Origin of the sequence: Scytonema sp. HK-05 (assembly GCF_963872035.1) — a bacterium.
In the GTDB taxonomy this organism is placed as follows: Bacteria; Cyanobacteriota; Cyanobacteriia; order Cyanobacteriales; family Nostocaceae; genus Kalymmatonema.
This window is the reverse complement of sequence record NZ_CAWMYC010000092.1, coordinates 115343-228353: the sequence shown is the minus strand read 5'-3', so window position 1 is coordinate 228353 and position 113011 is coordinate 115343. Positions and strand designations below refer to the sequence as shown.

115 protein-coding genes and 2 pseudogenes (1 of these 117 only partly in view) are annotated in these 113011 nt (G+C 44.6%); 55 read left to right on the top strand and 62 right to left on the bottom strand.

Annotated elements, in window-relative coordinates; all coding sequences use genetic code 11:
- Positions 1-1043: the 5' portion of an AAA family ATPase gene (locus AACT52_RS13245; RefSeq protein WP_073626752.1), read on the bottom strand. The gene continues 472 nt to the left of window position 1, outside the view; only the first 1043 of its 1515 coding nucleotides appear in the window; its start codon is at positions 1041-1043; the stop codon falls past the left edge of the window.
- 440 nt (positions 1044-1483) lie between these two features.
- Between AACT52_RS13245 and AACT52_RS13240 the strand changes: the two genes are divergently transcribed.
- Both AACT52_RS13240 and AACT52_RS13235 read left to right on the top strand, forming a co-directional pair.
- Positions 1484-1741, top strand: a complete 258-nt coding sequence (locus AACT52_RS13240; protein ID WP_445263923.1) for a transposase — start codon at positions 1484-1486, stop codon at positions 1739-1741.
- A gap of 225 nt (positions 1742-1966) precedes the next feature.
- Complete coding sequence (locus tag AACT52_RS13235; protein ID WP_233153769.1) at positions 1967-2200, top strand: four helix bundle protein; 234 nt, start codon at positions 1967-1969, stop codon at positions 2198-2200.
- A 138-nt stretch (positions 2201-2338) separates the two neighbouring features.
- Here AACT52_RS13235 and AACT52_RS13230 read toward each other — a convergent pair whose 3' ends face one another.
- The gene (locus AACT52_RS13230) at positions 2339-3871 is read right to left on the bottom strand and encodes a GUN4 domain-containing protein (protein ID WP_233153768.1); all 1533 of its coding nucleotides are present in this window, start codon (positions 3869-3871) and stop codon (positions 2339-2341) included.
- Between the two features lie 274 nt (positions 3872-4145).
- On the opposite strand from AACT52_RS13230, the gene AACT52_RS13225 reads away from it, so the two are divergent.
- The 4 genes from AACT52_RS13225 to AACT52_RS13210 are packed head-to-tail and all read left to right on the top strand — an operon-like array spanning position 4146 to position 5177.
- Positions 4146-4304, top strand: coding sequence for a hypothetical protein (locus AACT52_RS13225; protein WP_233153767.1), 159 nt, complete (start codon positions 4146-4148; stop codon positions 4302-4304).
- Positions 4279-4449, top strand: a complete 171-nt coding sequence (locus tag AACT52_RS13220) for a hypothetical protein (protein WP_233153766.1) — start codon at positions 4279-4281, stop codon at positions 4447-4449. The genes AACT52_RS13225 and AACT52_RS13220 overlap by 26 nt, the downstream gene beginning before the upstream one ends.
- On the top strand, positions 4424-4594 hold the full coding sequence (locus AACT52_RS13215; RefSeq protein WP_233153766.1) for a hypothetical protein: 171 nt from the start codon (positions 4424-4426) through the stop codon (positions 4592-4594). The genes AACT52_RS13220 and AACT52_RS13215 overlap by 26 nt, the downstream gene beginning before the upstream one ends.
- Positions 4569-5177: a tetratricopeptide repeat protein gene (locus AACT52_RS13210; protein ID WP_233153765.1), complete on the top strand. Its 609-nt coding sequence runs from the start codon at positions 4569-4571 to the stop codon at positions 5175-5177. Before AACT52_RS13215 ends, AACT52_RS13210 begins: the two co-directional genes overlap by 26 nt.
- 724 nt (positions 5178-5901) lie before the next feature.
- Here the strand turns inward: AACT52_RS13210 and AACT52_RS13205 are convergent.
- The 5 genes from AACT52_RS13205 to yidC all read right to left on the bottom strand — a co-directional run bounded on the left by AACT52_RS13205 (position 5902) and on the right by yidC (position 9164).
- The gene (locus AACT52_RS13205; RefSeq protein WP_073626747.1) at positions 5902-6279 is read right to left on the bottom strand and encodes a type II toxin-antitoxin system VapC family toxin; all 378 of its coding nucleotides are present in this window, start codon (positions 6277-6279) and stop codon (positions 5902-5904) included.
- Positions 6269-6493, bottom strand: coding sequence for a hypothetical protein (locus AACT52_RS13200; RefSeq protein WP_073626745.1), 225 nt, complete (start codon positions 6491-6493; stop codon positions 6269-6271). Before AACT52_RS13200 ends, AACT52_RS13205 begins: the two co-directional genes overlap by 11 nt.
- Positions 6494-6719: 226 nt before the next feature.
- On the bottom strand, positions 6720-7229 hold the full coding sequence (locus AACT52_RS13195; RefSeq protein ID WP_073626743.1) for a YceD family protein: 510 nt from the start codon (positions 7227-7229) through the stop codon (positions 6720-6722).
- A gap of 271 nt (positions 7230-7500) precedes the next feature.
- Positions 7501-8019, bottom strand: coding sequence for a Jag family protein (locus AACT52_RS13190; RefSeq protein WP_073626741.1), 519 nt, complete (start codon positions 8017-8019; stop codon positions 7501-7503).
- Positions 8019-9164 (bottom strand): membrane protein insertase YidC, encoded by a 1146-nt coding sequence (gene yidC / locus AACT52_RS13185; RefSeq protein ID WP_073626740.1) that lies wholly within the window; start codon positions 9162-9164, stop codon positions 8019-8021. The genes AACT52_RS13190 and yidC overlap by 1 nt, the downstream gene beginning before the upstream one ends.
- Before the next feature lie 108 nt (positions 9165-9272).
- On the opposite strand from yidC, the gene AACT52_RS13180 reads away from it, so the two are divergent.
- Positions 9273-9488: a hypothetical protein gene (locus AACT52_RS13180; protein ID WP_073626738.1), complete on the top strand. Its 216-nt coding sequence runs from the start codon at positions 9273-9275 to the stop codon at positions 9486-9488.
- Here the strand turns inward: AACT52_RS13180 and AACT52_RS13175 are convergent.
- The 4 genes from AACT52_RS13175 to AACT52_RS13160 all read right to left on the bottom strand — a co-directional run bounded on the left by AACT52_RS13175 (position 9478) and on the right by AACT52_RS13160 (position 11169).
- Complete coding sequence (locus AACT52_RS13175) at positions 9478-9867, bottom strand: PH domain-containing protein (protein ID WP_073626736.1); 390 nt, start codon at positions 9865-9867, stop codon at positions 9478-9480. The genes AACT52_RS13180 and AACT52_RS13175 overlap by 11 nt on opposite strands.
- Complete coding sequence (gene rnpA / locus AACT52_RS13170; RefSeq protein WP_073626734.1) at positions 9854-10273, bottom strand: ribonuclease P protein component; 420 nt, start codon at positions 10271-10273, stop codon at positions 9854-9856. The genes AACT52_RS13175 and rnpA overlap by 14 nt, the downstream gene beginning before the upstream one ends.
- Before the next feature lie 27 nt (positions 10274-10300).
- A complete protein-coding gene (rpmH, locus tag AACT52_RS13165) occupies positions 10301-10435 on the bottom strand; it encodes a 50S ribosomal protein L34 (RefSeq protein WP_071838482.1) in 135 nt (44 codons plus the stop codon).
- Between the two features lie 221 nt (positions 10436-10656).
- Positions 10657-11169, bottom strand: coding sequence for a DUF2808 domain-containing protein (locus AACT52_RS13160; RefSeq protein ID WP_073626732.1), 513 nt, complete (start codon positions 11167-11169; stop codon positions 10657-10659).
- Between the two features lie 720 nt (positions 11170-11889).
- Here AACT52_RS13160 and AACT52_RS13155 point away from each other — a divergent pair.
- The 4 genes from AACT52_RS13155 to AACT52_RS13140 all read left to right on the top strand — a co-directional run bounded on the left by AACT52_RS13155 (position 11890) and on the right by AACT52_RS13140 (position 19644).
- Entirely contained in the window at positions 11890-13053 is a 1164-nt protein-coding gene (locus AACT52_RS13155) for a Re/Si-specific NAD(P)(+) transhydrogenase subunit alpha (protein WP_073626730.1), read from the top strand.
- A gap of 71 nt (positions 13054-13124) precedes the next feature.
- Complete coding sequence (locus tag AACT52_RS13150) at positions 13125-13418, top strand: NAD(P) transhydrogenase subunit alpha (protein ID WP_073626728.1); 294 nt, start codon at positions 13125-13127, stop codon at positions 13416-13418.
- A complete protein-coding gene (locus AACT52_RS13145) occupies positions 13415-14818 on the top strand; it encodes an NAD(P)(+) transhydrogenase (Re/Si-specific) subunit beta (RefSeq protein WP_073626726.1) in 1404 nt (467 codons plus the stop codon). The genes AACT52_RS13150 and AACT52_RS13145 overlap by 4 nt, the downstream gene beginning before the upstream one ends.
- A 158-nt stretch (positions 14819-14976) precedes the next feature.
- The gene (locus tag AACT52_RS13140; RefSeq protein ID WP_073626724.1) at positions 14977-19644 is read left to right on the top strand and encodes a tetratricopeptide repeat protein; all 4668 of its coding nucleotides are present in this window, start codon (positions 14977-14979) and stop codon (positions 19642-19644) included.
- Between the two features lie 74 nt (positions 19645-19718).
- Here AACT52_RS13140 and AACT52_RS13135 read toward each other — a convergent pair whose 3' ends face one another.
- Together AACT52_RS13135 and petN are read right to left on the bottom strand one after the other, a co-directional pair.
- Positions 19719-19940, bottom strand: coding sequence for a hypothetical protein (locus AACT52_RS13135; RefSeq protein WP_073626722.1), 222 nt, complete (start codon positions 19938-19940; stop codon positions 19719-19721).
- 7 nt (positions 19941-19947) lie between these two features.
- Entirely contained in the window at positions 19948-20037 is a 90-nt protein-coding gene (petN, locus tag AACT52_RS13130) for a cytochrome b6-f complex subunit PetN (protein WP_071599833.1), read from the bottom strand.
- Positions 20038-20116: 79 nt separating this feature from the next.
- Between petN and AACT52_RS13125 the strand changes: the two genes are divergently transcribed.
- The gene (locus tag AACT52_RS13125; RefSeq protein WP_233153764.1) at positions 20117-20581 is read left to right on the top strand and encodes a hypothetical protein; all 465 of its coding nucleotides are present in this window, start codon (positions 20117-20119) and stop codon (positions 20579-20581) included.
- 181 nt (positions 20582-20762) lie between these two features.
- Positions 20763-21101, top strand: a complete 339-nt coding sequence (locus AACT52_RS13120) for a carbon dioxide-concentrating mechanism protein CcmK (protein WP_073626719.1) — start codon at positions 20763-20765, stop codon at positions 21099-21101.
- A gap of 257 nt (positions 21102-21358) precedes the next feature.
- On the opposite strand, the pseudogene AACT52_RS13115 reads toward AACT52_RS13120, so the two are convergent.
- Positions 21359-21934: pseudogene (locus AACT52_RS13115) on the bottom strand (Uma2 family endonuclease).
- Positions 21935-22383: 449 nt separating this feature from the next.
- Here AACT52_RS13115 and AACT52_RS13110 point away from each other — a divergent pair.
- The 5 genes from AACT52_RS13110 to AACT52_RS13090 all read left to right on the top strand — a co-directional run bounded on the left by AACT52_RS13110 (position 22384) and on the right by AACT52_RS13090 (position 29551).
- The gene (locus tag AACT52_RS13110) at positions 22384-23556 is read left to right on the top strand and encodes a pyridoxal phosphate-dependent aminotransferase (protein WP_073626716.1); all 1173 of its coding nucleotides are present in this window, start codon (positions 22384-22386) and stop codon (positions 23554-23556) included.
- A gap of 262 nt (positions 23557-23818) precedes the next feature.
- Complete coding sequence (locus tag AACT52_RS13105) at positions 23819-24259, top strand: secondary thiamine-phosphate synthase enzyme YjbQ (RefSeq protein WP_073626714.1); 441 nt, start codon at positions 23819-23821, stop codon at positions 24257-24259.
- Positions 24260-24495: 236 nt separating this feature from the next.
- Entirely contained in the window at positions 24496-28164 is a 3669-nt protein-coding gene (locus AACT52_RS13100; protein ID WP_073626712.1) for a two-partner secretion domain-containing protein, read from the top strand.
- Between the two features lie 266 nt (positions 28165-28430).
- Complete coding sequence (locus AACT52_RS13095; protein ID WP_158054480.1) at positions 28431-28568, top strand: hypothetical protein; 138 nt, start codon at positions 28431-28433, stop codon at positions 28566-28568.
- Between the two features lie 98 nt (positions 28569-28666).
- Positions 28667-29551, top strand: coding sequence for a HEAT repeat domain-containing protein (locus AACT52_RS13090; protein WP_073626710.1), 885 nt, complete (start codon positions 28667-28669; stop codon positions 29549-29551).
- Between the two features lie 190 nt (positions 29552-29741).
- On the opposite strand, the gene AACT52_RS13085 is transcribed toward AACT52_RS13090, so the two are convergent.
- On the bottom strand, positions 29742-30419 hold the full coding sequence (locus AACT52_RS13085; protein WP_073626708.1) for an SDR family oxidoreductase: 678 nt from the start codon (positions 30417-30419) through the stop codon (positions 29742-29744).
- A gap of 157 nt (positions 30420-30576) precedes the next feature.
- On the opposite strand from AACT52_RS13085, the gene AACT52_RS13080 reads away from it, so the two are divergent.
- The 6 genes from AACT52_RS13080 to AACT52_RS13060 all read left to right on the top strand — a co-directional run bounded on the left by AACT52_RS13080 (position 30577) and on the right by AACT52_RS13060 (position 35421).
- Positions 30577-30957, top strand: coding sequence for a hypothetical protein (locus tag AACT52_RS13080; protein ID WP_073626706.1), 381 nt, complete (start codon positions 30577-30579; stop codon positions 30955-30957).
- A gap of 297 nt (positions 30958-31254) precedes the next feature.
- Positions 31255-31569 carry a hypothetical protein gene (locus AACT52_RS13075; protein WP_073626704.1) on the top strand — a complete coding sequence of 105 codons (315 nt, stop codon included), beginning with the start codon at positions 31255-31257 and terminating at the stop codon, positions 31567-31569.
- Between the two features lie 244 nt (positions 31570-31813).
- Positions 31814-33541, top strand: coding sequence for a succinate dehydrogenase/fumarate reductase flavoprotein subunit (locus AACT52_RS13070; protein WP_073626702.1), 1728 nt, complete (start codon positions 31814-31816; stop codon positions 33539-33541).
- A gap of 11 nt (positions 33542-33552) precedes the next feature.
- Positions 33553-33690, top strand: a complete 138-nt coding sequence (locus tag AACT52_RS41360; protein ID WP_233153763.1) for a hypothetical protein — start codon at positions 33553-33555, stop codon at positions 33688-33690.
- Between the two features lie 86 nt (positions 33691-33776).
- A complete protein-coding gene (locus tag AACT52_RS13065) occupies positions 33777-34370 on the top strand; it encodes a Uma2 family endonuclease (RefSeq protein WP_073626700.1) in 594 nt (197 codons plus the stop codon).
- Between the two features lie 430 nt (positions 34371-34800).
- Complete coding sequence (locus tag AACT52_RS13060; protein WP_073626810.1) at positions 34801-35421, top strand: TMEM165/GDT1 family protein; 621 nt, start codon at positions 34801-34803, stop codon at positions 35419-35421.
- A 66-nt stretch (positions 35422-35487) separates the two neighbouring features.
- Here the strand turns inward: AACT52_RS13060 and AACT52_RS13055 are convergent, their stop codons facing one another.
- Positions 35488-36351, bottom strand: coding sequence for a tetratricopeptide repeat protein (locus tag AACT52_RS13055; RefSeq protein ID WP_073626808.1), 864 nt, complete (start codon positions 36349-36351; stop codon positions 35488-35490).
- A gap of 373 nt (positions 36352-36724) precedes the next feature.
- Between AACT52_RS13055 and AACT52_RS13050 the strand changes: the two genes are divergently transcribed.
- Positions 36725-37729, top strand: coding sequence for a hypothetical protein (locus tag AACT52_RS13050; protein ID WP_073626698.1), 1005 nt, complete (start codon positions 36725-36727; stop codon positions 37727-37729).
- A 68-nt stretch (positions 37730-37797) separates the two neighbouring features.
- On the opposite strand, the gene AACT52_RS13045 is transcribed toward AACT52_RS13050, so the two are convergent.
- From AACT52_RS13045 to AACT52_RS13025, 5 genes are all read right to left on the bottom strand, one after another.
- On the bottom strand, positions 37798-38967 hold the full coding sequence (locus AACT52_RS13045; RefSeq protein ID WP_073626696.1) for a homocysteine biosynthesis protein: 1170 nt from the start codon (positions 38965-38967) through the stop codon (positions 37798-37800).
- 144 nt (positions 38968-39111) lie between these two features.
- The gene (locus AACT52_RS13040) at positions 39112-39786 is read right to left on the bottom strand and encodes an alpha-ketoglutarate-dependent dioxygenase AlkB family protein (protein WP_233153762.1); all 675 of its coding nucleotides are present in this window, start codon (positions 39784-39786) and stop codon (positions 39112-39114) included.
- A 27-nt stretch (positions 39787-39813) separates the two neighbouring features.
- Positions 39814-40638, bottom strand: a complete 825-nt coding sequence (locus AACT52_RS13035; protein WP_073626694.1) for a hypothetical protein — start codon at positions 40636-40638, stop codon at positions 39814-39816.
- A 487-nt stretch (positions 40639-41125) separates the two neighbouring features.
- Positions 41126-41383: a hypothetical protein gene (locus AACT52_RS13030; RefSeq protein ID WP_073626692.1), complete on the bottom strand. Its 258-nt coding sequence runs from the start codon at positions 41381-41383 to the stop codon at positions 41126-41128.
- 108 nt (positions 41384-41491) lie between these two features.
- A complete protein-coding gene (locus AACT52_RS13025; RefSeq protein WP_073626690.1) occupies positions 41492-42712 on the bottom strand; it encodes an RNA-guided endonuclease InsQ/TnpB family protein in 1221 nt (406 codons plus the stop codon).
- A 666-nt stretch (positions 42713-43378) separates the two neighbouring features.
- On the opposite strand from AACT52_RS13025, the gene AACT52_RS13020 reads away from it, so the two are divergent.
- Positions 43379-43684, top strand: coding sequence for a P-II family nitrogen regulator (locus AACT52_RS13020; RefSeq protein WP_073626686.1), 306 nt, complete (start codon positions 43379-43381; stop codon positions 43682-43684).
- Positions 43685-43903: 219 nt separating this feature from the next.
- Here the strand turns inward: AACT52_RS13020 and glcD are convergent, their stop codons facing one another.
- The gene (gene glcD / locus AACT52_RS13015; protein ID WP_073626684.1) at positions 43904-45382 is read right to left on the bottom strand and encodes a glycolate oxidase subunit GlcD; all 1479 of its coding nucleotides are present in this window, start codon (positions 45380-45382) and stop codon (positions 43904-43906) included.
- 307 nt (positions 45383-45689) lie between these two features.
- Between glcD and AACT52_RS13010 the strand changes: the two genes are divergently transcribed.
- Positions 45690-46376 (top strand): Uma2 family endonuclease, encoded by a 687-nt coding sequence (locus AACT52_RS13010; protein WP_073626682.1) that lies wholly within the window; start codon positions 45690-45692, stop codon positions 46374-46376.
- Here the strand turns inward: AACT52_RS13010 and AACT52_RS13005 are convergent.
- Together AACT52_RS13005 and miaA are read right to left on the bottom strand one after the other, a co-directional pair.
- Complete coding sequence (locus AACT52_RS13005; protein WP_073626680.1) at positions 46348-47160, bottom strand: GDSL-type esterase/lipase family protein; 813 nt, start codon at positions 47158-47160, stop codon at positions 46348-46350. The two genes, AACT52_RS13010 and AACT52_RS13005, sit on opposite strands and share 29 nt — an antisense overlap.
- 163 nt (positions 47161-47323) lie before the next feature.
- Complete coding sequence (miaA, locus tag AACT52_RS13000) at positions 47324-48271, bottom strand: tRNA (adenosine(37)-N6)-dimethylallyltransferase MiaA (protein ID WP_073626678.1); 948 nt, start codon at positions 48269-48271, stop codon at positions 47324-47326.
- A 190-nt stretch (positions 48272-48461) separates the two neighbouring features.
- Here miaA and gyrB point away from each other — a divergent pair, with 190 nt between their 5' ends.
- The 4 genes from gyrB (at position 48462) to rpoD (ending at position 54082) form a co-directional block, all read left to right on the top strand.
- Entirely contained in the window at positions 48462-50399 is a 1938-nt protein-coding gene (gyrB, locus tag AACT52_RS12995; RefSeq protein WP_073626676.1) for a DNA topoisomerase (ATP-hydrolyzing) subunit B, read from the top strand.
- Between the two features lie 354 nt (positions 50400-50753).
- Positions 50754-51392 carry a fasciclin domain-containing protein gene (locus AACT52_RS12990; protein ID WP_073626674.1) on the top strand — a complete coding sequence of 213 codons (639 nt, stop codon included), beginning with the start codon at positions 50754-50756 and terminating at the stop codon, positions 51390-51392.
- 312 nt (positions 51393-51704) lie between these two features.
- Positions 51705-51917, top strand: coding sequence for a hypothetical protein (locus AACT52_RS12985; RefSeq protein WP_143172692.1), 213 nt, complete (start codon positions 51705-51707; stop codon positions 51915-51917).
- 989 nt (positions 51918-52906) lie between these two features.
- Positions 52907-54082 carry an RNA polymerase sigma factor RpoD gene (gene rpoD, locus AACT52_RS12980; protein WP_073626672.1) on the top strand — a complete coding sequence of 392 codons (1176 nt, stop codon included), beginning with the start codon at positions 52907-52909 and terminating at the stop codon, positions 54080-54082.
- Between the two features lie 156 nt (positions 54083-54238).
- Here rpoD and AACT52_RS12975 read toward each other — a convergent pair whose 3' ends face one another.
- Both AACT52_RS12975 and AACT52_RS12970 read right to left on the bottom strand, forming a co-directional pair.
- Positions 54239-54418 (bottom strand): high light inducible protein, encoded by a 180-nt coding sequence (locus tag AACT52_RS12975; RefSeq protein WP_073626670.1) that lies wholly within the window; start codon positions 54416-54418, stop codon positions 54239-54241.
- Between the two features lie 78 nt (positions 54419-54496).
- Positions 54497-54676, bottom strand: a complete 180-nt coding sequence (locus AACT52_RS12970) for a chlorophyll a/b-binding protein (RefSeq protein WP_073626669.1) — start codon at positions 54674-54676, stop codon at positions 54497-54499.
- 687 nt (positions 54677-55363) lie between these two features.
- On the opposite strand from AACT52_RS12970, the gene AACT52_RS12965 reads away from it, so the two are divergent.
- Positions 55364-55939, top strand: coding sequence for a DUF3455 domain-containing protein (locus tag AACT52_RS12965; protein WP_096549355.1), 576 nt, complete (start codon positions 55364-55366; stop codon positions 55937-55939).
- An 86-nt stretch (positions 55940-56025) separates the two neighbouring features.
- On the opposite strand, the gene gyrA is transcribed toward AACT52_RS12965, so the two are convergent.
- Positions 56026-58515, bottom strand: a complete 2490-nt coding sequence (gyrA, locus tag AACT52_RS12960; RefSeq protein WP_073626667.1) for a DNA gyrase subunit A — start codon at positions 58513-58515, stop codon at positions 56026-56028.
- Between the two features lie 259 nt (positions 58516-58774).
- On the opposite strand from gyrA, the gene AACT52_RS12955 reads away from it, so the two are divergent.
- Positions 58775-59179 carry a response regulator gene (locus tag AACT52_RS12955; RefSeq protein ID WP_073626665.1) on the top strand — a complete coding sequence of 135 codons (405 nt, stop codon included), beginning with the start codon at positions 58775-58777 and terminating at the stop codon, positions 59177-59179.
- On the opposite strand, the gene AACT52_RS12950 is transcribed toward AACT52_RS12955, so the two are convergent.
- A complete protein-coding gene (locus AACT52_RS12950) occupies positions 59176-59547 on the bottom strand; it encodes a hypothetical protein (protein ID WP_143172691.1) in 372 nt (123 codons plus the stop codon). The genes AACT52_RS12955 and AACT52_RS12950 overlap by 4 nt on opposite strands.
- Entirely contained in the window at positions 59498-60391 is an 894-nt protein-coding gene (locus AACT52_RS12945) for a tetratricopeptide repeat protein (protein ID WP_073626663.1), read from the bottom strand. The genes AACT52_RS12950 and AACT52_RS12945 overlap by 50 nt, the downstream gene beginning before the upstream one ends.
- 278 nt (positions 60392-60669) lie before the next feature.
- Between AACT52_RS12945 and AACT52_RS12940 the strand changes: the two genes are divergently transcribed.
- The 5 genes from AACT52_RS12940 to AACT52_RS12920 all read left to right on the top strand — a co-directional run bounded on the left by AACT52_RS12940 (position 60670) and on the right by AACT52_RS12920 (position 65744).
- Entirely contained in the window at positions 60670-61260 is a 591-nt protein-coding gene (locus AACT52_RS12940) for a TetR/AcrR family transcriptional regulator (protein ID WP_073626661.1), read from the top strand.
- A gap of 74 nt (positions 61261-61334) precedes the next feature.
- The gene (locus tag AACT52_RS12935; protein WP_073626659.1) at positions 61335-61835 is read left to right on the top strand and encodes a Spy/CpxP family protein refolding chaperone; all 501 of its coding nucleotides are present in this window, start codon (positions 61335-61337) and stop codon (positions 61833-61835) included.
- Between the two features lie 383 nt (positions 61836-62218).
- The gene (locus tag AACT52_RS12930) at positions 62219-63685 is read left to right on the top strand and encodes an efflux RND transporter periplasmic adaptor subunit (RefSeq protein ID WP_073626657.1); all 1467 of its coding nucleotides are present in this window, start codon (positions 62219-62221) and stop codon (positions 63683-63685) included.
- Positions 63682-64899: an ABC transporter permease gene (locus AACT52_RS12925; protein ID WP_073626655.1), complete on the top strand. Its 1218-nt coding sequence runs from the start codon at positions 63682-63684 to the stop codon at positions 64897-64899. Before AACT52_RS12930 ends, AACT52_RS12925 begins: the two co-directional genes overlap by 4 nt.
- Before the next feature lie 80 nt (positions 64900-64979).
- A complete protein-coding gene (locus tag AACT52_RS12920; protein WP_073626653.1) occupies positions 64980-65744 on the top strand; it encodes an ABC transporter ATP-binding protein in 765 nt (254 codons plus the stop codon).
- Between the two features lie 77 nt (positions 65745-65821).
- On the opposite strand, the gene AACT52_RS12915 is transcribed toward AACT52_RS12920, so the two are convergent.
- From AACT52_RS12915 to AACT52_RS12905, 3 genes are all read right to left on the bottom strand, one after another.
- On the bottom strand, positions 65822-67036 hold the full coding sequence (locus AACT52_RS12915; RefSeq protein WP_143172690.1) for an MFS transporter: 1215 nt from the start codon (positions 67034-67036) through the stop codon (positions 65822-65824).
- 6 nt (positions 67037-67042) lie between these two features.
- Entirely contained in the window at positions 67043-67474 is a 432-nt protein-coding gene (locus AACT52_RS12910; RefSeq protein WP_073626650.1) for a DUF6220 domain-containing protein, read from the bottom strand.
- 415 nt (positions 67475-67889) lie between these two features.
- Complete coding sequence (locus AACT52_RS12905) at positions 67890-68753, bottom strand: sulfurtransferase (RefSeq protein ID WP_073626648.1); 864 nt, start codon at positions 68751-68753, stop codon at positions 67890-67892.
- Positions 68754-68852: 99 nt separating this feature from the next.
- On the opposite strand from AACT52_RS12905, the gene AACT52_RS12900 reads away from it, so the two are divergent.
- Together AACT52_RS12900 and AACT52_RS12895 are read left to right on the top strand one after the other, a co-directional pair.
- Positions 68853-69572, top strand: coding sequence for a LuxR C-terminal-related transcriptional regulator (locus AACT52_RS12900; protein ID WP_073626646.1), 720 nt, complete (start codon positions 68853-68855; stop codon positions 69570-69572).
- A 97-nt stretch (positions 69573-69669) separates the two neighbouring features.
- Complete coding sequence (locus AACT52_RS12895) at positions 69670-70089, top strand: GNAT family N-acetyltransferase (protein WP_233153761.1); 420 nt, start codon at positions 69670-69672, stop codon at positions 70087-70089.
- A 79-nt stretch (positions 70090-70168) separates the two neighbouring features.
- On the opposite strand, the gene AACT52_RS12890 is transcribed toward AACT52_RS12895, so the two are convergent.
- Entirely contained in the window at positions 70169-70699 is a 531-nt protein-coding gene (locus AACT52_RS12890) for an orange carotenoid protein N-terminal domain-containing protein (RefSeq protein ID WP_073626644.1), read from the bottom strand.
- A 219-nt stretch (positions 70700-70918) separates the two neighbouring features.
- Here AACT52_RS12890 and AACT52_RS12885 point away from each other — a divergent pair, with 219 nt between their 5' ends.
- Positions 70919-71293, top strand: a complete 375-nt coding sequence (locus tag AACT52_RS12885) for a hypothetical protein (protein WP_073626642.1) — start codon at positions 70919-70921, stop codon at positions 71291-71293.
- A gap of 116 nt (positions 71294-71409) precedes the next feature.
- On the opposite strand, the gene ilvD is transcribed toward AACT52_RS12885, so the two are convergent.
- The 7 genes from ilvD to AACT52_RS12855 all read right to left on the bottom strand — a co-directional run bounded on the left by ilvD (position 71410) and on the right by AACT52_RS12855 (position 79040).
- Positions 71410-73254, bottom strand: coding sequence for a dihydroxy-acid dehydratase (ilvD, locus tag AACT52_RS12880; protein WP_073626640.1), 1845 nt, complete (start codon positions 73252-73254; stop codon positions 71410-71412).
- A gap of 198 nt (positions 73255-73452) precedes the next feature.
- Positions 73453-74229 carry an intradiol ring-cleavage dioxygenase gene (locus AACT52_RS12875; protein ID WP_073626638.1) on the bottom strand — a complete coding sequence of 259 codons (777 nt, stop codon included), beginning with the start codon at positions 74227-74229 and terminating at the stop codon, positions 73453-73455.
- A gap of 16 nt (positions 74230-74245) precedes the next feature.
- Positions 74246-74866, bottom strand: coding sequence for a hypothetical protein (locus AACT52_RS12870; RefSeq protein WP_073626636.1), 621 nt, complete (start codon positions 74864-74866; stop codon positions 74246-74248).
- A 95-nt stretch (positions 74867-74961) separates the two neighbouring features.
- Positions 74962-75669: an ABC transporter ATP-binding protein gene (locus AACT52_RS12865; protein WP_272937049.1), complete on the bottom strand. Its 708-nt coding sequence runs from the start codon at positions 75667-75669 to the stop codon at positions 74962-74964.
- A 29-nt stretch (positions 75670-75698) separates the two neighbouring features.
- Positions 75699-76913 carry an ABC transporter permease gene (locus AACT52_RS12860; protein WP_198940804.1) on the bottom strand — a complete coding sequence of 405 codons (1215 nt, stop codon included), beginning with the start codon at positions 76911-76913 and terminating at the stop codon, positions 75699-75701.
- Positions 76914-77227: 314 nt separating this feature from the next.
- Positions 77228-77371: a hypothetical protein gene (locus AACT52_RS41355; protein ID WP_158054478.1), complete on the bottom strand. Its 144-nt coding sequence runs from the start codon at positions 77369-77371 to the stop codon at positions 77228-77230.
- Positions 77372-77486: 115 nt separating this feature from the next.
- Entirely contained in the window at positions 77487-79040 is a 1554-nt protein-coding gene (locus tag AACT52_RS12855) for an efflux RND transporter periplasmic adaptor subunit (protein WP_073626631.1), read from the bottom strand.
- A 306-nt stretch (positions 79041-79346) separates the two neighbouring features.
- Between AACT52_RS12855 and AACT52_RS12850 the strand changes: the two genes are divergently transcribed.
- From AACT52_RS12850 to AACT52_RS12835, 4 genes are all read left to right on the top strand, one after another.
- Positions 79347-79565 (top strand): hypothetical protein, encoded by a 219-nt coding sequence (locus AACT52_RS12850; RefSeq protein WP_073626797.1) that lies wholly within the window; start codon positions 79347-79349, stop codon positions 79563-79565.
- Complete coding sequence (locus AACT52_RS12845) at positions 79562-79831, top strand: type II toxin-antitoxin system RelE family toxin (RefSeq protein ID WP_073626629.1); 270 nt, start codon at positions 79562-79564, stop codon at positions 79829-79831. The genes AACT52_RS12850 and AACT52_RS12845 overlap by 4 nt, the downstream gene beginning before the upstream one ends.
- Positions 79832-79925: 94 nt before the next feature.
- The gene (locus tag AACT52_RS12840; RefSeq protein WP_073626627.1) at positions 79926-80609 is read left to right on the top strand and encodes a response regulator transcription factor; all 684 of its coding nucleotides are present in this window, start codon (positions 79926-79928) and stop codon (positions 80607-80609) included.
- Entirely contained in the window at positions 80606-82084 is a 1479-nt protein-coding gene (locus AACT52_RS12835) for a sensor histidine kinase (RefSeq protein WP_073626625.1), read from the top strand. Before AACT52_RS12840 ends, AACT52_RS12835 begins: the two co-directional genes overlap by 4 nt.
- A gap of 174 nt (positions 82085-82258) precedes the next feature.
- On the opposite strand, the gene AACT52_RS12830 is transcribed toward AACT52_RS12835, so the two are convergent.
- Positions 82259-82906: an HAD-IA family hydrolase gene (locus AACT52_RS12830; protein WP_073626623.1), complete on the bottom strand. Its 648-nt coding sequence runs from the start codon at positions 82904-82906 to the stop codon at positions 82259-82261.
- A complete protein-coding gene (gene queG, locus AACT52_RS12825) occupies positions 82903-83859 on the bottom strand; it encodes a tRNA epoxyqueuosine(34) reductase QueG (protein ID WP_073626621.1) in 957 nt (318 codons plus the stop codon). The genes AACT52_RS12830 and queG overlap by 4 nt, the downstream gene beginning before the upstream one ends.
- A gap of 208 nt (positions 83860-84067) precedes the next feature.
- Between queG and AACT52_RS12820 the strand changes: the two genes are divergently transcribed.
- Together AACT52_RS12820 and AACT52_RS12815 are read left to right on the top strand one after the other, a co-directional pair.
- Positions 84068-84586: an orange carotenoid protein N-terminal domain-containing protein gene (locus AACT52_RS12820; protein WP_073626620.1), complete on the top strand. Its 519-nt coding sequence runs from the start codon at positions 84068-84070 to the stop codon at positions 84584-84586.
- A 560-nt stretch (positions 84587-85146) separates the two neighbouring features.
- Positions 85147-85569 (top strand): nuclear transport factor 2 family protein, encoded by a 423-nt coding sequence (locus AACT52_RS12815; protein ID WP_073626618.1) that lies wholly within the window; start codon positions 85147-85149, stop codon positions 85567-85569.
- An 80-nt stretch (positions 85570-85649) separates the two neighbouring features.
- On the opposite strand, the gene AACT52_RS12810 is transcribed toward AACT52_RS12815, so the two are convergent.
- The 5 genes from AACT52_RS12810 to AACT52_RS12790 form a co-directional block, all read right to left on the bottom strand.
- Entirely contained in the window at positions 85650-86090 is a 441-nt protein-coding gene (locus AACT52_RS12810; protein WP_073626616.1) for a hypothetical protein, read from the bottom strand.
- A gap of 654 nt (positions 86091-86744) precedes the next feature.
- Positions 86745-86879, bottom strand: a complete 135-nt coding sequence (locus AACT52_RS12805) for a hypothetical protein (protein WP_272937048.1) — start codon at positions 86877-86879, stop codon at positions 86745-86747.
- A 34-nt stretch (positions 86880-86913) separates the two neighbouring features.
- Positions 86914-87357: an ATP-binding protein gene (locus AACT52_RS12800; RefSeq protein ID WP_073626614.1), complete on the bottom strand. Its 444-nt coding sequence runs from the start codon at positions 87355-87357 to the stop codon at positions 86914-86916.
- Positions 87358-87360: 3 nt separating this feature from the next.
- Positions 87361-89037 carry a SpoIIE family protein phosphatase gene (locus AACT52_RS12795; RefSeq protein ID WP_073626612.1) on the bottom strand — a complete coding sequence of 559 codons (1677 nt, stop codon included), beginning with the start codon at positions 89035-89037 and terminating at the stop codon, positions 87361-87363.
- Positions 89038-89226: 189 nt separating this feature from the next.
- Positions 89227-89952 carry a response regulator transcription factor gene (locus tag AACT52_RS12790; protein ID WP_073626610.1) on the bottom strand — a complete coding sequence of 242 codons (726 nt, stop codon included), beginning with the start codon at positions 89950-89952 and terminating at the stop codon, positions 89227-89229.
- 603 nt (positions 89953-90555) lie between these two features.
- Here AACT52_RS12790 and AACT52_RS12785 point away from each other — a divergent pair.
- Positions 90556-91323 carry a WecB/TagA/CpsF family glycosyltransferase gene (locus AACT52_RS12785; protein WP_073626608.1) on the top strand — a complete coding sequence of 256 codons (768 nt, stop codon included), beginning with the start codon at positions 90556-90558 and terminating at the stop codon, positions 91321-91323.
- 244 nt (positions 91324-91567) lie between these two features.
- On the opposite strand, the gene AACT52_RS12780 is transcribed toward AACT52_RS12785, so the two are convergent.
- Positions 91568-91903, bottom strand: coding sequence for a hypothetical protein (locus AACT52_RS12780; protein WP_073626606.1), 336 nt, complete (start codon positions 91901-91903; stop codon positions 91568-91570).
- A gap of 119 nt (positions 91904-92022) precedes the next feature.
- The gene (locus tag AACT52_RS12775; RefSeq protein WP_198940798.1) at positions 92023-92625 is read right to left on the bottom strand and encodes a hypothetical protein; all 603 of its coding nucleotides are present in this window, start codon (positions 92623-92625) and stop codon (positions 92023-92025) included.
- Between the two features lie 502 nt (positions 92626-93127).
- Between AACT52_RS12775 and AACT52_RS12770 the strand changes: the two genes are divergently transcribed.
- Positions 93128-94021, top strand: a complete 894-nt coding sequence (locus AACT52_RS12770) for an alpha/beta fold hydrolase (protein ID WP_073626604.1) — start codon at positions 93128-93130, stop codon at positions 94019-94021.
- 95 nt (positions 94022-94116) lie between these two features.
- Here AACT52_RS12770 and AACT52_RS12765 read toward each other — a convergent pair whose 3' ends face one another.
- From AACT52_RS12765 to AACT52_RS12750, 3 genes are all read right to left on the bottom strand, one after another.
- Positions 94117-94776: a serine/threonine protein kinase gene (locus AACT52_RS12765; RefSeq protein WP_096549353.1), complete on the bottom strand. Its 660-nt coding sequence runs from the start codon at positions 94774-94776 to the stop codon at positions 94117-94119.
- Between the two features lie 465 nt (positions 94777-95241).
- Positions 95242-96966, bottom strand: a complete 1725-nt coding sequence (locus AACT52_RS12755) for a hypothetical protein (RefSeq protein WP_073626793.1) — start codon at positions 96964-96966, stop codon at positions 95242-95244.
- A gap of 204 nt (positions 96967-97170) precedes the next feature.
- On the bottom strand, positions 97171-97707 hold the full coding sequence (locus AACT52_RS12750; protein ID WP_073626600.1) for a DUF4330 domain-containing protein: 537 nt from the start codon (positions 97705-97707) through the stop codon (positions 97171-97173).
- A 283-nt stretch (positions 97708-97990) separates the two neighbouring features.
- Between AACT52_RS12750 and AACT52_RS12745 the strand changes: the two genes are divergently transcribed.
- The gene (locus AACT52_RS12745) at positions 97991-98860 is read left to right on the top strand and encodes a M48 family metallopeptidase (protein ID WP_073626791.1); all 870 of its coding nucleotides are present in this window, start codon (positions 97991-97993) and stop codon (positions 98858-98860) included.
- A gap of 16 nt (positions 98861-98876) precedes the next feature.
- On the opposite strand, the gene AACT52_RS12740 is transcribed toward AACT52_RS12745, so the two are convergent.
- A complete protein-coding gene (locus tag AACT52_RS12740; protein ID WP_073626598.1) occupies positions 98877-99638 on the bottom strand; it encodes a metallophosphoesterase family protein in 762 nt (253 codons plus the stop codon).
- Positions 99639-100319: 681 nt separating this feature from the next.
- Between AACT52_RS12740 and AACT52_RS12735 the strand changes: the two genes are divergently transcribed.
- On the top strand, positions 100320-101417 hold the full coding sequence (locus tag AACT52_RS12735) for an RRXRR domain-containing protein (RefSeq protein WP_073626594.1): 1098 nt from the start codon (positions 100320-100322) through the stop codon (positions 101415-101417).
- Between the two features lie 59 nt (positions 101418-101476).
- Positions 101477-101713: pseudogene (locus AACT52_RS12730) on the top strand (DUF2470 domain-containing protein).
- A gap of 46 nt (positions 101714-101759) precedes the next feature.
- Here the strand turns inward: AACT52_RS12730 and AACT52_RS12725 are convergent.
- The 3 genes from AACT52_RS12725 to AACT52_RS12715 all read right to left on the bottom strand — a co-directional run bounded on the left by AACT52_RS12725 (position 101760) and on the right by AACT52_RS12715 (position 103955).
- On the bottom strand, positions 101760-102554 hold the full coding sequence (locus tag AACT52_RS12725) for a Tab2/Atab2 family RNA-binding protein (protein WP_073626592.1): 795 nt from the start codon (positions 102552-102554) through the stop codon (positions 101760-101762).
- Between the two features lie 58 nt (positions 102555-102612).
- The gene (locus AACT52_RS12720) at positions 102613-103062 is read right to left on the bottom strand and encodes a bifunctional diaminohydroxyphosphoribosylaminopyrimidine deaminase/5-amino-6-(5-phosphoribosylamino)uracil reductase RibD (protein ID WP_233153760.1); all 450 of its coding nucleotides are present in this window, start codon (positions 103060-103062) and stop codon (positions 102613-102615) included.
- Between the two features lie 68 nt (positions 103063-103130).
- Positions 103131-103955 (bottom strand): TIGR01548 family HAD-type hydrolase, encoded by an 825-nt coding sequence (locus tag AACT52_RS12715; RefSeq protein WP_073626590.1) that lies wholly within the window; start codon positions 103953-103955, stop codon positions 103131-103133.
- Between the two features lie 172 nt (positions 103956-104127).
- Between AACT52_RS12715 and AACT52_RS12710 the strand changes: the two genes are divergently transcribed.
- Positions 104128-104427 carry a 30S ribosomal protein PSRP-3 gene (locus tag AACT52_RS12710; RefSeq protein WP_041040380.1) on the top strand — a complete coding sequence of 100 codons (300 nt, stop codon included), beginning with the start codon at positions 104128-104130 and terminating at the stop codon, positions 104425-104427.
- 19 nt (positions 104428-104446) lie between these two features.
- Here AACT52_RS12710 and AACT52_RS12705 read toward each other — a convergent pair whose 3' ends face one another.
- On the bottom strand, positions 104447-106189 hold the full coding sequence (locus AACT52_RS12705; RefSeq protein WP_073626588.1) for a serine/threonine-protein kinase: 1743 nt from the start codon (positions 106187-106189) through the stop codon (positions 104447-104449).
- 24 nt (positions 106190-106213) lie between these two features.
- Here AACT52_RS12705 and AACT52_RS12700 point away from each other — a divergent pair, with 24 nt between their 5' ends.
- A complete protein-coding gene (locus tag AACT52_RS12700; RefSeq protein WP_073626586.1) occupies positions 106214-106429 on the top strand; it encodes a hypothetical protein in 216 nt (71 codons plus the stop codon).
- Positions 106430-106558: 129 nt separating this feature from the next.
- On the opposite strand, the gene AACT52_RS12695 is transcribed toward AACT52_RS12700, so the two are convergent.
- The 5 genes from AACT52_RS12695 to AACT52_RS12675 form a co-directional block, all read right to left on the bottom strand.
- Entirely contained in the window at positions 106559-108799 is a 2241-nt protein-coding gene (locus AACT52_RS12695; RefSeq protein ID WP_073626584.1) for an SPFH domain-containing protein, read from the bottom strand.
- Positions 108800-108977: 178 nt separating this feature from the next.
- Positions 108978-109391 (bottom strand): ATP synthase F1 subunit epsilon, encoded by a 414-nt coding sequence (gene atpC, locus AACT52_RS12690; protein WP_073626582.1) that lies wholly within the window; start codon positions 109389-109391, stop codon positions 108978-108980.
- Positions 109392-109493: 102 nt separating this feature from the next.
- On the bottom strand, positions 109494-110942 hold the full coding sequence (atpD, locus tag AACT52_RS12685; RefSeq protein WP_073626580.1) for a F0F1 ATP synthase subunit beta: 1449 nt from the start codon (positions 110940-110942) through the stop codon (positions 109494-109496).
- A 404-nt stretch (positions 110943-111346) separates the two neighbouring features.
- Positions 111347-111493: a hypothetical protein gene (locus tag AACT52_RS41350; protein ID WP_233153774.1), complete on the bottom strand. Its 147-nt coding sequence runs from the start codon at positions 111491-111493 to the stop codon at positions 111347-111349.
- 263 nt (positions 111494-111756) lie between these two features.
- A complete protein-coding gene (locus AACT52_RS12675; protein WP_073626578.1) occupies positions 111757-112029 on the bottom strand; it encodes a GlsB/YeaQ/YmgE family stress response membrane protein in 273 nt (90 codons plus the stop codon).
- A 661-nt stretch (positions 112030-112690) separates the two neighbouring features.
- On the opposite strand from AACT52_RS12675, the gene AACT52_RS12670 reads away from it, so the two are divergent.
- A complete protein-coding gene (locus tag AACT52_RS12670; protein WP_073626573.1) occupies positions 112691-112996 on the top strand; it encodes an RNA recognition motif domain-containing protein in 306 nt (101 codons plus the stop codon).
- Positions 112997-113011 lie beyond the last annotated feature (15 nt).

The following is a 113011-nucleotide window of genomic DNA, read 5'->3' as shown; positions in this document are numbered from 1 at the left end:
CCAAAAACACGGCTCGTGGTTCCCGCATCACCTTTGCTACCTAGCCCGGAAAAGGCTTTATCTATCTCATCTATCCACAACACACAAGGAGCGAGGGCTTCGGCGACTTGTATCATTTGTCGAGTGCGGGATTCCGACTCACCCACCAAACCCCCAAACAATCGTCCCACATCGAGACGCAACAAAGGTAAATGCCAATGATGGGCGATCGCCTTTGCAGTTAACGATTTCCCAGTTCCCTGAATTCCCACCAACATCAAACCACGGGGGTGCGGTAATCCGTACTGTCGCGCTTTTTCGGTAAATGCTCCACCTCGGCGGAGGAGCCAATCTTTGAGGTTATCCAGTCCGCCGATATCAGAAATTTGCTCTGTGGCTGGGTAAAAGTCGAGGATTTGAGTTTGGCGAATGGTTTGGCGCTTTTCTTCCAAAACCAGATCCACGTCTTCTGGTTGTAGTTCACCGTGCGTCGCGATCGCCCGTGATAAAACCCGACGAATGCGTTCCATCGATAGCCCTTGACAAGAGCGCACCAAGTCATCTAAAACTCTACCAGGAAGAGAGTGACCAGTCGCGGCTATCAAACGTTCCACTTCCGCTTTAATTTCCGTGGCGGCGGGTAAGGGAAACTCAAGGACAGTAAGAACTTCGCTTAAGTCGTCAGGAATCGCAACTCTCGGCGACAGCAACACGATATTTTTTGGTTGGGACTTGAGGAGTCGGGCGAAGTTGCGGAGTTTGCGGGCGATCGCCACATCTTCTAAAAACCGATGGTAATCTCGGAGAATAAACACCCCAGGCGCAGAAGCTGGGAGTTTTTCCACCAATTCCAAAGCTTGTAAGGGGTTACGCCGACCAAACCCAGCATCGTTGGGATTGCCTTGATAACCATCCACAAAATCCCAAGTATACACTGGACGATTACCCTGGTTCGCGGCTTCTTCGCGGATAGCCGCTTCTACCCGTTCCTCTTCATAGGTGGGAATGTAGATTAAGGGGTAGCGGGCGCGTAATAGGAGTTTAAACTCGTCACGGAAGCTCATAAGTAGATGTTAGGAGTAAGTTGTTAGTTCTTTTCTCATTGTTCAGGTTTGTTATGCTTCTAACAACTCATTAACCCTGACTTTTGACGCCATGTGGAAAAATCCACACTAAACCTAACCCCCAACCCCTTCCCTACGAGGCTCATTTTGACGGTTAGAGAGACGCGATAAATCGCCGTCTCTACAGAAGATCTATCCCTCAATTATTCCTTGACAGACTACTACCCTTCGGGAACGCTAAGAGCGATCGCTCCATTCGCAATGACAAATGTATATTCAATTTTGCATTAATACTTATCAGGTTATTTTCATGGGGAGCATCCCAATTTGGCAAAAAGCCCCTCAGGCTATAAGCCTGGGGCTATACTAACAAAGCCTGCCTTGTGCGTATAGCGATACCCGAATAGGGTATTGTGGCAAAATTGGGATGGTCTGTTTTCATGTCTCGTTCTCCCCGGAATTTACAACCAGGATTCTGCTATCACATCACCACCCGGTGCAATAACCGCGAATTTCGGCTCACCCGCTTAGAATGTCGGGAAGTGCTTTTATACGCTATCAAAAAAGCACAGCAGAAGTATGGCTTTAAACTCTATGCTCTTTGTATCATGAGCAACGCCCCTTTGGGGAAGTCAAAAGTCAAAAGTCAAAAGTCAAAAGTCAAAAATAAGTATTTGAAAATAGCTGCTATGTTATGATTGTGCTCCCTAATTTTAGTTTTGAGCATGAGTAATTATATACCAATTTCTGATAGAACCTTTGAATTTGCTGTTAGGATAACAAAGTTATGTTCATATCTTGATAAGCAACCAGGTACAGCCCCTCCGGGGAAGTCAAAAGTATCAAGTCAAAAGTCAAAATTAAGAACCCCCACAAATAAATTTGAGGACTTAGCGGATACTTCTTTTTTTGACTTTTGACTTTTGACTTTTGAATTTGAGCGCAGCGAGTGGTCTCGTTCTGCCGAAAGTAACAAGGATTTTATAAGCAAGCAAGCAATAGCTCTTAAAGAAGCAAAGGAAACAAGATATTGGCTAAAGCTGTTAGTTAAGTCAGAAATAATGCCTGAAGTAAAAATAGTAAGTCTGTTAGATGAATGCGAGCAGTTAATTAGAATTATTGCTAAATCAATAGTAACGAGTAAAGAAAAATCCTAATAATAATTTTTTGACTTTTGACTTTTGACTTTTGACTTCCCCAAAGGGGTTGCCAGGTATTGAAATCCGGAAATGTTGATTCTAGCGTGCAAAAGGAAGCTGCAATAAATATTCACAAAATTCTGAAACGCTTAGATGTTACAGTTTACAAGTCTCGATGCGAGAGAAGAGAATACCCCACCAAAATTGTGAAATACGCCACGTAACATTGTGAACCACAGGTAGGTGTCCCCTTGGGGCAATAGTATCAAAAGTGACTTCAACGAACGTCTCCATCCAGCTTCTTTCCACTCTCCAACCGACGCGATCGCCAAACTTTTTCCAGGCTTCTTCGTAGAATTTACCGTCCGGCTTGCCACCGACACTGAGGTAAATTTCCTTTTGAACGCTGAAGCCAAAACGCCCATTGCTGTATTTTACCCAAAGTTGGTCAATTGTGCGCAGGTCAGTGCAGGGAAAGTTTAAGAGTTCTTCTTCTCTAATCCAGTCATTTTCCTTGCGCCCGACAGCTTGGAGCATCACCAGATAAGTTTCATAGTCAGCTTCTTTCCACTTGCCTGCTGCTAGCAAGTCACGCAGTTTGGTGTAGTCTATTCCCTTTTCAGAGGGCAGATCATCAGTCTGCTGGTTTTGTCGTTGCAGTCTTTCGGCTTCTTGTTGTTCCCCTTCTTGTTTCAGTAAATTTACGAATTCGTTTTTAATCTCGTAGTAGTTTTGCAACTTCTTTAATTCAGCTTCAGCTTTTTCCCCCAGTGGGTATCCTTGTTCAGCTACTTTCTTGTTAAATTGTTGCTTGTAAATCTTATAAGGTTCTAATACTTCTTCTTGGACTGCACAAGCTTGTTCATCCGTTAATCCTAACTTTTTCTGTAAATTATTTAATATGTGGGATTCAATGTCATCATCAATCACGCCATCAGAAGCAAATTCTTCAACTTTCTGACGATACTTAATAATATTTTCTGGTTCTTCCTGTTTGGTTATAGGGGGAGTTGGTGGTGTTAGTGTGGGTGAAGGAGAAATAACACTTGCTTTGCGAGCATCCTGTGGGGGTGAAGTGAGTGTAGGGGTGGTATTTATACTTTCCCCATGCAAATCTTCTTTTCTGAACAGTTGAGGTGTCAAATGCTCTTGAATCCCTGCCATGCGGATGACTCTACAACCAAGTTTATATGCGAATTCAACGCTTCTTCCAGCCCCCAGAGCATCGTAAAATCCAACAGCAAATTTAATGGCAGCTCTATCGCCAATTTCCTGACTCATGCCGATAACATAATCAATATGTTGGGCAATGGCTTTGGCTTGAATCTCGGAATAGCAAGCATTAAGTAATACACACTCTACTTGATCTGCGAACAAGTCAAACAGTCCAGCTAATGCTGCTGCATCCACTAGCTTTTGTTGTCCGGTATTATCTTCAAATATTAAACCCTCTTCCCCTGCACCATGTCCGGAAAAATGAATAATCTGGGGTTCGTAATTCAGAATAGAGCGGTGAATATCTAAGTCGCGCACTGCTTCTGCCGACTCTATCTTAAAGCTGTCGCGTTTTTTCGCTAGTTGTAACCCTTCCTTAATTTCACGAATCTCCTCATTCAAACGCAGTTGTTTGGTACCTTTGGGATTCGCTGACAACACTAAGATTTTTTTGACTGGAATTTCATCATTCATTTCATGTCAGGGTTTTATTAATAATATTTCCAGGTTAAAATCTTCCTTTGATCCTCTGGCTAGACATTGGCTTGATAGGGGTTTGCCTACACCACTCTCTCATAACTATGTCAATTCTATATGTTTCCATACTAGGGAATACAATAAAGCAACCGTGAATTCCGCAAAAGATTGTGTTATGCAGCAAGGGCAACCCACCTTGAATTCTTGATGGTGCGTTGCGCTGTGCGACAACACAACGCCAGTTGCTACAACGCGGGAAACCCGCGCAGGAATGACAAATGAGGTCAAACGAGCTAACGATTGTTATCAGCAAGCACTAAAAATTTACCAGGAAATTGGCGTTCGCTCAGCGGCTCCTCCGGAGCATCGCTTGGGTGAAGCTAACACCTTAAAAGCGATTGGCGATGTTTTGCAGTTCCAAAAAACGTAGCCCTGAAGCTTTAGAACGTTACGAACAAGCATTGGCATTCTACCGCGATATTGGCGTTCGCTCAGCGGCTCCTCCGGAGCATCGCTTGGGTGAAGCAAACACCTTAAAAGCGATTGGCGATGTTTTGCAGTTCCAAAAAACGTAGCCCTGAAGCTTTAGAACGTTACGAACAAGCATTGGCATTCTACCGCGATATTGGCGTTCGCTCAGCGGCTCCTCCGGAGCATCGCTTGGGTGAAGCAAACACCTTAAAAGCGATTGGCGATGTTTTGCAGTTCCAAAAAACGTAGCCCTGAAGCATTAGAACGTTACGAACAAGCTTTGGCATTCTACCGCGATATTGGCGCTCGCTTGGGTGAAGCAAACACCTTACAAGCGATTGGCGATGTTTTGCAGTTCCTGGGACGTAGCCCTGAAGCATTAGAACGTTACGAACAAGCATTGGCATTCTACCGCGAAACTGGTTCTCGCTTGGGTGAAGCTAACGTTCTGCAAGAGTTTGGCAAATTACAAGATGACCCAGTTCAAGGGCTAGAATATCTCCAACAAGCTCAAAACCTTTACCTTGAAATTGGCGATATCTATAGCCAAAGCCGCAATCTACTCTACTTTATCGCCGATACTCAATTAAACATGGGACAGCGAGACGCCGCTGTTGACTCCTTGCATCAAGCTGCTGAACTCGCCACCGCCATTAACTATGAACCCTTTCTCGAATACGCCCAATCTAAAATAGCGGAAATTGACTCTACTCCCCTCTCCGCTCGCGGAGAGGGGCTGGGGGTGAGGTTTCAGCGAGGTTGGGTAAAGCTTACTTTCATCTGTGTCGGCATAGTTGCTTTCTTCTGCCTTTGGTTTTTGCTGCACCGCTAATACCGTGGCGACTATTGCGGAGCTTATTCCAGCATCGATATTAATAACTGCAATTCTTGAAAGGTTGAGTTTATCTGCGCACATCTTTTCCATTATATATATGATATCTTGTCAACTCGTCAAAAGTCAACCCTAAAATGAAAACATCCTCATTCCACCTAGACTTATAGCAGTTTTCAATTGGGTGAATAACAGGTTTTTTGTAGGGGCTGTTCTGTGCCCATTGGTGTCAACTTAACCCAAAACCCTGTCTTTAATCTCGGGCGCGGTGGTTCCACCTGGAAATGCCCTTGAAGCGGCACAGCCGCTGTTAAGCAAGGCAGAGCCTCCCAGTAGAGATTCCCAGCCTGAGGCTGGGAACGAGGCAACAATTCTCGCTCCACTCCACCCCGGTTTTGTCTTACGCCAAAACCTCCCCTCCCCAAGGCATCGGGGAGGGGATTAAGGGGAGCCAGCGCTGCAGGAGGGTTTCCCTCCGCAGGCGACTGGCGTGTGGGGTAAAATCAACGTGGAATAAACGCTTAAACCTCAACTTAACACCAATAGCTGTGAGGTTACTCCACCGCTGATAGTATGGCGACTACTGGGGGGCTTTATCCAGCGTTAGTATTTTAGCTACTGCAATTCTTGAAAGGTTGACTTTATATAGAGGCATATGTGTCAACTTGAATTGAAAGCTTTCTAATTCAACGTGAGTTCGACAAACTTCACCCTTGGGCGATCGCTACCAATTAATTACCGTTAACATTGTTACCTTTGCAAACTCAGTATCAGCACTCACTAAACTTGCTGAATTTTGGATCGCCATTGCTGCAATAACAGCATCCGGTAATTTCAATCGATATTGCAGGCGAATTTCAATTATTTTCTCAATTAACGCAGCATCACTCGCCACTAAACCGATAATCTCCACTCGCTGAAGAAACAGTTGAAAAAGCTGACGATCATCTTGACTTAGCCCAGAAAAAGCCAAAAATTCAATTTGGCTAATAACTGAAACTCCAATCCAATCAGCATTTTTAAGTAATTGAATGAGTTGAGAATTCCCTTGAAGCAGAGCCACAATCGCATTCGTATCTAACACGTAGCGATTACCACTCATCCCGCAGAGTCCTCTGCATAATAAGTGCATCTCCCTGCCAAGTTAACCGCCCTACCAAGTCGGAGAAATCATAGCTGGATTTTTGCTGCCCTTCTGACGAAACTGGATTCAAAACAACAACAATGTTCACTTCTCCAGCGGCTAACTGCGTTGGAATATTAAGATTCAAATATCCTGATTCATCAATCGTAGTCGTAAGTTTTAGAACTTCCATTGCCCATTTCTGACTCAACAAAACGAACTTCGTTTACACTATTGGAGCACAAAGCCCACTTCTTTATTCATTGTCTTTTTCTACTGTGGTAATACTATTGAAAAGGTGGGTTCGCCTGCGCACACCTTTTCCATTATATATATGATATCTTGTCAACTCGTCAAAAGTCAACCCTAATTTGTAGTAAGTGCTTTAGCGCTAAAGCGCTTACTACAAAGCTATCAATCTACGCTCCTGGTAATTGGTTTTTCAAAGATTCCAAAGAAGACCAACGCCTGTCAACAGAATTATTGAACTTGCTCTCAGCGCTTGCTTGAATCCCCTGACAATTGGCATCACACAACTGTCGCTGGGGCAATTCCAAACACATTTGCTCGTACAGCCATTGATCAGGATAAAAATATCCCTCAGGTGAAACTGTTTCTATTAAATCATCAAAAGCGACTTCCCGTTCTAAAGGCAGGTCATCTGTTTCGTTAGCTGATTCATCTAACCAGATAATTTCCTTGGGCTCAACCATCAAACGATGATTATAGTTTTGCAAGCACCGACTGCAGGTACAAGTAATAATTGTTTCTGCCTGACTTGACACTTGTAAATAATTACCGTGATGCTGCACACGGATGCGACCGCGAACTGGTGTCAAAGTTTCTAAACCGGGCAGAAACTCATTCACTTGGATTTCTTCTGTCCGTTCCGGCGCTTTAGTAAGCTGCGGAATATAAATTGCGTCCATAGGACTTGTGAGACATCCTCACTACAAATTGTGCGTAACTACAAAATATGCGTATCATCAGCGATGCAGCTGTTAATACATATTTAAGTTTAGCTTTTCTACAAATTAGTTTTATAACTACTAAATTCGGATTTCCGAAACTTTTTATAGAAATTTTTCTCTAAAAGTAATGAGTTATGAGTGATGAGTTATGAGTTATCAATCTTTGTGTTAACTCTTGACTCCTCACTCTTGACTCTTGACTCTTGAGTGTTGACTCCTAAGTGTTCAATTATTCGATTGATGCAAGGCGTACAACAAGCTGACGAAACGGCTCTTTCCCTCGGCTGAAGGTTTCTAAGTCACCAAACTCCTTAAATAAGGTGTGAACTTGACGACGTTCGGCTGAACTGAGTGACTTGATTTCTACTTCTTGACCAGAGGAGCGCACTTGCTCGGCAGCTGCTTCAGCTAGGGCGCGAATTTCTGCAAATCTCTTAACACGGTAGCCATTCAACTCAACAGTGTATGAGGCTTGCTCCTCCTGTGGTTGATTTAAGTTGAGAATAGAATTTGCTAGATACTGAATCGCATCTAGCACTGAACCATCGGGACCAGTTAAAATCTCAATTTGCTCCGGCGTTAGGTTTGTTTCATCAATCGTCAACCAGTAACTATCAGGTTCTGGAGATTCCTCGTCCTGATTAACGATTGTTTCTATCTCACCTTCAATATCAACAGATAGCCCATTGAGTTGCAGTAGTGTTTTTAACCACTCCTGACCGCGTTCCATTCGACTGTCTGTCATCATTACCCTGTAGTCTTTTTCTTAGAACTTTTTGGCTCAAACGGCAGCGATTTTTGTTGTGCGCTTTCTTCTTCTTTTTTCTGAGTCTCTACCATTTTTTGTAGTTCTTCAGGCAGAGGTTCGCGCGTGAGAATGTAGGTTTGCAGTGTCTGGAAAATATTACCAATCACCATATACATCAGCACCCCAGCTGGTAGGGGGAAGAACAAAAACATCCCAGAAAAGATGACGGGAGTTATTTTGTTTACCGTGTCCTGCTGCGGGTTAGCATTTGTGCTATTTTGCCCAGAAAGGATTTGGCTGACGTAGAGGGTAATACCAAACAGGACTATCATGGCGACGATATCCCAGTGAATAGTACCGTCTGGATCAGTTGCACCAACCCGACCTAAGGCATCAATAAAGAGAAATCCTTGACTTGCTGCGAGTCCCGGAATTGTTCCCTGAATTGTAACATCCCCTGGCTGTAAGGCTTCTATGTTACCTTCAGCATCAATTTTTACCCGTTCCTCCCCTTTAGTCACTGACCATTGGGGGATTAACTGAGTGTTAGGGTGTTCTGCTAAAAGTGCTTGGAATGGTTTGCCCTCAGGGGTTTGATATTCTATCTTTGTATGTTCTCCCACCGCCAATTTGTTGCCTGCGGGAACGATGGCAGATACCTTAAGGTGTTCCCCTTCAGCAACATAGATGTTTTGTGGGGGAGTGGCAAAGGCTTGCGGTTGAATTCGTTCGATTTGTTCAGCAGGCAAGATTTGCAAGTTAACACTATAGTTCACACCAGAAAAAGGTGAACCCCGCAAAGTCGCAAATAGTGCTAGTAAAACTGGCATTTGCAGCAGCAGTGGCAAACAACCTGCAAGCGGGTTGCCAAATTCTTTTTGGACGTTCATCATTTCTTCCTGCTGCTTTTGCGGATCGTCCTTATACCGCTCCTTGATTTCTTGCATTTTCTTGTTCATCAGAGGTTGCACAATCCGCATTCGTCGCATGTTGCGAATTGAGCCAGCACTCAGGGGATAGAGCGCGAAACGAATGATCAATGTCAATGCCACGATTGCCAATCCATAGCTAGGCACAATGCTATAGAACAAGTCTATGATTGGCAGCATCACGTTGTTCGAGAGAAACCCGATACCAAAATCCATTATTCTGAATTCAACCTGAGATACTGTAAATTGACTTAATCTAATTTATCTAAATCGTGATTTCCATGTGACTAGCTTCGTACTACGGATAGCCGCACATTATATGAGATGGGGGTAGAGAGCGAAGCGAGTATTGAGGGAGATGGGGGAGATGGGGGAGATGGGGGAGATGAAGGAGATGAGGGAGATGGGGGAGATGGGGGAGATGAAGGAGATGAGGGAGTAAAGAATTTCTCGTTTATCCTGTTTATCCTTCTCATCGTCCTTATCCCCCTCATCCTCCTTGTCTGGCTCATCCTCCTAATGCCCCTCATCACTTTTTAGCGCCCACATAGCTAGGGTTTTTGGCGATGACTCTTTCTTCAATGTAGTCATAGATTTCCCGAAACTTGGGAACAGCCCGTAGTTCCAGACGACTACCATCTCTAAGAGTGATAACCATATCCCCCCACGCTCCTATACCACGGGGAACTTTGACAATTTTGACAACTTCTGAGTAAATCACATCGGTGCGATCGCGCCCCCTCCAACCACCTGTCACAGAAACCCTGCGATCGCTGATCCGGTAGCGCAGCCACAATGCCCTAACAATCGCCCCGACTGTCAATGGTAGTCCAACAACTGTTAGCCCAATCAATATGTTCGTAATTAAATCCCCAATATGGGGACCACCCTCAAAATAAACTTCTTCACGAATGCCCATTGAACACCTCTGCTTGTGCCAACAACTGCTCTAATTCTTGCAGAAATTGTTGGCTTACGCACTTCATATCTGCTGCTGTTGGTTTGACAACAAGCACAATCCGCCATCCTGGTAATATCCTTGGCAACAACTGATACAATGCAGCTGCTATTTGCCGTTTCAGGCGGTTGCGAACGACTGCTCGTTTGCTGACTTTTGTGCTGATCGAAATGCCAATTTGGGCTGGAGTCAGATTTGCTTTGTCGTTTGTTTGCATTTCACAAGCAGCATCCGCAGAAGGTTTGCACGAAGGTGACGGTCGCAAGGCTCTTAATGTTAAATGTAAACCATGACGACGAATTCCTTCCCGGAAAACTGCCTGGAAATCTCTGTGAGATTTTAGCCGATTTGCTTTAGGCAATGCCACAACTGCTATGAATCGCTTTGGAATGCCTTATACGCTCAAACGATAGCGTCCCTTTCTTCTTCTAGCCTTGATGACGTTTCTACCGTCTGGAGTTCGCATCCTCGCGCGAAAACCAGAGGTTCTTTTTCTCTTACGGCTAGTGCCTTCCAGCGTTCTCTTCATGTTTTTATCCTCTTAGACAATTTTTATAAAAAAAGTCACAATTTCCAATTTTATCACTTATTATGCAAAAAATGTGTTGATGGGGACTCGGGACTAGGGATTAGGGACTGGGAGGAATTGTCGCGCGGGGATTGCAACACTCCGCCCTATTCCAGCCTCACAGCGAACCCCCTACACCCCCATTCCCTTACACCCCTAGTTGTTGAGTATGGACTCTTAACTTAACTAATGCTGATAATCCATGTTCCGACGTAGCGCGATAGCGGCACATCGCCAGGAGACTGAATTGAGCAGTTAAAATAGAAAACTCCACCAAAAGCTGGGTTTTTCACGTTAGAGAGAACCAACTCAACATTGCTACCTGCTGGTATTGCTTCTTGGGGATAAATTTGAATGACGCGATTTTCTTTATCCCACTTCACCTCGGATACTGCAATCTTTTTGTTCCTAACCCTGACCTCGACCTCTTTGGGATCAAAGGTTCCTTTGTAGTAATCAGGATAAGAAATCACAAAATGAGCAACTGCTGTTTTCAGCTTTTTGCTAGAAATTTTTAGTATGTACCTATCCCAGCCATTGCTTTGACCGCCAAAATCTAACCGGAACGGTAGCTGATTTTCACTTTTGACACCGCTAAACAGCGTAAACCCTGGCAAACTCTGAGCCCAGCTTATGGCTGGTATCCCAGCCAGCAAACAGCTAGTCACAGCTAAAGTAGAAAGTAAACGTCGCATGGTTAAGCTCCTGAGGCAGAAATAGGTCTTTTATCTAAACAACTGGGACTAAAGGTTCGTAACTAAAACTTTACTACTGACATTTAGATATTGATATTGGACGTAAACTACCAAAAAAAGTGTCACTAACAGTATTATTACATAAATAAAGACATTTAATAGTAAAAAATTATACAAAAAATGTTCTATTGTAAGGATTTTTTAATTTGCACTCATTAAAAACAGGGTTGAGATTTCATTGTGTTGCAAAATATGTAGAAATATATATGCTTTGTTATAAAAATTGAGTAATCTAATAGTAACATCAGTAGTTAAGTTGGAGTAAACTAGCTAAAATAAGTTGTACTCAAGGCAGGATTTATTAAGATTATTTGGGGATAGTTTTTGAAAATTTTCTTAATATTGCAGTATGTAAAAAAATAAGAACAAAATTTTTAAATCCCTAAAAGAAGTTGAAGAGAAAGATGCAAAATTTGGGGGTTAGCATAGGATCTGCAATAGATGACGCTTTTTGCAAATACATTGGAATCTTGAAATCCTGTAAGAACCAAATTGAGGCTTTGCGTAAGTAATTGTAGATTGTGAGAGCGAAGGTTAAGTTGCAAATTGCTAACCAACTGCCTTCTTCTGCTGTCCATGCACACTATAAATGCGTCTGTTGCCTCACCCTTAAAAATTTCACAGCTTGCAGAAAATAGGTATTTATCTTAAGGAGATTGCATGAGAATAGCAGTTGCTAAAGAAATTGAAGTTTGTGAGCGTCGAGTTGGCTTAATTCCTGACACGGTTGCCCGATTGGTAAAACAAGGTTTGGAAGTGTGGGTAGAAACTGGTGCAGGTGAGCGAGCTTTCTTTTCTGATGCAGCCTATGAAGCAGCAGGAGCTAAAGTGATAGCTGATACTGCCACATTATGGGCTGAAGCAGATATTCTGCTTAAGGTTGGAACACCTCAAGAGCGAGAAGATGGACGCTCAGAAATTGACTTGCTGAAGGAAGGGGCTGTGCTCATTAGCTTTCTCAATCCTTTGGGGAATCCATTTGTAGCGCAGCAACTAGCAGAACGCAAGGTAACTGCTATCAGTATGGAGATGATCCCGCGCACAACTCGGGCACAAAGCATGGATGCGTTATCGTCGCAAGCGTCAATAGCGGGTTACAAGGCGGTACTGATTGGTGCAGCAGCATTACCAAAATATTTCCCCATGTTGACAACAGCGGCTGGGACAATAGCTCCAGCGAAAGTGTTTGTTATGGGCGCTGGTGTGGCTGGCTTGCAGGCGATCGCCACCGCCAGACGCTTGGGAGCGATCGTAGAAGCCTTTGATATCCGCCCCGCTGTCAAAGAAGAAGTCCAAAGTTTGGGGGCAAAATTCGTCGAAGTCAAACTGGAAGAAGAAACCGTCGCCGCCGGAGGCTACGCCAAAGAAATTTCTGAAGCGAGCAAACAGCGGACTCAGGAACTTGTCGCCGAACACGTAAAGAATGCTGATGTGGTGATTACCACCGCCCAAGTTCCTGGTAGAAAAGCACCACTTTTAGTGACTGAAGAGATGGTGGCACAAATGAAGCCAGGTTCAGTGATTGTGGATCTCGCCGCCGAACAAGGTGGTAACTGTGCTTGCACCGATCCCGGCAAGGATATTGTGTGGAACGGCGTCACCATCATCGGTCCCATCAACTTACCATCATCGATGCCAGTCCACGCCAGCCAATTGTATTCCAAGAATGTGACATCGTTGATGCAGCTTTTGATTAAAGACAAAGCGTTGCAAGTGAACTTTGCCGACGACATCATCGATGCCGCTTGCATTACCCACGCTGGCGAAATTCGCAACCAGCGGGTGAAGGATGCCGTACAAGCTTTGAGCGGCGTGGCAGGGTAACAGGTTCGTACTAAGGGCTAAAGTGCTTAGTACAAGCCAATTAGCAATGACCAAAAGGAGTTTTTTTATCGATGACAGAAGCATTAATTGCCGCTTTATTTGTGTTTGTTTTGGCATCCTTTATCGGTTTTGAAGTCATCAACAAAGTCCCACCAACGCTCCACACCCCCTTAATGTCAGGCTCCAACGCGATTTCTGGGATTGCCGTACTTGGGGCAATAGTGGCTTCTGGTGCCAGAGAGACGAATCTCTCAGTCATTTTAGGTTTGATTGCCGTGATATTGGCAATGGTTAACGTGGTGGGTGGCTTTCTAGTCACAGACAGAATGCTGCAAATGTTCAAGAAAAAGGAGATTAAGGCGTGAGCGACTTTTTACCAACTGGGATACAACTGACGTACTTAGTCGCTGCATCCTTATTCATTCTAGGTTTGAAAAAGCTGGGATCACCCGCGACAGCAAGACAAGGTAACGTTGTCGCAGCGCTGGGGATGCTGTTAGCGATTGTGGCAACACTGCTGGATCAGCAGGTGTTGAACTACGAGATGATTTTGGTGGGGTTGGCTATTGGTTCTTTGATTGGGGCGATCGCCGCCTACAAAGTCCAAATGACAGAAATGCCCCAAATGGTGGGTTTGCTCAACGGCTTAGGTGGTGCAGCTTCGGCACTTGTAGCAGTAGCTGAATTCTGGCGGTTGCTGGGAAATGGTGAGGGAATACCCCTTGATGTCAACATCTCGATGCTACTGGATGTGTTGATTGGTGGTGTTACCTTCACAGGTAGTATGCTGGCATTTGCCAAGTTGCAAGGTTTAATCAGCGGTACCCCGATTACATTTCCTTTCCAGCAACCAATCAACGCCTTCCTCCTGATTGCATATCTGGCAGGTAGTGCCTATTTAATCATCACACCAGATAGCCTACCCGTATTCTTGGGAGTGGTTGCTGTATCTCTGGTACTGGGTGTAATGTTTGTCATCCCCATCGGCGGCGGTGATATGCCTGTGGTGATTTCGCTGTTGAACTCGTTGTCGGGTATAGCGGCGGCGGCGGCTGGTTTTGTGGTGATGAACAATATGTTGATCATCGCTGGTGCTTTGGTGGGAGCATCTGGCTTAATCCTCACCGAGATTATGTGTAAGGCGATGAACCGCTCTCTATTCAGTGTGCTGTTCAGTGCTTTTGGCTCATCTGGCGCATCTGGTGGTGCTGCTGCTGGTGGGACAACCGATCAAACCGTCCGCAGCATCGATCCAGAAGAAGGCGCGATGATGTTGGGTTATGCCCGTTCAGTGGTGATTGTTCCTGGTTACGGGATGGCGGTGGCGCAGGCGCAGCATAGCGTACGCGAGTTGGCAGATCAACTCGAACGCATGGGCGTTGATGTGAAGTATGCAATTCACCCCGTTGCTGGTAGAATGCCTGGACATATGAACGTGTTGCTGGCTGAAGCGAATGTGCCTTACGAGCAACTGCATGATATGGATGATATCAATCCCCAATTTGATCAGACGGATGTGGCTTTGGTGATTGGGGCGAATGATGTGGTGAATCCGGCGGCGCGGAGTGATGCAAATAGCCCGATTTATGGTATGCCCATCTTGGAAGTGGATCGGGCAAAGCAGACAATTGTGATTAAGCGCGGTATGAGTACAGGTTTTGCTGGTGTAGATAATGAGTTGTTCTACAAGAATAAAACCACGATGCTCTTTGGTAGCGCTAAGGATATGGTGGCGAAGTTGGTTTCTGAGGTGAAGCAGTTGTAAACGAACCGCCAAGACGCCAAGGGCGCAAAGGAAAAAAGAATTAGACAGTTAGCTTGCCTTGGGAGGAGAATGTTCTTAAGGCAAGCTTTTTGCTATGTAAAAAGTAATACTAAGATAGAAGAGAAAAAGGCTATTGTTGATTGCTCAAGAGAGTTGCTATGGCAAAACAACAGCAGAAATTGATGATTTCTCACCACAGGTATCAAGAACAGGTACAGGAAACGCTAGCGACTCTTGGCAACAAGCCGCAAAATATACTAGTTTTCTATGGGCGATCAGGTATTGGCAAAACAAATTTATCGAAGTCACTTTTTCAATCTTTGAAGCGACACTATCCAGTGTCCGCCCGATTGGATGGAGAGGGAATTTTTAACTACAGCTTGGCACGCAAACCAATTGAACCAGCCGTACTTCAGCTACGAGGGGATTTGCGTCGGGGTGGGGCTGATCTCAGTTGCTTTGATTTGGCGTATCGAATCTACACTGCAGGAGCAAATCCTTTAGTGGTGACAACTTCACCCGAAGTTGCTAATCGGATGGATTGGGCAGATAAAATGAGCAATGCCACGGATTTAGCTGATGCTGTGCTGGAAATGAATCCTGCTGAACTGGCTCCTTCTTTGTTGGAGGGGCTGACGGAACTGGCAAAGGATTTGCTACCTGGTGGACAAGCCTTGGCTAAACTGGGCTGGTTTTTCATCAAGCAGTCTGATCAAATATGGCAGTGGTGGAAAGAGCGCGGCAGTGTAGATTTACAAGAACTGAAAGAATGTGACAGCCCCTATGACATTCTCAAGAAACTGCCTTTGTTTTTGGGAAGGGACTTGCGGCGGTACTTGCGCCAAGCAAAGCAGAAAGCTGTGATTTTTATAGATGGCTATGAAAAATTAGTAGATAAGTTTGGGCGATGCGATTGGCTAGAGGAACTGCTGGAACAGCCGAATCCAAATGTGCTGTGGGTTATTTTTTCTGACCATGCGCTCAATTTTACACTAAATACCCAGCATATTCCTATTCTCCCGTTAGCTGAGGCAGAATGTCAAGCGGTTCTGGAAGAATTTGGAACTATTAATGAACCTCAAATTTGCCAAATTATCATTCAGGCCTCTGGAGGCATTCCCTTTTATTTACGGCTGGGAATCGAGACGTGGCAAGATATCAAAAAGCAGCGCCAGCCGAAGGTTACAGACTTTGCCCGCAATCTAAACCAGGTGTTACGTCAGCGGGATGCAGCTTGGCAGCCAGATGAACGGCGGATGTGGCAAGTCCTTTCTCACTGCCGTACCTGGGATGAACCACTGTTTGAAAAGCTGATGGTGCAGTTTCAGTTGGATAACTGGGGCGATCGCTTCTCTCAAATAACCGCCTCGCCTTATGTTGAGGAGGCGGGTTCAGGATGGCGCTTGAATCAAGTGATGCAGGAGCATTTGCAGGAGAACCAGCCAGAAGACTTACGGAAATCGGTGAATACCTGGTTGTTTGAGCATTATCAAGCAGAATACCAAGAACCAGAATTACAATTAACGGCGCTGGCAGAAGCACTTTATCACGGGTTGGAAAGCCAGGAGCAACAAAGGGCGATCGCTTGGTTTTTAGAGCAAGTGGTGGTGCAGCAGCAACAAGGAAGGCATCAGGCTATTGTCTCGATGTTGCAATTTCTCTTGACGAAGAACCCCACCCCCAACCCCTCCCCGCAAGCAGGGAGGGGAGCAGTCAACGGCGGGGTGGGGTTCAATCAGCAAGTTGCTACTGCTTGGACACTGCTGGGTAAGTCGCTCGTTGCTTTGGGTGATTACGAGCAAGCGTTGGAAGCTTTGGAGACAGCGCGAAGCCAATGGGATGCTTTACAGCAGGGGGAAAGCCTCGATGCTGCGACTGTGGAGTTGGAACTCGCTGGTGTTTACTTGAAACTAGAGCGAACCTTTGATGCGAGCAACGCTGCTCAAAAAGCGTATCGCATACGTACTGCCCAAGTGGGTGCAAATGAGTCAGAGGTGGCTGAGGTACTGAATCGGCAAGCAGAAATTGCGGCAACTCAGGGGTATTATCGAGAAGCGGTGAATCTGAGTCAACGCGCTTTGCAGATACTCCAGTCCCATCCAAATACTCAACCGCTGCAACTGGCTCAACTGAAATACACTGCTGCTTGGTTAAACGCTTACAACAACAATCTGGATGCAGCCGAAAAGCTGTGCCAAGAGGCGCTGGAAATTGTTAAAAACAATGCTAATGATGAGCATCCTCTAGCTATCTCTTGCCAAGCGTCTTTAGGCGATATTTATCAAGGGATGGGACAGCACAAATACCAAAAAGCTTACGAACAGTATCAGTTAGCACTCGATGCAGCAGAAATCAATTTTGGTCCCAGCCATCCCCAAACCCTGCAACTGCTCAACGCCCTCACGCACTTGTGCCGGAGAATGGGGGAATACGATGCGGCGGATGAGTTTGCAAAACGCCACAACGCCCATGTTCAAATCGGTAATTTTGAAGAAACTGCAGATGCTGGCTTACGGCTGAATAATCTTGGCGGTGCGCTTTATGAAAAAGGTGAGTACGGCAAAGCAGAAACACTGTTAAAACAAGCGCTGCAAATCCGCCGCAAGGTGCTGGGAGAAGAACACCCCGACACAGCCGCCAGTCTCAACAACTTGGCAGGATTGTACAGTTCCCAAGGACGGTACGATGAAGCAGAACCCCTGTTTAACCAAGCGCTTCAAGTCCGTCTGAAGGTGTTGGGAGCAGAACATCCCGACACTGCTGGAAGTCTCAACAACTTGGCATGGTTGTACCATAACCAAGGACGGTACGATGAAGCCGAACTGCTGTACAACCAAGTGCTGCAAATCCGCCGCAAGGTGCTGGGAGAAGAACACCCCGACACAGCCGCCAGTCTCAACAACTTGGCAGGGTTGTACAATTCCCAAGGACGGTACGATGAAGCACAACCCCTGTTTAACCAAGCGCTTCAAGTCCGTCTGAAGGTGTTGGGAGCAGAACATCCCGACACTGCTGGAAGTCTCAACAACTTGGCATGGTTGTACCATAACCAAGGACGGTACGATGAAGCCGAACTGCTGTACAACCAAGCGCTGCAAATCCGTCTGAAGGTGCTGGGAGAAGAACATCCCGACACTGCTGGAAGTCTCAACAATTTAGCAATGTTGTACCATTCTCAAGGACGATACGATGAAGCCGAACCGCTGTACAACCAAGTGCTGCAAATCCGTCTGAAGGTGCTGGGAGAAGAACACCCCGACACAGCCCAAAGTCTCAACAACTTGGCAGGATTGTACAGTTCCCAAGGACGGTATGATGAATCCGAACCGCTATACAGTCAAGCGCTGCAAATCAACCGCAAAGTCCTGGGAGAAGAACATCCCGACACTGCTGGAAGTCTCAACAACTTGGCAGGATTGTACAGTTCCCAAGGACGGTATGATGAAGCCGAACCGCTATACAGTCAAGCGCTGCAAGTCAACCGCAAAGTCCTGGGAGAAGAACATCCCGACACTGCTGGAAGTCTCAACAACTTGGCAGGATTGTACAGTTCCCAAGGACGGTATGATGAAGCCGAACCGCTATACAGTCAAGCGCTGCAAGTCAACCGCAAAGTCCTGGGAGAAGAACATCCCGACACTGCTGGAAGTCTCAACAACTTGGCATGGTTGTACAATTTCCAAGGACGGTACGAGCAAGCCGAACCCCTGTTTAACCAAGCTCTGCAAATCCGTCTCAAGGTGCTGGGAGAACAACATCCCGACACAGCTACAACTCTTAACAACTTGGCACTGCTGTACGATTTCCAAGGACGGTACGATGAAGCACAACCCCTGTTTAACCAAGCGCTGCAAATCCGCCGCAAAGTCCTGGGAGAAGAACACCCCGATACTGCCACAAGTCTCAACAACTTGGCAATGCTGTACAATTCCCAAGGACGGTATGAAGCAGCAGAACCTCCTTTGAAACAAGCGCTGCAGATCCGCCGCAAAGTCCTGGGAGAAGAACACCCCGATACTGCCACAAGTCTCAACAACTTGGCAATGCTGTACAATTCCCAAGGACGGTATGAAGCAGCAGAACCTCCTTTGAAACAAGCGCTGCAGATCTGTCTGAAGGTACTGGAAGTAGAACATCCCCACACAGCTTTAAGTCTCAACAACTTGGCACAATTGTACGCAGATCAAGGACGGTATGATGAAGCTGAACCCTTATATAACCAAGCGCTGCAAATCAACCGCAAAGTGCTGGGAGAAGAACATCCCCACACAGCTTTAAATCTCAACAACTTGGCAGGGTTGTACAAATCTCAAGAACGGTACGATGAAGCAGAACCGCTGTACAACCAAGCGCTGCAAATCAACCGCAAAGTGCTGGGAGAAGAACATCCCCACACAGCTTTAAGTCTTAACAACTTGGCAGGGTTGTACAAATCCCAAGAACGGTACGATGAAGCAGAACCGCTGTACAACCAAGCGCTGCAAATCTTTTTGAAGGTACACGGAGCAGAACATCCCGACACAGCCAAAAGTCTCAACAGCTTGGCAGGATTGTACCAATCCCAAGGACGGTACGATGAGGCGGAACCGTTGTACAATCAAGCGCTGGAAATCTTTTTGAAGGCGCTGGGAGCAGAACATCCCCACACAGCCACAAATGTCAACAATTTGGCACGATTGTACGAATCCCAAGGACGGTACGATGAAGCTGAACCGTTGTACAACCAAGCGCTGCAAATCCGTCTCAAGGTGCTGGGAGCAGAACATCCCGACACAAAGCAAGTGGAAAGCAACCTCAATCGCCTACGCGATGAAATGACAAGATGAAATTTCGCGCTAAGACGCAAAGACGCCAAGAAACACTCTGCGCCTTTGCGCCTTTGCGCGAGATAAAAAAGCAATTATTTGCGCTTCTTAGAAGCGTTCTTAGAATCAGTCTTCTTAGAATCAGTCTTCTTAGAAACAGTGTTCTTAGGAGTGGTGCTTCGTGTTTCGCGTTTTTCTTGTTCTCGCAGACGGCGATCGCGCCAATCTGCAAGCGTCAAATAACCAACCCCTCCTGTGACTCCGACAAGCAGCACTGCAGCAACTAAAACTAAAATACTCAGGAATGGACTTTCCACGATTTTCTTAGAGTCCGTTGCGACCCCAAACTACCATTGAAATTGACCAAGTGAAAACAACCAGTAAAGAAACCCAACCCAGTGTCAAAATGTCCATAGTGATAGTTTTAAACTTATTTAGCAAACGTCTCTAATATTAATAATACTAGAACCACGCTCTGAACTAAAGTTTGGCTGTGAACAAGATTTTCGATCATCAACTCATGGCAGAACGCATTGAATCCCTCAAAGCTGGGATAATAGGGGCTTTATGCCTGATAATAGCTTTTTTTATGACCACTTTGGTAAATAATCTGGTGTTAGCTACAAATTTTGAGCAATTGGCCAGTCTAGCAACTGATTCGCTGAGTTTGCGATCGTTAGTAAGTGTTGGAATTGTCTGTTTCTGTGGTTTGCTATTTGGTGTTACCTACCGCTATATCATCCGCGCAGATAAAAATCCTCAACTCAAAGCTGGGGGAGTCTTAGCATTTGGCTTAGTGCGAGGTTTGACGCAGGTGGAAGTTGGCTTGTCCGATTCTAAAAGTGTTTTGCCTTATGTGGTTCTGGGAGTTGAGAGTATTTTGTGGTTTGGGTTGGCAGCGTTTTTCCTCGATACAGCCATGCAACTTGGTTGGATTAAGCCTTTTCAATCAAAATAATACATAAAATACAAAATCTGTCAATATATTTGTCTCAGATAAGTTTTGCCAATTAACCTGAACAACCTCAACGGCGAGGAATCACTGTTGCTCCTAGTGGTAGAGTTAAGATAATCATCACAGGAGAACGGAATCGTATAGACTCTCCAAAAGCTGTAGCAAGTGTTTAGAGTGGGCAAGCATGACATTGGCACTTGGGATGATTGAAGTTTATGGTGTTCCCGCAGCCGTAGAAGCGGGGGACGCTATGTGTAAAGCTGCTCGCATCACCCTTGTCGGGTATGAAAATACTGATTTAGGGCGAATTACTGTGCTGATTCGGGGGGTAGTGGGTGAAGTTAATGTTGCTGTAGCCGCAGGATTGGAGGCGATACCGCGAGTGAATGGTGGTGAGGTGCTTTCTCATCACATTATTCCCCGTCCTCATGAAAATCTAGAATATGTTTTGCCGATTCATCGTTCAGGAAATATTGAGCAATTCAATTCTGATATAAAATTTCCACCGCCATTATCGGCGTAAAAACTGCTGAGTACAGGGGTGTATACATTGCAGCCGTACTCATGAAACTTTTTCTAAAAAGATAAGAATATTTGGTTTGATTTTCATTACTTTTCACTTTTGTAAGAGGCTTATACCGATTTAAAAAATGTTTGCCACAGATACCCCACCCGCCTGATAGCACCCTCCCCTTGCCAAGGGGAGGGTTGGGGAGGGGTCTTGGTGTTGCATTCTTTTTTCAAATTGTTATTAGTGTTGAATTTTTATTGTTCCTAACTTTAAAAGATAGTTTGCAAATTGAGAATAAAACCAGGTAAGACATCTTCCCCCGATAATTCTGTTGGTGATTCTAAAACTTCTACCTCTTTCCCCAAGCGATATATTTCAACTCGGCGGGTTTTTCTATCAATTAACCAGCCGAGTTTTACTTGATTTTCCATGTATTCTTGCATTTTTTATTGTACTTTTTGTAAATCATCAGAAGGTGACATTAACTCTAAAACAAAATCTGGGGCGATTGGAGGAAATTTCTCTTTTTGTTCGGGTGTGAGAGTATCCCATCTTTCTTGTTTTATCCACGCGACATCTGGAGAACGATCAGCGCCATTAGGGAGTTTAAAGCCAGTTGAAGAATCAAACACTTTACCTAGCTTAGTTTGGCGATTCCAAATCACAAAATCAACAAGAATTTCAGCATTACAATTTCCTGTTTCTCCTCCGGTTGGGGACATGATAATAAGTTCTCCCTTGGCACTGCGTTCAAATTTTACATCAGGGTTCTTCTGACAAAGTTGATAAAATTGCTCGTCGGTTAGTTCAATTACAGGTTTGAGGTTGAGCGTAATAGTGTTCATGAGAAGTGAAGAGTTAAGAAACAACTATATATATAGTGGTTCTCTTTTCGTTGCAATACAGTTTGAACCTCACCCCCCAGCCCCCTCTCCGCAAGCAGAGAGGGGGAGTCTTTTCTCTCCTCCTCTCTATCCCCGCGTAAACGGGGGGAAGATAACGAATAGCTTTTTTGCTGGAAGGGTAAGGCGTGGGGTCAAAATCGTACTGTATCGAAATGAGAAGCGCTATATATTGCATTCTAGGCTGCTCTAAGTGGCATGAGTTTCTATGAGATGAAGTTTTGAGAGAAAATTGAATTTAGCTTAAACCAGTGAACAGTGAACAGTCCTGAAGGCGTATGGTGTGGTTGTACTGACACCAACGCTTTCTGTGCTCTTGGTGTGGTGTTTCCCCCAACGATAAAACTGATAACTGATAACTGATAACTGATAACTGTTAAATGTGACATTGCATGGAATCTCTCATCTCTCGCATGACGGCGGTACAGTCGCCTATTATTCCTGTCGTTGGGGAACTGATTAAAAGCTATCCCGGAACCATTTCTCTTGGACAAGGCGTTGTTTCCTATAGTCCACCGCCCGAAGCCATAGAATTTTTACCGAAGTTCCTTGCAGTACCAACTCATAATTTATACAAAGATGTTGAGGGAATTCCCTTGTTACGAACTGCACTAGCAGCCAAATTGCAAGCCTTCAACGGTATTGAAATCAATGAGGAAAACTGTATTGTCGTCACAGCGGGTAGCAATATGGCGTTTATGAACGCTATTCTCGCTATCACTTCGGTGGGGGATGAAGTTATTCTTAATACGCCTTACTATTTCAACCACGAAATGGCAATTACAATGGCGGGTTGTCATCCGGTGCTGGTAAAGTGTGATGAAAATTACCAGCTACGTCCAGAAGCGATCGCCTCTGCTATCACCCCAAAAACACGAGCAGTTGTGACGATTTCCCCGAATAATCCTACTGGGGCTGTGTATTCACAAGAGGCGTTGCGCCAAGTAAATCAAATTTGTCGCGATCGCGGTATCTACCATATCAGCGATGAAGCTTATGAATACTTTACCTACGACGAAGCGAAACACGTTTCTCCGGGTGCATTCGCTGAAAGTAGCGAGTATACTATTTCCCTGTTTAGCCTTTCCAAAGCTTATGGTTTTGCTAGCTGGCGTATTGGCTACATGGTGATTCCTAAACACCTGCTTGTCGCTGTCAAAAAAGTCCAAGATACAATTTTGATTTGTCCGCCTGTGATTTCTCAGTATGCAGCTTTGGGAGCATTGCAAGCAAAAGAGGACTATTTGAAGAATCATATTGGGGCGATCGCCCAAGTTAGGCAAGTCGTACTTAATCTCAACAGCTTACAAGACTTGTGTACAATTGCCCCTGCTAATGGCGCTTTCTATTTTTTCCTTAAAGTTCATACTACAATGAACGCCTTTGAGCTAGTTGAACGACTCATCCGCGAATATAGAGTAGCTGTCATTCCAGGGACGACTTTTGGGATGAATGACGGATGCTATCTGCGCGTCGCTTACGGCGCACTACAAAAAGAAACAGCAAAAGAAGGAATTGAGCGATTAGTGCGCGGTTTGCAAGGGATAATTTGTAAGGTGGGTTAACGCAGTGTAATGAACAACAAGATTCCCGACTTCTTGAAGAAGTCGGGAATCTGAGTCTTTTGAAATACCCACGCTACAACTTTCTAAATAAAACGTAAGTCCGACGAACCTCTCCCACCCAACCTCCCTCTCCTACAAGGAGAGGGAGGAGCTACCTAAAAATAGGATTTTTAAGCCTCTCCCCTTGTAGGGGAGAGGTTTGGAGAGGGGTCAAATCAGGATACATCGAACTCACGTTAAATAAAAACACAAAATTGACAATATGCCAATCATTAATAAATTAATTGAAATCGAAACACAACCAAAAATTAATATTCATAATATAACACCCCAAATCCAAGATTTGATAGCATCAACCTCAATTATCAATGGTCAAGTTTTAGTTTTTTCTCGCCATACAACTACAGCATTAGCTATCAATGAATATGAAGAAAGATTGTTAGAAGATATCAAAGTCTATTTGCAGAAATTAGCACCGGAATCAGACCGCTATTTACACAATGACCTGCACTTAAGAGAAAATATTCCACCAGATGAACCAATGAATGCCCATTCTCACTTAATGGCAATGACTTTAAGTACGAGTGAAGTCATTCCTATTGTGGATGGAAAATTAGGTTTGGGAACCTATCAATCTGTGTTGTTTTTTGAGTTAGATGGACCACGCAAAAGGACAGTGTTTTGCCAAATTTCAGGCGAGTGAGCTATTAGCAAAAGTGCTTGGCGACACAAACCAAGGCTGATTATGCCAGACAAGTACAAGATTGAAAAAATCGTAACATTTTTTATCTTAATGCAATTACATCTCGTCGTAGGCGCTTAAGCGCTTACTACAAACTTTTATTAATTTTAGGCATACAGCAGCAGTTAAGAATCAAAATTAAACCAATAACTATAATTTACTAAATACTCGGAACTACTGCTGTCTGGAGGGATGCAATGTCCAAGATGACTACTGGTTGGCACTGGTTATTAGGTATTGCAATTGGTAGTGTATATACTTTGAGTGCAAATTGTGTTCTTGCTCAAATTACACCGGATGTCACTCTCCCCAACAATTCCATCGTCACTCCCTCTGGTAACACGATCAATATCACTGGTGGAACGCAAGCAGGAACCAACCTATTCCACAGCTTCCAAGAATTTTCTGTTGGCACTGGTAGCGGAGCTTTCTTTAATAATACTGTAGATATTCAGAACATCATTAGTCGGGTGACTGGTGGATCAATATCTAATATTGATGGGTTTATCCGCGCTAACGGTACAGCTAACCTGTTTTTGATTAATCCCAGTGGAATTGTCTTTGGACCAAACGCGCGGTTGGAGATTGGCGGCTCTTTCTTTGCAAGTACGGCTAGTAGTTTGAAATTTGCTGATGGCACAGAGTTTAGGACAGACGGTACCCAAACAACACCATTGCTGACTATAAGTGTTCCATTGGGTCTGCAATTTGGACAGAATCCAGGAAAGATTCAAGTACAGGGGGATGGTCAAGGGAGACGAACAACCACTAATTTGATTGATACACCTTTTGCCCTGCGGTTAGGAGCGAATCAAACCCTGGGATTGGTTGGTGGTGATTTAGAATTCTTGGGTGGAACGCTAAAGAGTACAGGCGGGCGGATTGAATTGGGCAGTGTGGGGTCAGACAGTTTGGTCGGTCTTGTGCCGGTTGCGAACGGGTGGACTTTGGATTATGGTGGTGTGCAAAATTTTCGAGATATCCAACTCTCACAACAAGCAACTGTAGATGCAAGTGGAATCGGGGGTGGAAATGTCCGTGTACAAGGCAGACAAATCACTCTCAAACAAGGGTCTGTGATTCAAGCGAGTAATTTGGGTTTGGGGTTTCAGTCAGGAGGAACCTTGGAAGTCACGGGTACTGAATCAATTCAGATTGATGGTTCAGGAGCCACTTATCCAACGGGAATATTCACTGGAGTCTATCCAGGCGCAAATGGCAATGGGGGAAACATTATTCTCACCACTGGCTCACTTTCCTTAACCGATGATGCTCTAGTCGATACCAGTACCTATGGACAAGGGGATGCAGGCAAAGGCAAGGGCGGGGACATTCGTATTACCACTGACTCGCTCTCTCTGACCAATGGTGCTCGACTTTTTGCCAACACCTATGGACAAGGGGATGCAGGCAGTGTGTTCGTGCAAGCAAAAGATTCTGTGTCTGCTGGTGGTAACAGTTACATCTTCAGCAATGTGGAAAATGGAGGTGTGGGCAAAGGTGGCGACGTCAACATCAATGCGGCAACACTGTCGCTCAAGGATGGCGCTTCACTGGGAACCTTTGTTCGTGACGCATCTGACAACCAGCCAGCAGGACAAGGTCAGGCAGGGAATGTCAACGTTAATGTCACAGGAGCGGTGACGATTGCTGGGGTGAAAAACGGATTCTCTAGTGGTATTTTCAGCTATTTGGGAAGAGGGGCGATTGGTAAAGGAGGAAACATTAATGTCACATCAGGCTCAGTTTCCTTAACTGATGGTGCTCAAATTCTTGCCAACACCTATGGATCTGGGGATGCAGGCAGTGTGTTCGTGCAAGCAAAGGATTCTGTGTCTGCTGGTGGTAACAGTTACATCTTCAGCAATGTGGAAAATGGAGGTGTGGGCAAAGGTGGCGACGTCAACATCAATGCCGCAACACTGTCGCTCAAGGATGGCGCTCAACTGGGAACCTTTGTTCGTGGAGCATCTGCCAACCTGCCAGCAGGACAAGGTGAGGCGGGGAATGTCAACGTTAATGTCACAGGTGCAGTGACGATCACTGGGGTGAAAAACGGATTCTCTAGTGGTATTTTCAGCGATTTGGGAAGAGGGGCGATAGGTATTGGGGGAAACATTAATGTCACATCAGGCTCAGTTTCCTTAACTGATGGTGCTCTAGTCGATACCAGTACCAATGGACAAGGGGATGCAGGCAGTGTGTTCGTGCAAGCAAAGGATTCTATTTCGATAACAGGTAGGACTACCCGCATCAACACTAGTGTGCAACCAAGCGGTGTGGGTAAAGGAGGCGACATCAACATCCGTGCTGCTTCATTCTCTGTCACAGATGGCGCTCAACTACAAAGCGCAATTTTTTATAATCCTAGGACTAGAGCAGCCGGACGGGGGGATGCGGGGAATGTCAACATTGATGTCACAGGCGGGGTGACAATTGCTGGGGTGAACAAAGTGCCCAGCGGCATTTTCAGCTTGGTGTCATCGGGGGGAGTTGGCAATGGGGGTAACATCAATATTACTGCTGGCTCGTTCTCCTTAATTGATGGTGCTCAGGTATTTGCCAGCACCAAAGAAAAAGGCAATGCAGGCACAATTCAAATTAATGCTACTGATGGTGTCAGGATTTCTGGAACAAATTCCACTAATGGAAGTTCCAGCGAGTTATCTACAGAAACCTACTCCTCAGGTAGAGGAGGGGATATAATTATCAACACCCGCACCTTTACCGTGTCAGATGGTGCAGTTTTGAATACCGGGACTTTTAATGATGGCAATGGTGGCAATATTAAAGTGACTGCGAATCGGGTTGAGGCTATCAATGGGGGACAGTTTCTCGCCACCTCGTCTGGTAGCGGACGTGCAGGTAAGATTACGGTTAACGCTACTGACAGGGTAATTGTCAACGGTAGTGATGCAACTTTCAGCGAACGAGTTGCCAAATTTGGCACAAGAGTTGCAAATCCTGAAGCAGCCAGTGGCTTTTTTGTTCGTTCTCAAAGTTCAGGAACAGCAGGAGACATTGAAGTTACCGCACCCCAAATTCGTTTGGACAACTTTGGGAGGTTCAACGCTGAATCAGCATTAGGTAATGGTGGCAATATCAACCTGCAAGTCGGAGAATTACTGCTGCTGCGCCGTGGTAGTCTCATCTCTGCCACTGCAGGAACTGACAAGCTTGGTGGCGATGGCGGTAACATCACTATCAATGCTCCGTCGGGCTTTATTGTTGGTGCTCCAAATGAAAACAGCGACATTACCGCCAATGCTTTCAATGGCAGTGGTGGGAAAATCGATATTAACTCATTAGGCATTTTTAACTTCACTCAGCGTAGTCGAGAAGACTTGGTGCGCGAGTTGGGAACTGATAACCCAAATCAACTCAACCCGCAACAGTTACAAACCAACGACATCACAGCAATTTCCCTAACCAACCCAAATTTAAGTGGTCAGGTCACTATCAATACACCAGATGCTGACCAAAGCCTGGGATTAGTCGAACTCCCCATAGTGTTACCAGATACATCAAAGTTCATAGCAAACGCTGGCTGTGATGCCATTGCTGCCACAGATTCTGACACAGATAAAAGCAAATTTACGATCACCGGACGCGGCGGTTTGCCTCCCAGCCCTTACGAACCCCTCACTACTGATGTCGTCTGGTTAGACACTCGATTATCAGCTATCACATCACAGCAGCAACGTTCACAAAGAAGCGCAGCTAAACCAGCATCTAAGAGTAACGTTGTGAAAATTGTGCCTGCTACAGGTTGGGTGTTCGACGGCAAAGGGCATGTTACCCTCATTTCTAATGCATCCAAAGGGAATGGTTTGGGGTCTACTCCTGCTGGGTGTTCAAAAAAGTAAAATCATATACTTTAAAAAACAGCAGTTTTTCGGTGATTAACATATTATTTGAATAAAATACAGTTCTAGATTCTTGTGGGATGGGCATCTTGCCCGTCCTATATCCGGAAAGACCAAATGCCATACGTGTCAACAATCACGTTTAAGCCTTGATTCGACGTTGATTTACCCCACCCCTTAATCCCCTCCCCTTGCTAAGGGGAGGGGAGGTTTTGGCGCAAGACAAAACCGGGGTGGGGTAAAGCGACAATTGCGAGATTTTACTTATGAACTCACCAACCTTAGGCGATCGCTCGATAGCAGGCTTAGTGGTTTATCTGAAAAGCATAATGTGTACGCCGTGTCTAGGATTGCTGTATCTAGACAAAAAACAACGCTATGCGTTAAAAATCCCTTATACTTAGATTTCGCGGTCAAGGGATTGAGACGAGATGCACAATTCTTAGATCGCGAGTTTGAAGTTGATATATCTATAAGATTTTCTGAATAAATTTCTAGAATCATGCCTGTGACTAGATATACCCAGAAACTGCGCTTCAATGTTATTGCATCCCAAATAGCGATCGCTTTAGTGTGTCTTTCATCACCTTTACTAGTCATAAACACGACTTGGGCACAACCACAGACTGAGACACAAATTAGTTCTTATATCCAACGATTAAAGAACCCTCAACAGCGTTCTGCTGCAATAGATTATTTAGCAACTGTGGGTAAACCTGCCGTCCCCGCCTTAATTACAGCTTTGCAGGATAGCGATGCCCAAGTGCGTGCTAGTGCTGTAATGATTCTCGGTAAAATTGGACCAGCAGCCGCCGAAGCTGCAGTCCCCGTAATACGAGCAATAGATGACAAAGATCCTACCGTTCGTTCTCATGCAGTCCAAGCGATCGAGAAAATTGGCAAACAAGCCTACGTTCCTCACTATATCGCTGCTTTAGACAGCGAGAAGAAATGGGAACGCTACAGTGCAGCCCATGCTTTACGCGCTATGGGAAAAGACGCTGCATCTGCTGTACCTGCCTTAATCAAAAAGTTACAGGATGAAGATGCTTGGATGCGCCAGAACGCTGGTTCTGCTTTAGGGAGTATCGGCAAAGCAGCTGTACCTGCAGTACCTGCTTTAGTTGCCCGTTTGCAAGACACAGATGAAACAGTTCGCTACAGTGCAGCGTATGCTTTGGGTGATATCAGCTTAAGTTTGCAGGAAAATCTTAACCAGGTATCTACAAAAGAATTGGACACAGTTGTCACAGACTTGGAAAAAGCTTTGAAAGTGTTGCAAAACCCCTCACTACAATTCCGCCCCCAAGCAATTACATCTGTAAGCGACCCCCTCGCCGCCTTGAAGAACGAGAGACTGAAGCGGGTATCACAGCCAGCTAGGTGAAATTTTCATTTTAAATCTCACCTATAAACTCACCGGCCTTAGGCTATAAACCAATACGGTTCAGATGAGACCAGAACCCCTATCAGAACCACAATGTAGAGACGCGCCATGGCGCGTCTCTACAGAAAACGCGAATCCCACCACAAATCCTTAACTCAACCGTATTGGGCTATAAACTTATGACTAATAACTAATTCAAGCTAAATTCCTCAAACTCAGGTTGCCCAAACAGCATATTTCGGTCTACGGCTGAGAAAACTTTATTGTTGGCGCGTTCAGAATTCAAACATTGACAAACTAACTCAGCAACATCTGCACGATGGATGCTACCAGAAATGCGTGGCTCTTCAGTTAAAACTCCATTTCCAGTTGCTGGTTCTGACACAAGTCCACCAGGACGGATGATGGTGTAGGTCAGTCCACTTTCAATCAAGTGCTTTTCAGCTTTTTCCTTTTCTACTAAAACGGGTCCTAATGTTTGCAAAACTTGGGGAGGCAAAGCAACGACACTATTTCCACTACCAATAGAAGAAACAAGAATAAATTTTTTTGCCCCTGCTTTGACTGCTGCATCAATAAGATTTTTATTACCTATATAATCTACCTTTTCACTGTCTTTGGGTAAACTACCAATTGTACTAATCACCGCGTGAATCGGTTCATTTGTCAGTATGGCATGTTCTACATCGCCAACATTTAAGGCGTCTCCCAGAACTACCTTAATGCCCATTGCTTCTAGTTCCGCACGAGATGCTGCTGTTCTAAGAAGTGCTTTTACCTTTAGCTGTTGTTGGGTCAAACGCTTGGCAATTTCTAAACCAACGCCGCGACTAGCGCCAGCAATAAAAATGTTGGATGTCGTTGTCATAGATATTTTCTTAAGTAACAATTGTGTAACAACTCATCAATATACAGCAATCTTATTTAATTATTTTTTACTAAGTAAATGTACTTAATCCAATAGTAGGAAGTACTTTTGTAGAAGTTCATGCCAAGGTATTAGATAATGGCGCTAAAATACACTTATGGGTAAAAAATTCAAAAAAGACCTGGAAGAACATCAAGATGTACGAGTTGCTGCTACCTCAAGAATTTGGGGTATTGCTGTGGGAATGTTAGCAATTTGTATTCCGCTTTCAGCGGTTACGAAAAGTGGTCCAATTCTACCTTTAGCTACTTTGACAGGCGCAGCAGTCGGTACAGCTGCTGTGTGGCGTTCTGATGACAAAAAATCAAAAAGTAACTCTTTGCCTCAGCAGAAAGTAGAACTGTTAGAGCAAAGAATCGCTAACTTAGAAACAATTGTCAGTAGTGAGGATTTTGATTTGCGGATGAAAATTAAACAGCTAGAACTGAGCGATCGCGCGGAGCGCAACTCCCAAGGGCATCGCCAACTTGACAATTAGATAATTTTCATCCAAACCGTGTCTGTGTAAGGTGTAACTCTATTTATGGCAATCTATGGCAATTTTTAAATAATTGCCTTCATTCATAATTAAGATAATATTATTCATTAAATAACCCTTGATTCTATTATAACTGTTTCAGAGTTTATGAATTATAGGTAAAATTGCCGTGTTCCTAGAGAAAAAATGGAAAACAATTGTAAAGTGATATTACAATTGTTTCAAAAATATTTAAAAATCGTCGGAAATCCAAACATGGTTCTAAGGTAGAACCTAAGGAGATGCTAGAGGCAAATTATGACGAATAAAATTGAAAAGTATCGGTTTGTCTGTACCCTTACCTTCGGGGATATCTACGGTCAAATCATTATTTGGTTGATTACCATTACGATAAGCTTGGCGTCAGCTTTGGCGCTGATGGGTGCTAGACGACCGGTTTATGCTTTAGCCACCGTCGGGCTCGTAGTTCTACTATCGTTGCCTTTCTTGCTTTTTGCCTTCGTAACCACCTTGCTAAATCACATTGAGGTGTCTCCCATAGAAGCAGGGACAAAAATGGAACCAATGCCTGGCAATATTTCCCAACAACAACCTGTACAAGCGACTAGCTGAAGGGATTTTAGATAGAGGACTGGTTATTGGTTAATGGTTAATAGTTAGTGGTAAAGAATAACTAATAACTAACAAATGTAGAGACGCGCCATGGCGCGTCTCTACAACTAACAACTCCCTACTCCAAAATCCACAATTAAAACAATATCCCTGTCTGTTGGCGGGGAATTTTTTTTAGAGATGCGACATTTCACGTTTCTACAATAGAAAAGCTATAGCTTTTTTTTACACTGGGTGGCTGATTATGCTTGAACATGATGTGATTATTGTCGGAGGTGGGTTGGCTGGGTGTCGCGCTGCAGTAGAAATTGCCCGCACTGACCCCAGTTTGAATGTGGCTGTGGTTGCCAAAACCCACCCGATTCGTTCCCACTCGGTGGCGGCGCAAGGTGGGATGGCTGCATCTCTGAAAAATGTTGATTCAGCCGACACTTGGGAAGCTCATGCTTTCGACACTGTCAAGGGTTCCGATTATTTGGCGGATCAAGATGCAGTGGAAATTCTTACGCGTGAAGCGCCAGATGTGGTGATTGATCTAGAACACATGGGCGTTTTGTTCTCGCGTTTAAGCGATGGTCGCATTGCTCAACGTGCTTTTGGCGGACATTCCCACAATCGTACTTGCTACGCCGCTGATAAGACTGGTCACGCAATTTTACACGAATTGGTGAACAATTTGCGGCGATATGGTGTGCAAATTTATCAAGAGTGGTACGTGATGCGCCTGATTTTGGAAGAGGGTCAGGCGAAAGGTCTGGTGATGTACCACATTTTGGATGGGCATATTGAAGTGGTGCGGGCTAAGGCGGTGATGTTTGCGACTGGTGGCTATGGTCGTGTTTACAACACCACGTCTAATGATTATGCTTCCACTGGTGATGGTCTGGCAATGACTGCTTTGGCTGGGTTGCCCTTAGAAGACATGGAATTTGTGCAATTTCATCCCACAGGGTTGTATCCGGTAGGGGTGCTGATTTCAGAAGCGGTGCGCGGAGAAGGGGCGTATCTGATCAACTCTGAGGGAGAACGCTTTATGGCAAGGTATGCTCCCAGCCGCATGGAACTTGCTCCGCGTGATATTACTTCACGGGCGATCGCCTACGAAATTCGTGCAGGTCGCGGTGTTCATCCCGATGGTAGTGCTGGTGGTCCGTTTGTTTATCTCGACCTGCGGCATATGGGTAAAGAAAAAATTATGAGCCGCGTCCCCTTCTGTTGGGAGGAAGCACATCGCTTAGTAGGTGTTGACGCAGTGACTCAACCTATGCCAGTACGCCCTACCATTCACTATTGCATGGGTGGTATCCCAGTGAATACCGACGGTCAAGTCCGCAGTAGTGGTGATGGTCTGGTTGATGGCTTCTTTGCCGCAGGGGAAACTGCTTGTGTTTCCGTACATGGCGCAAATCGCCTCGGCAGTAATTCGTTGTTGGAATGTGTGGTTTATGGACGAAGAACCGGAGCTCGTGTAGCACAATTTGTGCAAAAACGCAAGTTACCAAATCTGGACGAGCAACGCTACATCACTGAGGCTCAGCAACAAATTCAGGTTCTGCTAGAACAGCCTGGAAAGCTCCGCATTAACGAAGTCCGCCAAGCCTTCCAAGATGACATGACTCAGTACTGCGGCGTGTTCCGTACACAAGAACTCATGCGTGAAGGTTTGAAGAAAATAGAAGAATTACAACAAAAGTATTCACAAATATACTTAGATGATAAGGGCAGTTGCTGGAATACGGAAATCGTGGAAGCTTTGGAATTGCGGAGCCTGATGGTAGTAGGGCGGATGATTCTAGAATCCGCCTTAAATCGTCAGGAAAGTCGCGGCGCTCACTTCCGCGAAGATTACCCCGAACGGGATGATACCAACTTCTTGAAGCACACAATGGCTTATTATTCGCCAGCAGGAATTGATCTTCAATATCGTCCAGTGGCGATTACCATGTTTAAGCCACAAGAACGGAAGTATTAGGAAAGGCTAAAGTGTCAAGGCTCAAGGATGAAAAATTTTCATCCTTGCTTGTTTCTAACAGAGATATTAAACCTGAGAATATTATTAAACCTGTGGGAAATAAGCCGTTAGTTCTAGTTGATTTTGGTGCAGGAGAAAATAAAAGTTAGAGTGGAGGATTACTTATATCTCTTGGAAAGAAGGCTCGCTAAGATAGTTTCAATCTCCATTGAGAAAAGCGTTAAGTATATAAACTATGCAGACAAAAGAAGCGCCTTTCACTCTTCGGCTTTGGACAGTGAAGGAATACCATAAAATGGCAGAGTTGGGAATTTTTCACCCAGAAGAACGAGTGGAATTAATCGCAGGACAGATTGTTAAGATGAGTGCAAAAGGAACTATCCATACTACTACTGTCAGGCGTATTGCTAATGTTCTGCGTGAGCAATTACAAGGCAAGGTAGAGGTAGATGTTCATACTCAAGATCCAGTCCAGTTAAATGATTTTTCAGAACCAGAACCTGATATTGCTGTGGTAAAAGTTGATCCACTCGATTACGTTGACCACCATCCTACAGCCTCAGAAGTTTATTTGATTATTGAGGTAGCAGACAGTAGCTTTAAATACGACTGCGAGACTAAAGGTAAAGCCTACGCTCAATCAGGAATTCTAGATTATTGGGTAGTGGATGTTAATAACCGTAAACTCCACGTTTTTCGAGAACCTACTCAGGAGAAATATCAGAGTGAAGTGATTTTTTCACAAGAGGCAATTATTTCACCATTGAATTTTCCTAACTTGATGATTACAATTGCTGATATATTGCCACGAGTGATTAATAAGCCGTGACAACAATAGTTATTCGGTAGTACGGGTTAGCAAGTGGCTGATGAGCATGCTGTAGCGTGACGCTAGGTCGGTAAGCATATGGTTATGTACCACGAAGAGCGTAACTGTTTACTGAATAACTGATCATTGCTTTACTATAACTTTGGATAGGTGTATAATTTCTCAAAAGAAGGGGAGTAGCTGCTGGCAATCATATTAGCCAGTACACTTGAGTCAACATACTGGCAATAAGCCTGGTTCAAGTGACGAGAAATGTAAGGCTCTCAGCTTTGAGAATACTAAAAGTACTCAAAGGCTGACCGTTGAGAGCAAATTAATTCTTGGAAGTGAGACCTTCACTAAGTTCACACAAAAAAGTGTGAGCTTGGTGGAGTCTCATCGCTCACATCAAGCTCACACAGGCAAAAGATTCCTGAAGGAGCTTGAGAGAGTGTTAACAGCTTTTACTGCGGGTTTGTTATTAATTACGGTTTCCGAGCTAGGTGATAAAACATTTTTTATCGCCGTGATTTTAGCGATGCATCACTCGCGGCGGCTCGTCTTTGCAGGTGTGATAGCCGCTTTAGCTGCAATGACAATTCTTTCTGTTGTCTTAGGACAAGCAGTTTCGATACTTCCAAAAGTTTATATTCATCACGCTGAGATAGCTTTATTTCTAGGCTTTGGAATTAAACTGCTTTATGATGCAAGTCGAATGCCTGCTTTTAGTTGTGATAAGGAAGTTGTAGAAGAGGCAGAAGCTGCAGTGAAACAGGCAGATATGCAACTGCCGAAAAAGAAAAATGCTTTAGCAATTTTAACAGAAGCCTTTGTACTGACGTTTATGGCAGAGTGGGGCGATCGCACACAAATTGCCACAATTGCTTTAGCCGCAGGAAATAATGCCATTGGAGTAACAACGGGTGCAATTTTGGGACACGCCATTTGTGCAGCCGTTGCTGTTATTGGTGGCAGAATGCTAGCAGGGCGAATTTCTGAGCGGAAACTCACCTTCATAGGTGGATTTTTGTTTCTTTTGTTTGGTGTCGTAGCCGCTATCGAGGGAGCATAAAAATAAGAAAGAAGAAAGAAGAATGAAAATTTTTTTCTTCTTTCTTCTTTCTTCCTTTTTCATTCTTTACTTAGCGCTGCTATTTGGCGTTGGCGTTGGAGTAGGAGAGGAGGATTCACTTGCTTGCTTATTAATTTCGTCTCTGTATTGGGTTGGTGCTAAAGCCGCAGCTTTGGTAAACAAAGTTTTTGCTTCGTCAGTTTTGCCCTGTTTTTTGAGGAGCATCGCCTTGGCTAATGCGGGACGAAAATCCTGTGGATCGTTCTTTATTGCCTGGTCATAAGCAGTAAGAGCTTGATCATAGCGTTTTTGGGAGGCGTGTACGTTGCCCAATAGCACTTGTACAGCAACTGTATCGACACTTCCAGGCTGAACTTTATTTGCTTGGGTTGCAGTATTGAGAGTATCTTGCAGCAAACCAACAGCTGCTTCGGGGCGACCTTGAGCCAGCAGGAGAGCAACCATTCCTTGTAAAGCATCAAGGTTGCCAGGTTTATTTTGCAGAACAGAACGGTAAGCTTGAGCAGCTCCTTCCTTGTCGCCAATTTGCTGCTTAGCTTGAGCCAGCAGCACTGCATATCTTGTTTGTTCTGGATTCAGCTTTGCTAACTTTTCTAAAGGTTCAATAACGCTCTTGATCTCACCGACACCTAAGCTGAGTAACTGTAAACGAGTCTCAAGCAAGCCTCGCAGCGCCGTTTGGTTGTCGCTTTCTCGCTGCAAAACCTGTTCATAACCCCGTGCTGCATCTTCCAGCTTTGATTTTTGATCAGAGGAAGGGGAACCACTTCTTGCGTTTGCGGACTGTTGGGTTGAGCTTTGCGTTTGATTAAACGCTCCAATGAGCGGTACTACTGAAACTCCGACAAAAGCAAGAAGTGCCAGCACCAAAATCACATTGACTATCCAGCGATTGCGAGGTTTAGACACAAAACCGTCCTTAAACTCTAATGACATTATCGTTTACAGAAAACATGAAAGTTAAAAATTTTAAAAACTTTGCGGAATGCCGTGAATTGTTTGTGAATTTTATAACAAAAAGCAATGTACGCAATCCATGTAAGTGTTGACTTTAGGAGGAATAGTCTGAATTTTAGCTATGTTATGCTTCCGAAACTAGTGTAAAGGCGCTAAATTACAAATTTAGTGCGTGTATGCGAAATTTCGCGTCTTTAGTATCCCACAGAGCGTTGAGATAGGTTGTCTTGAAAGGAAATATACTTACAAGCGCCGCACAAACGCTCTTTCCAGCTGCCTTCGTAAAATCCCACAATGGGATGTGTCTCCGCCGCAAGGAGTTTTTATGACTTCCGACCTGATGCCGTCGCCCGAATCGTCCAACTCAGCTGCTTCTAAAGAAGCTTTAAACAGCAATGATGCAGCTACGAATGTAAATGCAGCGAACCCAGCTTCTCAAGCAGAAGATTCGCCTGTAATCTCAAATGAAACTGCCAATACTGCCAATGATGAAAACTTAGTAAATCGGCTGGAACCGATTCCACCTCCTAGTGAACCAATGCAGTACCGAGCCATTGGCTTAGTACGAGGTCGTTACGTTGCCAGCAGTGAACAATTCACTCAAGGTACAATGTTCACCTCAGATGGCGCAGAACTCGATGCTGTCCTTCTGGGTCGGATTATGAGTTTAGTTAAAAATCATTTGGACTTGGAAAAAGAACATCTGTGGGTCGTTTATCCCCGTACTCGGCAGGAAAACGATAAATTGCACGTACAAATTGTAGGAGTTTGGGAACCAGAAAATTTAGCTAAACATCAAACAGCTGATGATGAAGAAGATTCAGCTACAGAAGATTTGCAAACACCCGCTAATGGTTCATCAAGTGCCCTCGTACCCTCATCAGAAGTTCCAGATGGTGGTTTTTCTGTTCGTGGCGAGGTCGTTTATCAATCTTTTGAAGGTGAACACTTGGTGGTCAAAATTAAACAGGCTGCCCGCAAACAAGATGACAAACCAAAGTATTTCAAGTTGAAAATTAAAGGTAAGCTTGAAACTAAAGCAGTTAGTAAGTTTTGGGACTTGAAAGTCCAGCGGGAAGCTGACGAATTAGTTGTAGAAAGCGCTGAGGCGATCGCTGATTTACCCAAAAAGCGCAGACCACCACAACGAAGACCAGGGGGCGGTGGGGGTCGTCGTCCTAGTGGAAGAAAACCATTTCCCCCAAGACAACGCAATGGCGAAACTCCGCGTCCAGTGCGGAAAATAGGCGACTCCTCTGCGGCGTCAAAACCTGTATCTACAAAACCCGTTCCTAAGCCCGTCAAGCGTCCGAAGCCACCCGAACAATAAAGAATGAATAGAGAAGAATGAAGAATAAAAAAATTCTTTATTTTTCTCTGTTCTCTGTTCTTTGTTTATTAAAACTCCGTCCAACGGTCTTGCGGAAGAAAAGACCGCTCCATCTCAATTGGGGCTACAGGCTCTGTTAAGGTAAAATCACCTGATGAAATCCATTGTTTCAACTCCACAGCAACTTGCTTGGAGAGAAATACACTTGCAAGCGGTGCAACGCGCACAGTTCTGCCTTCTATGGTGATCCGCCCTGATTTGAGTTGGGTGTAACTTACTAAACCAAAGGTAGGACGGACGCGCCGGGGAATAGAAAAGTCTACTATCGGGGCTACCAAATCTTTATCTTGAACTGCACATCTTGCAACGACTTCTTCGTTCAACACCGGGAGTGGTACACCCACTCCCAACATCAAAGAAGGACCGTAACTCTTGAAGTAACACCCACGCACCCAACGAGCATCCATTTGCTTGGCATCACCAATTAAAGACAAAGTCGCAGCCGGACCAATAGGTGTACGATTGGGTAAGCGCTTTTGTAAGGGAAAGTGCTGCGTACCTTCCCAAGCAACATAACCAATACCGCCGCCTAGGAAAATTCGCGTCCCAATTCCAACAAGCTGCAGATCTGGGTCGTTGAATAGGGGGGAGATGGCACCAGGGTTAGAGTAAACAGCATTGCTCAAACGCGGTTGTAAAGGACCGAGGTATGTGTAAAGTGGGCGATCGCCCCCATTCACACCTACTATAAAATTTTGATAAAGATTGCGGGGATTGAATAAATAAAACTGGTTTATCGTCTCACGGGTAATCGTCGTTTCAAAACTTGCTCTAGGATAACAATCTGTAACTTGTCCTAGCGATCGTACGTGTACGGCTTTACCAGCTATCAAATCTTCAATAACATGACCGCCACCGCGTTCCCGGACTTCTTCCCCGTCCATCACCTCCACCGCACAACTTGCACCCAAGTACAAATCTACTGCGCCAAAACCAGAGTATGCGGGTACTCCATCTAACCAGCAACGGCGGATTTTTATCGGCGGGTCAGTATGTCCTAAATTAATAATTGCACCGCTAGACTCCATCGGTTCAAAAGTGCCAGTGGTGATGACATCAACTTCCTTAGCAACTTTAGTAACACCGACTTCTGCAACTCTTGCTTTTAATTCAAGAGCGGTCAAGACTACCGCTTGCTTGCGGCTGATTTTGTCATTTATTTCCGCAATGGTTCGCATATAAAAATGTATGGGATCAAGGAACGTGAGTTATTGATAGAGGCTGGGTTATTTAATGTACCTACTCAGTAGAGCGTGTTGGAACGCACGCATATAATTTGGATGAATAGTGTATTACACGTTTCAATCACACATCCTACGTTACTATTGCTTTATCACTCTAAATGTTAGATTTATTCTTTCTTTTAATTGTTTAGATGTCTTTGGTATTTGGTGATGCCAAAAATGTTGTGTTGAGCCTTTCATGAGCAGAAGACTACCATGAGTTAGGGTTATTTCAACTTTCTCTAAATCTTTGTTCAATTTATGCTTAAGTTGAAAACGCCTACTTTGTCCAAAACTTACCGAAGCGATAATTGGGTTTCTTCCTAGTTCTGGCTCATCATCGCTGTGCCATGACACGTAATCCTTTCCATTCCGATAAAGATTGATAAGGACACTGTTAAACTTTTCTTGTGCAACCTCTTCAATTCTTTCTTTTATTAAAAGTAGTATAGGTGTCCAAGCTTCCGGATTCATGGTAATTCCTGAATAGGTATAAGATTTACCCCCGTCTCCATACCAAGCTGTCAATCTTGGCAAGTCAACTTCTTTACCAAAAATCTTCATCTTATCTTGTCGCCAATTTATGCTGCCAAATAATTCTTTGAAGAGTTGGTTACTTTCTAACCCATTAAAGAAACTCCGATATATAATCACCTCTCCATCTGGTAGAGGTTTACCATCAGCCATCGTTATAACGTCAAGTATTGGTTTAGTACTCAACTCTTGGTTACTAAATAAGTTAAGGCTCAATTGATTTCCCATATAATCTTGCATTCTAAACTCCAAACTTTGGATATTAACTTAACTTACATATGTCATAAAAATCCTTTGATACCTACCTATCCCTTGATTATTAACAAAACATCTTGCTGTCATTAACCAAAGTCTACCCCTAACGGCTTCATCAAGCATTGATATGTCCGATATCTCAAATAAAGTAGCCATTATACTACGAAAATTATCAATACGTTTTCTAGCACTATAAAAATTAGGGCTTACGCATATAAAATAATTAGAACCCTTTTGAGAAATGTTTAGGATATTAGCCAAATGCTTTAGGTTTATATGTTCAATATCAAGAATGTTGGAAAATACATGAAGCTTTATAGTTTGAGATTGAGATCTAACATCGGTAATATCCAAATTGTCAAGTTTTTTGTTGACTATCCTAATCTTTAAACCTGCTTGCTTATGTATTAGGGCGGACTGTACATATTGTTCTCCTCGATCAAGTGAAGCAGCAGAAGGTTCAATCAGAGTAAGACTGTTTATGCTTAAATTTATTTTTTTCGAGGCTAGATAACTGATTAAAACACACGTATCAGTTGCGGGACCACAACCATAACTAAAAATCTCAAGTGGCTTTCCTATAAATTTCGATAAATCTAACGTATCAAAAGCACTGGTTAATTTGTAGTAATGATGTGCGCCATAGAGAGCTATGTAAATGTCTACTTCTTCGTTATGTTCTAATATTTTTCTACCATTACTAATATCATTTAGGGTGCGACGGAAATCTTTGTACTTTGGATTTATGTGATACTTGTTTAGACAACTGCCGTATACTTCTTCAAGGTAATTGAAGTCAGTTCTAAATACACCTAAATTATGAAAATTATTTTGCATATCTATCCTTCTTTGGGAACTCTACTGGTTCAAGTCCAGGATGTCCTAAAGAAAGTTAAAAAAGTAAAAAAATTGTAAAACAAAGCTAAAGTAATGTATATCTTAATATGAAAAATGAGTAAGTATTTTCAGTAAATTTACCATAGTTAGTACTATTTAAGAGTAAGCATGACTAGCTACTATGCTAGATGGCACGACTCATGAATAGACTATGGTGAGGCTCACCCTCTTTTTGCAAACGCATTGCCCACTCCACACCAAAAGAGCGATAACGCGGAGCGCCTGTTGAAGGCAATGCTCACAAATTTTAATTATTTTGTGTAAAGACGAGGCAGCGCTGCAGGAGGGTTTCCCTCCCCAGGCGACTGCCGTCGCAAAGACGCAAGGTATACTTCGCGCCTTTGCATGAAACTAAAATCTTTCCACTTCCTCAAACTTTTAGCCTGGGAACGAGTTAACGTGCGAATAAACCTGATTCTTCCAAAGCCTAAAGGTTTTTAGCTGTTTTATCTGGTTCATCCAGAAACTTCAGTTCGCAATTCATAACTACACCGTTAGGAAGTTTCACACCCACAGTGCCAACTCTGGATGGGTACAAATCGACGATCAGCATTAAACCTAAAGCTTTATGCTGTACTGGCTTGTTGGCAATGTAATACTTGGTAGCAACTTGAATATCCATCTGTCTGACTCCAATGTGAGTTGTCTGTTGCAGTTGCAAGTGCAACGCTGTATTACGCTGCAAATCCCAATCCTCTCGGGTTATTCAGTTTGATAATTGCATCGTAATGTCCGGATAGATGTTTTTCACCTATTTGACACTCCCCACGCCTAAAGGCGGGGGATTCTAGTCTCATCGTCGTCGCTTGCCTGTGCAGGTCTTACGACCAACACAAGTAGAGGCTACAACTCCACTAGCGTTACTTTGGGACTGCCCATCCCTAGCACCGCAGTTTCTTACGGAGGGAAACCCTCCTCCGAACTGCTCGTTTGCACGACTTAAAATCACCTTAGCTGCATTCACATCTCGTTGCTCAATATATCCACAGCTTGGACATGAATGAGTACGTGTGCTTAACGACTTCTGAACTTTTTTGCCACAATTAGCACACTCAACAGATGTGAAATGTGGAGGAACTGCAACTATTGTCCGTCCAAACTTTGCACCAAAGTATTCGACCCATTGACGAAAGTTATACCAAGATGCATCACTTATACTTTTGGCTAGTTTGTGATTTTTTACCAACCCGCTTACATTCAAGTCTTCCAAAACTACCTTAGCGCTAGCTAGGCATAAGTTACGCGCGAGTCTCTTCGCGTGTTCATTCCTCTGTCTTGTTACTCTCAAATGCTTACGCGCATAGACGGAACGTGCTTTCCTCCTACCAGATGACCCTTTTTCCTTCTTGTAAATCTTACGTTGCGCTCGTTTTATCTCTTTTTCAGATTTTCTAAGGAATCTTGGGTTTTCTTCATGATGCCCATTGCTATCAGAATAAAAGTACTGTAGTCCAACATCAATACCTATTTCAGATGTGGCAGTGGGTGCGTCTTGCTTGTTATCCACCTTGACACAGAATTGAACATAAAACCCATCGGCTCTACGGACAATCCTAACTCGCTTAATTAGTTCTATAGGATATGTGTGAATATCCCATTTTCCGAGTAACTTGAGTTCCCCTATACCTTTGTTGTCTGAAAAAGTTATGCGACGTTTAGATGAATGCAATTTCCATCCTGATGTTTTGTATTCAACAGAACGGCTATCTTTTTTAAAGCGTGGATACCCTTTCTTCCCCGGTTTTTTGTTTTTACAATTATCAAAAAATCGGTTAATGGCTCGTTCTACATTCTCTACAGATGCTTGAGTTGCGTGACTGTTCAAATCCTTAACAAACGCGTATTCAGCACGTAATTGAGTGTTGTACTGATAAAGCTCTTTCTTTCCAATGCCACGATTATCCATCCAATATCTTAGGACTTTGTTTCGTACAAACTGACTTGTACGTATAGCTTCGTTTATGGCTTGAGCTTGAGTATTTATCACTACAGCTTTATATTCTAGTACCAACACTCTTGAATCACCTCCTTTATCTTGCTATATTAATATTTAGTATACACACAATAACTATAGATAGCAACAAAAAAACGATTAAAAAATATACCAGTTTTATATGATGAAGTGAAGGAAAGGCATCAGATTGTTGTAACTCCAACAGCTTGGGCAAGTATGAAAAAAGAAGCTAATAACAGAGGTATTAGTATTAGCGAATTGATAGAAAGCTTTGGACGGGGACTAAAGTCCCCATCGGGCTTATCCCCATAAATGGAATTTAGGGGCTTGCGCCCTCCGATTTTCGGTCATCTATCTCTTTAAGCTAATTGATTCACTCGCTACTGTGCATTGTAGGGGTAAAATGAGGGATCGAGGCTGATAACGCTAACAGCAGTGGAACAGAAAACCAGCCAGAGGTAAGCAGCACTTATCGCTGAGTCAAGCAAAAATACTCAGTTACTACTTGACTAAGCAAAGATACTCAGTAGATAATAGTAACAGAATGTTAAGTTATTTCAGAAAACCTTAAAAAGTCTGTAATATTTTTGCAACTAGACTATTGTTTACACAGCTTTGCGGCTTTTCTAAAGCAATCCAAGTTAAACCAGATTCTTGGTAAAGCCATTGACCTGCGCGACAAAAACTTAAGCTTTAAAAGCCAAAACCTATTCTGTGGAGTTCTCCATGTCAAACTCAGCTAGTCCCGTCGAACGCGCCGTCCTGATCACCATCATTGGTGAAACAGTGCTGAAAGACCGTATTGTCAAGCTGCTGAAAAGCCATGATGTCAGCGGCTACACCATTAATCAAGTACAGGGTGAGGGTGGGCATGGAAGACGCTTGGGAGATATGGCAGCCTACAACACCAATATTGAAATCAAGACCATTGTTTCATTAGAAGCATCTGATGCTATTTTATCGGCACTGAAAGACGAGCGGGGCGGACACGCTTTGATCGCCTATCGACACAATGTAGAAGCTTTCTTTTAACTTGTTGACAAATTTTTTGACAAAATTTTTAATTATTTCGCGCAAAGACGCAAAGGTACTATACTTTGCGCCTTTGCGCTTTGCTAAGAGAGTTCCAAATTAACCAAATTAAAAAATATCCAACTTTTTTTGTGGGATGGGCTTCTAGCCCGTCCTATTAACTGGGCGGGCTTTCCGGCCCACCCCACTGTTAGGGGGTAATTTATTTGTTGGAAATCCCTAAAATCTTTCCACCGCCTCAAACTTTTTAGCAATCTCACCCATAGCGTTTGCTGCTTCACCACAAGTGCGTGGAGTTGGAAAAATCTTACCTGGATTCGCCAAACCTTTAGCATTAAATGCTTGTCGTACCCATTGCATAGTTTCTAAATCAGCTTCTGTGAACATTTCCGGCATATAGCACTTTTTATCTGCACCTATGCCATGTTCTCCAGAAATGCTACCGCCGACTTTGACACAAAGCTTAAGAATTTCTCCTCCGACTTCTTCTACCTTTTCTAATTCACCAGGAATGGAATTATCAAACAGAATCAATGGGTGAAGATTGCCATCACCAGCATGAAATACATTAGCAATCCGATACCCATATTTCAGACTTAATGCTTCAATTTCTGCTAATACGTAGGATAACTGAGTGCGTGGAATAACACCATCTTGTACATAATAATCTGGACTGACATGACCTGCTGCAGCAAAAGCTGCTTTACGTCCTTTCCACACTTTCAAGCGTTGTTCTGCATCAGTGGCAATTGTGATGTTTCGCGCACCGTTCTTTTTACAAATTTCCGCAATGCGCTGTTTATTTTCCGCAACTTCTACAGCTAAACCGTCGATTTCTACTAATAAAATAGCAGCAGCATCACGGGGATAACAATTCGTGCAAACCACATCTTCCACAGCATTGATGCTGAGGTTATCCATAATTTCCATACCACCAGGAATAATTCCGGCGCTGATGATATCGGAAACAGTTGCACCTGCTGCTTCAATGCTGGTAAAGTCTGCTAAAAGCACACAAATTGATTCTGCACTTTTGAGAATTCGCAAAGTAATTTCTGTAGCAATTCCTAGTGTCCCTTCAGAACCTACAAATACACCTGTTAAGTCATAACCAGGCATTTCAGGAATTTGTCCCCCCACATCTACAATTGAACCATCAGGAAGGACGAGTTTCAATCCCAAAACGTGGTTGGTTGTGACACCGTACTTCAAACAATGCACCCCACCAGAGTTTTCCGCCACGTTACCGCCAATTGAGCAAATGATTTGGCTGGAAGGATCGGGAGCGTAGTAAAACCCAGCACCACTCACAGTTTGTGTTACCCAACTGTTAATCACTCCCGGCTGCACAATAACTTGCTGATTTTCCAAATCAACTTTAAATATTTGCCGCATTAAAGAAGTGACAATCAAAACGCAATTCTCGACTGGTAACGCGCCACCAGATAAACCCGTACCAGAACCGCGTGCGATGAAGGGGATGGAGTGGCGATCGCATATCTTCACTACCTCTGCAACTTGTTCTGTGGTTCTTGGCAATACTACCACAGCCGGACGCTCACGATAGCTAGTTAAACCATCGCACTCGTATGTAATGAGTTCTTCGCGGCGTTGGACTACGCCATTTTTGCCAACCACAGCCTCAAATTGTTTGATGATGGGTTTCCAGTTGCGTTGTTGTTTGTCTTGGGTGAGCATAGGTGGTTTTGTCCTAGGGAGAGATTTCCTGACTCCCGATAAAGATGCAGCTACAGTAGGTGCTAATAATTTATATATTATCTGGGTCTACTGCTACATAGAACTTATCCATAGCTGTACAAGACAAGTACTTACTCTACCATGTGCTGTATTTATCATAGGATGCCAAAGATTGCGGTTAACGGCTGTTCTTGCAACAAAAATAGGCAAGCGAGAGAAGAGTTGCATTTACAGCTTGACAGACTAATAAGCTCTGCTTCCCAATCAACTAACCTAGATATAGCGCTCTTAAGTGGTGGATAAACTTATGGTGGAGCAATTTTTAATCAATAATGATGATTACTATGTCCCAGATGCCAACCAGCTAATAACTGAAGATGACACGCCTGTGGATAATTTTGCTTCTGCTAAACAACAACGTCTCTTAGTTGGCTCTCTTTACAGTTCTTTACAAAATCAAACTTTTCTAGCTGAAGCCAATGTTGGCATTTATTATACAGACCTTCAGCCTCCCATAGTACCCGATGTTTTCCTCAGCTTAGATGCCCAAGTCCTTGAAAATTGGTGGGAGAAGCAAAATCGTTGTTATATGGTTTGGCGTTTTGGCAAGCCTCCAGAAGTTGCAATTGAAATTGTCTCAAACAAAGAAGGTGATGAACTAGGGAAAAAACTAGGAATTTATGAACATATGCGAGTGAGTTACTACATCGTATATGACCCCACTCACCAATTAGGAGAGGAAGCGTTACGGATTTATGAACTTAGGGGAAGGCGCTACTTTGAAACGACAGAAACTTGGCTAGAGCAAGTTGGGTTAGGTTTGACACTTTGGCGAGGACAATTTGAAGGTAGGGAAGATGTTTGGTTACGTTGGTGTTATCAAGATCGTGTTGTTGTCCCAACTGGAGATGAGCGTGCTTCTCAAGCAGAACATCGTGCTCAATTGCTAGCAGAAAGACTACGGGCTATAGGGATTGACCCTGATACTCTGTGAAAACCTCTTCGGTAGAAATATTTTCTGAAACGTTTGTACAGGGAGCGTTCACATATTCCTCAATAGCTTTTTTCCACTTTAAATATCCTCGACCATTTAAATGCAGTCCATCCTCTGTATAAGAAATATCTAATTTATGCTCTGAATCCGATAAATGAGAATAAACGTCTATATATTGATAAGAAAACTCTTTCGCTAGATTTTTCAGATGTAAATTTAGCTGTAGTATATTATTGTTATCTTGCCAGTAACGAGTCGTCTTGTTATTCACTGGTAAGACGCTTTGAATAAATACTTCTGTATTCGGGAGTTTGTTTTGAAACTCAGTCAAAATAGCAGAGTATACAAGTATGATTTGTTCTATAGTTTTAACAGTCTTATTTATACCAAGCAGATCATTAATACCTGCCATTAAAAAAACTTTCTCAGGTTGCGACGCTAATATCGTGTCTAGGCGATTTAATATCAAATCTGTTGTGTCACCACCAATACCACGGTTTTTTATATTAGGGTTTTCTAATAACTCTGACCATTGACCTTCTTCAGTCAAACTATCTCCTAAAAAAATAATGCCTAAATGGGATTTAGGCAGCAATTCAAACTGACTTTTTTTATGGAGATAGTATGGATCGTAATATTCTTTTTCAGATTTTTTCCGATAAACTTTTTTAGATAAATATTGAAAACCACCTTTTTTAATAAAAAATAAAATACTAATCAAAAAAAATAAAAGATTCAGTATTGAAGAAGTAAACAGTAATAAGATTGTGGCTTTCTCGTTCATATTTTTGGTTAAATAAATACCTTGCCTTTTCTTTTAGTTCTGCGTTCTTTCTTGTTCAATAAAAATAGCTCATGACTCATAATAAGCATGAGGACATTTTTTATTTGAATTGATGTACTTTAACAGATTATTTAGATAAGATTAGCACATTTACGGAAAGCATTTATGAAAAATCAATGAATTTATGCACGTCATGCCATACTTCTTCCAATAAATTAGGACTTTCAGCATCAAACCACTTAATCTGAGGATATGCTCTAAACCAGGTGCGTTGCCGCTTGGCAAATTGCCGTGTGTGTAAAACAGTTAATTCTTTTGCTTTCCCTAAAGAAATATCCCCAGCCAAATATTGCTTGATTTCTTGATATCCCAAAGTATTAAGTAAAGGTAAATCAACACCATATTTATGGCAAAGATATTCTACTTCTGCTACCAAACCATCTGCAATCATTTTCTCTGTACGCTGTGCAATGCGATCGCTAAGGTGAGCAGGATCACAATCTAAACCTATTTGCAAAATTGGATAATCCGGCGGATTCTCTCCTTGCTGCTCAGAAATTGGGCGACCAGTCACATAAAATACTTCTAATGCTCTTAAAGTCCGCACGGGGTCGTTGGGATGAATCTTTTGTGCTGCAATGAAGTCAACTTGTTGCAACATAGCGTACAATTGCCTTTGGTCAAGTGATTCCAGTTGCGATCGCAATTCCTTGTGTGGTGCAACTCTAGGAATCTTCATTCCCTGTGTTATTGAACGTATGTATAAACCAGTACCACCAACTAACAAGAGAGGGGGATGAGGAAGATGTTGCTTTCTCATCTCCCCCGTGTCCTCTTGTCCAATTGTTGGGGAAGAAGCAATTAACCCTTGTGCTTGCTCTTGATAATCTGCAACCGTCATCATGTCTGTAGGGTTGCAGATATCTATTAAATAGTGCTGCACTAACTTTTGTTCAGATACTGTAGGTTTAGCGGTGCCAATATCAAACTCACGGTAAACTTGACGGGAATCTGCACTAAGAATTATTGAACCCAGGCGCATCGCCAAATCTAACGCCAATCCCGATTTCCCTGTTGCTGTTGCGCCACAAATCACAATCAATTTAGTCATGAGTCAATAGTAAGCGTGAACACTCAACACTCAATAGTAATCATTGATAAGTGATTGGGTATATCCCCATCATAAACTTCTCTTCAGATTGCTCTACAGTCGCCATCAAGCCTTTTGTGTTAGAATTTTGGAGTGTTTTTCTATTTAGCCCCTTTGGGCGAGTTTAACCCCACGTAACAGGAGAATTTTCATGACGAGCAGTTACAGTGCCGCTCAGATTCAAGTTCTGGAAGGTCTGGAACCCGTCCGCAAAAGACCGGGAATGTACATAGGTTCCACAGGTCCGCGAGGGCTCCATCATTTAGTTTACGAGGTGGTGGACAACTCGATAGATGAAGCTTTAGCGGGTTACTGCACCCATGTGGAGGTGGATCTCAACGCTGATGGTTCTGTAACCGTTGTAGATGATGGTCGGGGTATTCCCACGGATATTCATCCGCAAACGGGAAAATCAGCATTGGAAACTGTGTTAACCGTACTGCACGCTGGCGGGAAATTTGGTAGCGGTGGCTACAAAGTTTCTGGAGGATTGCACGGTGTTGGTGTTTCCGTAGTCAACGCCCTGTCCGAGTGGATAGAAGTGACAGTTTGGCGAGATAAAAAGGTTCATATCCAGCGCTACGAACGGGGTATTCCCGTCACAGATCTGACAGCAAAGCCCTCTAAAGAAGACCGTACTGGAACTTCTGTTACCTTCAAACCAGACTCCCAAATCTTCACGACCGTTACAGAATTTGATTACACTACTTTAGCAAGTCGCCTACGCGAATTAGCATATTTGAATGCTGGCGTCAGAATTACTTTTACTGATAACCGTCTGGAACTACTTAAAAGTGATACACCCAAGGTAGAAACCTACGAATACAAAGGTGGTATTAAAGAATATATTACCTACATGAACAGTGATAAGCAGCCATTGCATGAAGAAGTTATTTTTGTGCATGGAGAACGCAACAATGTTCAAGTGGAAGTTGCGTTGCAGTGGTGTACTGATGCTTATACAGACAATGTGTTGGGCTTTGCCAATAATATCCGTACGGTGGATGGTGGTACGCACTTAGAAGGTTTAAAGGCGGTTCTGACTCGTACCTTGAATGCGATCGCCCGCAAGCGCAACAAAATCAAAGATAATGAACCCAACCTCAGCGGCGAACATGTCCGCGAAGGTTTAACGGGTGTGATTTCTGTTAAAGTGCCAGATCCAGAGTTTGAAGGGCAAACCAAAACCAAACTCGGTAACACGGAGGTGCGGGGAATTGTGGATTCTCTGGTGGGAGAAGTTCTCACCGAGTACCTGGAATTTCGCCCCGGTGTTGCTGATTCCGTATTAGATAAAGCCATCCAAGCCTTCAAAGCCGCAGAAGCCGCCCGTCATGCGCGGGAATTAGTACGCCGCAAATCAGTGCTGGAATCTTCGCCATTACCTGGAAAATTGGCAGATTGCAGTTCCAGAGATCCTAAGGAGTCCGAAATTTACATCGTCGAAGGGGACTCGGCTGGTGGGAGTGCAAAACAAGGACGCGATCGCCGATTCCAGGCAATTCTCCCCCTACGCGGTAAAATCCTGAACATCGAGAAAACTGACGACGCCAAAATCTATAAAAATACTGAAATTCAGGCGCTCATTACAGCACTCGGTTTAGGAGTTAAGGGCGAGGAATTCGACGCATCGCAACTGCGCTATCACCGTATAGTGATTATGACTGACGCTGACGTGGATGGAGCGCACATCCGGACTCTGTTGTTAACTTTCTTCTATCGGTATCAAAGGGCGCTGATTGAGCAGGGGCATATCTACATTGCTTGTCCTCCACTGTTTAAAGTAGAGCGGGGACGGAATTATTACTATTGCTATAGCGATCGCGAACTGCAACAGCGCCTCGCTGAGTTTCCCGACAACGCCAATTACACCATCCAACGATTCAAAGGTTTGGGTGAAATGATGCCAGAACAACTCTGGACAACCACGATGAACCCAGAAACTCGTACCTTTAAGCAAGTGGAAATTGAGGACGCCGCCGAAGCTGATCGCATTTTCACGATTTTGATGGGCGATCGCGTTGCACCCCGGCGCGAATTCATTGAAACCTATGGTTCTAAACTCAACTTAACTGATTTGGATATCTAATAGAACCGTGTTTTCGCTTTAAATAGCCTGATATGTTGTCAGGCTGGTAATGAGTTTTAAATCAACAGTCAATGGTCAAAAGCTTCTGACTATTGACTCTTTCTTTTCGATTTGTGTTTGGGAGGCAATATTCCGCCAAAACATCAACATATTTTCTAGAGATTCAATCTATGTCTTAAGCCTAAGGGACGATTTCATACCGAGTTGCGTTCAAAGATATCACGCAATTGTTGGCACAAGGGGGACAAGGAGAGAGGCTAAGATGTATAAACGTGACTTAGTATCAGTTAATTTATTAAATTTAGTTAAAATTTAGAGATTTCGTTTAACAATACTTTAACAAACCATATAAGCATGAAAGCGAGCAAAAGCATTTTAATAAAAGCATTGTTTAGCGTTATGAGTGCGGGTAGTCTCGTTGCTTTGTCTGCTTGTGGTCAACCTAGTGTAGATAATACAACCGCTCCTGAGACTGCGGCAACTCCTGCAAATGTTCCTACCGCTGTTCCTCCAATTGCCCAAACTCCGACTACCCCAACAGCAAGCAAAAATTTGGCTCAATTAGCACAGTCAGCATCAACTCAGGGGTCTTTTACAACGTTAAGTAAAGCATTGCTTGCCGCAGACTTGACTAAACAAATGGTTGAACAAGGACCTTACACAGTCTTTGCTCCTACGGATGCTGCTTTTGCGGCTTTACCAAAAGGTACAGTAGACAATCTTCTCAAACCAGAAAACAAACAACAATTAGTCAAGCTTCTGGGCTACCATGCTATACCTGGACAAGTGACTTCCAGCCAACTGACATCCGGACAAGTCAAAACAGTTGAGGGAAGTCCTGTGACACTAAAGGTTAATAGTACCACCAGTACAGTTACCGTGAACGGTGCTAAGGTCATTCAAGCAGACATTCCAGCTAGTAACGGTGTCGTTCACGTAGTGGACAAAGTCATTCTACCTCCGAATTTTCCAGCGAGTCTTGGCTCTAATTAAACAAACAAGGCAGCCATTTATTAATCAGGGTGTAGGGCTGTATGCCTTCGCTCCTTGCACCCCTACTAAAAACTTTGGCAATCTAGCTCATAAAGTTTAGATAGAAAATATTCAAAGTTACTTCTTCCAATTATAAAAATTGTTTATTATTCAAATTTGAGACAATAGCTGATTTCTGAAGCAATGAGTATTAAATATTACAATTGCTCGCCCTGCTCAATGCAAAGTATATCCGTATATTGTTGTTAGATTTATCTGACTCGCCACCGCAATATCTTGCGAAAAGCTGCTTTATGTAAGGGCTTGCCGAACATGGTTCGCTCTACCCCACTCCAACGCCCACGCCCAACTTCATCCCATTTTCCCAACATTGCCAGCAAGCAAAAAGGGAGTGGTACTATTAGCCAAAGTTATCAGACAATGGCGATGAACTCCCAGGTAGTCTTGTTAAATATGTTTCTCCAGCGCCCTGTAGCAGGCTATAGTATATTTTGCATTCGTTTTATGAAATTGGGCGTTAAGTAGGTTAATATCGATAGTCTTAACTGTCAAATCCTTTTTTAATTGATTAAAATAGCTTTGTATACAATAAGAAAAGTTTGTCAAGATTCATAAGGTGGAAATTTCAACAGTGCGCTAACGTGTGATTAAGACCGGACTGGCTAGATCGAAAAGTTGCTTAGCCATTTAGCTGATTGTGCTAAAGTCTTGACTCCTAAGTTAAGGGAATTGGCAGAATAAAGTTAAGTGAGAGCAAAAAACCACCAGCGTTATTCAATTTGCATTCATGGTGCCTATGGTACGCCTAATTGAAGAAAGCACAAAGCCGCCTTAAACAAGCCTTTTCTGACTAGGTTTTCGTCGTATGACGAACGGAACTCCACTCGGTAACTTGTGAAGAAAGTGTAAAAATTGGTATACGCATTTTTCTCACTTGAAGCCAAAAGATATGCTGTTTCAAAGTAAAGATTGTTCTACGTAATACATTGAACGAGATGTCAGCAGGTGTACCTAACATTAATTGAAATGAGAATACCACTGCAATTCCAAAAAGTTTTGGAGAAAATACAAAAGGATGGGTGTCTTTTTCAATGTCTTAAGTTTCGTAGAACACGCTTAAAGTTGCTTAATGACTTCATGATTAGCACACAAACACAGTGCAATTTCTGTGAAACAGGCTACAATCGGAACAGTCTTTACAAAAGAATCTCCCAACAGTCATATTCATTTGTATGGAGTAGTAAATTTTTTTTTAGCAGTCGGTCGTCTTTTTTAGACCAGCTAGTTAAAACGGATGTTGCTCGGCAACATAGATGGCGTTGACTAAGAATAGGAATTTCCCTTCAAGGAGGCTGCCCTTACAGGGTAAAACTCCATGAGGAAGGTGTCAAAATTCCTACAAAATCTTAGGCAAAATAACCAAAAACCCTGTTTTCTGTTGGTATACAGCTCACTTTAAGAGCGGCAAACACATCTTAAGTAATTGATTCTGCAAGGAGCATGAGGAACGCGGCATGAACCAGGCTAACAACGTACTCGAAAATATACATCAGCCTGATGAGCTAGAAATAATGAATCAGCCTGAGATTGACTTAGAAGAACTCTTGATTGACGACGAAGAGGACTTGCTGATCAACGATGAAGGCGAACTCGATGAATTTTTAGAGCCTCAGTCTGATGAGGACGACGCAAAGTCTGGGAAAGCCGCTAAATCGCGTCGTCGGACTCAAACTAAGAAAAAGCATTACACCGAGGATTCGATCCGCCTTTACTTACAAGAAATAGGTCGAATTCGCCTGCTTCGTGCAGACGAAGAAATTGAATTGGCACGGAAGATTGCCGATTTACTGGAATTAGAGCGAGTACGCGAAAAACTTTCACAGCAGTTAGCTCGTGAGCCTAAGGACAGTGAATGGGCAGAGGCAGTACAAATACCCTTGCCACAATTTCGTTATCGGCTGCATGTTGGGCGCAGAGCGAAAGACAAGATGGTACAATCTAACCTGCGCCTTGTAGTTTCAATTGCTAAAAAGTATATGAATCGAGGCTTGTCTTTCCAAGACTTGATTCAAGAAGGCAGTCTTGGTTTGATTCGCGCCGCCGAAAAGTTTGACCACGAAAAAGGCTACAAGTTTTCTACATACGCAACATGGTGGATTCGTCAGGCAATCACGCGTGCGATCGCTGATCAATCCCGGACTATTCGCCTTCCGGTTCACCTGTACGAAACCATTTCCCGAATTAAGAAAACGACTAAGCTGCTTTCTCAAGAAATGGGTCGCAAACCCACCGAGGAAGAAATCGCCACTCGTATGGAAATGACTATCGAGAAGCTGCGGTTTATTGCTAAATCGGCACAACTGCCGATTTCACTAGAAACGCCTATTGGGAAAGAAGAAGACTCTCGACTGGGCGATTTTATTGAGTCGGATGGCGAAACCCCAGAAGACCAAGTTTCCAAAAATCTCCTACGGGAAGATCTGGAAAAAGTCCTCGACAGCCTCAGTCCCCGTGAACGTGATGTTCTCAGACTGCGCTACGGTTTGGATGATGGTCGCATGAAGACCTTAGAAGAAATTGGACAAATTTTCAATGTGACTCGCGAACGAATTCGTCAAATTGAGGCGAAGGCACTTCGTAAGTTACGTCACCCGAACCGCAACAGCGTTCTCAAGGAGTATATCCGTTAATTATTAATTATGAGTCATTTGTTATGACTTTTAGACAAATGACTCATAAGTGCGAAAAAAAACAAAGACACTAAAAAACCTGGAGGTACTAGCGACTTCCAGGTTTTTTAGTTATTCATTTATCTATTAGTGCTAGGCAATCCGTAGTCTTACAACTTACAGAATACCCCAGAAGTGTAGGAAACCCTGACCAGTAAACAGTTCAATCAAAGCGGCTGCTGAAAAGCCAATCATTGCTAAGCGACCGTTCCAATTTTCTGCTTGAGGTGTGAAACCCCAACGCCAAGCATTGCGATCTTCGATCACGGGAGAAGTAACTTTTGTTGCGTTTGTCATGGTTGGCACTCCAAAGAGAATTCCCTAAGTTTCGTTACCTTTAGTTGATTATTTACAAGCAATCCGTAGTCTTACAACTTACAGAATGCCCCAGAAGTGTAGGAAACCTTGACCAGAGAACAGTTCAATCAGAGCTGCTGCTGAAAAGCCAATCATTGCCAAGCGACCGTTCCAAATTTCTGCTTGAGGTGTGAAACCCCAACGCCAAGCATTGCGATCTTCGATTACGGGAGCAGTAACTTTTGTTGCGTTTGTCATCGTCGGCACTCCAAGCTGAATAGTTTAAGGTCTGTTACCTTATGTAAATAAATATAACAAACTTCTTTAAGAAGTGTCATATTTTTTATAAGATTCTTAGATTTTTCTGACTCATAGTTTATTTTCCGCTAAATAAATATCTTTAAGGTAACTGAGAGTTCCTAACAGCACCTCTTGCTCTACCGCTACATTAATCCTCTCCAAAACAGGACTTCCTTGGCTTTAAAGGCGGGTAAGGCTGTCAATAAGTACGAATAATTGAGAATCGCCGCTTTAAAGCCTCCACCACAGATATCTGTGGGTGTCTTAAGAGTACACGCTTTGGAAGTCCGTCCTGTTTTGTCATGGTTTCACTCAACCCTTTCTTTGTGTACACTCACCATAAGTAAGTCGGCGGGAATAAACAGAACTACGTTACAAAATGTAAATGCACCTGAAACTGGCACCCTAGACTAATGAGTAATGACTAATGACGGTCATCTCCTGTCGGAGACGCTGCGGGTTAGCGCAGCTCCTCCGTTAGGAGGCACACGAGTTAACTTTAATTGTGCCGACCTACTTAAAAGGGGTTTGGAATTGACAAGAGCGAGAATTCACTTCCCAGTTTTGGCATACTTTTGATTTCCGACCCCTATTAATGAGGAGTTGTACTGGGCTCTACCCTTTTTTAAATAAGGTTTAAGCATTATGAAACCAGAAATAAAGTTCAAACAGACATGCTTCCTACTACTTCCGTTAGTGATTGCACAGGTTGGTGTAGCTCAAATGCCACAACTGTTAGCCGCGCAAGGGGCGATCGCGCCGCCTCAGGTTCCTAACAACTTGAAAGTGCCACCAAATCAAGTGCTACTGCTTGGAGAGAGGGCTACAGGAGTGCAAATTTATGAGTGCAAAGCTAAATCAGGCAACGCTAACCAGTTTGAGTGGACATTTGTGGCACCCGAGGCTAAACTGCTTGGCGAGCAAGATAACAACAATATCAAGCACTATGCTGGTCCTACTTGGGAGGCAAATGACGGCAGTAAGGTTGTAGGTCAGGTGAAGGCAAGTTTTGACTCACCCAGTCCCAATGCAATTCCTTGGTTGCTGCTCCAAGCCAAATCCCACGAGGGCAATGGGATACTTAGCAAAGTAACATACATCCAACGGGTGGATACTGTAGGTGGCAAACCCCCGGTTCAAGGATGTGATCGTAAGAGTGTAGGCACCCAAAAGCGAGTAAATTACACTTCTGACTACTTCTTCTATGGCACAGCTCCCTAAAAAGTATTAGTAGGGTGGGCACTGCCTACCAATTAGCCAGAATGATGGGCATAGCCTCCCTACACGCTTAGTCGTTAGCTCTTGCATTACGAGTGCAGTTCGACGATACAAATGATTTTTTCTTCGCGATTAAGTTGAAGGATACTTTCACCTGTGACATCTTTGCCAAGGGTGGGAATTATTTCCACTCCAAGGCGTACTAGGCGTTGATGATTGGTGACTAGCGCCACCTCAGCACCTGCAGTTGCTCGTACTATTCCTGCTAAAATGTCAGTTTTGTTGGTGAATTTAAAGGTCTGAGTCCCGATATCGCCTCGATTCGCTGAGCGCAAAGCACTCACTGGCATACGTTTAGCGTATCCCAATTGAGTGACCAGTAATAGGTTTTCCTTCGTGCTTGAGGTTACAAAACCAACCATCTCTTCTTGCTGACGTAGGCGTAAACCTTGCAGACCCATAGCAGTGCGACCCATAATGGGGAGTTGATGATCATTCACCTCAAACTTCAAAACTCTCCCACCCGAACTTGCTAAAACCAGATGTTCACCCGCCTGAGTGAACTGAGCTGATAACAATTCATCACCATCTTTAAGTTTCAAAATGGTAATTCCGCGCCGGGTGAGATTAGTCAATTCTGTCAGGGAAAAACGCTTGATTCTTCCTTGCTTCGTCAGGAGAACCATCTCGCTATCTTCTGGGTGTTCAGGCAGTACAAAGCGGTTAATAACAGCTTCTTGAGCACCCTGAGCAGAGTTCGAGAGCAAGGTAATCAATGGTGTTCCCCGTGCAGAACGTCCATTGGTGGGAGGAATATCTGCCACATTCACTGGGTAAACCTTGCCACCACTGGTCAGTACCAGCAACTCTTTTGCCGTGTCGGTCAACACGGTTTGGATGACGGTGTCATTATCAGACGTACCGTTGTCAGTTCTTGCCTTCCGGGCTGAAGGCTGACGACGTACATATCCCCGGTGGGTAAATTCTAACACCACTTCTTCTGAGGGTGCTTCCAACAGGGGATTCTCGATTTTCAATTTTGGACTCTCTGTCTGCTCCTGTACTCCTGTGCTTTTGCTCTCCCCTATGATTTTGGTACGACGGGCATCGTTGTATTTGCGCTTGAGCGATCGCAAATCTTTTTTCAGTGATTTGAGTAACTCGCGTCTATCATTAAGTAACCTCTGCAACACCTGAATCTGCTCATTGAGCTGCTCATACTCTTTGTGTAAGTTTTGCTGTTCTAAATTGGTTAAACGACGCAATGGCATAGCCAAAATCGCATCCGCCTGCACCTCACTTAAATCGAGTCGGTTTTGCAGGCTCATTTTTGCCGTAGTGCCATCAGCCGCACTGCGTAATATCTCTACAACCTCATCTACGTGAGAAAGTGCTTTGAGTAAACCTTCAACTAGATGCAGCCGGCTTTGAACCTTAGCTAACTCATAAGAGTAGCGGCGGTTAAGTGTCTGCTCTCGGAAACTCAAAAACTCCTGTAACAATTGACGCAAGGTCAGTTGACGCGGTTGTCCATCCACCAAAGCTAAGAGAATCGCCCCAAAGTTACTTTGCAAAGCGGTTTGGTGATACAAATTCTGGAGAACTTCTTGGGGGTTGGTATCGCGTTTTAGTTCAATCACGACGCGCATTCCCTGGCGATCGCTCTCATCTCGCAGATCTGCAATTCCCTGAAGACGACCTTGATTCACCAGATCCGCGACTTTCTCAATCCAACCTGCCTTATTCACTTGATAAGGCAATTCTGTCACCACAATTGCTGTCCGCCGCTTGCTACCTCTGGTAGCGGTAACTTCCTCAATTTGGGCGACTCCCCGCAGCACAATACTACCTTTACCTGTGGTATATGCTTCTTTGATTCCAGAGTTACCGACAATTTCACCACCTGTGGGAAAGTCTGGTCCGGGAATGATCTCAAATAACTTTTCATCGGCTAAGTCGGGATTATCAATTAATGCGATCAGCCCATCTACCACTTCCCCTATGTTGTGCGGTGGAATATTCGTCGCCATCCCCACAGCAATACCAGCACTGCCATTGAGCAACAGAAATGGCAACTGTGCTGGCAGTACAGTTGGCTCTTGCTGGGAATTATCGAAGTTACCGATAAAGTCCACCGTTTCTTCGCCAATTTCTGTCAGCATTCCCTCATGGCTGATCGATGCAAGGCGCGTTTCTGTGTAGCGCATCGCCGCTGGCGGGTCATTATCTACGCTCCCGAAATTCCCATGTCCTGCCAGTAAGGGATAGCGACTGGAAAACTCTTGTACCAGCCTGACCAAGGCATCATAAACCGCTTGGTCGCCGTGGGGGTGGTATTTACCTAACACGTCTCCCACCACACGCGCACACTTACGATAAGGTCGTTCTGGCGTCAGACCGAGTTCGTGCATGGCATACAAAATGCGCCGATGAACTGGTTTTAAGCCATCTCGCACGTCTGGTAACGCCCGCCCGACAATGACACTCATGGCATATTCTAGGTAAGACCGTTGCATCTCGGTATGCAAGGCTGTGGTAATGACCTGTCCCTCACAGAGAAGGTTTAATTGTTTTGCCATGAGTTTTTTTCCCTATATTTCCACTACACAAAATTTGCCGTTAATGAAGACTGCAGCAACCACAGCATAACGGATGAAATACTCTTCATTACAGAATCTTGATAGTCACAGGATAGAAAGCAGTAGTATTATCCTTGTTGACCGAGATTTATATTGATTATTTCAAGCATAGGCACACTCATTGTTTTGATTAGGTGCTATTCCCCTTCTCGGACACGTGCGCCTTTAGTTAAGATGAGCTAACAAAAGTCAAATTCTCATGAAAACTGTTTTGATTGTCGAAGACGATCTGATTAATGCTCGTGTTTTTTCCAAAATTTTGACCAAGCGAGGTGGCTTGGAGGTGAAACATACTGAAAATGTGGAAGAGGTCATCGAAATTGCCCAATCGGGGGAAGTTGACATTATCTTGATGGATGTTTCTCTGTCAAGAAGTGTTTACCAAGGTAAGTCTGTTGATGGTATCAAAATTACACAAATGTTAAAATCCGATCCCCAAACAGCTTCCTTACCTATTATTTTGGTAACAGCACACGCTATGGAAGGCGATCGCGAGAACTTTCTCAAACAAAGCGGTGCTGATGGCTACATCTCCAAGCCAATTGTTGACCATCAACAGTTTGTTGACCAAATCATGGCAGTACTACCTAAACAGGACAACTAAACGCACAATTTGGAGCCCAAAAGAATGTCCACCCGACGGTAAACTGCACCTAGCACATTTCCATAGTAGTGTTCTTGAAAGAAGAACACATACCTGGAGTAGCCCAATCCCAATATATTTGTTGGGCTACTGCTTCTTTTACAGAATAATATATATGTACTATTAGATGAGATTTTGAGCAAGTGGCTGCGTCGAACATCAGTCGCAGAAGGCAGCCAGACAACAACTATGTATTCCCCCTCATCTTCCTCATCTTCCTCATCTTCCTCATCTTCCTCATCTTCCTCATCTTCCTCATTGCTACAAGTCCCGTGTTCGCTATTGTGGAATACTCTGTTGCCTGATTGTAGGAGCTGATGGTTCTTCACGTTGTTGGAGAGCAGCTTGAATGCCCGGTAATTCTAAGAATTTTTTCGTATCAGACAGCAGGCGTGCGCCCCAGAGATTTTGTTTGAGAAAATCTACATTAGCGTAGCGCTCATCAATGCGGATTGCAGCTTGTCCCATTGCTAGAGCTTGTTGCTGGTCGCCTTTGGTATACAAAGCGACTGCCAATGCGAGTAAAGGCTCTGCCGCTTGTTTCTCAATAGCAACAGCGCCCTGCCATTGCTTAATTGCGCCCTGGATATCGCCCTGTTCGTACAAAATTAACCCAACATTGTTAAGGGCGGGCCAGAATTTTTTGTCAAAGGAGACTGCTTTTCTGTACTGAACGACCGCGTCTGGAAGTTTACTCAGCATATAGTAAGCATTGCCCAAATCAAACAATCCCTCTGGATCGTTAGGTTTTAACTTCAAACCCTCTTGATAGTAGTTGGCAGCCTCTTGATACTTTTGCTGCTGAAAGTAAGCCGAACCCAAAGCGAACTGAACATCGCCATTTTTAGGGTTGAGAGATTGTGCCTTTTTCAGGGCTTTGATTCCCCCATCCAAATCTTTGGCTTGCAAATACAAACCACCTAAGAGAAACCAGACTTTATCGTTCTTAGGAGCGAGTTGTGATGCCAACCGCGCTCTTGGTAAAGCTAGTTCAAACTGTTGAAACTGCGCTAGTTGGGCTGCTTCCTTTGCCAAACCTAACCCTTGCTGTTCCAATTTTGCTGCATCAAGTTGCAGTGTATGAGGTACCAGTGCTTGTGCATTTGCCGGTTGAGGTAAACTACACAAACCACAGACAACCAAAAGAGAAATTAAACCAATCCGTTTAGGCACACTACCGCCTCTTTGCCAAGAATGAAAGAATCTTTCAGCTAGCTTAAACGATTTCCCTGGTTGACGGCAGCAAAATTTTACAGACGCAAGAACTTACAATCCAGAACTCAGAATTCCGCAGCTAGGAACTCAGAATGCCCCTCCGGATTCTTCTGGTAGCTTTTGAAGCTGACTTTCCATTTGAACGGACAGTATTTTTATTGAATTTTGACTCTAAGCATTGACCTTGACATTGTTATAACATGGGATTAAATTATTAAGTAAGTTCTTACTTATTTATGGCTCGTATACCCAAAATTACCAATGAGCAAATCTTGGAGGCAGCGCGTGAAGTTTTTCTAGAAAAAGGCTTCAGCGGTTCAACTTTGGAGATTGCGGCACGCTCTGGTGTTTCTGAAGCGTCAATTTTCAAGCGCTTCTCAACCAAAGAAGAATTGTTCTTCACTGCGATGGGAATTCCAGAAACACTTGTATGGGTGAACGAGCTTGAAACTCTTGTTGGCAAGGGCAACCTCAAAGAGAACTTAATTCAAATCTGCTTACGGATTCTGGAATTCCACCGAGAGGTTATGCCTCGAGTCATGATGCTGCAATCACGAGGGAAAATCCCAACACCTGAAATACCAAAGCCAAAGCTTATTCAACATGTCAATGCACTAACTGCTTTTTTAGAGCGTGAGATGAAACAAGGCCGCCTTCGCCATTGCGATCCCAAAACTATTGCTCACCTCTTACTAGGATCTCTGATGAATTATGTTTTGTCAGAGCATATAGGAATTCAAGTAAGTATGCCCACTACTGAGCAAGAGTTCGTGCAGTGTCTTGTAGAAATTCTTTGGCAAGGAATCGCACCAGTCAAACATGAATAGGGTGACACAGCCAAATCTTTTTTTTAGCCTATTAATAAGTAAGCACTTACTTTTAAATTAGGGAGTTGAATTCTATGATGTTGCGTCGCACTGCTGTTCTAACAGTTCTGTTCTTCTGTCTGGGTAGCACTGTTGCTTGGGGTATACCATCTCAGCTTTTTAAGATATTCATTGCACAAATATCAAATCAAGCGTTAGGTTTTGAACTTGGTCAAGTTGAACTGATTGCGGCACTTAATCTCACACCGGAACAACAAAAGCAACTTGACATTGCTTTCAACCAGAATAAAGAGCGAATCAACCAAAATCAGCAAGCAGTGGAGCAAGCGGTTCTTGAGTTGGAAGCACTTATAGAAGGTACAGCCACACCAAACCAAATTCGCTTTAAACACAGGCAGGTTCAACAGTTGCGGCAACAGCTTGAAAATACATACTTTGAAAATATGTTGGCAATGCGAGCAGTGTTGGCTCCAGAGCAACGTCGTAAATTGTCTGAATTTGTACACAAGCATAAAGCGACTTTACACAATCAGTCTGCTGAAAACCAAGATGATTTTCATCTTCTACAGATTTAATGATTGTAATAGAAAGCCCTCAAGTTTCTTTAAGCAAAGCAAAAGATGATCCTCGGCAATTAAAAATTTTACAATACTGGAGCCATTTCGCTGTGCTTTCATTCTGGCTGTGTTTGTACAAAAATTTGCTACTTACGTAAGATTTTCAGTGTCCATAATAACTGAAAAAGTCACCCATTCAGGTGAGGTCATAAATTACCAAGAACCAATATTATAAAGGAAAGTTAAGTCAGTATAATTTTACATATTCATATAGTTGTTGACTTATTAATAACTCTATTTTATTCATGACTAGTGACTCCAAAAGTTGTAAAAACTCCAACTTCTTGGTTTCGCTCCACTAAAAGACACTCAAGTAAAGAAACTTTAATTACAAGCTATCCATGACGACATACTTAGAAATTCCCGTAATTGGTAAAAAAGTTAAACATCCACTACGCTGGGTGATTGGTTTGGTGGCAGCTGGTACGTTAGTTGTGGGTACAACGACAACCTACACACTTGTCAATCGTGGAACAAGCAAGCAAGATATCGCTGCACTGACTGTGCCAGTGGAAGCAAAAAATGTTACTGTACGAATTTCTGCCAGTGGTAAGGTGCAGCCTGTTCAGAGCGTGAATATCAGCCCGAAAAACCCTGGCACACTGACAGAGTTGTATGTTGAGCAAGGCGACAAGGTGAAGCAGGGACAAATTCTTGCCAAGATGGACAGCGCAGATATTCAAGCCAAACTCTCTCAGGCTCGTGCAAACTTAGCGCAGAACCAAGCACAGTTGGAGCAAGCCCAGGCTGGAAATCGTCCTCAAGAAATCGCCCAACAAAAAGCGCGTTTGGCACAAGCAGAGGCGCAGCTTGCCGAAGCTCGTGCAGGTAATCGTCCTCAAGAAATTGCTCAAGCTCAAGCTCAAGTGGACGCAGCACAGGCAAAGGCGAACTATACAAGCGAACAAGTTAAGCGCTACCAATACCTCTACCAGCAGGGAGCAGAGAAAAAACAATTACTCGACCAAGCCATTAGCGAAGATAATGCTGCCAAAGCAAGTTTGCAAGAAGTTCAAAAACGGCTATCGCTGCAACAAATTGGCACTCGTTCTGAACAAATTGCCCAACGACAAGCGACGGTAGAAGAAGCACGAGCATCACTACAGCTTTTGGAAGCAGGTTCTCGTTCTGAGGAAATTGCCCAACGCAAAGCAGCTGTTGCTGCTGCGGCTGCTCAGCTAAAAGCGGAGGAAGTAAATCTCGAAGAGACTATCATCCGCGCTCCCTTTTCTGGAGTTGTCACCCAGAAGTACGCCAACATTGGCGCGTTTGTGACACCAACAACTTCTGCTTCTTCTAGTGCATCAGCAACTTCCAGTTCCGTTGTCGCCCTAGCACGCGGCTTAGAAGTTTTGGCGAGTGTCCCGGAAGCTGATATCGGCAGAATTAAGCAGGGGCAGCAGGTAGAAATTGTTGCTGATGCCTATCCTGACGAAGTTTTTAAAGGTCATGTCCGCTTGATTGCTCCTGAAGCAGTTAAGGAAGAAGGCGTGACATTATTCCAAGTAAGAGTTGCAATTGATACTGGTTTAGATAAACTGCGTTCTGGGTTGAACGTGGATATGACGTTTTTAGGTGACAAGGTACAAGGTGCTTTGCTTGTCCCAACTGTGGCAATTGTTACCGAAAAGGGCAACACAGGTGTTTTGGTACCAGATGAAAAGAATAAACCTCTGTTTCGTCCTGTGACAATTGGAGCGCAAATCAAAGACCAAACTCAGATTTTAGAGGGAGTAAAACAGGGCGATCGCATCTTTCTCAACCCACCGGCAGATTACAAGAAGGCGCAACAACAGCAGAAGAAATGAACATCCTAGAAAGTATGCAGATGGCAGGAAAAACTCTGCTATCGAATAAATTACGTAGCGCCCTAACCATGCTGGGTATTGTCATCGGGAACGCCTCGGTGATTACCATGATAGGCGTCGGTGAAGGGGGACAAAAATTTGTGAATAAGCAGTTGGAATCGTTAGGACCAAACGTCCTGTTTGTCATTCCTGGAAATCGCGAAACTCAGCGCATCTCAAATGATGTGCCGAAAAATTTGGTACTGGAAGATGCGGAGGCTATAGCCTCTCAAGTACCAACAATAGCAGGAGTGTCTCCAGAGTTAAACGGGAGATATGTAGCTAATTACCGTAACAGAAACACCAATGTCAACATCATTGGCACAACTCCCAGCTTTCTCAAGGTACGGGAGTTTGACACCGCTACAGGTCGGTTTTTTACCGACATAGATATGAAGCGCAATAATCAAGTGACAGTGCTGGGTGCTAACTTAGCAGAAAGATTGTTTGGTACTACTAACCCCGTAGGTAAGCAATTGCGGATTAAAAATGCTACCTTTCAAGTTATTGGTGTCCTAGAACCCAAAGGCTCAAGCTTAGGAGCAGATTATGACGAAGCAGCATTGGTACCACTTACAACCTCAGCAAATCGACTTGTCGGACGGAATTCTCCCTACGGCATCGCCTTAAATTACATCGTTGCTTCTGCTCGTGATAGCAATAGTGTCGATGCCGCAGAGTTTCAAATCACCAATTTACTCCGTCTAAGGCACAAAGTTATCAGCGAAGATGACTTTACCATCCGCACTCAAAAGGACGCTTTACAAACTCTTGGTCAAATCACCGGTGCTTTGACAATCATGTTGGCTGCGGTAGCAGGTATCTCTCTGTTTGTCGGCGGTATCGGCATTATGAATATTATGCTTGTCTCCGTTACCGAACGCACTCAAGAAATTGGTTTGCGTAAAGCTATTGGTGCAACTGAGCAAGATATTTTGTCACAGTTCATCATTGAAGCCATTATTCTTTCAGCGGCAGGTGGTTTAGTCGGTACAGCGGTTGGTGTCAGTGGTATTATGCTGGTATCAGCTTTAACTCCGTTACAAGCAGGAATTTCTCCTGTAGCGATCGCCCTTGCAGTCGGTGTTTCTGGCGGTATTGGTTTATTCTTTGGCGTTGTTCCTGCACGTCGTGCTGCTCAACTCGACCCGATTGTCGCTTTAAGAAGTGCTTAAAATGATTTTAACCGCAGATCGACACAGACGTACGCGGATATAACAGACAATTATCTGCCGTTTTGGAGTAAGAAATTATTATGGCAAACACTTTATCAGTAACTGACTCCCGCGTTCCTAACCCAGTAAATCAACCAGTCATCATTCGCCTAGAAGATATTTTTAAAGTTTACGGCAGTGGCGAAACTGAAGTGCGAGCGCTCAACGGTGTTAATTTAACTGTAGAGCAGGGTGAATACTGTTCGATTATGGGACCATCTGGTTCTGGTAAATCCACAGCAATGAATATCATTGGTTGTTTGGATCGCCCCAGTTCGGGACATTACTACCTAGATAACCTCGATGTCGCCCAAATGGAAGATGCTGATTTGGCACGAATTCGTAACAAAAAACTGGGGTTTGTGTTCCAACAATTCCACCTCTTATCCCAACTGTCAGCGTTAGAAAATGTGATGCTGCCGATGGTGTATGCTGGTGTGAATGCTGGTGAACGGCGCGACAGAGCAGCAGAAGCACTGAAGCGAGTCGGCTTAGAGAAGCGTCTAAATAATAAACCAACCCAACTTTCTGGAGGACAGCAGCAACGGGTAGCGATCGCCCGTGCCATTGTTAACCGTCCAGTTTTACTTTTAGCCGATGAACCGACAGGCGCACTCGACTCGCGCACAACTCAGGAAGTTTTAGATATTTTTACCGAACTGAATGCCACTGGTATCACTGTTGTGATGGTAACCCATGAGCCAGATGTTGCTCGTCAAACAAAGCGTGTTGTTTGGTTTCGTGACGGTGAAGTCGTACACTCTAACCTCAGTCCATCTGATGTGGGTCATTTGGCAGCATCATAACTTGCTAAGTACTCCTGACAATATAAAAGGTGGCGATGGCGCAGAGTGCGGTGTCCTTTGGGGGCGATCGCTCTGACTTATGACCTTGTGCTTTCTTGCACTAAGTGATTAGCGAAGAGAGAGATTGCTGCTACTGCGGCTAACATCAAGATGACAAGTCCAAACGCTTGTTTGAGTGCGAACTGATCTGCAATCCAACCAAGTATGAATGGCGCTAGAAAAATAGCCATGCCAGTTCCGACCGAGAGACGAGCTGTAGCAATATCAGACTGCGCCTCGGCAGTGCCAAGTGCGAGGGAAAGAATCAGAGGATAGAAGTTAGCAACACCAAGTCCAGCAATAAGTAGACCAAGAATATTCCGTGGAGCAAAAGAGGCTAGCCACAAAATTGGAAAACCAAGAAATGTTATTCCTATCGCACTCGCCAAAAGGGTTGCACTTGGTATAGTACGACTGAGACGACTACACACAATGCGTCCTGCAAAACCTGACAATACAAAAACACTCATTGCGCTTGCGGCATCACTCTTAACCAAGCCAACGGCTGTTTCTAAAAAGTCTGCTCCCCAGAAAAATATGCAATATTCAATTGATACGCCTAAGAACATGACCACCCAATAGATCCAGAATGTTATGGGTAATGTTTGACTCGATGCAGTCACTTCAGCATGATATCGCTCAAGAGTTGGAATCGAGACTCGTCGATATCGTATGCCAATCAGAATGAGTGCGATCGCCCCTAAGAACAAGGCGCTACGCCAACCTAATCCGATGCGATGAAAACCGCCGATAAACAGAGGAACTAGGCTGGCGCTAACGCTAGCTGCTACATTCACCTCAGTGAGTGCAACCGCACGATGCTCACGATGGTGATCACAAAGCGCTGCCTGAATTGTAATCGATACGATGGAGCCTAGTAGTCCCATCAGCAAGGCACTTGTAATTGTGAGGGCAACTTGGTGCGAGAGTGCTAAGCACAAAGCCCCTGCTGACAGACCGATCGCTCCTCCCCAAAAAGTAAAATTACGCCCCCATTTCTGCGTCATGCGAGCACTTATTAAACCAGCCAAAATCATTCCCAATGCAAAAGCACTGAAATGCAGCCCACCGACGGTATAACTTATTCCTAATTCATCGCGTAGAAAGGGCATTAACGGACCGAGAGCAGCTTGTAAATAAGAGAAGTAAGCTGCCATAAAGTAAGCAAGCCAAGTAAAACGATCGCGTATAAACGAAGTTTTTGAAGGCAAAATCATGTTCTTTGCACCAGGAAATGGGAACAAAAACTTCAAATGATTTTAGATGTCCTTGCTTTCAGCATCTGGTTTGGGGAACACGATGCGCTGCACCCGATGAACCAACGTTGAGGAAACAGAGAACAGCGTGAATCCGATGAGTGGGTGGAGCACTCCTAAAGGCAAAGGTGATTTCAGATGAATGGTCAGAAATTGCAGTCCCAGCAGCACTGGCATACTTGCTGTGAGGCTCCGCACTCGTTGAGGAAACGGACTCAAGTACACCCATAAGAGCAGGAGCAGTGACAGTCCGCTATACCCCCGCACCAGCCAAACATGGATGTTCCACCACTGAGGGTTGTAAAAGTACGCGAGTCCAACCGTCAACACTTGGGCAGTGAGGCAGAGGTTGAAAACTACAGTAATGGCAAAAAAGCCAATCTGAATCCACCGTGCAGGTGGTTGTATACTATCAGTACCAAAATTTGTTGCCATAATCAGAATTTTTCAGAATGAATCTGTGGAGTATTGCTGGAGGAGCAACGCGAGAAAGTAGGGTTATCGACGAGCATCGCGCTACTCCCAGAATGAAACGCTAAGCGACTCCCTTCCCGGTACAAAATTACCTATCTTTTCCTTGGCGTTCTTGGCGTCTTGGCGGTTAGTTAATAGGTAATCTTCCAGCGTGACAGGAGTAATCGTCCTTTACAGCGCTTTTCACATGATTAGACCACAAATCGTAGGGTGGGCATTGCTCCTAAAAGCCCATGTGATGCACATTTAAGGTATTCGTGAGCAATGCCCACCTTACAGAAAACCGCTGTAAGTTGCATATTGTAATTTAAGAAAGCCTTTGTGGGATGGGCATCTTGCCCGTCCAGTTATCAGAGAATAAATGCACATTAGCTTACTAATGAGTCCCTAATTCTACTGCATCAAGCGCCTGGACTGGCATGTCAGGAAGGCTACCCCACTCATTCCAAGAAGCGTCGTAATTGCGTACATTCTGATAGCCCAGTAAATACTTCAAGACAAACCAAGTATGCGCGGAGCGTGCCCCAATTGCACAATACGTTATCACTTCCTTGTCAGGAGTGATGCCGTTACTGCTGTATAAAGCGTACAGTTCTTGAGCTGATTTGAACGTCTCATCTTCCTTCAGAGTTGATTCATAAAAAATGTGGACTGCACCTGGAATGTGCCCTGCACGCTGGGTTCCTTCTGGTGGTTTCATGGTAAACAATTCACCGCAATACTCTTGAGGTGTGCGTACATCGACCAAAACGCGGTCTAAGTTGCCAATAGCTTCTTGCACTTGTTCCCGCAGCGCCCGTATGCTTGAATCGGGTTCCTGTGCTGTATAAGTGGTTGTCTTGATGGTCCGGATTTCCGTCACCAGAGGGCGTCCTTCGCCAATCCATTTCTTGCGACCACCATTCATCACTCGCACATCCCTATGACCAAATACTTTCAGGAACCAAAAAATAAAAGCGGCACTAGCATTATGGTCGCCATAGACAATGACAGTCGTGTCGTTGGCGATGCCTGAGCGTCCCAGCAGTCCTGACAAAGCCACTTTATCAAAATTGATACGGTAATCAGGCAGCAAGATGCTGAATCCGTTCCAAAAGACAGCACCTTTAATGTGACCAGAGTCATAGGCTGTTGCATCCATATCCACTTCGATAAGACGCACTTTGGGGTCGCTCAAATGCTTAGCAACCCATTGAGTGTCTACAAGAACTTCAGGATGAGCGTAATTTACCAATGACATAGGGCGTGACTCCTTGCTCTGTAACTGTGATGAGGTTAGAGTAAGATTGATTTTCTGACGCGCCTAGTCCTCGAACGAGTACATTTTGTAGCAACGATGATGGCAAATTCTTTGCAGTCTTTATTTGGGGCGATCGCCTCTGCTCGTGACGAAGAAGAACTACGACAGCACGTTATGGTTAAAGTTGGTGAGTACTTTGTCGCCCATCGTTGGGGGCTTTTTTTCTTTGATAAACTTCCCCCTGTCGATTCCAATCTTCCAAGTATCGTTAAACGAGCTTTATCTGTAGAACACAATCCAGTCTTGCGGTACGTGGTTGAGCAGCATGCCCCAGTTCACGAAGAGTTGCTGTTACCTGCTGGGGTATGGAAGATAATTTGCCCGCGTTCTGATCATGGGCATGTAATGGCTGGACCTATTGTCAGCAATGGTCATCTTGTCGGCGGAGTTGGGTTTACCCGGGTTCGAGGGACTGATCCTTTTAATACTCGCAATTTGGCTGACCTGTGTGCCCTCTGCCTTCATCTGTCCACTTGGCTAACAAAAATACAGTCGCAACCGGCTCTATTCAATTCTCCAAATATTAACCGTTTAACACCACGTGAAATTGAAATTGCCGAACTGGTGGCACAAGGGCTAACAAGTGCTGAAATTGGTGCAGCCCTTTGGATTACTGAAAATTCTGTTAAACAAGCCCTAAAACGGATGTTCCGAAAGCTTGAAGTTTCGTCTCGTGCTGAGTTAGTAGGGCGGCTTTTCTCAAACACAAAGCTTTCCCCATCCAAGGAACACGCAGCTTATACTAAGTTGTCGTTTTGAACTCTATCAAATGCCTAAAAATTAGCAATCTTTGCTGACTGAAATTTTTGTAGAACCCTGTAGTATAGTAAAAACTACATTTGTATTTTTTATTATAATGCTAACCTACAAACGCGATCTCAAAAATGTTAACTGGGAGGAGATGAAAACAACGCTCAGTCAAGATAAATTTGACAATGGTAGAAGCCCTGAACAGCTTAGAGCATCGTTTACCAACAGTTACGCGACCTGTATCGCTTATGCAGAGAATCGTATTATTGGCACCGCTCGCGTGTTATCTGATGGAATTTGTAATGCTTACGTAGTTGATGTCTGGACATTTACGCCCTATCGCCGTCAAGGAGTTGCCAGCACAATGATGCGAATGCTATTGGACGAGTTACAGGGTCAGCATATTTGTTTATTTACAGATACAGCTTTAAACTTTTACAAAAAACTTGGCTTTACTAAAGGAGAAACGTGTATGGAAAAGGTTATCGGTAAATGGTTGGTCAACACATTAGTAACACAGAGTTAATATTTCACAATACTTGTTATTTAATGGCTAATAACTAACTGCCCATGATTATTAGCTATTAGCCATTAGCCTCTACTGATTAAAGGCTTGAGGTTTTGCCAGTTTGCGCTTGCGTTTCAATCGGCTTAACGTCGGTGTAGCCCATTTCACCGACAATTGTCCGCAACACGGACATTTGCTCTTCAAAATCCAGTCCTTCTATTTGGGAAAGTACATTGTTAATTGCGTCAGTTGCTTTGTAGTTTTCTGGCATGTCAACGACTTGCTCGCCCATAGATACCGCCCAAACATACCAAACAAAGAGTTGGTTGTTTTCTTTTATTGCACCATAGGCACGAGAATATTCCGTATCATCGCGGTTGACAATTTGCCGCATGATTGAAAGTTGTTCGTCGTCAGACAATTCATAATAGTTTCCTAAGAGCTTTGGCGCTAGTTCTGGTTCGCCAGCAGCAGGAGCCGCTGGAGTAATTGAGTCCCCCATTTTCTTATAAACAAAATACAGCCAAGCAAGTTTGGCGTCGGTATCTAAACCGTTAAATCCTTCTACCACTTTTTGAGTTTCATTGCTTAAAGCTTGAGGAACATTTTTATCGTAACTTGCAGTCATAATTTATCTCCAGAGCTATTTAATATGTCAATCTAGGGGTATCAGAGTTTCAGAATCAGTATCGCCCCCCAAGCGAAAGAGTTTTAAAAATTGAAAAAATATGGTTTTATATACCTTTTAATAGAGGTAAAACTCTATCCAGAGATACCAAAGAAAGAAGAGTTTTCTTTGTTAAAATGCGGCATTGATAGGATAGAGAAATTTTTGGAGAAGTGAATAATGCCAGAAGAAATAAAACCCAACGAATCACAAGCGCCTACTCACGATGCACAACTAGCCGCCCAAAACATAGCAAGCGGTGAAGAAAAAACTCCAAGCGTCGATATGGAAGCAGATTATCAAGCTGCACAACGACTCAGCGTTAGTGAAATTGACCGCACTGGTGAAGGTGCAAAAGCAGCCCAAGACGCGACTGCACCTAAGCAGGAAGTGAGCGAACCTCAACAGACAACCACACAAGCCAAGCCAACTGGTGATCCTAGTGATTACATAGATTTGGCAAACGAAGTTGGTGGTTCTCGAAATCAAGGTGGAACTAATGTTACTGACGATTTGGTAGAAAAAGCTAAGGAAAAAGGTCAACCGAAAAAGTAAATTTGTCTGTATTTAGTAAAAAATCAATTTTAAAAAAGCTCGATCTAATATAGGTCGAGCTTTTAACAATTTTATAATATGTGTCTTTTGAAGTCTTAAGAACTACTTGTTGAACTCTACTCAAGCACTTCCAGGTTTCGTACCGCGCCTTGATCCGCGCTAGTCGCCAGCAGTGCATAAGCCTTGAGCGCCGCACTCACCCGACGCTGCCGGGGCAGCTCCGGCTTCCAGGCATCTTTGCCCTTCGCTTCCATTGCAACACGACGGTTGGCTAATTCCTCCGCCGATAGATCCACATTGATGCTGCGATTGGGGATGTCGATCCGAATGCGATCGCCGTCCTGAACCAGAGCAATGTTGCCGCCCGCCGCCGCCTCCGGAGAGGCATGACCAATCGAGAGGCCTGAAGTACCGCCTGAGAAGCGGCCGTCGGTCAATAATGCACAAACCTTGCCCAGACCCTTGGATTTAAGGTAACTGGTCGGATAGAGCATTTCCTGCATGCCAGGTCCACCGCGCGGACCTTCATAGCGAATGATCACCACCTCGCCTGGTTCCACTTCCGAGTTGAGAATTCCTTTGACCGCGGCATCCTGACTTTCATAAATGCGCGCCCGACCTTCAAACACATGAATGCTTTCGTCTACGCCTGCCGTCTTAACAATACAACCGCGCTCAGCCAGGTTGCCGTATAGCACTGCAAGTCCGCCCTCGGTGCTGAAGGCGTTTTCGACGCTGCGGATACAGCCGTTTTCCCGATCCAGGTCGAGTGAGGGCCACCGGGTCGATTGACTGAACGCTTGCTGAGTTGGAATACCCGCAGGGCCAGCCTTGAAGAAGGTGTGGACGGCTTCGTCATCGGTACGCATGACATCCCAGCGAGCGAGCGCTTCTTTCAGCGTCTTACTGTGAACCGTCGGCAAGTCCGTGTGGAGCAATCCGGCACGATCCAGCTCAGCGAGAATGCTGGGGATGCCGCCAGCCCGGTGGACATCCTCGATATGATACTGGGGTGTGTTAGGTGCCACCTTGCAGAGTTGTGGCACCTTGCGCGAGAGGCGATCGATATCGGTCAAGGTGAAATCGACATCGGCTTCATGGGCGGCGGCCAGCAAGTGCAGAATGGTGTTGGTGGAGCCGCCCATGGCGATGTCCAGCATCATGGCATTTTCAAACGCTTTGAAACTGGCGACGGAGCGTGGCAGTATCGATTCATCGTCTTGCTCGTAGTAGCGGCGGGTAATGCTGACAATGGTTCGTGCGGCGTTGAGGAACAGATCCTTACGGTCGAAATGGGTCGCCAGCACAGTGCCGTTGCCGGGTAAGGCGAGACCGATGGCCTCGGTCAGACAGTTCATGGAGTTGGCGGTGAACATGCCGGAGCAAGAGCCACAGGTCGGGCACGCGGAACGCTCATACTCTTCGACAACCTCGTCGCTGATAGTGTCGTTTGCGGCAACCACCATGGCGTCCACCAAGTCCAGTTTGTGGTCCGAGAGCTTCGTCTTGCCGGCTTCCATGGGACCGCCGGAGACGAATACTGTGGGAATGTTGAGACGCAGGGCTGCCATCAACATACCGGGGGTGATCTTGTCACAGTTGGAAATGCAGACCAGGGCGTCGGCACAATGGGCGTTGACCATGTACTCAACCGAATCGGCGATGATCTCGCGCGAGGGCAGACTGTAGAGCATCCCGTCATGGCCCATGGCAATGCCATCGTCTACGGCGATGGTATTGAATTCCTTGGCGACACCACCGGCGGCTTCAATCTCACGGCACACCAATTGGCCCAAATCCTTCAGGTGAACGTGGCCGGGTACGAATTGGGTAAAGGAGTTGGCGACCGCAATGATTGGCTTCTCGAAATCCGCAGTCTGCATTCCGGTGGCGCGCCAGAGCGCGCGGGCACCCGCCATATTGCGTCCCTGGGTGGAGGTTTTGGATCGATAGGTCGGCATGACGCATCCTATTCGTCTAAGGGTTCTTAATAGTCTAAACTTTATTTAATTAGCGATCGCCTGAAAATTTCTTTCTTTCTGTTTCATGCACTTCTTGACTATCTTGTCAATGCGTAAATTCTTGTACAAAGCGTGGTAGGTATGGACAGAGGGCGATGGCGCAGAGCGCCCGCTTCGCGATCGCTATTGTGGTAGCGCTCAAGCTGTCTGAAGCCCAATATCGAACGTTGCTGCGTAACCAATGCTGGTTTTAGTGAGTTTGAGCAACAATTGGTCTCCATCGCCTTGGAAGATTCCGTCTTGTGGGTTCTTAAACGTGCGCTGTCCCTTACTCGCGTATGGTGCCTGTGCATGCACCCGATCTGTGATCGAGTCATCAAAGTACAGCTGTGACGTGAACTCATAACGCTGCCCTGATGTGGTAGTTGTGCGTACCTTAAAGTGGATATGGACTGTTCTGCCTTGATACCAACCGGGATAAATGGTTGTGAACTCGACTGTTCCATTCGCGTCCGTGACTTGATACCCGCGCAGGAACTTTTTGCCGACAGTACTGAAACTCGGGTCATTCACGTCCGAATAGACACCCAGCGCGTCACAATGCCAAATATCCACGATCGCACCTGCGTTGGGCATGCAGCCAGTACTACTGATTCCAGAAACGCGAAGCGTCAGTTTGAGTGGCACACCGTCTTTCACTGAACCGTCCGAGGGATCGGATCGGATATCAGAGCGTTTAAGCTTCTCGTCTACAAAATACGGACCTTCGGTCTGCTCCGGTCTCACTACACACATAGGCAACGTTGGATGATTTGCTGTAGATGATGCTTTGACAGATACACTCGACTGTGCCTGCGCGGCGCTTGCCTTTCTAGGTAGGCATACAACAAGCATTGCAGCGACCCCTGCCCTAAATAGAGCAAGTGCCTTTCTTCGACTCAAAATCCAACCTAATTGACAATCATCTTTTTCCATATAAGTCTAAGTTAAGCTATTTTGCCGTAGTAGGGCGATTCTCGCCTGGAGGATGAGGCGGAATTCCCAGCGCATCTTTTAACTGTTGTTCTGTTACACCTAGCTTAGTCGCCGCCGCCTCCAAATCAGGGCGAGGAGGACGCCCATTTCCTAAAGACGGATTTGGAGGATTGGCAGGTACTCCCAGTGCATCCTTTAACTGTTGTTCTGTTACACCCAGCTTCGTTGCAGCAGCTGCAAAATTAGCTCGAGGAGGACGCCCATTTCGATCGCCAGGATTGGCAGGTACTCCCAGTGCATCCTTTAACTGTTGTTCTGTTACGCCCAACTTCGTCGCCGCCGCTGCAAAATCAGGTCGAGGAGGACGCCCATTTCCTAAAGACGGATTTGGGGGATTGGCAGGCACTCCTAAGGCATCCTTTAACTGTTGTTCTGTTACGCCCAACTTCGTCGCCGCCGCTGCAAAATCAGGTCGGGGAGGACGCCGCTGTCCGTCTGGTGGTTGGTTAGGTGGTTGTGGTGCCTGTGCGATTTGCTGGGAACTAGTTCCGGCATTTGCTTGATTGAGTGAAATAAAACCAAATGTGCTAACCAGAACAGGAATCGTTGCCACGGCTAATACTTGACGAATATTCATATCAACTATTAAAAGATAGATTGTTTACATTTCTGATTAAACTGACTCAAAATTACAGTTCGTCAGGGTTCTGAATTACAGTTTTGTAATTTTTGTTATCTGTTCATATAAGACTGTTCTTTGTGGGTTGCTGCATCGGTCACTAAACCATCTTTAACGTGAATGATGCGGTGAGTTTGTTCAGCTACATCCGGTTCGTGCGTCACGATGACAATCGTGATGCCTTGACTGTTTAGCTCACTCAACAAATCCATCACCTCCTGAGAGGTTTGAGTGTCTAGCGCTCCAGTAGGTTCATCTGCTAGAACAAGCGCAGGGCGGTTAACGAGGGCACGGGCTATAGCCACTCGCTGCTGTTGTCCACCAGAAAGCTGATTGGGACGGTTGAACATTCGCTCTGCCAAGCCAACGCGGGTTAAGGCTAGCTCTGCCCGCCGCCGACGTTGTGATTTGGGAACACCTGCATAGACCATTGGCAGCATTACGTTTTCTAAAGCCGTGGAGCGAGCTAGCAAATTAAACTGTTGAAACACAAAACCGATGCGCCGATTACGGATATATGCCAACTCATCATTGTTTAGCGTAGTTAGGTTTCTGCCTTCTAGAACATAATGTCCCGATGTTGGGCGATCAAGGCAACCGATGATATTCATCAGCGTAGACTTCCCTGAACCAGACATCCCCATAATTGCGACATATTCTCCTTCCTCGATAGACAAATCAATCCCTTTGAGTACCGGAACCTCGACTTCACCGAGACGGTATGTTTTCTGAATTCCTTCCATCCAAATCATGGTTGCCATATTAGGTAATCCTCTGCTTCAACAATGTTTTAATCACTCCTCAGCGCCGTGATCGGGTCAAGACTGGCAGCATTGCGAGCCGGAATGACACCAGCCAGCAGCCCAATCACAAACGTCAAACCAAAGCCGAGCAGGATTGACTCGTGCGAAATCACGAAGGGAAATTTGAACAGGTTTGAGGCTGCGAAGGCGATCGCTATTCCTAGCCCAATACCAATCACCCCTCCGATTGCTGCAATCACCACTGCTTCGGCTAAAAACTGGCTCAAGATGGCAGAGCTAGTCGCTCCGATCGCTTTGCGAATCCCGATTTCCCGCGTTCGCTCGACGACTGACACGAGCATGATATTTGCAATGCCAATGCCGCCAACGATTAAAGAAATTGCGGCGATCGCCACCACCATCACGGTAAAAAGTGACGCTGTACTGGTGAGCGTGTTGATGATATCAGCTGAATTCACGATCCTAAAATCATCTGTATCTCCTTTTTCGGGAAAAATCCCATGTCGTACCCGCAAGAGATTCGTAATTTGATACTGTGCTGCATCTAGCTGATCCTGGCTTTTGACTTTGACATAAACTCCTCTGACGGCAAGTCCCTTGACAGAGTTGTTTCCCACTAACCGGGCAGACATATTGGTGAGCGGGATATAAATTTGTTCATCCGGGCTTTGTGGACCTTGCGCTCCTTTCGCTTCCATGACGCCAATCACGTCATAGGTTTGTCCAGAGATGCGGATTTGTGCGCCTTCTGCATTGCTTCGTGTCCCCAACAGGTCATCTCGTGCAGTCGGACCGAGAACCGCCACAGGTTTTGCCGCATCGACTTCCTCTTGAGTGAAAAATCTACCTGTTTGAGGATGCGTGTTGCGTACATCTGGGTAATTGACATCAGTTCCAATAATGGTCATCGAGTCGTTGTTTTGGGCATAGACGACTTGGGCATTCTGTTGCAGGAAAGCAGACACCTGTTCAACCCCTAAAACCTGCTGAGCGATCGCCTCAGAATCTTCCAAAGTCAAAGTCGTGGCGCTCCCACTCCCCTGCCGCACCCCGCCACTTCTGGCTGCACCCGATTGTACTTGCAAAATGTCGGTTCCGAGTGATTGTAGTCGTTGCTCGGTTGCTTTTTGGGTGCCTTGACCAATGGCGGTGACAGCGATCACTGCCGTAATACCAATGATGATGCCCAGCATCGTTAGCACGGTGCGGAGTTTATTACTCCACAGTGCCTCAATCGCCATCGACAAAATTTCAAAGACTGATACCGAAGAACTCTGGATGAGAGTAGAAGCCTGTTTAACCAGTGGTTTGTGCTTGCGTGATTTTGTCATTGCTAAACCTTATTTGTCACACCTAGATAATATGGGGGGAAGTTTGGTAGCGCCGCAATCAAGATCGGGGCGGAAAAACGACTCACGCAACTTTAGTTGCCTACAACATTGTGATACGATACTTACAAAGACAGCAGAAACTGGGTCTGGACACTGCAAACAGTTAAAGGATTTGTCCTCAATCTACGGCTCTCGGTGCTGGGAGTTTTTAGAAGGACAAGTAATCAGGGTTGTTTGTGCATGGAGGTAATACTCCAAGGTCGGAGCCGCTCTGGTGGTAGATGCATGAACGATAGCCCCAAACCACGAGCAAGTAAGCGAGTCTGAAAGCAGGTTGACTGATTCACCCTCAGAGTGGTTCTACCCATAGCTAGAAAAAGTTAACCAGATAGTCGCTTTGTGCAAACAAAGACGGATGAAAAGTTAACTCCAGCTTCTAGCCTGAATCCACCAAATTTTATTTGGTGGTGTGGCTCAACAAGTCTAAAAACCACTGGGGGGACGACCACCACCGGCGGGAAAACCACCCATGCTGCCGGAACGACCACGCCTGTTACTAGAGTTACTATCTTTGTTAGAAGATCCTGGTGGCGCACTCACCAAAACTTTTTCATCTCCTTGCAAACCGGAGCGTACTTCGGTTTTGTTCTTCACGGTCACTCCGGTTTGAACTGGAACAAAGCGAGTGCGGCCATTTTCCATAAGTACCTGCACCCCAGTACCGTTGTTCTGGCGTGCGATCGCCACCGTTGGGACAACAAGCACGTTATCCAATTTGCCTGCATCGAACTTTGCATCGACATTCATGCCCGGACGCAGGAGAGTTTCAGGGTCGATGAGATCCACTCTGACTTCAAAGCTGGTGACGTTGGATGTCACAGTTGCCTGAGCCGCAACAGCCGCAACCTTCCCCTGAAAGGTTTTGTCAGGGTAAGCATCCGCTGTGATAGTGACCGACTGCCCTACCTTAATTCTACCAATATCGGTTTCGGCAACATTGGCCACAACCTGATAAGTTGATGCGAGCGATAGAATCGAAGAAGAGGTTGCACTAGATACTGCACTTCCGGATGTGGTGGGTGTGACGAAACCGCCCGGATCGGCATACTTAGCAGTTACAATACCACTGAAAGGAGCACGAATGACTGTGTCTTCAATCTGCGTTTGAATCGTTTTCAGGTTGCCCTGTTGCTGAATCACCTGAGCGCGTGCAGAATCAATATCTTCCTGGCGTGTTCCCGCTTTCAGCAGTGCTAAAGCTTCCTGTCTTTGCTTCACTACCGCCTTTGCTTGCTCGATATCTTCTTTGCGTGACCCTGCTTTTTGCAATGCCAGTGCTTGCTGCGCTTCATTTACCTGAGCTTGGGCACTGTCCTTGTCGGCACGTTTTTGGTTTACAGTTTGAAGGGAAATGGCACCAGCATTGTATAGTTGCTGATTGCGGTTCAAATCATCTTGCGCTTTTGTTAAACTTGCTTGAGCGCTTTTTAAACGTGCCTCAGCCTGACCGATATCTTCAGGGCGGTTACCTGCTTGTGCTTTTTGCAGATTCGCTTGGGCTTCTTCTAATTGTGCCTGTGAAGCAGCAATATCTTGAGGGCGATTTCCTGCTATTGCCTTTTGCAAATTCGCCTGAGCAGAAGCCAGAGATCCCTGTGCTTGAATCAGTTGCCCTTGGAAGTTTGAGTCATCCATATATGCCAGGACTTGCCCCGCTTTAACATAGTCACCTTCCTTCACCAGCAAGCTTTTTAGCCGCCCAGAGTTTTTGGGGCTGACGTTGGTTGATTGTTTGGCTTTAATTGTGCCGTTGGCTGAGATGCTGATAGGTAACGTCTCTCGCTCGACTGGGACTGTCAGCATTTTGCTTCTGGCTTGCTGGCTTGTGGAAATTATCGTCTGACGGTAAACGAGGTATCCACCCCCCGTCAGTGAACTGAGAATAAGTAACCCAATCAGCCACTTGGTTAGGTTGTGTTTGCTTAAGCCTTTAGGAAAAGGCTTGAATATAGTGGGTTGGGGAGAATCAAGTGTCATACGTTTCTTTATACTTGGGTTGTAAACAACAATTGAGTCGTTGCAATGCCCTTGCTTCTACAAACCTTCGCTCAAACTTCTGGTGAGAGTGGAAAGAGCCGATAGTTTCAATTACGCCAGCCCAAGATGACAAATTGCCCTATGTTTAAATTACAATTTTGTAATTTGTTTTGTAATTGTTACGCTTTAAAAAAAAATCCGTCTCCCAACCTCTGAACCTAAAAAACGGCAGGAGGTAGAGCAGGTATGTCTTTGAGATAAATGCGCCATAATGATGAGTATTGTTTTGACAGAAGTACGGTAGCCATGACAGAGTTACTTGAACGAGCAATCGCCAAGTTGAAAACACTTCCTCCTAGTGAGCAGGATGCGATCGCGGCAATGATTTTGGAAGAACTCGAAGATGAAGTGCGATGGGATGCGTCATTTGCAAAGTCTCAAGATGTCCTTGCTAAACTTGCAGTCGAAGCGATGGCTGAGTATTGCGCAGGTAAAACCCAGGAGTTAGACCCAGAAACATTGTGAAGTCGCGCACTACTGCCCAGTTCCGTAAAGCGTTTGCGTATCTACCTGAGCAAGTTCAGGAACAAACACGTGAAGCGTATCGCCAATTCAAACAAGATCCGGGTCATCCAAGCTTGCGCTTTAAAAAAGTGCATCCAGAATTACCAATTTATTCTGCTCGGATCAGCAAAAGTTATCGGGCAGTTGGACAGTTAGAGGGAGATACGGTCATTTGGTTTTGGCTCGGTTCACATGCAGAGTATGACAAGTTACTCTCGAGAGTTTAATGACAGCTTGCGTGCTTTCTGAATTACAGTTTTGTAATTTGAGGCTAAGGGTAATGAATCTAGAATGGAGCAATAGGTCGAGTAATGAATAGTTGTGAACGTTCTGTTTGTCGAAGATGAAGCAAAAATTGCTAACTTCGTCCGGGCTGGACTGAAGGAGCAGGGATTTGTCGTAGACTACTGCGACAATGGTGATGAAGGCTATCTGCGGGCATTAGATAATGAATACGACGCGATCGTACTCGACATTATGGTGCCGGGAAAAGATGGGCTATCAATTCTCAAACAACTGCGGCAGAAAGGTCGGAATGCTCCTGTGATTTTGTTGACGGCTCGCAATGAACTGGACGATCGCCTGTCCGGGTTAAATTTGGGAGCAGATGATTATATCGCAAAACCGTTTTTTGTGGAAGAGTTAGCGGCTCGAATTCATGCCGTTGTTCGCCGGAGTGCGGGCGATCGCCAAAATCTGCTTGCGGTTGGACCAATCAAGCTCGATCGCATCACACGAGAAGTCACCTGCAATCAACAGGCGATAGAACTCACCAGCCGCGAGTTTAATCTTCTGGAGTATCTCATGCGCTCTCCGGGACGGGTTTTTACCCGTACCCAAATCCTAGAACATGTTTGGGGCTACGACTTTAATCCCAACACTAATGTTGTAGATGTTTGTATCCAGCGAATTCGTAAAAAAATTGACCCCATTGATGAAGCAGGCTGGATTGAAAGCATTCGAGGGGTTGGATATCGGTTTCGCAAGCCAGAGCCTCAATCATGAAACTGCGTTCGTTTCGACTCCGGATTGCCCTGTTGTCTACGGCTTTGGCTGGAAGCGCATTAGTAGGGTTTGGCGCAGTCTCCTGGTTCCAGATTTACAATGCTCAGATCAGCCGCCTCGATGCACAACTGTTAAATCAGTTGATCCGGGCAACTCGTTCACCCAAACGAGAGCGATGGCAGTTTTACGGAGACTCATTACCCTATGCCTTTGGAACAAATACAAAAATCCCTATCGCACTGCTGGTGCTTGACGCAAACGGCAACACACTTTATCAATATAATGAAGTGTCTGCCGACAAGGACGTGAATCGTCTGCTAGTTCAGCGTCTTGAGTTGACACCTGTGCCACCGCCTCCTAAGCGTGAACCACCGCCAAAACCTGAAAGTACGAATCCATCCGCCCTTCCACCGCCTTTTATTCGCCCGCCCCAACCTCGATTCGTCACCCAGCAGACGGCAACGGAAAGCTGGCGGATTGGGGCAGCTAAATTTCCCAATGTTCAGGTTGCAATTGCCGTTAGCCTGCAAGCTGTTAATCAACAGATGGCTACCATTCATAATATCTTCCTTGTTTCCATTCCCGGAGCGCTGCTGCTAGTTGCCTCTGGGGCATGGTTGGTTTCTGGTAGTGCCTTGCGTCCCATAGGTCAATTAACGGGTGTCATTCAACAGGTGACTGTCAAAGGGCTAGATCAGCGGATTCCGATTGGGACAACGGATGTTGAATTTGTCGAACTGATTCAGGTGTTTAACCAAATGCTGGAACGCCTGGAACGCAGTTTTACACAAGCTTCGCGCTTCAGTGCTGATGCCGCTCACGAACTGAAAACCCCACTCACCATTCTGCAAGGCGAATTGGAACGAACGCTGCAACAGGTGAAGAACGGAAGTGAAATGCAACAGCGCTTAAGCAACCTGTTGGATGAGGTACGCCGCTTGAGTGGAATTATGCGCAAACTCTTGCTGCTGTCTTTGGCAGATGCAGGACAAATGAGCTTGTATCTGGTTGAGGTGGATATGTCTGAGTTGCTCATCGAGATGGTAGAGGATGTAGAACTGCTGGCTCCTCACCTGAGTGTACAAATCGACATTACTGATCGCTTACGGGTACAGGGCGATCGCGATCTCCTCATTCAAGTTCTGCAAAACCTGTTGAGTAATGCCATCAAATACAATCTCGCCAACGGCTGGATACAAATTCACGCTCATCGAATTCAAACAACTCTCCACGTCACGATTGCCAATGCTTCAATTGATATTCCAGTCAGCCACCAAGAGCGCATTTTTGACCGCTTCCATCGCGGTGATCGTGCGCGAACCCGCAAGGTAGAAGGAATTGGACTGGGACTGAGCCTAGCCCGTGAAATTGCCCGAGCACATCGTGGGGATCTTACCCTTGACTCAACATCGAACGGTCAAACAGCGTTCACCCTCACCTTACCGATAACCAAGAAGGGGGAAGGGGGAAATTAACAGGGGCAAAGGGCAAGGGGGAATGGGGAAAGGGGAATAAACTTTCCTTTACCCTTTACCCTTTACCCTTTTAAGAGCCCGAAGGCTTTGTTGCCCCGGACATAATTTTTCGTGTTGTACCCCCAATCCCCAATCCCCAATCCCTAATCCCCAATCCCTAATCCCCAGCCCCCTTCAATTATCTTGCCCTAACCCTTTTATCACTTCCAACAATTCGTAGGGTTCGTGAATCAAAAAATCTGGATTTTGTTTTGCTAGTACTTCCTGTGAATTGAAACCCCAAGTCACTGCAATTACCTTAATATTTGCTTTCTTCGATGCTTCTATATCTCTGGTTTCATCTCCAACATAAATAACTTCTTGAGGTTTGATTTGTTTTTGTTTTAATACGTTATTAATGATTGTTGTTTTGCCAAATATTGTAACGCCTGAGTAGACAAAATCAAATAAGTTCTCTAAATCATTCACTTTGAGAAAATCTGTAACATTGTCTTGAGAATTAGAAGTTATAATTCCTAGTCTGTAACCTTTATTATTAAGCACTACTAAGGCTTCTTTAATTCCTGAAATTGGCTTTAATTCTTTGATTTTGCTTTTTAACTCAGATTTTACTTTTTTAACCAGAAAAGGTATTTTCAAAATTGAAATTCCTGAGTACTTGATGATTTCCCTAGAATTCAAGTTTCTCAGGAGGGCAAGTTCCTCTTGAGTGATTGGTATATAGCCAAACTTTTGGGCTAAGCCATTGGCTATACCTACCAACGCATCGACTGTATCAGCAATTGTGCCATCAAAATCAAAAATGATTACTTTCTGGGTCATTCTTTTCCCTGGTGGAATGCGTTTAGATTAGCACGGGCATTCCGTCGTAACATCTCTGGTTTAATCCGTCGCAACGCCGATGCCGGAAATTGTCTATCCCACTCTTGATCTGAGATTTGCGCCAATTCTACCAGCTTGGGTGCAACATTCCCAGAGTACGGCTCAAACTCTGCGACATCTGTTTCTTTGGCGAAGCGCTGATTCCAAGGACAAACTTCTTGGCATATATCACAACCAGCAACCCAACCGTGTAAATGGGGTGCCACTGTCTGGGGCAATTCTTCATTTCGATTTTCAATTGTATGATAGGCAATGCAGCGATTGGCATCCACCACAAAAGGCTGGGTAATCGCACCTGTGGGACACGCCTCCATACAACGAGTACAACTACCGCAGTGTTCTGTATGCGGGCGATCGCTCTCCAACTCCAAATTCGTTAGCACTTCTCCTAAAAATACCCAAGAGCCATATTCCCGCGTTATCACATTACCATTCTTGGCAATCCAACCGATGCCAGCTTTTTGCGCCCATACTTTATCTTGCACTGGACCTGTGTCTGCATAATATCGTCCTTGAATGCCTTCATCAAGTCCTTGCAGCCAAGTTGTCAGTGCCTTGAGTTTTTTGTGCATGACTTTGTGATAATCCCGTCCCCAAGCATAACGGGAAATTTTAGCGTATTCTGTTCCTTCGGGACGCTTTTGAGGTGTGTAGTAATTAAGGGCGACACTAATTATAGTTTGCACCTCTGGCATAACCTGACGAATATCTTGGCGCTTGGGATTTGCCATCCATTCCATGTCGGCACCATAACCAAGCGCTAGCCAAGCTTGCAATCTTTGCCTGTGTGTTACATCTTCCCCGTCTACCGCAGCAATTCCAACCTTGTGGAATCCCAACTCTAGAGCTTTCTTTTTCACCTCAGTGCTGTTTGTTCCCGGGGATCGATTCATTTCTCTTATTTTAATTTGCCCACTGTCTGGCTCCTCTATTCTACACTATTCAGTCAATAGGCCTATTTCTTTTTGCTATTTCATCTATTTATAAATTTTATTTGCATTTTGTAAAGACATAATGCAATATGTAAATCGAGAGGCAACAAAAAAATACAAGCCTCCTACTGAATTCGCAGCGTAATAACCAATCGACTGTGGTGCAATCATGACTTTTACAACTGATTCAGCCCAAAGCCGTTACCCCAATCCTTTCAACTACAGCACTCAGCCTGGTGATGTTGTACTTTCCGTGGCTGTGTTCCAAAGCCTAAGCGTGGACGACCAGTTGGCAGTACTTTGGTATGCTTACACAGAGATGGGTCGTTCCATCACACCGGCAGCCACAGGTTCGGCGCGTTTACAGTTAGCCGAAGGTCTGTTAAATCAAATTAAGCAAATGTCTCATGATCAGCAGTTGCAGGTGATGCGTGACCTGGTTGCTAAGAGAAATACTCAAATTTCCCGCTCCTACGGTATTCTCAGTAATAACACCAAATTGGCGTTCTGGTACGAATTATCAGAACTCATGGTTCAAGGCTTTGTTGTTCCTATGCCTCCTGGCTATCAACTTTCCCGTGATGGTGTCAAAGTATTAGAAGAACTTAAGCAACTCGATTTTGGTCAACAAATTACAGTTTTCCGCAAAGTAGTAGCTGACATGGGTGTTGATCCCTTAGCTGACTAATCTCCCTGCTAGATCCTCCCAACCTTCCATATTCCATTCCTGGTTCCTTGGCTGTTTTGTCTGGGGACTTTTTTTCTGTATAAATCAAATCACATATATAAAGTTGCACAAGCTTTACGTTACGGACGGCAGTATACGCGGGAAACGTCATTTCTAGATCGTCCATTTTCCATTCCGGGACGTGGAGAGCAACGGTTACTTGTGTTACAGCTGTTTTCTGTAAGCTGGGCATTGCCCGCCAGTATCTCAAATGCCCATGACATAAGCTTTTATGGGCAATACCCACCCTACGATTTGTAGTGTAATCATAAGAATAAGCGCTGTAAAAAGGAGGGAACTATCTGCCCCCTTTTTAAGGGAGTTGGGGGATCTCATGAGTGCGGAAACATCATTAACCGAACCGTATTGGCTACCTCGCTACACTCTGTCTAGGAACAAGATGCCACTCCATCATGAGGATGATTTGTGGTTATTTGGGCAATATACCTCGAAAGTTGCTTTCGAGTCCGGTGGCTTTTGTATTCAAATAAATTGTGAGCTAGCGTGATACAGGTAAATCTATGGCAGCTGCTGAATTTATACCCACAACAGTAGATCAAACACTTCAAATAGAGGGAATTACAGAACCAACTATACTGCGTTACTTCCTAAGTTTGAACATTGGGAAGTTTGAGGAAACTGCTGCTTTGTTTGCAGAGGATGGTGTTATGCATCCGCCGTTTGAATCTGGTTTTGTGGGGCGAGATGCAATTATTCGCTATCTGCAACAAGAGGCTCAAGACGTGAAAGCTTACCCTCGTGAGGGTGTTAGTGAGACGTTGGATGCAGAGCAAATCCAATTTCAAGTTACAGGCAAAGCACAAACTTCTTGGTGTGGAGTCAATGTCTTGTGGACATTTATCCTCAACCAACAAAAAGAAATTCTTTATACAAGAATAAAACTTTTAGCCTCTCCCCAAGAGTTACTCAATTTGCGGCGGTGAACAGATTGACACAGAAACACACCTGACATGAAGACCTTTTGGAAGCGCGTCAGGTGCGTCTCATTATCTGGGCGTGTTGTTTAGCTCTTAGTAACTGCTGCTTGCTGAAAAGAACGCATGAGCAACTTTCGTCCTAGTTCGATATCTTTAGGGGCACATTGCCAATCTGGGTGCGCAGTCATCAACAAACTATCTAAAGTTTCTTGGTCAAAGAGATGCCAGACCCAAGCGTCATTGATTTGGGCTTCAACAGCATAACAGTTTGAGCTGACACAGTGAATTGTGCAAGTACTGGCAACTCTAGCCAAAGTCATTTGTTCTCCAGGTTGTAGCGCGCGAAACTCGCGGATACTCTGCTTCAACTCAGTTATGGAGGACACCGTTAACCCAGGAATTGCTACCGTGAGATTTTTGTCTCCATTTACCGCAATCCAGTAATGACGACTGGGGTCAATTCCCTCAAGCCAAGGTAATTCATCATCGAGGCGATAGCGTGGTGACAAACAAATCGAGGGTTCCATAGGCGAAATCATGATTTTGTTATAAAATCGTTGTTAAAATTCGGCACTCGAGGTTGGATTAAGGCGATCGCCATCTTATCCTACGCCCTCCTATGACAAAGTCATTCCTCGCAAAGCTACATAATCTAGCCCTGCAAAATGAGAAAAAGACAAGCTTCAATTCTAATAATTGATGATTAGAAGCTATAGATCAAATAAACTTAGCAAAAGTTATTAATTTTCTTAAGATTTCTTAAAACCTTTTGTGATATTGCTGTATTTAGGGCATTTAGCAGGAGTTGACCCCAAACCATTGGCACCTGAGGTATGGGAGATGAGCGTGACCAGAAAGAAAAAGGTACAAGCCCCTAAATTTATTTATGGAAAAAGAAAAAATGTATTTCATCGAGTAGGCGCAAGCGTCTACGGCGTCCGCTGACTCAAGCCCCTAAATTTATTTATGGGGTTCTTACTTTTGAATGCGTGAATGCGTGAATGCGTGACTTCCCCGTTCGCGGAGCGTGTCCGTAAGGACTCAGGGGCTGACTTGCCCTTTGCCGTTGAACACCCAGCCAGTTGCAGGTACAATTGCCACAGCGTCAGGTTTAGATGGTGGTTTAGCTGCGGGTAATTCTGAGCGTTGCTGCTGTGTTGTAATTTCTGAAAGGCGAGTATCTAACTATACCACATCAGTGCTGAGGGGTTGATAAGGGCTAGGAGGCAAACCGCCGCGTCCGGTGACAATAAATTGATTGCCCCCTGATCCGGAAAACGCGGCACATCCACCAGTGTCAATTGGCGCTGAGACATCAGCGACAACTATAAAAATTAAATCAACAATAAATTATACAGGTTGGGGTGCGCGTTGAGTTACTTTTGGCAAAGTCACTTCTAACTTCAGACAGTTAGCACCATCAACTTCTAACTGGTACTCCACCTTGTCCATAAGACGATGCATAATTAGCCAACCATAGCCCCCTTCTTGTCTGTCTGTAGGATTTGGAGGCAAATAGCTGGATAAATCGAAGCCTTTACCGTGATCCCAAACTTCCAAAACAATATCGGTATCTTTTAGTTCCAAACGAATTAAAACTGGCAGATAAGGCTGATCCTTATGAGCATGACGCACCACGTTAGAGTAGGCTTCTACCAAAACCAGCCGCAAGCGACTTGATTGCATTGACCAATCAACTGAACCTTTAAACTGGACTTCCAAGCATCCTAGCAACCAGTTTTCTACTATGGTTAAAAACTTCAAGTCACTTGGTACATGAAGCTCACTTTTCATCACTTAGAAAACCTCCAGCGAAAGTATAGTTTGGTCATCTTCTTGAACTAAGTTGTTTGCCTGGATACGCGCTAGTAAATGGTTAAGATGAAGTGGTTGGGCTTCACTCTTAAGCAGTTGCCAAAGGCCTTCTTGATTCAGCATAGAATCGCTGACTCGTTGATCGCTATCCACGGAATTGAGGTATAAGTCTGTACCCCTTAATACTTTAGCTTCAGTAATACCATCACTCGCTAGCAGCAGGATATCTCGGGGTTCAAGAACCAACTGACTAGACTTTGCCTGCCATATAGGGAAGATACCTAAGGGAACGCTGCGTACCTTAAGATACTGGGGAGGGTTTTCCACAGTTGTCTCTTGGCGTGACCACAGGAGGGGATATATATGTCCTGCATTAGCATAAATAAGTTCCCTAGTGGTGGGAGTATAACGAGCTAAGACGACGGTGATAAAGTAATTGTTGCTGATCAAATCATCACTGAGAGCATGGTTGACATTTTGCATGACCACATTCGGCAGAGGTGGTGATTCTTGAGACAACTCTCGGCGCAATAGCGAAATAGCACTAGCCATGAACAAAGCTGCTGGGACACCCTTACCAGAAACGTCTCCCACCGCCAACCACAAGTCTCCTTTGGGATGGGCAAACACTTCAAAAAAATCCCCTCCGACTTCACGAGCTGGCTGGCAACAAGCTTGTACTCTCACACCCTTGATGTCGGGCATGGTTTGGCGCAGCAGGTTGTTTTGAATTTGGCGAGCAACTTCCAACTCGGCGCGGATTTGCTGTTGTTTCTCTTGAAGGCGTTGATAGAGTTTTGCCTGGGAGAGGGCTAAGGCTGCTTGTTCAGCAACACCTGCAATGAGCTGAATATCTTCTTCTTGCCAAGAGCGAGCGTGGTGATCATGGTTGAGGGCAAGAACAGCAAGCAGGTTTTGCTGGTATATAAGTGGTACTACCAGTTGCTGACAAGCTTTCTCATCATTTGTATACTGAGCAAGTTGATATTGACGGCTTTCCAAAACCTTCTCAATCAAAGGATTTGGGTCGAAATAACAACTTGATGCTAAAGATTTCGGATCTTGGTAGCAGAACTCGTCTAGTGTGAGGCGATCGCTCTCCACTGGTCTGAGCAAGCAACAACTGGCTTCAAAAGCCTGTCCTATTGTTGCTACAATTTTTTGTAGCATACTGTTGTAGTCTAAAGACTCACGAATCGCTGTTGTGACTGCATTAAATAAAGATTCTCGCCGTAAGGCGCGACTCAATTCTCGTGTGCGTTTTTTGACAACTCGATAGATGTCTGCTGCTTGCTCAACAACTGCCTTGAGTCGTTCGGGTTTCCAAGGTTTAGTGATGTACTTGAACACCTGACCAGAGTTTATCGCCTCTACCAAATCTTCGACATCGGTAAAACCAGTCAGCAAAATGCGCATTGTATCAGGAAAGCGCTCCACCGTTCGACCGAGAAATTCTGTGCCATTCATCTGTGGCATTCTTTGGTCAGAGATAATGACAGCCATCTCGCCTTCTTTGTCCAAGATATCCAACCCAGTCAGAGCATCAGTTGCTCTATATACCTGAAAATCTCGCCTAAAAGTGCGGTAGAGTAAATCAAGATTATCAGGCTCATCATCTACCACCATGAGCTTCAGTCTGGCTACCTCTATCTCAGTCATACTTGAGTTGACTTTTTAGATGCAATGAGTAGCGAGGTAGGGTTTTGTTGCTGCCTCCCGATCATTAAAAAACAATTAGAAAAACAAAAGTAAGTAGAATCTATCCAATTAGATAGCATAATTATCTCAAAATTTTATGTAAATTTTGATATAGTCTCCTGTTGAGTTTGCCACACATCAATGTAAACTCTATCCCACCAATCCAGAACGCAAAGCGCGGACTGCGGCTTGCGTGCGGTCATCGGCGCACAGCTTGTTCAAAATGTTTCGGACGTGTGTTTTGACAGTTCCAACTGTGATGTAAAGTCTTTCCGCAATCACCGCATTGCTACAACCTTCTACAATCAATTGCAAGACTTCTAATTCCCTTTCTGTTAGGGTGTAAGGGTCTATCGTGTCATCAGGCTGATTCTCAGCGGAGCGTGAGTTACTATCAACACTCTTGTTGTCTAATGTTGTAGCTTCAGGTTTGGGTGGATTTTGTTGTGCTTGTTGCAAGACAATGCGAGCGATCGCCGGATCGATCCAAGCGTTACCGTTGTAAGTGACTCGCACAGCTTCAAGCAAATTATCGAACCTGATATCCTTCATACAGTAAGAGTCAGCCCCTGCGGCAAAAGCTGCTAGCACCGCTTCTTTGTTATCCCGCAGTGTCAAAATCAATACCTTTGTTGCTAACTCTTCTCCATGAGCTGTCGATTTCACTTCCCGTGTTAGCTCAATTCCATCTTTATCTGGTAAACCGATATCGACAATTGCAATATCTGGTTGTACAGTTTTTAACATCTTCAGACCTTCTACTGCATTAGTCGCTTCTCCGACAACTTCTATTTCTTGCTTTTGCAACAGCGCTGTCCGAATACCCACACGGGTGAGGTCATGATCTTCAATCAAAGCAACACGAATTTTAGTCATGGTCTATTACCGCCCTTACACTTAAAAGCTGTAAAATTGAGTTTACAAGAGGTTCAGGAGATGCAGTTTCAAGGTGCCTGTGGAAAAATATAGATAGGAGAGCTTTTTGAGTTAGACTAGCACAGAAACGCTTTGGCTCCGTGCCCGAGCGATTCATCAAGAAAATAGCCCTCAAAAGCTGCACAGCTCATATGTCCGGTTAATAAGTCGTGGAGTTGCACAAATCTCCTGAAGAACATTAGCTTCAACAATAAAAATAAAAATGAAAAGTACTGCTCCTGCTTAGCAGTGCCTGATATTGATAAGTTCTATTCTGCATTCTGATTGGTATAGCGAGTAAACTAACACCTAAATAGATAGCACAAGGCATGCCCAAATTTCTGACTTATTGGAGAAGTATGCTATATGGGCATTGGGGTAGCATAGCATATGTTTAACTAATACACAGTCTCTTGCGCTATAAGTCTTGCCAAGTATAATCATCAGATTTGGCACATAACGATGTCAAGAATTTGTAAAATTCCCATAATAAGCTTTTGGAAACAATTTGATAAGCTATTGTTCTATCTATATAGTTGGTGTGAGGCTCGTTAAGAATAGGCTATGTCTGAACTGCCTAGAAAGTTTTCAGTATTAGGGCTACCAGTTCATGTGATGACTAATTATCCAAGCTGGTTGCTAGAATGCCTGCAAGAAGGCATGGGAGTTCATGTGGTTACGCTCAATGCAGAAATGACTATGCAGGCAGAGCGGAATTCCTCTCTAGCTAAGGTCATACACAGTGCCGAGTTAGTGATTCCAGATGGAGCAGGGGTGGTTCTCTACCTCCGATGGCTATTGCGCCGAAAAGTTCAAAGAACTCCCGGAATTGAACTCGCAGAAACACTGTTGCAAGAAATTGGGCAACTGGGAACGGGTACAAAAGTATTTTTCTATGGAGGAGCGCCTGGTGTAGCTGCAAAAGCATCAGAGTTTTGGCTTTCTCAAGTTCCAGGTTTAATCGTAGCAGGCAGTCATTCCGGGTTCCATTCACAACAAGAAGAAGAACAATTGCGACAAACTCTTACCCAACTGCAGCCACAAGTTATTTTTGTTGGCTTGGGAGTTCCACGTCAAGAGTTATGGATTGCTAACAATCGCCATTTGTGTCCTCAAGCAATATGGATTGGTGTTGGAGGCAGTTTTGATATTTGGTCGGGGGTGAAAACTCGCGCTCCTGCTTGGTTGGCAGATAATAATTTGGAATGGCTGTATCGGCTTTATAAAGAACCTTGGCGCTGGCAACGGATGTTGGCTTTGCCTGAGTTTGCCCTGAAAGCTCTCATTTACCGGTTTTTTCAAGTCTTTGGGGTAAGTGTAGCGTCAAATTAGTCACTAAGGGTACGACATTACCCATTGGTTTCAAGAAGGCAGGAGGCAGAGGGCAGAGGGCATTTATGGACCTTTTTGGTTGGGGATTGTGATCCCTCCCAATTTCGTTGCTCCCAATATCGTTGCATTTGGGAGGGGCTTCATACCCTTACTCCTTTCAGTCGTCGGCAGAGGGCAGGAGACATACATAGCTGCCTTCTGCCTCCTGCCCTCTGCCTTTCCCGGTCAACTTAAGGTGACAGTGCTAGTTTGCGACAATGCTTTGAGACATTGGCTTGTGCCTTGTTCCCAGTCTTCCCTTGTGCCTTGTTCCCAGTCTCTGACTGGGAATATTATTGGTAGGCTCTGCCTGCCTTAGTTCCGGCAAATCTGTCCCAAGCGCATTTTCAGGTGGAACCACCCTTCGGGTATCTCCTATGTCCTTCGGACACGCTACGCGAACGGAGACGCTGCGCGTTGGCGGAGCCTGCGCTTTGCGCTTACGCAGTCCCCTGGGCGTGGGAAACCCGCCTGCTTTCTCTGTCTCACCGCGCCCGAGATTAAAGACAGGGTTTTGGCTTAAGTTGACACGTATGGGCATTACCGTACCCCTACTTTGACTAAGAAGGAACTCAGTTGTGACAACTGAGCATTTTTTTAGAATAAAGACACAAAAAGCTTATGCTGTTAGCATATGCGCCTCCTACCTTTTTGTACCAATTAATAACAGAAACTAAAGTCATCAATGGTGAATTGACCATCAAAAGCACAGAAGGTCACACGGTAAATTTCATTCGCTGATACGGATAATAAGGTGTTGGGAGACGCAGCACACTCAGAATTGGCAAGATTTGCTCCCGGTAGTACCGTTTGGGTTAGCAGTTGGCGATCGCGTCCGTATGCTGAAAGCACAAGCCGCTGTGAACTGGTGACAAAGGCACTGACAAAATGAACAGGACGCAGAAAAGTTGCTTCTAAAGATTCGTTCTTACGCGCTCCCATTAACACTACCAGACCAGAGTGGGTAGGAAATGCTGGATTTGAGGGCTGTATTGCTATACAATTATTAAAAAGGACGCCCCATTGCTCGTACTGTCGCTCCACTGCTTCAAAACATCTCAAATCTTCCAGATTCAAACAGATACAGGTTGGTACAGCTACCACTTCGCTGTCAACCTCTTGTTCCGTTTGACCCCGCGAAGCGTAATCTACAATTTTATTGGAAAACTCAAAATCGTGAAGAGAAAATTTTTGGTCTTCAATGGTTTGCTTTGTTTGCGATTGAAGACTAGCCTGTTTTACCACGACACCCCGCTTTGTCATTATCTAGAGAACATTTAGATTAGAAATTACATAGGTAGTTATTGTTTTTACCGAACTGCATTGCATCCTAGGTTTAAGAGCTAGTTAATCAGCAAGCAGGACGAAGCACACCTGAATTTACTGGATAATTTTGATGAGCGTTTCCAGTTTTCTTGACGCTCACTAACTCAGTAATGTTTCTGATAGAATACCATAAAAATATGCTGTGGGGTTTCACCCCTAAGTTATAGCGGCTACCAGTACAATGATATATATAATAGTATTTGAGAGCCACAAAAACTTTAAAAAGTAGAAAAAAAGTTACCAAATCTTCATTAAGTAGTCGGAAATTTTCCATCTATTTTATTAGAAGCAGAGATAAGCAGCCTTTGGATATGATGTATTTGTATGGGTAGGTGGGCTTGTAAAGGAAAGTGGAAAACAAAGAAGATGGGGAGGGAGATAAAACAGAGGCGGGTGTAGGGCAAGAAAATTAACGACTAATAACTCGTGATTAATATCTATGTTTCAGCCACTAGGATTTGAGCAACGCTCGCTCATTACCTCTTTAGGTAAAGTAACGTATTATACTAATGAGGCATCACCCTGGCAAGACCAGAATACTGGGAGTACAGATAAGGAAACACTGGTATTTCTGCACGGCTTTGGTGGTGGCTCTTCCGCATATGAGTGGTCAAAAGTTTATCCAGGGTTCGCCGCCGAGTATCGGATCATCGCACCGGACTTGATAGGTTGGGGTAGATCCGACCATCCTGCACGAAATTACAGAGTTGAAGATTATCTGACGAATATTCGCGAGCTTTTGCAACAAACTTGCAATCAGCCAGTCACAGTCATTGCTTCTTCCCTGACAGCAGCGTTGGTCATCAGAGTGGCGATCGCCCATCCCGAATTATTTAAATCCCTGATTCTCAGTGCGCCTGCTGGACTCTCCGATTTTGGTGAGGATGACTCCAAGAACTTTTTTGCCCAGATTATCAGCATTCCCGTTCTTGACAGATTGCTGTACAGCACGGGAATCGCCACAAAAGAAGGTATTCGCAGCTTTTTAGAGCAAAGGCAATTTGCCCAACCTCCTCGAGTGTATGAGGAAATTGTCAATGCTTACCTAGAGTCAGCACAGCAGCCCAATGCAGAATACGCCGCGCTATCTTTTGTACGTAGCGACTTATCCTTTGATTTGTCGCTATATATTCAACAACTGACAACTCCTACTGCAATTATCTGGGGTCAAAAGTCCCAACTTACACGTGCAGAAATTGGTCGTCGTCTTGCGCAATTGAATCCGCAAGCCATCCGTATTTTTCAGTTGTTAGATGATGTGGGATTGACACCCCAATTGGAACTCCCAGCTGTGACTATTGGTTTAATCAGAAGATTTTTGCCAATGCTTTAGTTCGTGATTTGGTAGGTGTAGAACCTACGCATTAACTAATGATTTTCCCTTGCAGCGCAAAAAAGGTATCCAGGCGGTGTCTTTGCGTGTTTTGTTCAGCTTTTCCCTCGGTGCAAATAGCGTGAAGCTAAGCGGCGCAAGAAGCGATAGCTCCTTCTGACAACATTCAGGACAAAGTAAGGCACCCGTAGCCGAAGCGGGGAGAGCAAGGGTCGGTACAGCCAGTAGTAGGCTCTCTTCAGGTCATTCCACTTTGAGCAGGTCTCCTGATGTAGGAAGTCCGAGACGTCTACGACGAGTCCTCTGCCTTGCAGCATCATCACATTGCGACCGTGGACGTCATGCGGGTGGAGACCGCGCTGACGGGCATAGTCTAGAGCAGAGTCGATATCCCGTATAACCTGCTTTGGTATCCGCAGACCACGGTGCATACAGTCGTAGAGAGTCACTCCATGCAGCCGCTTTAGGACTAAGAAGCCATCTCCTGCATACAGACATTCAGAGAAGGCAGGGTGGGAACCCAGGCGGCGATAGACTTCCACCTCCTCAAAAAAGCCAGGGCGTCCGGGCGCGTAAATCTTTACCACCAGGTTTGGGTAGTCAGGGTGATAGACCACCGCAGCGTAGTTCCCCCTGCCAAGAAGCTGCCAAGGTTTGGGGACATGGCGGACTTCCACGGGATTGTGGGGATGGACGCTCTCAATTTGTAACCTAGGAAGTAGCTCTTGGTGGACACTTTCAATTAGCCGATTCATGTCTGCTCCATCGATACTCGGTTCCGGCTACTACAAATGAGATGGAATTTTTCCATATACTACCGCTCATAGAAACCTGTACAAAGCTACCCAAGAGTAGACAATGCTAGATAACTACGTTTGTAATCTTAGTCCAAAGTCCTAAAACTACAGGGATAAACGGCAATCCCACTATCCCATCCATAAAGTTTGGGATTACTTTACGAGCTATATTCAGGCTTCCATTGGTATCAGCATTAATTATTTTACCAGTGTTCGTTTTGTATAGACCACGTTTGACACGCTTACCACTAAATACAGGTTCATTAAAAGAGTTTCTAACCCTAAAAAGAGGTATTACAACGACTTGTAGAAAATTGGGAAAAATTCGGTTATTTTACGTGAATTACTTGCTATAACTATTTAAAACTGATAAGTTAGGCTATCTTACTACCTAAAACGCAAGCTGGCGCATAGATATGCTACTTACTGCCTACCCTGTGTCAACTTATAACCACCTGCTGTCACTTCGATCTGACCTTGTTTCCATCCTTGATAAATTGGCGTTTTACTACCTTGAGCATTTTGATAGACTGCGTAGTGATTTTGCCAGTCGTGAAGACTTCCATTACGCCAAACTTTTGGTAATCCTTGTTGATATTGAAGCTTCACTTTTCCCGACACACCTTGGTACTCAACGATACCATCTTTGATCTGACTTAGGTTGAGGCGGGATTTTGCCAGCACAGATTGTTGAAACTGATTCCAATCGCCGTGGGTTTCGTTTTCAGCTATTTCTAGAGCAAATCCGCTTTCGGTTCCACCATTGCCTACAGCAGTTAAGATATGGTCATCGGGATATTTCTCGCGAATTTTCTCAGTGGCTGCGGTGTTAACTCCCTCAATTTTCAGATTGATTGGCGTTAGTGCTAACCATGTCTTTTCGTAACGGATGAAAGTCACGCCAAAATTTATTTCTATCTTGGCAGACTTGGGCAAAAAAAATTGGAATGGTACCTTAGGTTGGTTGTTCAGCCAAATAACCAAATTGCGGTACTGAGCTATGTTATCTCCACCTACAGACGAGGACGAAATTTTAGTAGGGTCTGTTCCCGTTGCGGCTATAAAATAATCGACGCCACGTTGAGAATTGTATGTCATCATTTTAAAGCCGTTCCAGTCTCCACCAGAACCTTGAGCTAAGGTACCGAGTTGGAAGGTGTTACCAAAATAGAGAGTTTCGTAAAACTCTGGTGCAGCGTCCCCCCCAGGTTTCCAGTTCTCATATGTTGGTTTGGAATTGAGGAGTTCTACTGGCTTTTGGAATTGCTTGCGTGCTAAGGCGACTACTGCGGATGGTGGACGATAGCTGCTGGTTATAAGGTGTACCGAGTCGGGGGAAGGTTGGGGGTCTGTTAGGGGTGAATCACCAAAATACAGTCCTAATTCATGGGTGGCGAGGGAACACCAAACACAGTTCCCCCCACTATAATCGCGTTTGGAAGGACCACCAAATCCTCCCCGCCAATATTTCAGCGCGCCGGAAGTCAAGAACCAATCCAATGCAGATTTAGCAACAGATTTCACTTCTGGGTCTTTAGCGAAATCATAAAGATTGACGTAGCTTGTGAGGGCGTGTCCTAGGTAGTTTTCCGAATCCCATTCACCTTGTCCAATGTTGTAGAGAGTGCGGACATTTCTTATGATGCGTTCTTTGTAAAGTTTGCGTGTTGCTTCGTTTCCTGTTTCTTCGGCAAATAAATAGACAGCGACTTCGCGCATGGCTTTTAGGTTATCAGTATTGCGACAGTCTACCCAACTATCGCAGTTATCTGTGGAGTTTGCCCAAAACTGTTGACGGTTAGGAAAGCGGCGCGTCAGCGGATCGACCTCTGTCCAAATTTGCATTGCTTGTTTCATCCGCTGACGATATGCTGGGTCAAGATATTTGCCAAAATAAAAGTATTTGCGGACTTGACCTTTGAGGGTAAAGCCAGAGTAGAAGTCAATTCCCAAGGTGTGAAGGTGACTTTTCGCGTCAGCATCTTCAGATTGTAGGAAAGAGATTGCCTTTTGTTGATTTCCTGCAAGAAAATCAATCATTGCCTTGGGGTAGGATTTTTTTTCGCTCTCAAAAGCAGTATTTCCGTAATTGCTTGCTGCGAGTTTTTTAACGACTTCCTTTGATCGCAACTGAAACTCTGTTTCCATTTGCTGTGTCCACTGATTTTCTGCCTTCACATGGGTGCAGGCAAGAAGAAGACACATTAAGCACAAGGTAAAGGCTTTGAGGGCAAAATGATTCATAGCCAACAATTATATTAAACTATGTTTTTTTGAAAATTTTTTCATACTCAAAAAATAGCCTCCTATTTCAGGAGGCTTTCATCACCTTTTCTCTACAGACATGAGATGCTACTTGTCTTGCAATCTCAGATCAATGACAGTAGCGTTAAAGTTGTAGTTAAAGCCGTCTAACTCAATTGGCATTCCGATTTTTACTTTACTGTTACCTAGAACTGGTCCCTGGTCAGTGAGTTTTGCTTTGCCTGCTAAAGTTAAACGTAAATCTTTGCTAAAATTATTTGTTCTGTTTGGTTCTGGCAATTCTTTAATTGAACCATCAGGTTGAGGAACTAATACGGTTCTGGGTAGCTCTTCCACAGATTTAATTTCAATTTGACCGTGGGGTTGATTGCGGATAATAACGTTAGTTTTACCGCCTTTTGCAAACCCCCGCGTGTATAACTGTTGAGTGTCGAGTATGTTTAATCCCCGTACTATTAAGTCTACCTCGATAGGTACTGTTTGACTACCGACTTGGGCAACGGAACCGGAACCGCCAGGGAAGATAAAGATGCCTAAGATGACCAACACAATGACCAGTGCGGCACCTAAATCGAGGATGTTAATTTTACCGAATAAACGACCTTTGGAATCTAAAATAGCCATAAAAAGTCTTTCCAGATAAGAGCAAAGTCACTGATTGTAGGAGTATAGTAAGCGTGAAAAGTGTCATACCTACTTCTATTAGGCAATATAACCAGCTAGGCGTTGAGGTTATGCGACAGTTTATCACAACTTCCTAATTTTGGACGGACTTTTTGCTGTTTTAAGTTGCTGTCGCCCTTGAAAATATGCTCTATCTTGGCAACAACTTTAGAATGCAACTTATAGGGCTATGAATCCGTCCCATAGTTTTAGATTCCCCCAAACCTCTTTCCAAACCGGATTTATGATCAATACGAAACGTTTTTCTATAAATCCCCGTTTTTTTCGACGTCCTTGGTTTTATCCGTTAATTTCCATAGTTGTTGCCTTATGTTTGTGCTTAATTACACCAATAACAGCTAGAGCTATTGATGCTGAACGGTTATTGCCTCTCATTTTCCAGGGAGTCCAAGCCATTCAGTTGTCTAATATATCACCTCGGCAAGAGGTTGATATTGGCAAGCAGATTAATCAGCAGTTGGTGAGTAGTCAAGTTCGGCTTTACCGCAATTCCGCAGTTAATGATTATGTAACACAAGTTGGTCGGCGTCTAGCAGCCAATAGCGATCGCCCCGACCTTCCCTATACCTTCCAAGTTGTTGATGATGACAGTATCAACGCTTTTGCCACTTTAGGAGGCTTTGTGTATATCCATACAGGTTTGCTGAAAACTGCAGAAAATGAAGCGGAATTAGCGAGTGTTATCGGTCATGAAATTGGTCACATTGGCGGGAAGCACTTAGTAAGGCAGATGCGGCAAAAAGCAGTTGCAAGTGGTTTGGCATCTGCAGCTGGGTTAGACCGCAATCAAGCTGTGGGGATTGGTGTAGACTTAGCCCTTAACCGTCCTCGCAGTCGTGAAGATGAATTTGATGCCGATAAAAGAGGATTAAGAACTCTAACACGTTCTGGTTATGCTCAATCGGGGATGGTATCTTTCATGCAAAAGCTACTTAAAAAGAGTTCTGGTACTCCCTCATTTTTAAGTACCCACCCTGCAACAGGCGATCGCATTAAAGCTTTGCAAACTGCTATCAACGCCCAACCTAGTAGTGGAAGTACTGGTTTGGATAATGCTAATTATCAAGCAAACATCAAAGCATTGCTCAGGTAGTCTAACCACTAACCACTTATCCACGTCGCCTGTTGCAGCGTTCAGCCTCAACTCTGGCTGGATCGACAATTGTCACCGCTTCTTCTAAAGCCAAGGTGCGGAGACTATTATTATGGACATTGACTTGATAAACCAGTTGATTTGTAACATCAAGCCCCGTCAACCAGCCACTTCGGGGATGATAAGCGCCTGTATCGATGTCCAGCCACCCTTGTCCTTGTGCCAGTTTACCAGGATTTACACCAGGGAGGGTAAAGGTAATCGTGTGACCGACGATAATCAGCTTATTGGGCAGATAGGGTTTTTCCATGCTGTGAAATTTGTCGCGCACCCAGCAAAGCTGTTCAGCAGTTTGTTCTATCATCGGAATTGAGGGATCAACACCAGCATGAGCCAACAAAATATCTCCCAAATCGAGATATGTAGGCAAACTCTTAAACCATTCCACATGGTCATGGGGTATTGTGGCTTGTTGGTAACTGGCTACCGTTGCTTGCCCTCCACTATACAACCATGCTTGTACCATTGAGGTGGGAACTTGTCCGTTGGTAAGAATGTTCAATAACATCTGCTCATGATTGCCCAACAGACACTGATAGCAATTTTCCTTGACAAAATTCACTACATATGCACTTTTTGGTCCGCGATCAATTAAGTCTCCAAGAAAATAGACTTGATCGTCTGATGTGGGGGCTATTGCCTCCAACAATGTCATTAAACCTTCATAGTGACCATGTACGTCCCCAATTATAATTCGGCGGTAGCTAGTTGCGCTCATCAGCTCTGTGGTTCAATAACTTTGCCTAATACTTGTGCTACAGTGTGGAATCAACTGATTTCGTAAATGTCGGTAAAAAAAGCTCAAAAGTATAAATTTCATATAATTAAGGCTAATTGAAATAAGTGTAAACAACAATCCTCCTCTAGTCGCAGTATGTAAAGCAATAAGATTTCATTTAATTTTTAGATACAAAAAATAATTTTTTAAACTGTAGTTTTTCCTCAAACTTTTACATCAGTATTTTCACTGGAGATGTTGTCTGATTGTAAGAATTTAAAAATTAAAAATTAACCAAAGGAAATTAAGACTCAACAAAACATTTTTATAAAAGAGGAAAGTACCGTATAAAGTTTTCAGCGGACTGACCTACAATACACGCAGATACTTTATCAGGAACTTGGAGTTTGCCGTGTCTTTCCAGTTTAGCCCTGAAGTCAGTTCGCGCATTTGCAATCATTTCAACAACCTCGCCCTGAAAGGGACGAGGATTGTCCGAACCAATTGGGACAACGTAAGCGTTGAATAGCCCATTGAGACTCAACTTGGTACAGACTTCCGAATACTTCCCTAGTTCGGATTCACTCTAAGCCTGATTGGTTCAGGCGTTGGGTTAAGCCAAGACATTCTAGTTGAGTTGGGCGAAGGGACTCTCAACAAGTCATTGGGTTATACCACTGAATGCGAATTCCAGTTGTCGATTCTAACCGTCAGCCACTCATGCCCACTACACCAGCACGGGCAAGGAAGTGGATTCAATCGGGTAAAGCTGTTAAACGCTGGTCGGATTGCGGTCAATTTTACGTGCAACTGACTATTGTGCCATCAGGCTACGCCACCCAGGATATTGTTATTGGGATTGACCCTGGTAAAAAATATTCAGGGATTGGCGTTGTATCCGCCAAGTTCACGCTCTATACGGCTCACCTGGTTTTGCCATTTCAAACAGTGCGCGACCGGATGGACAATCGCCGATTAATGCGGCGAGGGCGTAGAGGAAGACGAATCAATCGCAAGATTGAGTTTTCCAAACGCGCTCACCGTCAGAAACGGTTTGCAAATCGTCGGCAAGGCAAGCTTGCGCCTTCGATTCGTGCTAACCGTCAGCTAGAACTCAGAATTGTATCCGAACTGTGCAAAATCTACCCAGTCATAGAAATCAGGTACGAATACGTTCGAGCAGATGTAGATAAAAGCAGCGGGCGCAAAAAAGCAAGAAGTGGTAAAGGTTTCTCGCCTGTGATGGTTGGTCAAGTTTGGATGCTGAAGCAGTTAGGGCAGTTTGCGCCCGTAGTTAAAATCGAGGGTTATCAAACTTCTCTTACTCGCAGCCATCTTGGATTGACCAAAAATAAGGTAGATAAGTCAAAGGCAGAGTTTAACACTCACGCAGTAGACAGCGTTGCTATTGCGGCAACGAGCTTTGTTGAGTATCGCAAATACCACACAGCCAATATGGACGGGGCAAATTGGTTTGGCTCGGTTACTATCACCCCCGCTTCGTTCTTCGTTATTCGTCGTCCTCCCTACAGCCGCCGTCAACTACATTTGATGGTTCCAGCTAGGGGTGGAGTCCGGCGCAAATATGGAGGCTCTACAACACGTCATGGCTTGCGAAAAGGTGACTTAGTTAATTCCCCGAAAGGAATCGGCTTCGTCAGTGGTGATACCGAAAAACAAATATCTGTCAGCGATGCTAACTGGAAACGGTTAGGGCAGATAGCGTCTAGCAAAGTAACTTTAATTCGGCGTTCTACTGGTTTAATTGTTGCTTGTTAGTTTATAAAAAGCCGTCCTACGCTTCGCTGAAGGACGGGGTTTCAGACCCAATTTTTCTGATGAACGAGGATCATGCAGACGCGGTGCTTCTTTACGCTCAAGCTTTTGGCAGTTTAGCCAACGCAACAGCAGCAGAAATGGTGTCTATTGATGCTTAAGGTATGAATTTAGACGCACAGATGAACGGGGAAGTTGTACCAGTACGCATACAGTTTGACCATGTTTTAGCAGATGCGGAAGATGCCCATCATACCTTGATTGCAATGGTGAAGCAGGTGCGGGCTAAGACAAAGTGAGACCTTTTGGTAAAGCCAATCTTTGCTTTTGTTCAATGTTTTGTCACTATATCTCCTCACGTAACAACCAAAAGCCGGTGTAAGTCATCCCAGAATCATCGGGTTGCACTAACAAAAAATGAAGTCCCCGGCTTTGGTGCTTCCGCTGTTCATAGGTTTTAGCAGCAGCTGCCACTTCTTTATCTTCAAATGTGGCAACAATCCATCTGTCAACTAAGCTAGCTTCTAACACCAAACCATCAGGCGCACCGGCAATGTAATTGACTGCTACGGGATGGGCTTGTTGCAGCCACCGTGCCAAACGCATTGATAGCCTTCCACCATAAATGACTACACCGGGGACAGGTATCGTTGATGCTAAACCAAAATTGATGGGTAGGAGATATTCTGGCATTTCAAGAATTGGAATGGGGCGATCGCCAAATACCTCTACCACATCACCAGCAGTCAGTGAAGCAAAACGCCATTCTTCTCCCCAAAGATTTTCTGGTAATGGCATTGGGGGTGGTTTGTCCAAGGAAATTGGATATTGCTTTTCTTGCAACCACTGTTTTAATGCCAAAGTGCGGCGAGTTGGTTCCACAGAAATGCCTAAACTGCGTCCAGCTTGTTCTATTAAACTCAAAGACTGAGGACGAAACACCTGAATGACATTTGGCAGTTTTTCTCCAGCTGCTTGCTGAAGTTGAGAAGCAACCCAACTAGAACTTGCTTGCGACTGCGGACAAGTTGCCTGATACTCAAAGCTGCGAGTTGCGTCACAAATCAACAACTCCCACATAACTTGTCCAGATGCTTCTGTCTGCGGACGACGATAAAAATCAGCTTGCCAAATTTGCATAGGACTTATAGCGCGGGAACTCTATTAAATGTGGCGTAAATTTCCGATTCATGTTTCATCACCTTAATAGATATTGCTTAAGAAAGGCGTTCACTTCCGTCGCGCATAACCCGATATGAACTGTCTTTCCTGCTTTTCTGAGAATGTCCAATCCTTGACCATTATTACGCTTGTCTGGATCAACTATAGATACATATATCTGATGAATACGAGGATCTTCGGCGATCGCTAAAGCACATGCAGGTGTCCGTCCATGAAAAGAACAAGGTTCAAGAGTTACGTACATTTTCAAGCAGTCGAAAGCTTTGCCTTGAATTTGGTTAAGCGCATCAGCCTCAGCATGATGTGTTCCTGGCTCCCGCGTGTATCCGGATGCTACTATCTCAAGAGCATCTACGATGACACAGCCTACTGGCGGGTTCGGCAAACATTGGGGCAAAGCTTTTCGACTTGTAGCTAAAGCTGCCAGCATAAACATTTCATCATTTTTTTTGGAATTAGACATCATGCTAATCTGTTGAGTTTCGCGGAATAGAGGCGCGGCGGCTTTGCACCCCTACTCCCACAAAATATCACCTACACCTGTCCAAAAGCTGTTTCGTTAAGTAATTCCTGAATTTTAAGCGGACTTAGTTGTTCTACGTTGCTCAAAACTATAGATGCTCCTGCGGCTAGCAATGTCTCCGCATATGCATCAGCACGCGCTGCTGTTTCCTGTACATGAGGAGGTAAAATACCTACACCGATCCAAGCCCGAGAAGGTTGCCCCAAACGCGCTTTCTCTACTGTGTACATATCAGCTACTGTATCTCCTGCATACATAACTGGCGTTAATTTGTCAAGGGTTTTACTGTGGGAATCCAACAAGCGAACAGTAGCAAAAAGTCCAGTCGGCTCTGGTTTACCTGGTGCATCTTCCATTGCGATTAATACTGGGGACTTCAAGCCAAGACGCTTTTCCAAAACATAAGTCGCAGAAGCGCGAGTCGCACCGCTAAAAAATCCCCAAGGAATCTCAGCTTTTGTCAGTTCCTCTAAGTAGCTAGGATGTAGCAATAAGGGTTCATTGCAGATATATCCCGTCCAATTTTGGGGGTCTGGTCCTCGATAACGCGATTGAAAAAAGGCGACAATGGCGTTGTAGTCGAGTTGCAATTGCTCGCGAGAGTAGGATTGAGTTTCAAAATAGCGGTAAATCAATTCTTGGGATGCTTCCCAATCATTATTCCAAGTGCCTTCAGACTTGAGCTGGTCTATGTCGAGTGGTGTTGGGCGATACGCTCCCTGTGTAAAATGCTCTACAGTATCTGCGATCGCTCGTCGATAAGAACCACCGACATCGCGCACAACGCCGTCAATATCGAAAACAACTATCGCTTTTGTTGAGGGTTGTTCGGTCATAAAACGCGTAGATTTGAGATTTTTAGATTTTAGATTGGGAAATGGAAAGAAAATTCAAAATTTAAAAACACTCAAAACCTAATTTCTATTTGGTAAGCAGCTAGGTATTGCGTTAAAATAGGCGATCGCATACGTTAGTGACTGTTGCCTGGATACTCCAGGGGAGGTGTGATTGTCCAAGTTTATTTTGAAAATACTGTGGTTAGACGAAAACGTCGCTTTGGCAGTGGATCAAGTCGTAGGCAAAGGCACAAGTCCTTTGACTAAGTACTTTTTCTGGCCAAGGAATGACGCTTGGGAAGAGTTAAAAAAGGAGCTAGAGTCAAAACACTGGATTACTGAACTGGATCGGGTGGAATTGCTGAATAAAGCAACAGAAGTGATTAACTACTGGCAAGAAGAAGGCAGAAACCGCCCGATGGCTGAAGCTCAGTTAAGATTTCCGGAAGTTGGCTTTACAGGTAGCGCTTAAAGCTGCATAATGAACTCCCCTACTGTTGAACAAGCTCCCAGAGTTTGATAGTTTTATCCCTGCTGCCACTAGCAATCACTTGTGCATCAGGGCTAATAGCAACGGTAGACACTGAGTCTACATGACCAGAGAGAGTACCAACTTCTTGTTTTGTGCTGACGCTCCAAAATTTGACTATCTTGTCTCTACTTCCACTAATTAGTGTTTCTCCATCGGCACTGAAAGCCAGTGTGACCACCGACCAGGAATGGCCTAAAAGAGTGCTAATGACCTGACCAGTGTTTACCTCCCACAATTTAATAGTGTTATCATCGCTGCCAGTCGCTAAAAGATTACCATTGGGACTGAAGGCGATCGCTAAAACCGCCCATGCATGACCTGAAAGGATACCTAAAAAGGTGTAGTGTGGGCGGTTTTTAAATTCTCCCTTTGACCACAAGCGAATAGTTCTGTCAAAACTAGCACTAGCCAGAAGCTGACCGTCAGGACTAAACGCCACTGCACTCACCTGTAATTGGTGTCCAGTCAGCGTACAAATCTCTTCTCCAGTCTTGACATTCCACAGTTTGACAGTTTTATCCCAGCTACCACTAGCTAGTAGCTCACCATCTGGGCTAAAAGCAACTGATTTTACTCCATGAGCGTGTCCAAAGAGGGTGCGGATTTCCTCCAATGTGTTGAGGTTCCATAATTTGATAGTTTTATCATCGCTAGCCGTTGCCAGAATTTTTCCATCCGGACTAAAGGCTACAGATTTCACCGCTTGGCAATGTCCGGCAAAGGTATATGCTTGTTTTTTGCTGTTTAAATCCCACAATTTAATAGTTTTGTTGTCATGACCACTAGCTAAAATATTGCCGTCGGGGTGAATGGCAATTGAATTCACACTACTCAACATACCGAGATGACTAGTCAAGGTATGTGAGCATTGCCAGAGGAGGCGGGAAGGTGGAGTAATAGAGTGATCAACTGATGGGCAGTGGATACCCATAGCTTGCATGACTTCATCAGCAGATTCAAAGCGTTGGGTAAAGTCTTTTTGCACAAGCTTGTCAAGAATTTTACCCAAGCCTTCACTGACCTTTGTCGTAAGATACTGTCGCCAAACCCAGCAATCATCAGCAATATCAAATAAATCAAAAGGAGGAATTTGGGTAAGTAAGTAAATACAAGTTACACCTAAGCTGTAAAGGTCACTACCAACTACGAGGTTACCCTTAGCTTGTTCTGGAGCAGCATATTCTGCGCTACCGATAAGACTGTCACTTGTTAGGTCAATTGATGTCACAGTTCTAGCAGCGCCAAAATCAACCAAAACCAGATCCTTCCCTATGAAATTAGAAGGGGATTTAAGAATAATATTTTCCGGTTTTATATCGCAGTGGATAAGGTTGTGAGCGTGGACATACTTGAGAACTGGCAACAAATTCTCTAAAAGTTGCCAAATCTGAGTTTCACTGAAGGCTCCCTCCTTCTCCACCAAGGTAGCCAAGTTCGTGCCTTCAATAAACTCCTGCACTAAATATAAGTGGTGATTTTCCTCAAAGTGCGCCAGTAAAGCGGGAATTTGTGGATGCTTGCCTAATTCCTCTAGACGCTGTGCTTTTTGCTCAAAAGTTTCAAGTTTTTGGTTTTGCAGCCCAAATTGTTGAACGACACAAGGAATTGCGGGGGATTGTCCCTCATCCACAGCAACGAAGGTTTTGCCAAATCCCCCTTGACCAGTCTGTTTAAGTAAACGGTAACGTTCTTTTATCAGCAAAATTTTTGAGGAGATAATTAGGTTATGATGACCTTCCAACAATTACAAATCGGCGACTACTTTCGGATACCTGGTATAACTGCTGAGTGCGTGTACAGAAAAGCAAGCAGTTCACATTGCAGTCTCAACGCTTTACTACAGCCAATTCGACCTGCAACAACAGTTATACCGCTCAGTTCTGCAGAAATTACTCATTATTTTGTAACAAAGCAACAACTCCTTAAAAGTCTTAAGAAATAATTGAGGGTTAGAAGTAGTTTGTAGTAAGCGCTTACTACGAAGCCCTCAAATCAAAATTGACAGGCTACTAGTGTAGAGACGTGAAATTTTGCGTCTCTACAGCGTCTTTGCGCGAGCTTATGATTTGTCCTACTTACCGACGTTTCCATCCAGGGGAAAATCAACCACTACAGGCTGATGACCATTTGACGGAGGAGTTGGTTGTGGTTTTGGCTGCAAAGGTATTATTGTTTCACCTGGCTTGGCAGTTTGATTCCATAAAATCATCGACAGTAGCCCATCTACCAAACCGTTAGTACTGCCGTTATTTCCACCAACTAGTACATCTGGGATGAGACGGACTTTGCCATCACCAATAATCTGCATCATCTGCATTGCCGTATAACCTTGCTCTCCCAAAGCTTCCACACCAGCGCCATAGGCTTCTGCTTTTGCGTTACCTGTGGCGCGGATCGCTTCTGCTTCTGCAAGCCCTTTCAGACGCACAGAGTCCGCTTCACCACCAGCTCTTAACCGCACAGACTCAGATTCTGCTGTCGCTCTTAAGCGGATAGCCTCAGCTTCACCCGTCATTTCTTTAATTTTGGCATTCGCCTTGAGTTCGGCAATTTTCACACCTTGCTCTGACTTCACCGTTTCTTGCTGGATGTCAGCCTTTGCCTTAAGTTCGGCAATCTTCACACCTTGCTCTGACTGCACCATATCTTGTTGGATCTCAGCCAAAGCCGTTTCCCGGACAAGTTGTTGGCGTTGCGTTTGCGCCAGTTGCTGAACTTCAAACGTTTTGCGTTGCTCTTCAGCAATTTTCCGGTCTGTCTGCGTTTGCATTAATGTTGCAGGCGGCTGAATATCACCGATGAGGGTGTCAATCGCTTGCACGTCATAAGCTCGTATCGCTGTTTTAATAAACTCAGCAGCTTCAGTTTGCCGCTCACTTCGAGCGCTGAGGAAGTCTAGTACTGTATAATCTTGAGCGGAGTTGCGGAAATAGTTGCCAATGGTCGGTTCTAACACATGGTCAACTAAATTCTGCATCGAACCAACACGGGAAATCACCTTTGGAGCATCCAAAGCGCCCACATGAATAATTTGCGCTACTTCCAAATCAAAAGCAAACCCGTCTCTAGAACGTACTGTTAGGGAAGCGAGTTTAGCATCATAGCTATGGCGTTCGGTGCGACCTGACCAGTTTAATACGATGTTGGTCGTCGGCACTAGTTCTATTTTCATAATCCGAGTGTTGAGCGGGTGCTTACCTGGATACAGTGGTTCCACCCAGACGCCTTTGTGTCCAGTATTCACCAAATTACCGTGGGTGAAAGCTGCACCGCTGACATCTTCGTGTGCCTTACCTACAAAAGAAATCACTACGCCCACATAGCCAATGGGAATTTCCGTCATCGGCACTTGCTCAACTTGGACAAACCAAGGGTTCAGGTTCCAAGAACCAGAAAGCAGAATCTGCTCTTGCAAACCCCGTCGTCCACCGCCATCAATGAATTTTTGCCCATTCTGGAAGTTGTTGTGTCCGTTAATTATTGGACCTGCAAGTTCACCAGGGGGAATTGGCAGACCGTCCAGAGTCGTGATGATACCAACTTTATCAGAAGCAACGGTGTAGACGCGCAACTGTTCAGGACTCATGCCATGCTGACTGGCATTTCCCGCCATGATCACCTTAAATAGGGCAGTGTTGATGCGGTAAGTACCTGCTGTTAAAAAGCCCATTTGACGACCTTTTTCCCCACCTTGAGTTAGGAATTTGCGGGCATCTTGGAAATTATCGCAATCTACGATTTTACCCAGGATACGCTCTGGAGGATTGGATGCGCCATCTGCCGCTACAAGCAGGGCGATTTCACCTTGGGGAACAACAACGACTGGTTCTTTGCGAACAGAGTACTGCCAAGGCAAATAGCCCCAGTGCCAGCCAGGAGCAAGAGTATCAGCCTGTAAGCCTGCTTCACCGTTCAGGGCAATGAGTCCTCCAGCTGGCAGTCCGCGTCCAGAAATGGCAAATTTTTTGACGACAATTCCAACTTCACGTTCGCCAATCACGACGAGTCCCCCAAAGACTAGGGGGACAAAGATAACTAAACCGCCAACAACAACAATGGGGATGATTCCCCAAGGCGACACTGGTATGAGTTGACTGTTAGTAGTGCTAGTTGGGATTTGGGCAACTGTTGGTTTTGTCTCACCTAACTGAGTTGATGCGGAGGTGATTTCTTGTGCAGTAGTTGTTTTTATGGGAGTCGCACTGGCAGAATGAATGCTACCAGCCAGCGCCAAGGTTGCTACAGCAGATGCTGCGAAACGAAATATCTTATTATGTTTACGCGCACCAAGGAAGTATTGAAAGCCTTTCATTTTTTGTGCCCCTCTGGGCAACTAATGATCTAAGGTAAGACTTCCTTGTGGCTCTGATTCATTTCCTAAACTTACCCTAATAGTTTATAAAACTTAATACTTTTTTTTAATTATTTTAAATTAATAGGGTGAGCATTGCCCACCCTACTCTTAAGCTGCCTCGTCTTTGCTTTGAAACTTAGACCAAACCGCCAGCAGCTTGAAAACGGGCGCGAGCGCGTTTGTAAGCCTGAGTTGCTTGAATTTGTGCTTGTCTGTCGTCTGGTTTTACCTGATTTAAACGGGTTTCTGCTTCGTTATAAGCAGCACGGGCTTCGTCTAGGTTAATTTTGTCACCACGCTCAGCACCGTTTACCAGAATTGTGACTTCATCTTGTTCGACTTCGGCAAAGCCACCTGACAAAGCGATCGCCACCCAATCCTGATTTTTACTAGGACGTACTCGCATAACACCCGTATCCAGGGCACTTAATAGTGGTGCGTGTCCGCTGAGAATACCAAGCTGACCAGTCGTGCTGGGCAAAACGACTTCTTCAGCCGCAGCATCCCACACTGTTTTATCTGGGGAAATTACACGAACAGTTAATGTCATTTGTCTTTTGTCACTTGTCCTGTGTCATTTGTCCTGTGTCATTTGCCATTTATCCTTAGTCCTTTGGATAAGAACTAAGGACTAAGGACTAAGGACTAATGACTAACCTTTGAGTTTTTCGGCTTTGGCGATCGCTTCGTTAATATCGCCAACCAAGTAGAAAGCCTGCTCTGGCAGATCATCCAACTCACCAGCTAAAATCTTCTGGAAGCCTTTGATAGTATCTTCCAGCTTCACATACTTACCAGGAGAGCCGGTAAATACTTCTGCCACAAAGAACGGCTGAGACAGGAAACGCTCAACTTTACGCGCACGCGCCACAATCAGACGGTCTTCTTCAGACAGTTCATCCAAACCGAGAATGGCGATGATGTCCTGAAGTTCCTTGTACCGCTGGAGAGTCGATTGTACAGCACGAGCGGTGTTGTAGTGTTCGTCGCCAACAATGTTGGGTTGCAACATGGTAGAAGTCGAACCGAGGGGATCAACCGCCGGATAAATTCCCTTAGCTGCCAAACCGCGAGACAGCACCGTTGTTCCATCCAAGTGAGCGAAGGTGGTAGCGGGTGCGGGGTCGGTCAAGTCATCAGCAGGTACGTACACCGCTTGAATCGAGGTAATTGATCCTTCGTTGGTGGAGGTGATGCGCTCTTGCAATGCACCTACGTCGGTTCCCAATGTAGGCTGATATCCTACCGCAGAAGGCATCCGTCCCAACAGAGCTGACACTTCTGAACCTGCTTGCACAAACCGGAAGATGTTGTCAACAAACAGGAGCACGTCCTGCTTGTTCACATCGCGGAAGTACTCTGCTATTGTCAACCCCGACAAACCAACCCGCATTCTCGCTCCGGGTGGTTCGTTCATTTGACCGTAGACTAGGGCAATCTTCGACTCGTTGAGGTTGTCTTTATTGATCACCCCAGATTCAATCATTTCGTTGTAGAGGTCATTGCCTTCACGGGTGCGTTCACCCACTCCAGCGAACACCGACACTCCACCATGTTGTGTGGCGATGTTGTTAATCAACTCCATCATAATGACGGTCTTGCCTACACCAGCACCGCCAAATAGACCTATTTTACCACCGCGCCGATAGGGAGTTAGCAGGTCAACAACTTTAATCCCGGTTTCAAACACGGAGGGTTTGGTTTCCAATTCCGTGAATTTGGGAGGATCGCGGTGGATGGGCAATCTTTCTTCTGAATTGACAGGTCCTCTATTGTCTACCGGTTCGCCGAGGACGTTGAAAATCCGACCCAGCGTGGCTTTACCAACAGGCACACTGATGGCAGCGCCAGTATCAACGACTTCCAGACCACGCACTAAGCCATCAGTGGAACTCATGGCAACAGTTCGTACTTGGTTGTCACCTAGCAGCTGCTGTACTTCGGTAGTAACTGAGATGTGTTGTCCGGCTTCGTTAGTGCCTGTGATGGTCAAAGCGTTGTAGATTTGTGGCATTTTCCCGTTCGGGAATTTCACATCTACAACCGGACCAATAACTTGAGTAATGTAACCAACGTTTGTTTTTTCTGCAGTGGTGACCATGCTGAGCCTTAATGATTGAAGCTATATTTCAAATAAGGTCAAGAGAGACATAAGATGAACGCCATGTCATCTTCAAGAGTAGCACTGAACGATCCCCTCTATTACGCTTAAATTTCTCCTTAAGATTGAGGCTATCGATTGGTAAGCAGGTTATACTCTTTTACTCCTCGCCTGTGCGATCGCATCAAACAACTCGGCGACTGTGTCAATTTAGAACTTAACTCACTCCCCACTCCCGATTTTCACGCGTAGATGCTCCCCTTTGGGCATATGCCAATACCCAAACTGACTGCTCTTTGGGCGATTGCGCAAAGCGCACCTGGAGGAGGCGATCGCCCGAATGCGGGCATCGAAGTGCGATCGCTCACAACTAAAGCCATGAGAATAGCGGATGACAAGAACTATCAACGTGTTTGCGTCATTTCAGCCGCTCTTTTCAAGATAGCAACAAATTTTTTTTCAGTATACGCTTCACAATTGGGGCAAATTTGGCTTGTTTCTATGTGGTCAACTTTAGCGAAGTAAACTTGGCGTTTCCAACATACGTATATCAGAATGTTGATGAACTGATCAAATCCACCATCTCAAGCGTGTTTACCCAACATTCCTTTAGGCGTGACTTGGAAGTCGATATCTTAAACCAACAGCATATGAGAACCGCTATAGCAATCCTAAATCAGTTTGTATCGAATTATCAAAAATAATAGCGCCTCCCTAACTACAGAGAAGCGCTATATTTATCGTTAAATTCAGGGATCAATAATACCTAAATACTTCCCTGAAGTTTCTTATAAATTGATTATGATTTCATTTCTCAGACAGCACCCCTACGGGTTAAGAGGTTCCATAAGAAAACAGCAACAATTGCACCAAGAACGGCTACAGCAATACCGGGAATGCTGAGAGTAGGAGCCGCCAAGCTCAAGGTACCTGTGGTAAAGAAGACGCCCAAACTACCGCCGACAAAAGCCCCAATAATTCCTAACAAGATTGTTCCTAAAATTCCACCGCCTTGATGACCGGGGTAGATAGCTTTAGCAATAGCACCAGCTAAAAGACCTAATACAACCCAAGCAAGAATGTTCATTTTTTTAGATTGAGTGAATCTTTTTGTTTGATAGTTACAGGTTAACAATTCAAATCTTGGTATCCAATCTGCCAACAGAACTATTTATGAATGACCTAGAGGAATACTGGAATACCTACTTGTCCTAGGGCATATGCCTTAATCCAGATAGATAATAGATTAAGAAAAAGCTCCTAGTTAAGTCTCATACTAGGGGCTTATCAATTCATTATTGCTTGGTAATTGCAGTATATGCATTTTTCATGAGATGTAGCCTCTACTTGAGGAATAAAGCTAAGGTTTAAACTGAGCTTTTTCTTAATAAGAAGATAAGAAGAAGAGTGCGACACCAGAAGAATGAAATGGTGAAGCCGAGTGAGTCTATATATAAGCGTCATCTCCTCAATAAGTTGAGCCATATAGAGCTAGAACCCGTTATCTAGCAATGAAAAGTATTTCTGTTGGGCATCAGCCAAAAAATTTGGCATCACAACACCTAGCTACCAAATATGACTTTTTATCACAGTTTTTCAAGCTCGCCGTCTTCAGCACGGGGTGGTATGTTATCATCGTAGATGAGAATGAATTCGGTGATAGTGTTGACAGGCTTTTTCGTTTTAGTCTTGACAGGCTTGTCTCCGAAATGTAAATCTCTACACATTTATGATTTTGGAGACAATGTATGTCACTTTATGTAGGTAACCTCTCTTATGAAGTTACACAAGATGATCTGAATGCTGTTTTTGCAGAATATGGTTCTGTAAAGCGAGTTCAGCTTCCTACTGACCGGGAAACAGGTCGGGCACGCGGCTTTGGTTTTGTGGAAATGGGTACAGATGCTGAAGAATCAGCAGCCATTGAAGCTCTTGATGGGGCAGAGTGGATGGGTCGTGATTTGAAAGTAAATAAGGCAAGACCCAGGGAAGATAAAGGTTCGTTTAACGGGGGGAACCGAGGAAATTACACCGGCGGACGTAACCGCTACTAAGCTTCATAAATAGAA

What these genes read in the sequence shown, in the direction of transcription:
- atpC (WP_073626582.1), bottom strand. Translation starts at nt 109,391, where the DNA reads ATGACATTAACTGTTCGTGTAATTTCCCCAGATAAAACAGTGTGGGAT.
- AACT52_RS12870 (WP_073626636.1), bottom strand. Translation starts at nt 74,866, where the DNA reads ATGAATATTCGTCAAGTATTAGCCGTGGCAACGATTCCTGTTCTGGTT.
- AACT52_RS12725 (WP_073626592.1), bottom strand. Translation starts at nt 102,554, where the DNA reads ATGCAAATTTGGCAAGCTGATTTTTATCGTCGTCCGCAGACAGAAGCA.
- AACT52_RS13005 (WP_073626680.1), bottom strand. Translation starts at nt 47,160, where the DNA reads ATGAACGAGAAAGCCACAATCTTATTACTGTTTACTTCTTCAATACTG.
- AACT52_RS12670 (WP_073626573.1), top strand. Translation starts at nt 112,691, where the DNA reads ATGTCACTTTATGTAGGTAACCTCTCTTATGAAGTTACACAAGATGAT.
- AACT52_RS12865 (WP_272937049.1), bottom strand. Translation starts at nt 75,669, where the DNA reads ATGGCAACCATGATTTGGATGGAAGGAATTCAGAAAACATACCGTCTC.
- rpoD (WP_073626672.1), top strand. Translation starts at nt 52,907, where the DNA reads ATGAACCAGGCTAACAACGTACTCGAAAATATACATCAGCCTGATGAG.
- AACT52_RS12835 (WP_073626625.1), top strand. Translation starts at nt 80,606, where the DNA reads ATGAAACTGCGTTCGTTTCGACTCCGGATTGCCCTGTTGTCTACGGCT.
- AACT52_RS13085 (WP_073626708.1), bottom strand. Translation starts at nt 30,419, where the DNA reads ATGACAACGACATCCAACATTTTTATTGCTGGCGCTAGTCGCGGCGTT.
- AACT52_RS13180 (WP_073626738.1), top strand. Translation starts at nt 9,273, where the DNA reads ATGGGGGTAGAGAGCGAAGCGAGTATTGAGGGAGATGGGGGAGATGGG.
- AACT52_RS13075 (WP_073626704.1), top strand. Translation starts at nt 31,255, where the DNA reads ATGACGAATAAAATTGAAAAGTATCGGTTTGTCTGTACCCTTACCTTC.
- AACT52_RS13230 (WP_233153768.1), bottom strand. Translation starts at nt 3,871, where the DNA reads ATGAATGATGAAATTCCAGTCAAAAAAATCTTAGTGTTGTCAGCGAAT.
- AACT52_RS12720 (WP_233153760.1), bottom strand. Translation starts at nt 103,062, where the DNA reads ATGATGTCTAATTCCAAAAAAAATGATGAAATGTTTATGCTGGCAGCT.
- gyrB (WP_073626676.1), top strand. Translation starts at nt 48,462, where the DNA reads ATGACGAGCAGTTACAGTGCCGCTCAGATTCAAGTTCTGGAAGGTCTG.
- gyrA (WP_073626667.1), bottom strand. Translation starts at nt 58,515, where the DNA reads ATGGCAAAACAATTAAACCTTCTCTGTGAGGGACAGGTCATTACCACA.
- AACT52_RS12850 (WP_073626797.1), top strand. Translation starts at nt 79,347, where the DNA reads ATGACAGAGTTACTTGAACGAGCAATCGCCAAGTTGAAAACACTTCCT.
- AACT52_RS12910 (WP_073626650.1), bottom strand. Translation starts at nt 67,474, where the DNA reads ATGGCAACAAATTTTGGTACTGATAGTATACAACCACCTGCACGGTGG.
- AACT52_RS13070 (WP_073626702.1), top strand. Translation starts at nt 31,814, where the DNA reads ATGCTTGAACATGATGTGATTATTGTCGGAGGTGGGTTGGCTGGGTGT.
- AACT52_RS13080 (WP_073626706.1), top strand. Translation starts at nt 30,577, where the DNA reads ATGGGTAAAAAATTCAAAAAAGACCTGGAAGAACATCAAGATGTACGA.
- AACT52_RS12785 (WP_073626608.1), top strand. Translation starts at nt 90,556, where the DNA reads ATGTCTGAACTGCCTAGAAAGTTTTCAGTATTAGGGCTACCAGTTCAT.
- AACT52_RS13210 (WP_233153765.1), top strand. Translation starts at nt 4,569, where the DNA reads ATGTTTTGCAGTTCCAAAAAACGTAGCCCTGAAGCATTAGAACGTTAC.
- AACT52_RS12900 (WP_073626646.1), top strand. Translation starts at nt 68,853, where the DNA reads ATGGCAAATTCTTTGCAGTCTTTATTTGGGGCGATCGCCTCTGCTCGT.
- AACT52_RS13195 (WP_073626743.1), bottom strand. Translation starts at nt 7,229, where the DNA reads ATGGACGCAATTTATATTCCGCAGCTTACTAAAGCGCCGGAACGGACA.
- AACT52_RS13220 (WP_233153766.1), top strand. Translation starts at nt 4,279, where the DNA reads ATGTTTTGCAGTTCCAAAAAACGTAGCCCTGAAGCTTTAGAACGTTAC.
- AACT52_RS12985 (WP_143172692.1), top strand. Translation starts at nt 51,705, where the DNA reads ATGGTTCGCTCTACCCCACTCCAACGCCCACGCCCAACTTCATCCCAT.
- AACT52_RS13215 (WP_233153766.1), top strand. Translation starts at nt 4,424, where the DNA reads ATGTTTTGCAGTTCCAAAAAACGTAGCCCTGAAGCTTTAGAACGTTAC.
- glcD (WP_073626684.1), bottom strand. Translation starts at nt 45,382, where the DNA reads ATGCTCACCCAAGACAAACAACAACGCAACTGGAAACCCATCATCAAA.
- AACT52_RS13225 (WP_233153767.1), top strand. Translation starts at nt 4,146, where the DNA reads ATGACAAATGAGGTCAAACGAGCTAACGATTGTTATCAGCAAGCACTA.
- AACT52_RS13160 (WP_073626732.1), bottom strand. Translation starts at nt 11,169, where the DNA reads ATGCGACGTTTACTTTCTACTTTAGCTGTGACTAGCTGTTTGCTGGCT.
- AACT52_RS12990 (WP_073626674.1), top strand. Translation starts at nt 50,754, where the DNA reads ATGAAAGCGAGCAAAAGCATTTTAATAAAAGCATTGTTTAGCGTTATG.
- AACT52_RS12770 (WP_073626604.1), top strand. Translation starts at nt 93,128, where the DNA reads ATGTTTCAGCCACTAGGATTTGAGCAACGCTCGCTCATTACCTCTTTA.
- AACT52_RS12810 (WP_073626616.1), bottom strand. Translation starts at nt 86,090, where the DNA reads ATGGAACCCTCGATTTGTTTGTCACCACGCTATCGCCTCGATGATGAA.
- AACT52_RS13050 (WP_073626698.1), top strand. Translation starts at nt 36,725, where the DNA reads ATGACTTCCGACCTGATGCCGTCGCCCGAATCGTCCAACTCAGCTGCT.
- AACT52_RS13040 (WP_233153762.1), bottom strand. Translation starts at nt 39,786, where the DNA reads ATGCAAGATTATATGGGAAATCAATTGAGCCTTAACTTATTTAGTAAC.
- AACT52_RS13095 (WP_158054480.1), top strand. Translation starts at nt 28,431, where the DNA reads ATGAACTCACCAACCTTAGGCGATCGCTCGATAGCAGGCTTAGTGGTT.
- AACT52_RS12885 (WP_073626642.1), top strand. Translation starts at nt 70,919, where the DNA reads ATGCCAGAAGAAATAAAACCCAACGAATCACAAGCGCCTACTCACGAT.
- AACT52_RS12700 (WP_073626586.1), top strand. Translation starts at nt 106,214, where the DNA reads ATGATGACCTTCCAACAATTACAAATCGGCGACTACTTTCGGATACCT.
- AACT52_RS12745 (WP_073626791.1), top strand. Translation starts at nt 97,991, where the DNA reads ATGATCAATACGAAACGTTTTTCTATAAATCCCCGTTTTTTTCGACGT.
- miaA (WP_073626678.1), bottom strand. Translation starts at nt 48,271, where the DNA reads ATGACTAAATTGATTGTGATTTGTGGCGCAACAGCAACAGGGAAATCG.
- AACT52_RS12920 (WP_073626653.1), top strand. Translation starts at nt 64,980, where the DNA reads ATGGCAAACACTTTATCAGTAACTGACTCCCGCGTTCCTAACCCAGTA.
- AACT52_RS12775 (WP_198940798.1), bottom strand. Translation starts at nt 92,625, where the DNA reads ATGACAAAGCGGGGTGTCGTGGTAAAACAGGCTAGTCTTCAATCGCAA.
- AACT52_RS13120 (WP_073626719.1), top strand. Translation starts at nt 20,763, where the DNA reads ATGACATTGGCACTTGGGATGATTGAAGTTTATGGTGTTCCCGCAGCC.
- AACT52_RS12790 (WP_073626610.1), bottom strand. Translation starts at nt 89,952, where the DNA reads ATGACTAAAATTCGTGTTGCTTTGATTGAAGATCATGACCTCACCCGT.
- AACT52_RS12750 (WP_073626600.1), bottom strand. Translation starts at nt 97,707, where the DNA reads ATGGCTATTTTAGATTCCAAAGGTCGTTTATTCGGTAAAATTAACATC.
- AACT52_RS12715 (WP_073626590.1), bottom strand. Translation starts at nt 103,955, where the DNA reads ATGACCGAACAACCCTCAACAAAAGCGATAGTTGTTTTCGATATTGAC.
- AACT52_RS13150 (WP_073626728.1), top strand. Translation starts at nt 13,125, where the DNA reads ATGACAGAAGCATTAATTGCCGCTTTATTTGTGTTTGTTTTGGCATCC.
- AACT52_RS12735 (WP_073626594.1), top strand. Translation starts at nt 100,320, where the DNA reads ATGCGAATTCCAGTTGTCGATTCTAACCGTCAGCCACTCATGCCCACT.
- AACT52_RS13010 (WP_073626682.1), top strand. Translation starts at nt 45,690, where the DNA reads ATGGTGGAGCAATTTTTAATCAATAATGATGATTACTATGTCCCAGAT.
- AACT52_RS12875 (WP_073626638.1), bottom strand. Translation starts at nt 74,229, where the DNA reads ATGGAAAAAGATGATTGTCAATTAGGTTGGATTTTGAGTCGAAGAAAG.
- AACT52_RS12895 (WP_233153761.1), top strand. Translation starts at nt 69,670, where the DNA reads ATGCTAACCTACAAACGCGATCTCAAAAATGTTAACTGGGAGGAGATG.
- AACT52_RS12675 (WP_073626578.1), bottom strand. Translation starts at nt 112,029, where the DNA reads ATGAACATTCTTGCTTGGGTTGTATTAGGTCTTTTAGCTGGTGCTATT.
- AACT52_RS13155 (WP_073626730.1), top strand. Translation starts at nt 11,890, where the DNA reads ATGAGAATAGCAGTTGCTAAAGAAATTGAAGTTTGTGAGCGTCGAGTT.
- AACT52_RS13065 (WP_073626700.1), top strand. Translation starts at nt 33,777, where the DNA reads ATGCAGACAAAAGAAGCGCCTTTCACTCTTCGGCTTTGGACAGTGAAG.
- AACT52_RS12765 (WP_096549353.1), bottom strand. Translation starts at nt 94,776, where the DNA reads ATGAATCGGCTAATTGAAAGTGTCCACCAAGAGCTACTTCCTAGGTTA.
- AACT52_RS12970 (WP_073626669.1), bottom strand. Translation starts at nt 54,676, where the DNA reads ATGACAAACGCAACAAAAGTTACTGCTCCCGTAATCGAAGATCGCAAT.
- AACT52_RS12695 (WP_073626584.1), bottom strand. Translation starts at nt 108,799, where the DNA reads ATGAAAGGCTTTCAATACTTCCTTGGTGCGCGTAAACATAATAAGATA.
- AACT52_RS13020 (WP_073626686.1), top strand. Translation starts at nt 43,379, where the DNA reads ATGTCAAACTCAGCTAGTCCCGTCGAACGCGCCGTCCTGATCACCATC.
- AACT52_RS13090 (WP_073626710.1), top strand. Translation starts at nt 28,667, where the DNA reads ATGCCTGTGACTAGATATACCCAGAAACTGCGCTTCAATGTTATTGCA.
- AACT52_RS13110 (WP_073626716.1), top strand. Translation starts at nt 22,384, where the DNA reads ATGGAATCTCTCATCTCTCGCATGACGGCGGTACAGTCGCCTATTATT.
- AACT52_RS12935 (WP_073626659.1), top strand. Translation starts at nt 61,335, where the DNA reads ATGATGTTGCGTCGCACTGCTGTTCTAACAGTTCTGTTCTTCTGTCTG.
- AACT52_RS13140 (WP_073626724.1), top strand. Translation starts at nt 14,977, where the DNA reads ATGGCAAAACAACAGCAGAAATTGATGATTTCTCACCACAGGTATCAA.
- AACT52_RS12955 (WP_073626665.1), top strand. Translation starts at nt 58,775, where the DNA reads ATGAAAACTGTTTTGATTGTCGAAGACGATCTGATTAATGCTCGTGTT.
- AACT52_RS12815 (WP_073626618.1), top strand. Translation starts at nt 85,147, where the DNA reads ATGGCAGCTGCTGAATTTATACCCACAACAGTAGATCAAACACTTCAA.
- AACT52_RS12805 (WP_272937048.1), bottom strand. Translation starts at nt 86,879, where the DNA reads ATGTCTCAGCGCCAATTGACACTGGTGGATGTGCCGCGTTTTCCGGAT.
- AACT52_RS13175 (WP_073626736.1), bottom strand. Translation starts at nt 9,867, where the DNA reads ATGGGCATTCGTGAAGAAGTTTATTTTGAGGGTGGTCCCCATATTGGG.
- AACT52_RS41355 (WP_158054478.1), bottom strand. Translation starts at nt 77,371, where the DNA reads ATGGGTAGAACCACTCTGAGGGTGAATCAGTCAACCTGCTTTCAGACT.
- AACT52_RS13205 (WP_073626747.1), bottom strand. Translation starts at nt 6,279, where the DNA reads ATGAGTGGTAATCGCTACGTGTTAGATACGAATGCGATTGTGGCTCTG.
- AACT52_RS12855 (WP_073626631.1), bottom strand. Translation starts at nt 79,040, where the DNA reads ATGACACTTGATTCTCCCCAACCCACTATATTCAAGCCTTTTCCTAAA.
- AACT52_RS12940 (WP_073626661.1), top strand. Translation starts at nt 60,670, where the DNA reads ATGGCTCGTATACCCAAAATTACCAATGAGCAAATCTTGGAGGCAGCG.
- AACT52_RS12755 (WP_073626793.1), bottom strand. Translation starts at nt 96,966, where the DNA reads ATGGAAACAGAGTTTCAGTTGCGATCAAAGGAAGTCGTTAAAAAACTC.
- AACT52_RS12820 (WP_073626620.1), top strand. Translation starts at nt 84,068, where the DNA reads ATGACTTTTACAACTGATTCAGCCCAAAGCCGTTACCCCAATCCTTTC.
- ilvD (WP_073626640.1), bottom strand. Translation starts at nt 73,254, where the DNA reads ATGCCGACCTATCGATCCAAAACCTCCACCCAGGGACGCAATATGGCG.
- AACT52_RS13100 (WP_073626712.1), top strand. Translation starts at nt 24,496, where the DNA reads ATGTCCAAGATGACTACTGGTTGGCACTGGTTATTAGGTATTGCAATT.
- AACT52_RS13045 (WP_073626696.1), bottom strand. Translation starts at nt 38,967, where the DNA reads ATGCGAACCATTGCGGAAATAAATGACAAAATCAGCCGCAAGCAAGCG.
- AACT52_RS13200 (WP_073626745.1), bottom strand. Translation starts at nt 6,493, where the DNA reads ATGGAAGTTCTAAAACTTACGACTACGATTGATGAATCAGGATATTTG.
- AACT52_RS12830 (WP_073626623.1), bottom strand. Translation starts at nt 82,906, where the DNA reads ATGACCCAGAAAGTAATCATTTTTGATTTTGATGGCACAATTGCTGAT.
- AACT52_RS13240 (WP_445263923.1), top strand. Translation starts at nt 1,484, where the DNA reads ATGTCTCGTTCTCCCCGGAATTTACAACCAGGATTCTGCTATCACATC.
- atpD (WP_073626580.1), bottom strand. Translation starts at nt 110,942, where the DNA reads ATGGTCACCACTGCAGAAAAAACAAACGTTGGTTACATTACTCAAGTT.
- queG (WP_073626621.1), bottom strand. Translation starts at nt 83,859, where the DNA reads ATGAATCGATCCCCGGGAACAAACAGCACTGAGGTGAAAAAGAAAGCT.
- AACT52_RS12740 (WP_073626598.1), bottom strand. Translation starts at nt 99,638, where the DNA reads ATGAGCGCAACTAGCTACCGCCGAATTATAATTGGGGACGTACATGGT.
- petN (WP_071599833.1), bottom strand. Translation starts at nt 20,037, where the DNA reads ATGGACATTTTGACACTGGGTTGGGTTTCTTTACTGGTTGTTTTCACT.
- AACT52_RS12930 (WP_073626657.1), top strand. Translation starts at nt 62,219, where the DNA reads ATGACGACATACTTAGAAATTCCCGTAATTGGTAAAAAAGTTAAACAT.
- AACT52_RS13105 (WP_073626714.1), top strand. Translation starts at nt 23,819, where the DNA reads ATGCCAATCATTAATAAATTAATTGAAATCGAAACACAACCAAAAATT.
- AACT52_RS12905 (WP_073626648.1), bottom strand. Translation starts at nt 68,753, where the DNA reads ATGTCATTGGTAAATTACGCTCATCCTGAAGTTCTTGTAGACACTCAA.
- AACT52_RS12780 (WP_073626606.1), bottom strand. Translation starts at nt 91,903, where the DNA reads ATGCCCATACGTGTCAACTTAAGCCAAAACCCTGTCTTTAATCTCGGG.
- rpmH (WP_071838482.1), bottom strand. Translation starts at nt 10,435, where the DNA reads ATGAAGAGAACGCTGGAAGGCACTAGCCGTAAGAGAAAAAGAACCTCT.
- AACT52_RS12965 (WP_096549355.1), top strand. Translation starts at nt 55,364, where the DNA reads ATGAAACCAGAAATAAAGTTCAAACAGACATGCTTCCTACTACTTCCG.
- AACT52_RS12975 (WP_073626670.1), bottom strand. Translation starts at nt 54,418, where the DNA reads ATGACAAACGCAACAAAAGTTACTTCTCCCGTGATCGAAGATCGCAAT.
- AACT52_RS13035 (WP_073626694.1), bottom strand. Translation starts at nt 40,638, where the DNA reads ATGCAAAATAATTTTCATAATTTAGGTGTATTTAGAACTGACTTCAAT.
- AACT52_RS12890 (WP_073626644.1), bottom strand. Translation starts at nt 70,699, where the DNA reads ATGACTGCAAGTTACGATAAAAATGTTCCTCAAGCTTTAAGCAATGAA.
- AACT52_RS12860 (WP_198940804.1), bottom strand. Translation starts at nt 76,913, where the DNA reads ATGGCGATTGAGGCACTGTGGAGTAATAAACTCCGCACCGTGCTAACG.
- AACT52_RS12800 (WP_073626614.1), bottom strand. Translation starts at nt 87,357, where the DNA reads ATGAAAAGTGAGCTTCATGTACCAAGTGACTTGAAGTTTTTAACCATA.
- AACT52_RS12925 (WP_073626655.1), top strand. Translation starts at nt 63,682, where the DNA reads ATGAACATCCTAGAAAGTATGCAGATGGCAGGAAAAACTCTGCTATCG.
- AACT52_RS13190 (WP_073626741.1), bottom strand. Translation starts at nt 8,019, where the DNA reads ATGATGACAGACAGTCGAATGGAACGCGGTCAGGAGTGGTTAAAAACA.
- AACT52_RS12795 (WP_073626612.1), bottom strand. Translation starts at nt 89,037, where the DNA reads ATGACTGAGATAGAGGTAGCCAGACTGAAGCTCATGGTGGTAGATGAT.
- yidC (WP_073626740.1), bottom strand. Translation starts at nt 9,164, where the DNA reads ATGGATTTTGGTATCGGGTTTCTCTCGAACAACGTGATGCTGCCAATC.